At 59.7% G+C, this 113,018-nt stretch carries 101 protein-coding genes, 1 tRNA gene and 2 pseudogenes (1 of these 104 running past the window's edge); 41 read left to right on the plus strand and 63 right to left on the minus strand.

Annotation, left to right across the window (positions count from 1 at the left end; translation table 11 throughout):
• From HF327_RS16085 to HF327_RS16110, 6 genes are all read right to left on the minus strand, one after another.
• Positions 1-1,064, minus strand: a 1,064-nt coding sequence (locus tag HF327_RS16085; RefSeq protein WP_198461243.1) for a site-specific integrase, incomplete at its 3' end; no start/stop codon positions are given.
• Between the two features lie 10 nt (positions 1,065-1,074).
• The gene (locus HF327_RS16090; protein ID WP_198461245.1) at positions 1,075-1,284 is read right to left on the minus strand and encodes a DUF4224 domain-containing protein; all 210 of its coding nucleotides are present in this window, start codon (positions 1,282-1,284) and stop codon (positions 1,075-1,077) included.
• A gap of 4 nt (positions 1,285-1,288) precedes the next feature.
• Positions 1,289-1,501, minus strand: a complete 213-nt coding sequence (locus HF327_RS16095; protein WP_198461247.1) for a hypothetical protein — start codon at positions 1,499-1,501, stop codon at positions 1,289-1,291.
• A 23-nt stretch (positions 1,502-1,524) separates the two neighbouring features.
• Positions 1,525-1,752, minus strand: coding sequence for a hypothetical protein (locus HF327_RS16100; protein ID WP_198461249.1), 228 nt, complete (start codon positions 1,750-1,752; stop codon positions 1,525-1,527).
• Between the two features lie 21 nt (positions 1,753-1,773).
• Positions 1,774-3,792, minus strand: a complete 2,019-nt coding sequence (locus HF327_RS16105; RefSeq protein WP_198461256.1) for a replication endonuclease — start codon at positions 3,790-3,792, stop codon at positions 1,774-1,776.
• A gap of 390 nt (positions 3,793-4,182) precedes the next feature.
• On the minus strand, positions 4,183-4,449 hold the full coding sequence (locus tag HF327_RS16110; RefSeq protein WP_198461258.1) for a hypothetical protein: 267 nt from the start codon (positions 4,447-4,449) through the stop codon (positions 4,183-4,185).
• A gap of 158 nt (positions 4,450-4,607) precedes the next feature.
• Between HF327_RS16110 and HF327_RS16115 the strand changes: the two genes are divergently transcribed.
• The 4 genes from HF327_RS16115 (at position 4,608) to HF327_RS16130 (ending at position 6,661) form a co-directional block, all read left to right on the plus strand.
• On the plus strand, positions 4,608-5,312 hold the full coding sequence (locus HF327_RS16115) for an XRE family transcriptional regulator (RefSeq protein ID WP_198461260.1): 705 nt from the start codon (positions 4,608-4,610) through the stop codon (positions 5,310-5,312).
• A gap of 11 nt (positions 5,313-5,323) precedes the next feature.
• A complete protein-coding gene (locus tag HF327_RS16120) occupies positions 5,324-5,671 on the plus strand; it encodes a hypothetical protein (RefSeq protein ID WP_198461262.1) in 348 nt (115 codons plus the stop codon).
• Between the two features lie 55 nt (positions 5,672-5,726).
• A complete protein-coding gene (locus tag HF327_RS16125) occupies positions 5,727-5,987 on the plus strand; it encodes a hypothetical protein (RefSeq protein ID WP_198461264.1) in 261 nt (86 codons plus the stop codon).
• A 257-nt stretch (positions 5,988-6,244) separates the two neighbouring features.
• The gene (locus HF327_RS16130; RefSeq protein WP_236024223.1) at positions 6,245-6,661 is read left to right on the plus strand and encodes a YdcA family protein; all 417 of its coding nucleotides are present in this window, start codon (positions 6,245-6,247) and stop codon (positions 6,659-6,661) included.
• A 178-nt stretch (positions 6,662-6,839) separates the two neighbouring features.
• On the opposite strand, the gene HF327_RS16135 is transcribed toward HF327_RS16130, so the two are convergent.
• Positions 6,840-8,303, minus strand: a complete 1,464-nt coding sequence (locus HF327_RS16135) for a lactonase family protein (RefSeq protein WP_198461265.1) — start codon at positions 8,301-8,303, stop codon at positions 6,840-6,842.
• Positions 8,304-8,611: 308 nt separating this feature from the next.
• On the opposite strand from HF327_RS16135, the gene HF327_RS16140 reads away from it, so the two are divergent.
• On the plus strand, positions 8,612-8,758 hold the full coding sequence (locus tag HF327_RS16140; protein WP_198461267.1) for a hypothetical protein: 147 nt from the start codon (positions 8,612-8,614) through the stop codon (positions 8,756-8,758).
• Between the two features lie 107 nt (positions 8,759-8,865).
• Here HF327_RS16140 and HF327_RS16145 read toward each other — a convergent pair whose 3' ends face one another.
• The 6 genes from HF327_RS16145 to HF327_RS16170 all read right to left on the minus strand — a co-directional run bounded on the left by HF327_RS16145 (position 8,866) and on the right by HF327_RS16170 (position 16,133).
• Positions 8,866-9,837, minus strand: a complete 972-nt coding sequence (locus HF327_RS16145) for a sensor domain-containing diguanylate cyclase (protein ID WP_198461269.1) — start codon at positions 9,835-9,837, stop codon at positions 8,866-8,868.
• Between the two features lie 87 nt (positions 9,838-9,924).
• On the minus strand, positions 9,925-10,353 hold the full coding sequence (locus tag HF327_RS22150; protein ID WP_236024224.1) for a hypothetical protein: 429 nt from the start codon (positions 10,351-10,353) through the stop codon (positions 9,925-9,927).
• Between the two features lie 79 nt (positions 10,354-10,432).
• Complete coding sequence (locus HF327_RS16155) at positions 10,433-11,770, minus strand: hypothetical protein (RefSeq protein ID WP_198461271.1); 1,338 nt, start codon at positions 11,768-11,770, stop codon at positions 10,433-10,435.
• Between the two features lie 703 nt (positions 11,771-12,473).
• Positions 12,474-13,550, minus strand: coding sequence for a contractile injection system protein, VgrG/Pvc8 family (locus HF327_RS16160; protein ID WP_198461273.1), 1,077 nt, complete (start codon positions 13,548-13,550; stop codon positions 12,474-12,476).
• A 2-nt stretch (positions 13,551-13,552) separates the two neighbouring features.
• Positions 13,553-14,044, minus strand: a complete 492-nt coding sequence (locus tag HF327_RS16165; protein ID WP_236024225.1) for a phage tail protein — start codon at positions 14,042-14,044, stop codon at positions 13,553-13,555.
• A gap of 10 nt (positions 14,045-14,054) precedes the next feature.
• Entirely contained in the window at positions 14,055-16,133 is a 2,079-nt protein-coding gene (locus HF327_RS16170) for a phage tail tape measure protein (RefSeq protein ID WP_236024226.1), read from the minus strand.
• Here HF327_RS16170 and HF327_RS16175 point away from each other — a divergent pair.
• Entirely contained in the window at positions 16,114-16,980 is an 867-nt protein-coding gene (locus HF327_RS16175; protein ID WP_236024227.1) for a phage portal protein, read from the plus strand. The genes HF327_RS16170 and HF327_RS16175 overlap by 20 nt on opposite strands.
• 505 nt (positions 16,981-17,485) lie before the next feature.
• Here the strand turns inward: HF327_RS16175 and HF327_RS16180 are convergent.
• Positions 17,486-17,570 (minus strand) — tRNA-Leu (locus tag HF327_RS16180).
• 39 nt (positions 17,571-17,609) lie between these two features.
• On the opposite strand from HF327_RS16180, the gene cysM reads away from it, so the two are divergent.
• From cysM to HF327_RS16195, 3 genes are all read left to right on the plus strand, one after another.
• Positions 17,610-18,515, plus strand: coding sequence for a cysteine synthase CysM (gene cysM, locus HF327_RS16185; RefSeq protein WP_198461277.1), 906 nt, complete (start codon positions 17,610-17,612; stop codon positions 18,513-18,515).
• 111 nt (positions 18,516-18,626) lie between these two features.
• Complete coding sequence (locus HF327_RS16190) at positions 18,627-19,250, plus strand: NUDIX domain-containing protein (protein ID WP_198461279.1); 624 nt, start codon at positions 18,627-18,629, stop codon at positions 19,248-19,250.
• Between the two features lie 206 nt (positions 19,251-19,456).
• The gene (locus tag HF327_RS16195) at positions 19,457-19,684 is read left to right on the plus strand and encodes a sulfurtransferase TusA family protein (RefSeq protein WP_099736099.1); all 228 of its coding nucleotides are present in this window, start codon (positions 19,457-19,459) and stop codon (positions 19,682-19,684) included.
• A 76-nt stretch (positions 19,685-19,760) separates the two neighbouring features.
• On the opposite strand, the gene galU is transcribed toward HF327_RS16195, so the two are convergent.
• From galU to hemC, 10 genes are all read right to left on the minus strand, one after another.
• Positions 19,761-20,648 (minus strand): UTP--glucose-1-phosphate uridylyltransferase GalU, encoded by an 888-nt coding sequence (galU, locus tag HF327_RS16200; protein ID WP_198461281.1) that lies wholly within the window; start codon positions 20,646-20,648, stop codon positions 19,761-19,763.
• Between the two features lie 74 nt (positions 20,649-20,722).
• The gene (locus HF327_RS16205) at positions 20,723-23,635 is read right to left on the minus strand and encodes a valine--tRNA ligase (protein WP_198461288.1); all 2,913 of its coding nucleotides are present in this window, start codon (positions 23,633-23,635) and stop codon (positions 20,723-20,725) included.
• A gap of 284 nt (positions 23,636-23,919) precedes the next feature.
• Positions 23,920-24,570 (minus strand): VOC family protein, encoded by a 651-nt coding sequence (locus tag HF327_RS16210; protein WP_099736102.1) that lies wholly within the window; start codon positions 24,568-24,570, stop codon positions 23,920-23,922.
• 171 nt (positions 24,571-24,741) lie between these two features.
• A complete protein-coding gene (locus HF327_RS16215; protein ID WP_198461290.1) occupies positions 24,742-25,317 on the minus strand; it encodes a YceI family protein in 576 nt (191 codons plus the stop codon).
• A gap of 82 nt (positions 25,318-25,399) precedes the next feature.
• Positions 25,400-25,975 carry a YceI family protein gene (locus HF327_RS16220; RefSeq protein WP_099736104.1) on the minus strand — a complete coding sequence of 192 codons (576 nt, stop codon included), beginning with the start codon at positions 25,973-25,975 and terminating at the stop codon, positions 25,400-25,402.
• A 35-nt stretch (positions 25,976-26,010) separates the two neighbouring features.
• Positions 26,011-26,574: a cytochrome b gene (locus HF327_RS16225; protein WP_099736105.1), complete on the minus strand. Its 564-nt coding sequence runs from the start codon at positions 26,572-26,574 to the stop codon at positions 26,011-26,013.
• A gap of 175 nt (positions 26,575-26,749) precedes the next feature.
• Positions 26,750-28,060: a heme biosynthesis HemY N-terminal domain-containing protein gene (locus HF327_RS16230; protein WP_198461292.1), complete on the minus strand. Its 1,311-nt coding sequence runs from the start codon at positions 28,058-28,060 to the stop codon at positions 26,750-26,752.
• A gap of 18 nt (positions 28,061-28,078) precedes the next feature.
• Positions 28,079-29,197 carry a uroporphyrinogen-III C-methyltransferase gene (locus HF327_RS16235; protein WP_198461294.1) on the minus strand — a complete coding sequence of 373 codons (1,119 nt, stop codon included), beginning with the start codon at positions 29,195-29,197 and terminating at the stop codon, positions 28,079-28,081.
• Positions 29,194-30,027 carry a uroporphyrinogen-III synthase gene (locus HF327_RS16240; protein WP_198461296.1) on the minus strand — a complete coding sequence of 278 codons (834 nt, stop codon included), beginning with the start codon at positions 30,025-30,027 and terminating at the stop codon, positions 29,194-29,196. The genes HF327_RS16235 and HF327_RS16240 overlap by 4 nt, the downstream gene beginning before the upstream one ends.
• A 31-nt stretch (positions 30,028-30,058) precedes the next feature.
• Positions 30,059-31,003, minus strand: a complete 945-nt coding sequence (hemC, locus tag HF327_RS16245) for a hydroxymethylbilane synthase (protein ID WP_198461298.1) — start codon at positions 31,001-31,003, stop codon at positions 30,059-30,061.
• An 80-nt stretch (positions 31,004-31,083) separates the two neighbouring features.
• Between hemC and ppc the strand changes: the two genes are divergently transcribed.
• Positions 31,084-33,933, plus strand: coding sequence for a phosphoenolpyruvate carboxylase (gene ppc, locus HF327_RS16250; RefSeq protein ID WP_198461300.1), 2,850 nt, complete (start codon positions 31,084-31,086; stop codon positions 33,931-33,933).
• Between the two features lie 227 nt (positions 33,934-34,160).
• Here the strand turns inward: ppc and flhC are convergent, their stop codons facing one another.
• Both flhC and flhD read right to left on the minus strand, forming a co-directional pair.
• A complete protein-coding gene (flhC, locus tag HF327_RS16255) occupies positions 34,161-34,712 on the minus strand; it encodes a flagellar transcriptional regulator FlhC (protein ID WP_198461302.1) in 552 nt (183 codons plus the stop codon).
• A 38-nt stretch (positions 34,713-34,750) separates the two neighbouring features.
• Positions 34,751-35,077: a flagellar transcriptional regulator FlhD gene (flhD, locus tag HF327_RS16260; RefSeq protein ID WP_099736112.1), complete on the minus strand. Its 327-nt coding sequence runs from the start codon at positions 35,075-35,077 to the stop codon at positions 34,751-34,753.
• Between the two features lie 402 nt (positions 35,078-35,479).
• On the opposite strand from flhD, the gene HF327_RS16265 reads away from it, so the two are divergent.
• Positions 35,480-36,727, plus strand: coding sequence for a GGDEF domain-containing protein (locus tag HF327_RS16265; protein WP_198461303.1), 1,248 nt, complete (start codon positions 35,480-35,482; stop codon positions 36,725-36,727).
• On the opposite strand, the gene HF327_RS16270 is transcribed toward HF327_RS16265, so the two are convergent.
• From HF327_RS16270 to HF327_RS16280, 3 genes are all read right to left on the minus strand, one after another.
• Positions 36,657-37,568, minus strand: a complete 912-nt coding sequence (locus HF327_RS16270) for a sulfurtransferase (protein ID WP_198461304.1) — start codon at positions 37,566-37,568, stop codon at positions 36,657-36,659. The genes HF327_RS16265 and HF327_RS16270 overlap by 71 nt on opposite strands.
• Positions 37,569-37,823: 255 nt before the next feature.
• Positions 37,824-38,738, minus strand: coding sequence for a DMT family transporter (locus HF327_RS16275; protein ID WP_198461305.1), 915 nt, complete (start codon positions 38,736-38,738; stop codon positions 37,824-37,826).
• Positions 38,739-38,821: 83 nt separating this feature from the next.
• A complete protein-coding gene (locus HF327_RS16280) occupies positions 38,822-39,961 on the minus strand; it encodes an aromatic ring-hydroxylating oxygenase subunit alpha (RefSeq protein ID WP_198461306.1) in 1,140 nt (379 codons plus the stop codon).
• 448 nt (positions 39,962-40,409) lie between these two features.
• On the opposite strand from HF327_RS16280, the gene xseB reads away from it, so the two are divergent.
• The 5 genes from xseB to HF327_RS16305 all read left to right on the plus strand — a co-directional run bounded on the left by xseB (position 40,410) and on the right by HF327_RS16305 (position 46,115).
• The gene (gene xseB / locus HF327_RS16285) at positions 40,410-40,649 is read left to right on the plus strand and encodes an exodeoxyribonuclease VII small subunit (RefSeq protein ID WP_198461307.1); all 240 of its coding nucleotides are present in this window, start codon (positions 40,410-40,412) and stop codon (positions 40,647-40,649) included.
• Between the two features lie 56 nt (positions 40,650-40,705).
• Positions 40,706-41,647 carry a polyprenyl synthetase family protein gene (locus HF327_RS16290; RefSeq protein WP_198461443.1) on the plus strand — a complete coding sequence of 314 codons (942 nt, stop codon included), beginning with the start codon at positions 40,706-40,708 and terminating at the stop codon, positions 41,645-41,647.
• Between the two features lie 69 nt (positions 41,648-41,716).
• Positions 41,717-43,582 carry a 1-deoxy-D-xylulose-5-phosphate synthase gene (gene dxs, locus HF327_RS16295; protein ID WP_198461308.1) on the plus strand — a complete coding sequence of 622 codons (1,866 nt, stop codon included), beginning with the start codon at positions 41,717-41,719 and terminating at the stop codon, positions 43,580-43,582.
• Positions 43,583-43,765: 183 nt separating this feature from the next.
• Positions 43,766-44,848 carry a type 2 periplasmic-binding domain-containing protein gene (locus HF327_RS16300; protein WP_198461310.1) on the plus strand — a complete coding sequence of 361 codons (1,083 nt, stop codon included), beginning with the start codon at positions 43,766-43,768 and terminating at the stop codon, positions 44,846-44,848.
• 184 nt (positions 44,849-45,032) lie between these two features.
• A complete protein-coding gene (locus HF327_RS16305) occupies positions 45,033-46,115 on the plus strand; it encodes a TRAP transporter substrate-binding protein (RefSeq protein WP_099736119.1) in 1,083 nt (360 codons plus the stop codon).
• Positions 46,116-46,277: 162 nt separating this feature from the next.
• On the opposite strand, the gene HF327_RS16310 is transcribed toward HF327_RS16305, so the two are convergent.
• From HF327_RS16310 to HF327_RS16330, 5 genes are read right to left on the minus strand one after another with little or no spacing between them, the layout of a single operon-like run.
• On the minus strand, positions 46,278-47,093 hold the full coding sequence (locus tag HF327_RS16310; protein WP_236024228.1) for a DUF4198 domain-containing protein: 816 nt from the start codon (positions 47,091-47,093) through the stop codon (positions 46,278-46,280).
• 9 nt (positions 47,094-47,102) lie between these two features.
• A complete protein-coding gene (locus tag HF327_RS16315; RefSeq protein WP_236024229.1) occupies positions 47,103-47,450 on the minus strand; it encodes a DUF3325 domain-containing protein in 348 nt (115 codons plus the stop codon).
• Positions 47,450-49,144: a PepSY-associated TM helix domain-containing protein gene (locus HF327_RS16320; protein WP_198461312.1), complete on the minus strand. Its 1,695-nt coding sequence runs from the start codon at positions 49,142-49,144 to the stop codon at positions 47,450-47,452. Before HF327_RS16320 ends, HF327_RS16315 begins: the two co-directional genes overlap by 1 nt.
• On the minus strand, positions 49,141-49,473 hold the full coding sequence (locus HF327_RS16325; RefSeq protein WP_236024230.1) for a hypothetical protein: 333 nt from the start codon (positions 49,471-49,473) through the stop codon (positions 49,141-49,143). The genes HF327_RS16320 and HF327_RS16325 overlap by 4 nt, the downstream gene beginning before the upstream one ends.
• A 13-nt stretch (positions 49,474-49,486) precedes the next feature.
• Positions 49,487-51,544 carry a TonB-dependent receptor domain-containing protein gene (locus HF327_RS16330; RefSeq protein WP_198461314.1) on the minus strand — a complete coding sequence of 686 codons (2,058 nt, stop codon included), beginning with the start codon at positions 51,542-51,544 and terminating at the stop codon, positions 49,487-49,489.
• Positions 51,545-51,623: 79 nt separating this feature from the next.
• On the opposite strand from HF327_RS16330, the gene HF327_RS16335 reads away from it, so the two are divergent.
• Together HF327_RS16335 and HF327_RS16340 are read left to right on the plus strand one after the other, a co-directional pair.
• Positions 51,624-52,316, plus strand: a complete 693-nt coding sequence (locus HF327_RS16335; protein WP_198461316.1) for a response regulator transcription factor — start codon at positions 51,624-51,626, stop codon at positions 52,314-52,316.
• Positions 52,303-53,625, plus strand: coding sequence for a sensor histidine kinase (locus HF327_RS16340; protein WP_198461318.1), 1,323 nt, complete (start codon positions 52,303-52,305; stop codon positions 53,623-53,625). The genes HF327_RS16335 and HF327_RS16340 overlap by 14 nt, the downstream gene beginning before the upstream one ends.
• A 73-nt stretch (positions 53,626-53,698) precedes the next feature.
• On the opposite strand, the gene HF327_RS16345 is transcribed toward HF327_RS16340, so the two are convergent.
• The 3 genes from HF327_RS16345 to HF327_RS16355 all read right to left on the minus strand — a co-directional run bounded on the left by HF327_RS16345 (position 53,699) and on the right by HF327_RS16355 (position 57,034).
• On the minus strand, positions 53,699-55,525 hold the full coding sequence (locus tag HF327_RS16345) for a TRAP transporter large permease (RefSeq protein WP_198461320.1): 1,827 nt from the start codon (positions 55,523-55,525) through the stop codon (positions 53,699-53,701).
• Between the two features lie 19 nt (positions 55,526-55,544).
• The gene (locus HF327_RS16350) at positions 55,545-56,165 is read right to left on the minus strand and encodes a TRAP transporter small permease subunit (protein WP_198461322.1); all 621 of its coding nucleotides are present in this window, start codon (positions 56,163-56,165) and stop codon (positions 55,545-55,547) included.
• 485 nt (positions 56,166-56,650) lie between these two features.
• The gene (locus HF327_RS16355) at positions 56,651-57,034 is read right to left on the minus strand and encodes a nuclear transport factor 2 family protein (protein ID WP_198461324.1); all 384 of its coding nucleotides are present in this window, start codon (positions 57,032-57,034) and stop codon (positions 56,651-56,653) included.
• Positions 57,035-57,293: 259 nt separating this feature from the next.
• Here HF327_RS16355 and HF327_RS16360 point away from each other — a divergent pair, with 259 nt between their 5' ends.
• The 5 genes from HF327_RS16360 (at position 57,294) to HF327_RS16380 (ending at position 67,410) form a co-directional block, all read left to right on the plus strand.
• Positions 57,294-59,051, plus strand: a complete 1,758-nt coding sequence (locus HF327_RS16360) for an MdtA/MuxA family multidrug efflux RND transporter periplasmic adaptor subunit (protein WP_198461326.1) — start codon at positions 57,294-57,296, stop codon at positions 59,049-59,051.
• Positions 59,052-59,075: 24 nt separating this feature from the next.
• Positions 59,076-62,252, plus strand: coding sequence for an MdtB/MuxB family multidrug efflux RND transporter permease subunit (locus tag HF327_RS16365; RefSeq protein ID WP_198461328.1), 3,177 nt, complete (start codon positions 59,076-59,078; stop codon positions 62,250-62,252).
• The gene (locus HF327_RS16370) at positions 62,249-65,422 is read left to right on the plus strand and encodes an efflux RND transporter permease subunit (RefSeq protein ID WP_198461330.1); all 3,174 of its coding nucleotides are present in this window, start codon (positions 62,249-62,251) and stop codon (positions 65,420-65,422) included. The genes HF327_RS16365 and HF327_RS16370 overlap by 4 nt, the downstream gene beginning before the upstream one ends.
• Position 65,423: 1 nt before the next feature.
• Positions 65,424-67,013, plus strand: coding sequence for an efflux transporter outer membrane subunit (locus HF327_RS16375; RefSeq protein ID WP_198461332.1), 1,590 nt, complete (start codon positions 65,424-65,426; stop codon positions 67,011-67,013).
• A 73-nt stretch (positions 67,014-67,086) separates the two neighbouring features.
• The gene (locus tag HF327_RS16380) at positions 67,087-67,410 is read left to right on the plus strand and encodes a hypothetical protein (RefSeq protein ID WP_198461334.1); all 324 of its coding nucleotides are present in this window, start codon (positions 67,087-67,089) and stop codon (positions 67,408-67,410) included.
• 57 nt (positions 67,411-67,467) lie between these two features.
• Here HF327_RS16380 and HF327_RS16385 read toward each other — a convergent pair whose 3' ends face one another.
• Together HF327_RS16385 and HF327_RS16390 are read right to left on the minus strand one after the other, a co-directional pair.
• A complete protein-coding gene (locus HF327_RS16385; RefSeq protein ID WP_198461336.1) occupies positions 67,468-67,986 on the minus strand; it encodes an SRPBCC family protein in 519 nt (172 codons plus the stop codon).
• A 99-nt stretch (positions 67,987-68,085) separates the two neighbouring features.
• Positions 68,086-68,451, minus strand: a complete 366-nt coding sequence (locus HF327_RS16390; RefSeq protein ID WP_198461338.1) for a hypothetical protein — start codon at positions 68,449-68,451, stop codon at positions 68,086-68,088.
• Positions 68,452-68,568: 117 nt separating this feature from the next.
• On the opposite strand from HF327_RS16390, the gene HF327_RS16395 reads away from it, so the two are divergent.
• Positions 68,569-69,234: an ABC transporter ATP-binding protein gene (locus HF327_RS16395; protein WP_198461340.1), complete on the plus strand. Its 666-nt coding sequence runs from the start codon at positions 68,569-68,571 to the stop codon at positions 69,232-69,234.
• A gap of 3 nt (positions 69,235-69,237) precedes the next feature.
• Here HF327_RS16395 and HF327_RS16400 read toward each other — a convergent pair whose 3' ends face one another.
• Genes HF327_RS16400 through HF327_RS16415 form a run of 4 tightly spaced genes read right to left on the minus strand, consistent with a single transcriptional unit; the run spans position 69,238 to position 71,864 of the window.
• Entirely contained in the window at positions 69,238-70,053 is an 816-nt protein-coding gene (locus HF327_RS16400) for a LytR/AlgR family response regulator transcription factor (protein WP_198461342.1), read from the minus strand.
• Positions 70,050-71,126 (minus strand): sensor histidine kinase, encoded by a 1,077-nt coding sequence (locus HF327_RS16405; protein ID WP_198461344.1) that lies wholly within the window; start codon positions 71,124-71,126, stop codon positions 70,050-70,052. Before HF327_RS16405 ends, HF327_RS16400 begins: the two co-directional genes overlap by 4 nt.
• Positions 71,127-71,150: 24 nt before the next feature.
• Positions 71,151-71,435, minus strand: coding sequence for a 2TM domain-containing protein (locus HF327_RS16410; RefSeq protein WP_198461346.1), 285 nt, complete (start codon positions 71,433-71,435; stop codon positions 71,151-71,153).
• Between the two features lie 24 nt (positions 71,436-71,459).
• Complete coding sequence (locus HF327_RS16415; RefSeq protein WP_198461347.1) at positions 71,460-71,864, minus strand: DUF2306 domain-containing protein; 405 nt, start codon at positions 71,862-71,864, stop codon at positions 71,460-71,462.
• A gap of 267 nt (positions 71,865-72,131) precedes the next feature.
• Here HF327_RS16415 and HF327_RS16420 point away from each other — a divergent pair, with 267 nt between their 5' ends.
• On the plus strand, positions 72,132-74,315 hold the full coding sequence (locus HF327_RS16420; RefSeq protein WP_198461349.1) for a TonB-dependent receptor: 2,184 nt from the start codon (positions 72,132-72,134) through the stop codon (positions 74,313-74,315).
• A gap of 14 nt (positions 74,316-74,329) precedes the next feature.
• Positions 74,330-75,571: a PepSY-associated TM helix domain-containing protein gene (locus HF327_RS16425; RefSeq protein ID WP_198461351.1), complete on the plus strand. Its 1,242-nt coding sequence runs from the start codon at positions 74,330-74,332 to the stop codon at positions 75,569-75,571.
• A 69-nt stretch (positions 75,572-75,640) separates the two neighbouring features.
• Here the strand turns inward: HF327_RS16425 and HF327_RS16430 are convergent, their stop codons facing one another.
• Complete coding sequence (locus HF327_RS16430; RefSeq protein WP_198461353.1) at positions 75,641-75,919, minus strand: PsiF family protein; 279 nt, start codon at positions 75,917-75,919, stop codon at positions 75,641-75,643.
• A 214-nt stretch (positions 75,920-76,133) separates the two neighbouring features.
• On the opposite strand from HF327_RS16430, the gene HF327_RS16435 reads away from it, so the two are divergent.
• Positions 76,134-76,958, plus strand: a complete 825-nt coding sequence (locus HF327_RS16435; protein ID WP_198461355.1) for an undecaprenyl-diphosphate phosphatase — start codon at positions 76,134-76,136, stop codon at positions 76,956-76,958.
• 137 nt (positions 76,959-77,095) lie between these two features.
• Here the strand turns inward: HF327_RS16435 and HF327_RS16440 are convergent, their stop codons facing one another.
• From HF327_RS16440 to HF327_RS16460, 5 genes are all read right to left on the minus strand, one after another.
• A complete protein-coding gene (locus tag HF327_RS16440) occupies positions 77,096-77,962 on the minus strand; it encodes an alpha/beta fold hydrolase (protein ID WP_198461449.1) in 867 nt (288 codons plus the stop codon).
• Between the two features lie 84 nt (positions 77,963-78,046).
• Positions 78,047-79,030 carry a proteasome-type protease gene (locus HF327_RS16445; RefSeq protein WP_198461357.1) on the minus strand — a complete coding sequence of 328 codons (984 nt, stop codon included), beginning with the start codon at positions 79,028-79,030 and terminating at the stop codon, positions 78,047-78,049.
• Positions 79,031-79,089: 59 nt separating this feature from the next.
• Positions 79,090-81,675, minus strand: a complete 2,586-nt coding sequence (gene mutS / locus HF327_RS16450; protein WP_236024235.1) for a DNA mismatch repair protein MutS — start codon at positions 81,673-81,675, stop codon at positions 79,090-79,092.
• A gap of 150 nt (positions 81,676-81,825) precedes the next feature.
• Positions 81,826-82,902: a sterol desaturase family protein gene (locus HF327_RS16455; protein ID WP_198461359.1), complete on the minus strand. Its 1,077-nt coding sequence runs from the start codon at positions 82,900-82,902 to the stop codon at positions 81,826-81,828.
• 138 nt (positions 82,903-83,040) lie between these two features.
• Positions 83,041-83,949 carry an inositol monophosphatase family protein gene (locus HF327_RS16460; protein ID WP_198461361.1) on the minus strand — a complete coding sequence of 303 codons (909 nt, stop codon included), beginning with the start codon at positions 83,947-83,949 and terminating at the stop codon, positions 83,041-83,043.
• 251 nt (positions 83,950-84,200) lie between these two features.
• Between HF327_RS16460 and HF327_RS16465 the strand changes: the two genes are divergently transcribed.
• Both HF327_RS16465 and cysE read left to right on the plus strand, forming a co-directional pair.
• On the plus strand, positions 84,201-85,001 hold the full coding sequence (locus tag HF327_RS16465; protein ID WP_198461363.1) for an RNA methyltransferase: 801 nt from the start codon (positions 84,201-84,203) through the stop codon (positions 84,999-85,001).
• Between the two features lie 34 nt (positions 85,002-85,035).
• Positions 85,036-85,866, plus strand: a complete 831-nt coding sequence (gene cysE / locus HF327_RS16470; RefSeq protein ID WP_198461365.1) for a serine O-acetyltransferase — start codon at positions 85,036-85,038, stop codon at positions 85,864-85,866.
• A 119-nt stretch (positions 85,867-85,985) separates the two neighbouring features.
• On the opposite strand, the gene HF327_RS16475 is transcribed toward cysE, so the two are convergent.
• Complete coding sequence (locus HF327_RS16475) at positions 85,986-87,206, minus strand: ABC transporter substrate-binding protein (RefSeq protein WP_198461367.1); 1,221 nt, start codon at positions 87,204-87,206, stop codon at positions 85,986-85,988.
• A 182-nt stretch (positions 87,207-87,388) separates the two neighbouring features.
• Between HF327_RS16475 and HF327_RS16480 the strand changes: the two genes are divergently transcribed.
• Both HF327_RS16480 and thiC read left to right on the plus strand, forming a co-directional pair.
• Entirely contained in the window at positions 87,389-88,048 is a 660-nt protein-coding gene (locus HF327_RS16480; protein WP_198461369.1) for a nitroreductase, read from the plus strand.
• A gap of 462 nt (positions 88,049-88,510) precedes the next feature.
• Positions 88,511-90,454: a phosphomethylpyrimidine synthase ThiC gene (thiC, locus tag HF327_RS16485; RefSeq protein WP_236024232.1), complete on the plus strand. Its 1,944-nt coding sequence runs from the start codon at positions 88,511-88,513 to the stop codon at positions 90,452-90,454.
• Positions 90,455-90,611: 157 nt separating this feature from the next.
• On the opposite strand, the gene HF327_RS16490 is transcribed toward thiC, so the two are convergent.
• Together HF327_RS16490 and HF327_RS16495 are read right to left on the minus strand one after the other, a co-directional pair.
• The gene (locus HF327_RS16490) at positions 90,612-92,057 is read right to left on the minus strand and encodes an MBL fold metallo-hydrolase (protein ID WP_198461371.1); all 1,446 of its coding nucleotides are present in this window, start codon (positions 92,055-92,057) and stop codon (positions 90,612-90,614) included.
• 474 nt (positions 92,058-92,531) lie between these two features.
• A pseudogene (locus HF327_RS16495) lies at positions 92,532-93,130 on the minus strand (integrase core domain-containing protein).
• Positions 93,131-93,195: 65 nt separating this feature from the next.
• Between HF327_RS16495 and HF327_RS16500 the strand changes: the two are divergent.
• Positions 93,196-93,476: pseudogene (locus HF327_RS16500) on the plus strand (IS5/IS1182 family transposase); the annotation flags it as partial.
• Between the two features lie 146 nt (positions 93,477-93,622).
• Here HF327_RS16500 and HF327_RS16505 read toward each other — a convergent pair.
• The 3 genes from HF327_RS16505 to HF327_RS16515 form a co-directional block, all read right to left on the minus strand.
• Positions 93,623-94,015, minus strand: a complete 393-nt coding sequence (locus tag HF327_RS16505) for a VOC family protein (RefSeq protein ID WP_198461373.1) — start codon at positions 94,013-94,015, stop codon at positions 93,623-93,625.
• Between the two features lie 119 nt (positions 94,016-94,134).
• Positions 94,135-94,641, minus strand: coding sequence for a GNAT family N-acetyltransferase (locus tag HF327_RS16510; RefSeq protein ID WP_198461375.1), 507 nt, complete (start codon positions 94,639-94,641; stop codon positions 94,135-94,137).
• A gap of 202 nt (positions 94,642-94,843) precedes the next feature.
• Positions 94,844-95,974, minus strand: coding sequence for an ABC transporter substrate-binding protein (locus HF327_RS16515; protein ID WP_236024237.1), 1,131 nt, complete (start codon positions 95,972-95,974; stop codon positions 94,844-94,846).
• Positions 95,975-96,404: 430 nt separating this feature from the next.
• Here HF327_RS16515 and HF327_RS16520 point away from each other — a divergent pair, with 430 nt between their 5' ends.
• The gene (locus HF327_RS16520; RefSeq protein WP_198461377.1) at positions 96,405-97,094 is read left to right on the plus strand and encodes a hypothetical protein; all 690 of its coding nucleotides are present in this window, start codon (positions 96,405-96,407) and stop codon (positions 97,092-97,094) included.
• A gap of 102 nt (positions 97,095-97,196) precedes the next feature.
• On the opposite strand, the gene mog is transcribed toward HF327_RS16520, so the two are convergent.
• Positions 97,197-97,799, minus strand: coding sequence for a molybdopterin adenylyltransferase (mog, locus tag HF327_RS16525; RefSeq protein ID WP_198461379.1), 603 nt, complete (start codon positions 97,797-97,799; stop codon positions 97,197-97,199).
• Positions 97,792-98,472, minus strand: coding sequence for a ribosome biogenesis factor YjgA (gene yjgA / locus HF327_RS16530; protein ID WP_198461381.1), 681 nt, complete (start codon positions 98,470-98,472; stop codon positions 97,792-97,794). The genes mog and yjgA overlap by 8 nt, the downstream gene beginning before the upstream one ends.
• A gap of 65 nt (positions 98,473-98,537) precedes the next feature.
• Between yjgA and pmbA the strand changes: the two genes are divergently transcribed.
• Complete coding sequence (pmbA, locus tag HF327_RS16535; RefSeq protein WP_198461383.1) at positions 98,538-99,959, plus strand: metalloprotease PmbA; 1,422 nt, start codon at positions 98,538-98,540, stop codon at positions 99,957-99,959.
• A gap of 280 nt (positions 99,960-100,239) precedes the next feature.
• Here the strand turns inward: pmbA and HF327_RS16540 are convergent, their stop codons facing one another.
• The gene (locus tag HF327_RS16540; protein ID WP_198461385.1) at positions 100,240-101,166 is read right to left on the minus strand and encodes a LysR family transcriptional regulator; all 927 of its coding nucleotides are present in this window, start codon (positions 101,164-101,166) and stop codon (positions 100,240-100,242) included.
• A 367-nt stretch (positions 101,167-101,533) separates the two neighbouring features.
• Between HF327_RS16540 and HF327_RS16545 the strand changes: the two genes are divergently transcribed.
• The 3 genes from HF327_RS16545 to HF327_RS16555 are packed head-to-tail and all read left to right on the plus strand — an operon-like array spanning position 101,534 to position 105,181.
• Positions 101,534-102,079 carry a sugar dehydrogenase complex small subunit gene (locus HF327_RS16545; RefSeq protein WP_198461387.1) on the plus strand — a complete coding sequence of 182 codons (546 nt, stop codon included), beginning with the start codon at positions 101,534-101,536 and terminating at the stop codon, positions 102,077-102,079.
• A 36-nt stretch (positions 102,080-102,115) separates the two neighbouring features.
• Positions 102,116-103,792 (plus strand): GMC family oxidoreductase, encoded by a 1,677-nt coding sequence (locus tag HF327_RS16550; RefSeq protein ID WP_198461389.1) that lies wholly within the window; start codon positions 102,116-102,118, stop codon positions 103,790-103,792.
• 15 nt (positions 103,793-103,807) lie between these two features.
• Entirely contained in the window at positions 103,808-105,181 is a 1,374-nt protein-coding gene (locus tag HF327_RS16555) for a cytochrome c (RefSeq protein ID WP_198461391.1), read from the plus strand.
• Positions 105,182-105,253: 72 nt separating this feature from the next.
• On the opposite strand, the gene HF327_RS16560 is transcribed toward HF327_RS16555, so the two are convergent.
• Positions 105,254-105,607 (minus strand): helix-turn-helix domain-containing protein, encoded by a 354-nt coding sequence (locus HF327_RS16560; protein ID WP_099736157.1) that lies wholly within the window; start codon positions 105,605-105,607, stop codon positions 105,254-105,256.
• 95 nt (positions 105,608-105,702) lie between these two features.
• Between HF327_RS16560 and HF327_RS16565 the strand changes: the two genes are divergently transcribed.
• Both HF327_RS16565 and HF327_RS16570 read left to right on the plus strand, forming a co-directional pair.
• Positions 105,703-106,260 (plus strand): hypothetical protein, encoded by a 558-nt coding sequence (locus HF327_RS16565; protein WP_198461393.1) that lies wholly within the window; start codon positions 105,703-105,705, stop codon positions 106,258-106,260.
• A 116-nt stretch (positions 106,261-106,376) separates the two neighbouring features.
• Positions 106,377-107,264: an EamA family transporter gene (locus tag HF327_RS16570; RefSeq protein WP_456236855.1), complete on the plus strand. Its 888-nt coding sequence runs from the start codon at positions 106,377-106,379 to the stop codon at positions 107,262-107,264.
• 462 nt (positions 107,265-107,726) lie between these two features.
• Here the strand turns inward: HF327_RS16570 and HF327_RS16575 are convergent, their stop codons facing one another.
• Complete coding sequence (locus tag HF327_RS16575; protein ID WP_198461396.1) at positions 107,727-108,827, minus strand: tartrate dehydrogenase; 1,101 nt, start codon at positions 108,825-108,827, stop codon at positions 107,727-107,729.
• 125 nt (positions 108,828-108,952) lie between these two features.
• Between HF327_RS16575 and HF327_RS16580 the strand changes: the two genes are divergently transcribed.
• Complete coding sequence (locus tag HF327_RS16580) at positions 108,953-109,888, plus strand: LysR substrate-binding domain-containing protein (protein ID WP_198461398.1); 936 nt, start codon at positions 108,953-108,955, stop codon at positions 109,886-109,888.
• Positions 109,889-109,969: 81 nt separating this feature from the next.
• Here the strand turns inward: HF327_RS16580 and HF327_RS16585 are convergent, their stop codons facing one another.
• Together HF327_RS16585 and rpsU are read right to left on the minus strand one after the other, a co-directional pair.
• Positions 109,970-110,416 carry a GatB/YqeY domain-containing protein gene (locus HF327_RS16585; RefSeq protein ID WP_198461400.1) on the minus strand — a complete coding sequence of 149 codons (447 nt, stop codon included), beginning with the start codon at positions 110,414-110,416 and terminating at the stop codon, positions 109,970-109,972.
• Between the two features lie 193 nt (positions 110,417-110,609).
• Positions 110,610-110,822 (minus strand): 30S ribosomal protein S21, encoded by a 213-nt coding sequence (rpsU, locus tag HF327_RS16590; protein ID WP_099736161.1) that lies wholly within the window; start codon positions 110,820-110,822, stop codon positions 110,610-110,612.
• A 482-nt stretch (positions 110,823-111,304) separates the two neighbouring features.
• Between rpsU and HF327_RS16595 the strand changes: the two genes are divergently transcribed.
• The gene (locus tag HF327_RS16595) at positions 111,305-112,354 is read left to right on the plus strand and encodes a BMP family protein (RefSeq protein ID WP_198461402.1); all 1,050 of its coding nucleotides are present in this window, start codon (positions 111,305-111,307) and stop codon (positions 112,352-112,354) included.
• An 88-nt stretch (positions 112,355-112,442) separates the two neighbouring features.
• Here the strand turns inward: HF327_RS16595 and HF327_RS16600 are convergent, their stop codons facing one another.
• Positions 112,443-113,018, minus strand: the end of a protein-coding gene (locus tag HF327_RS16600; RefSeq protein ID WP_198461403.1) for a BaiN/RdsA family NAD(P)/FAD-dependent oxidoreductase. The gene runs 693 nt beyond the window's last position; 576 of the gene's 1,269 nt are visible here — the last part of the coding sequence; its start codon lies beyond the right edge, outside the window; it ends in the stop codon at positions 112,443-112,445.

Genomic DNA, 113,018 nt, shown 5'->3' on the forward strand with positions numbered 1-113,018 from the left:
TAATCGCGTGCCAGCGTCCGGTAATGCTTGCACGTCACGCCCACACTGCTGTGGTCCAGCAGCTTTGATGCCTCTTCAATGTCTTCAGCCAGGTTGGCCGCGAAGCTGCGCATATCGCGCAGGTACATGGCGCGGATGCGTTTGCCCAGTTCTTCATCGCCGGTGACTTCGGCGCGGTAGGCCGCTGCGTCGCGGGCATCTTCCCAGCGGCGGGAGATCATTCGGTAGGTGACTGGCCGACCATCGTGCAGCACCAGCAGATTCGGGCAGAGCGTATCTACCTGCTCACGGCGCTGGACGATGCGGGTAAGGACTGGCGATTCGGTGATGTCGAACTCGATAGCTCCTTTGACTTTCTGGGTCTTGTTGGCAATGCGCTTGAGCAGGCCGTTCCTGGGCAGCTCCACCTCAATCACATCCTTCAGGCGCATGCCGGTGGCTGATGCCATGTCCATGCCATCGCGCAGCACCTGATCAGCCTGAGCGTAAACGAGTCGGAACAGCTCGGGCGTGACCTCGAAAGTCCGTGCGTTCTCCTCATTCTTCCAGCCGCGTATGCCCTCGGCTGGCCATGGGCAGCGGGTCATGCCCCAGAGCTTGGCCTTGCCCCAGATCAGACGCAGCAGCGACATCTCGCGGTTGCCCTGAGTCTTGGCCGTGCGCAGATCCAGATACTGGCGCAACGTGGGCAGATCCACCTCATCCCAGACCATCTGGCCAAACACGGGCCGTATGGTGCGCAGGTTTTTGAGGTAACCCGCATACGTGTCGCCGCTGTACTTGGGCAGCTCGCGCTCTTCCCAGCGGGCAAAGGCTTCCTCGATACGGCCTACGGTCTGTGGCCGCTGGTTGTGCAGCTCATCCCACTTCAGCAAGGCCTTGGCATGGTCGGTGCCCAGGCGAATGTCGGGCTTTCCGTCTTTGCGCATGTCGTACACGTAATAGACATAAGCTTTGCCGCCCTTGCCCTTGCCCTTGCCCTTGCCCTTGCCCTTGCCCTTGCCCTTGCCCTTGCCCTTGTAGACCTTGGTGCGCAGGCGCGGGTACATGGTGATCTTTGGCATGCTCTTCCCCTTATCGAATGGCGCTCAAGTTCATGCCGCTGCGTGTCAGCGTGACCTTGCCCGCCAGCCAGTCCCGCACATGCTCGCGCGAGACGATGATGCGCTTGCCATCCTGCTGATGCGGAATGCTGCGCTGCTTGAGCCAGCTGGACTTATGCGAGTTCTCGCAGCCGCCAGTGAGACGGCTCAGCTCCTGGTTGCTCAGGTATTCGTTATTCATTGAATTAAGCCCCGGCTTCTTCTACACGCTCAACGCGCAGCACGCCCTTGCCGCTGGCAAGATGGGCGCGCGCCTCTGCTTGTGTGGCGTTGCTGGCTTTGAGTCGCATCGTTGGTAGCAGGCCCGCGTCGGCCAAGTCTTCAAGGCTGCTGGGGTTGGCGTTGGCCGGAATGAGGATGGCGCGGTAGCTGTGCAGCGCGGTGATGGTTTGGTCCATGGTGCGGCTCCGTTGGTCTTCGATCAGATGGCTTGCTTGAAAAGAGAGAGAACCTGCGCGGTTTGCTCCAGCTCCAGCGACTGCTGGGCTTTGGTGGCTTCGAGTGCGGCTGCATTGCGCTCGATCTGGGCTTGTCGGCGGCGGATTGCAGCAAAACTTTTGGCCAGATCGGTGCCGACTGCGGGCGTGTACTTGAAACCCGCCGCCTGGTTGACGGCGCTGCGGCTGGGTTCGGTGCGTTTTGCGGGCATGGCGAGTCCTCCTTTGATGGATTAGTGGGCGTTTTTGAAGAAGTGAGCGGCTTGCTGAAAGCGGTTGGCCAGTGCTTGGCGCTGGTAGGCCGCTGAATCTGGGTCGAGGCGGCTGGTTTGGGCCTCTGATTCACGGTTGCCGCTGATGGAAATCTGTTCAGCGGCTGCGCCCGGAAGGCGGCCCCTGAAGTTATTGAAACCAGTCCAAGCGGCAGGCAGAGCCTGCCGTGTCTGCGCCGCTTGGCCTGCGGTATTGATGACGCCATCGGCATCTGCAGCCACGCCTTCGGCATGGGCTGCCATGGGCTTTTCTGTGCAGTGCGACCACGCAATGCGGCGGCTCACCAGCCAGTGGCCGCGTGCACGGCCGCGCTGAATCTCCACGCCGCGCACCGGCCCAGCCGTCAGCGCATCGCCATACATATTGGTAGCGCCATCCTTGGCGGCGCGGCGGGCAGGGCGCAGCAGCCAATCCTGGCGCTTGCAGCTGTGGCCGCCCATGCTTTCCATGAACATGCGCCAGTCGGCGCGAATCTCGCCATGGCGGTGGCAGGCCTGATAAGCGCGTTGAATATTGCGCTGGGTGTCAGGGCAGAACAGGTCCAGCTGCTGTGGCTGGTCCTTGCTCACGCGGCGCAGCTCGCGCCAGACCGTCACACTGGGCGTGCCAAAGGCTTGAAACTGGCGAATGCCCCATGTGGCAGCCCATACATCCACGCGGCGCTGGGCGGCCATCTCGCTGTTGTCCTGGGGTTTGGGCTGGTCAGGGTGATCCAGACCCAGACGCATCTGAATCTCTTGGCCCTGCACCACATCCAAGTGCTCGGCCAGTGCGATATGGCCCACGTTCTTGGCCACATAGCCCGCAGCACCCCCGGCCTCCATGCGCTTCACATCAACACGGTTTTCTTTGGCGCCGCGCTCATTGCCGTCTTCGCTCAGCCAGTATTCGCGGATGATTTCCACCAGGGCGAGGGCAGCCTCTTCGGTCTCCGTCCACACCAGCATGTGCCAATGGGGCGTGCCATCGTGGTGTGGCTCCACCACACGCAGGCCATAGCGCTTGATCTTCTTGCGATCCAGCTTGGACAGCACACGCTTCCACAGGGCCAGCATCATCTGCTGGCATTCGCGGGGGTCTGCTCCGTTGAACTTGGGATTGCGCTCGGCCCAGCGCCGGGCGCCACGGTTCACCAGGCGCATGGCGTGGTATTTGCTGGGGGCGGTCAGCGTCAGGAACTGGCCGAAATGGCCATGGGCATCGGCGTACTCTTCGGTACCGCGAATGCGCGTCATCAACTCACCGCCACGAATGGCCGGGTTGGAGGGGCTGAGTGCCGATAGCTCGGCCAGGTTGTAAATCTGGTTGGCCTCATTTTTGTAGAAGGTGCGGCCCAGCGCCTCGGCATTGCGTGCCAGCTGGCCCTTGCGGCGGTGCAGGCCGCTATGGCTCACATAGCCACCACTGTTCAGGTGCACCAGCCCCATGTTGATAGCACCGGCCTCCACCACGCGGGCAATGTGGCGGCGCAGGCGGCGACGCCACCAGCGGGCGCACTTGGCGCGGGCAATATCGGACTCGCCCTTGATGGGCTTGCTGACCTCCACACCCAGCATGTCCACGATGCGGCGCACCGCATCAATGCGGGTCTGCAGAATGACCTCGGGTGATGCGCTCTGCAGTTTGGGAAAGCTGAGTGTCGTGCGCGCATGCACCACGATGCGGTTGTCAAACTCCTCGACGTCATCGGCCAGTTTTTGGGCCCAGGCGCAGATCTCTTCATCCCCGATATTCAGGCGCAGCGCATCACCGTAGCGGTCTTCGTAGTCGGCCAGCTCTTGCAGCTCTGCCCACGCCTGTTCGTTCTCGCTGGGCAGTCCCAGCTCCCAGCGCGCATAGGCCTGCGAATCCATGGCCACGCCCGCAGGCGGCAGCGGCGCAGACTTGATGAAGCGCGCACGGATGGCGTTCTGCCACTCGCGGGGTGCTGAATCGATGATTCGCGCCAAGTGCTGCTGGACATGCGCAGGCTTGGGCATGTGGCGCAGCCACTCCCGAAAACTGGAAGTGGCAATACGCGCCCACTCGGCTCAGCACACCAATGGCGTCCAGATACTCACGGCTCACCATCACATAGCCCGCGGCGCTGACCACAGCGTCCAGCTTGTTGATGGGCACACCCTGCTGGCCGCTCAGCACGCGGCTCACGTTGGAGGTATCCCAGCCTGCAGCCTCGGCCACGGCGCTGCCGGGCTGGCTCAGAGATTGGCGCAACGCCCTCTCAATCGTTCCCGCACCGTGGGTGATTCGCGTATTCATTTTTGTGCTCTCAGGGTTGGGGGCTCAGCGCGCAAACCTGCGCAAGCACGCGCAAAACAAATTGCGTGTGCTTGCGTGTGTGCTTGCGCAAGATGCAGGGCATGAACTTCTCAGCCTGCATTGACTGCTGCCGAAGCACCGCCGCCCTTGTGGGCCGCGATGATGGCTTGCTCTGTTTCGAGATCGGCAAGGCCTCTGCCGATCAGCTCGCGGATGACTCCGGCGATGCTGCTGCTGCCACCACGGGCGGCAACGATTTCGCGCACCTTGCGGTGGTTCTCGGCACCCTGTTTCCCAAAACGGAAATAGACAAGGTCTTCAGGCTTGGGCGTGGCCTGCTGGGTTGCGGCTGGGGCTGGGGCTTGATGGGAGCGCATGTATCATCAATCCTTGTTAAGAAATGTCTGCACCTGTGCAGCTCTCTCACCCTGATGGCAGCTTGTGCAATGGACCGCGTTGGCTGCTATCTCGGTGGATGTTTGTTAAGAGTTGAAGGCATTGTGTTATGAAAAAACATAACGGTCAAGCATAAGTAATGGAAAAAGATAACTTTCCATCGAGGCTACGTGAGGAACGAGAGCGTCTTGGCTTAAACCAAGAGGCGCTTGCAGAGGCCGGAGGAGTTAAAAAGCTCGCTCAACACAAGTACGAAAAGGGAGAGAACAGCCCTACGGTTGCGTACTTGCAGGCTGTTGCAGCTGCAGGCGTTGATGTGGTGTATGCGCTGACGGGGGTACGTGAATCGGTTGGCGCTTCCCCTCTCGCTGGCAAGCACGCTTTATCTGGTTCAGCACCAGCTCCCGCCAGCAACGAAGACACGATCTATGTACCGTTGCTCAGTGCCACCGGCAGCATGGGTCCGGGCAATGAACTGATGACCGAAGACGTCATCCTGAATGACGTGCCGTTTTCGCGCCGCTGGCTGGCCACGCATCTGCCGCGCTGCAGGCCTGCCGCCATCAAGCTGATTCACGCATACGGCGACAGCATGCACGGCACGCTGGAAAGCGGTGATTTCGCGCTGGTGGATACCGATGTGATCGAGGTGCTGATTGACGGCGTGTATGTGCTCGAAGCGCACAGCCGCCTGTTCATCAAGCGCGTGCGTCAGCGCCTCGATGGCCGCTTTGAAGTGAGCAGCGATAACGAAGCCATCAAGACCTCCGACATCCTCGACGGCTCAGAGCAAATCTGCATCAAGGGCCGCGTGGTGTATGGGTGGAATGGTCGGCGGTTTTGAAAGGTAGCGATATGGATGAGAACCCAAAGCTGTTATTGACATCTGATGAGGTTGATGCCTTTCTGCTCAAAATGCGTAAGTCACCTTGCGCTTGGTGCGGTAGCAAAAATTGGGGCATGCACAGTGATGACGACACCAAGGAAACCGGTCTGCGCAGTTTTCCTAGGATTCATTTGACCCAAGATGCTGCAGGTCTTCGCGGGACTGTTTCATTGGGCACCAATGAAGCGCTGGTAGTCGCAATGGCAGAGTGCATGGATTGTCATCACCTTGAAGCCTTTAACTACTTTGCGATCTTGAATAAAGTGCGTGCAGAACAAGCCGCAGAGAAAGACAATGAGCAAACTTCGTCTAATTGACCCATCTGCCGGTGTGCCTCTCATCAAGGATTCTGGCGGCGGTGGAGAGCCCCCCATGGAACTGCTCGAACGCATCATCAAAATCGAATCCACACTGCCAACGCTTGCCACCCGCGAGCAAGTTTTGGCAACGCGCGAGCATGTGACGCAGGAGGTTGGAGCATTGCGCACAGAACTGCACAAAGAAATTGGCGGGCTGCGTGCGGAGCTTCACAAGTCGATTCATGACCAGACTTGGAAGATCATCGGGACGTTTATCACCTTTGGCACTTTGCTATCTGGCATCGTTTTCTACATCGCCCGCAATGTGCATTGATGTATCGCGTATCGACCACCTGATCAATTGGGGGTGATCAAGCTGACTCCCGAGAGCACACGCAAGTACGATCGCATTGGGCGGGAGCGGGCAGACATCGAAAGCTATTTTTTGGAAAAAACTTTGTCTCGCAAATAGACCGGTGATCCCTATCGAGCGGGTTTTGTAGATGACTTTGCAGTGCGTTGGTTGGTGCATGTTGACCATGCTGCAAAACATCGATTGCAAGTGCTAGCAGGTGCGCTTGTGGGGTGGGCTTGTACATCACGAACCAATGTACGGACGAGATGGCAGCGGCTTTAGAAGAAAAAGAATATTCAGGTGAAGGCGTGATTTCAAAAACAATAGCTGCTTGCGCTTTACTGATATTGGTTGCGAGCAGTTTTAATGCTTATTCTGCCAACTACCCATGCTCTGGCAAAAAGGGTGGGGTGGCTCATTGCGCAGGTGAGCAATTTGTCTGCAATGACGGATCGATCAGCGGCTCCAAACGCAGCTGCAGCGCAGAGATGGGCGGCGGTGCCAGCCGCGCGCTGAGCCTGATGTCACAACCAAAACCTTCCCCATCCGCCAGCGGTGATTGCAGCTGCCGCAGCGGCAATATTTGCACCGGCCCCCGTGGTGGGCAGTACTGCTATTCGGATTCCGGACGGAAGAGTTATGTGCGGCGGTGAGATTGTTTAGTCGAAATCTGGGCTAGTTTTAATGGCTGCGTACGGCCATGAGCAGCCACTTGAGACTGGCGCAGAAATCGCTCAAGCGCAGGCCTACGCGTGTCGCCCTAGATTTGCCATCGAATCAGACGCTCGCCCTACGCACAGCTGGCGAATCGGATGTGGGCACTAGAAGTGACTACCTGGATAAGACCAGACGATAGGGGCCCCGCCTCGTGGCTACCGGCGTTCCAGTCATCTGACTGAGTGCGCCGGTGGTGGCATCGATCGAGTAGGCCGACACGTTGTTATTACCGTAGTTCGCAACGTAGGCAAACCGGCCCGTCGGGTCCACAGCGACGGCGTAGGGGCTGCTCCCCGTGGCCACGGGCAACCCGTTCATCGGGCTGAGGGCGCCGGTAGTGGCATCGATGGTGTAGGCCGACACGGTGTCGGAGTGTGCATTTCCTACGTAGGCAAACCGGCCTGTGGGGTCCACAGTGATGCTCTCGGGGGTGGTCTCCGTGGGCACGGGCTTCCCGGTCATCGGGCTGAGGGCGCCCGTGGTGGCATCGATGGTATAGGCCGACACGTTGCTGGACCAGCGATTCGCCACGTAGGCAAACCGACCTGTAGGGTCCACAGTGATGTCTGTGGGTTCGCCCCCCGTGGGCACGGGCGTCCCGGTCATCGAGCTGAGGGCACCGGTGGTGGCATCGATGGTGTACGTCGAGACATTATTGGAGCCGCTATTCGCCACGTAGGCAAAACGGCCCGTGGGGTCCACAGTGACGGACCAGGGGATGTGCCCCGTGGGCACGGGCATCCCGGTCATCGGGCTGAGGGCGCCGGTGGTGGCATCGATGGTATAGGCCGATACGTTGTGGGATTTTTGATTCACCACGTAGGCAAACCGGCCCGTGGGGTCCACAGTGACGGAGTAGGGGTAGAGCCCCGTGGGCGCGGGCGTCCCGGTCATTGGGGTGAGGGCGCCAGTGGTGGCATCGATGGTGTAGGCCGACACGTTGTTGGACGCGCGATTCGCCACGTAGGCAAACCGACCTGTGGGTTCCACAGTGATGTCTCCGGGTTGCCCCCCCGTGGGCACGGGCGTCCCGGTCATCGGGCTGAGAGCGCCAGTGGTGGTATCGATGGTGTAGGCCGATACGTTGTTGTCATTGTAGTTCGCCACGTAGGCAAAGCGTGCTGCAGGTGCGGCACAGTTCACCACCACGTCGGTGACAGCCGCATTGGCAATCGTGCCGCTGCCGTTGCTGACAGTGCAGACCCGGCTCAGGATGTTGGACTGGCTTTTGACCGTGACCGCATAGTTGGCGCCGGTGACCAGCGCGGTGGCGAAACTGAAGACTCCGTTGGAGGCAATGGGCAGATCTTCCCCGGCATTGTTCTGCAGCACCAGGCCGGTGCCGAGCAGGCCGCTGACCGTGCCGCTCACGGTGTAGCTTGCTACAGGGGTAGCGGGCACCAGAGGGTCAGCAGGTGGTACTGCCGATGTGGGAGGCGGCGATGACTCGTTTCCTCCTCCACCGCAAGCCACGAGTGTCAGAGCCATGCTCGCAACGAAGGCCAAGCCAATGCGTCTTGAGCACAAGAAAGAATAATGCGCAGCCGCACGCGGGCGATACATAAAAGACTTGTACATAGAACGACGAACCGGTAAGCGCAACAAAATGTGAATGCGTCCGAGCCTAGTGGTCGTATGCCGTTTTGTATATCACTGAAAACTGGTAATTGCACAGAAATGATGGGGCGAGGAACCGTCGATGCGAGCAGTGTCAGACAGCTACCGGGCAGGTCTGCCGAGCGACGGCTTTGGAGCGAGGCGGATGACCGCAGTGGGTCGGTCAGCGATAGCCGAAACAGGCCAGAAGTGTCTATTGGCAGTAGGCCGCAGGGAAAGCAGCACATCAGTTATGGTGAACGGCTCAAACCATAAAAAGGAAGCATCCCATGCCAAAGCCAAATTATCAATTTGAAAAACGACAACGTGAACTAGAGAAAAAGAAGAAAAAGGCCGAGAAGGTTCAGCGTAAAGCGTCAGTGACCGAGGTAGCTCCGGCAGATGTGGTGCCTGAGGTGCTGCAGGAAAATAAGTAGCGTCTCGCCCCTTTACGACTCTCTGGTTGGAACTCAATTTGATGGAATAGCTGAGCTGCGAGCTATCGCTTTGGGTCGTTTCCAGCCTGTGATTAGACTCGCTTGCTCTATGACGCAGACGGCATGTTTTTCACACTAGCCGCTGCCGTTTTTCCGCATCCATCGGTGACGTTCATCTGATGCCCGCCTTGCGTTTTCGAGAGGTACAAGGCTTGGTCTGCGCGGCGCATGATGGCTTCCATGCTGGTGTCTTCAGGGCAGAAATGTGCGATGCCCAGGCTCAAGCCTGGCATTGAGCCTTGGGTTGCATAGGGCTGCAGCACTTCGCGTCCGGTCTGCAAAAGTTGCGACGCAAATGCGGTGATGTCAGACATGGTTCGTCCTTGGCACAGGATGGAAAATTCATCCCCACCCAAGCGGCACACGCAATCACCGGGCGATGCGAGCTTGCGCACTGCATTGGCCAGCTCCAGCAAGGCCTGATCGCCAGCGGGATGGCCCAGGCCATCATTGATGGCTTTGAAGTTGTCCACATCAAAGCTCAACAGAGATGCTGGCTTTGCGTGCTTTTTAAAGTCGATATAAGCCTGTTCCAGTACCTGCATGAGTCGCCGGCGGTTATACAGACCTGTCAGCTCATCACTCATGGCTTGTCGCTGGAGCAATTGCTGCATGCGCTTGTTGGCGGTGATATTGCTTGCCACCCAGACCACTGCTTTTTCGTCGCAATAAGGTTGCTCCAAGGCGCTGATGCGGCCTTCAAACCAAATCGGTTCCACCGGCCCGTCGGCTGTCAGTCCCAGTACATCGCTTGCGCTCAATTCATATTCAACGACCAGCATTTTCTGGCTGGCTATTGCATCCTGGATTTTTTGCACAAACCATTGCGCCTTGTTTGCGGTGAGAACATCCGATACGCGCTTGCCAAGCAGTGAACTGCCATCGTGGTAGTAGCGCTTGTCTTTTCCTCCAAGAATGGCTACGTATCGCCCCGACTCCGTCAAGATGAAGGTGGGGTCAGGCAAGCTATTACAGATGGACTGGTATTGGCTGGCCGTGAACAGATGGGGCTCGGTCATGGAAGTATCTGAAGAGAAGACTCGTTGTTGAGTCGAGGAATTGAGCTGGAGGTTGTGCCTTCTGCGCAAATTGGTTCAGGCCAATAACTAAGTGCCATCTGGGGTCGGATGCTGCCTTACCCGGCTTACTTGTGCAAGTCCAAGCCGACGCAGTGTTGCAGAGGTGCTTAACTTCTGATGGTGGTAATTGTTAAATTTCTTGAAACTTTCATTTTCCATCGCCTCATCCCCACCATCTACTCCCTCGCTTTGCTGGGTTTCCAGCGTGAGCTGGCTGGTGTAGCCGCTGCTGCTTAAGGAGTGGCGCACGGCAGTGACCATCCAAACGGTTTCATCGATCTGCTTTTTCCAGCCACTGACGATCACGGGGCGCTGGGGCATGACGTCGGCACGGCCGTAGGCCAGGGTGATGCCAAAGGAGTAGATGCCGCGCTGGATGCGCAGCCATTCCGCGCGGGCGGCGGCCAGGGCGTCGGCGCATCCGCAAAAGTGCCGATTTCTTTCGAGAAGCTGCAACCCGGGATTGGCGACGGCAAAAACAAAAAAAGCGATTCGACTGTGGAGTCTCCTCGCTTTTTTATGCCGCTTATCGCTTTTAGTTCAGGTCTTCAGACAGGCCCATGGTTACATAGTTGCCAGCACCAAAATCAAGTTGCGAGTTTTTGGATGTTGAGACTGCAACATAGGCATACGTTGTCTTGCCATTGATTGTGATTTTGAAGGCCTTGGCCTTGACTAGAGCATCCTCATCTGGGTCTTCCATGCCCTCACCCGAAAATGCCTTGGAGAAGCCAGGCATTGAATTTGGCTGAGCGTTCGGGCCATATGGGGTGTACGTGAGGGAACCGTCGGAGTGGAACTGAGTGATGCCAGTGTCCTGGCAATACTCATATTCTCGGAAAAGTTTGCCGACCAGCTCATTGCTGTCAGTCACGGGCGTCCAGTCATCAGAAATGTAGGCGTAGTGGACTGGATAGGGCTCGCTTTGGCAATATTGCGCAAAGCGATTGCTTAGCAAGCTGATGGCGTTGCGCAAAGGTTGACCAACCTGAGCCACATTGCCGTCGGCATTCATGGTGATTTTCGCAGTAAAGGACCCGCGCTTGGGGTCTGGGATGGACAGCACATAGTCCCCTCCGTGGGTGAGAGCACCACCTGCGCGGAATGTCAGCATATTGCGCGTGGTGAACATGGAGCCCGCAAATGCACCCTGAGTCAGAGGCTTGCCTGCAGAAGCGCTTGCAGCCGCTTCTGTTTGTGTGAGCCCAGTGGAGGCCAGTGCTGTGACGTAGATCTCCAGCAGATCATCAGCTGCATCGCCCTTTTGAGCATTGAATGCGCTGGTTACGGGGTTGAAACCATCAGGAAGCACTGGCTTTCCAGGCAGGCTGGCCAGGATCTCTTTGAGCTTGTCCTGCGCACTGGCCAACGCTGCGGCGGAGATTTTGCTACCCAGATCACCATTGTTGGCAGAGTCAAACCATGCATTGGGCTTGTTGTTGCTGAGGATCCCGACCATCAGGTCGGTCAGTGGTGTGATGTTGGCGATACCAGCGCCTGCAACTACCGAGTGCAAGGGCGTACTCAGGGCTTGCACACCAGCCTGACCGCCTTCAACTCGGATTACACATGGATAGTCACTGCTCTTGAGGGAAGTCTTCCAGGAGCCATCGGCGCCTGTTGTTGCCGATGTCGATGTCCCTGAAGCACATTTCAGAGTGACTGTGCCTCCCGCAATCGGAGCGCCCACAGCTGCCACGCCACTGGCCGTGGTTGCAGTAGGAGCTGGTTGTTGTGTTGAGCCGTCACTGCCAGAGTTACCCGCGTCGGAGCTGTTACCGCCGCCGCCGCCGCAGGCTGCGAGTACGGAAGCAATAATTGCGCCTGCTGCGATTTGAGCAATTCCTTTGTTCGTGATCTTCTTTATTTTCATTTTTTCCTGCGCTAATGTTTCGTTAAAACTGTCTCTAAGTTTCTGTTGGGCAGCAAACTGGAAGCATTCCCCGCGGATGGCGCGTCATTTCCGACTGGCACTTATTCGCTGAATGTATTATTTTGTAATTTGTGCGGCCGTAGTATCGCTGCATTTTTTGTTGGGTAGCAATAACTAACTCGTGTGCCAAGAATTTGCAGCCGATGAAGTTGTCCGTAAACGGTTATTTGTCCTTGGCTTCATCGCCGCCATCCACCCCTTCGCTTTGCTGAGTTTCCAGCGTGAACTGGCTGGTGTAGCCGCTGCTGCTCAGAGCGCAGTACGAAATTTCGGTTTTCTCGACATTTCCCGACGTTAGAGGCTTTGACCAAACCGGCCAGAACCTCGCACCAGGCCTATTTCTTATTCCGATCGACACCCCCGAAGAAAGACGCTCTTTTAGCGCGCAGGCGCGGCGGGGTCTCGACTGCGTGCTGCGGGGGGGAGGAGGGTGGTTGCTGATGTCGTCGGCGGGGTGGGGCGGGTGCGGAGCCTTCCCTGCTGCGCTGCGCGGTGGCAGGAGCGGTGGCTTGGGGTCGCAGGTGTGCTTTGGTGTTCAGGCCCGTGCGCCTGCTGTAGCGCGATCTAGATGGCCTGGCACATGGCCAGCGTGCAGGCTCAAAAAAGCCCGCGCTGTGGCGGGCTGTCATTACGTCGGTCCAGGCTACTTGGTGTTCTTGTCCTCGCCACCCTCCCGCTCCATCTGTACCTTGCTCGTCAGCCCACCATCCCCCAGCGTGTGGGTGACTTCTTTGACCAGCCAGTTCTGGCCATCGATCTCGGGCTTGAACCCCGTCACGCGCACAGGGGTCTGGGGCATCAGTTCTGGTACGCCAATGGCTAGATTCAGATCGAACATAGCCATACCCCGATTGATGCGCTGCAGCTCGCTTTTGGCAGCGGCCAGCGCATCGGCCTCGCTGCCAAAGGTTTCTTTCATGGTCTTGAGGTTGCCGTCTTTCTTGCCGGCAATGGCTTCCTTGCGCTTGCCAAACTTTCGGTCGTTCCATAGAGCCTTGACGCCGTCATAGGCATCGCGGGTGCTGCTGGCCCAGCGGTGCTGGTCGCCGTCTTGCCGGGTGATTTCAATGGTGGGCAGGCGCTGGCCCTTGCTGGTTTTGGTGCCGTTGATGGGCATGAAGAGCAGGTGCTTTTTCTTCACTGTGGCCACGGCGTCATATTTGCGCGCGAGGCGGGTGATGAAGTGCATATCGCTTTCATTGGTCTGGTCAATGTGCTGCACCTTGGTGGTGCCCAGCTTGGCATCGACCTTGTGGGTGAGTTGGTTGCGCTTGGCCAGCGTGGCAAGGATGGCTGCCAGTGTGGTGTCGTGCCAGCTTTTTTCGTTGCGTTTGCGGATCTCGCCGCCCAGGTCGGCAGCGCGGGCGCGGATGGTGATGGTGTCTGGTGTGCCGCTGTGCTCGGCCTCATCGACCACAAACGTGCCTTTGTCGATGAGCTGTTGGCCCAGCCAGCCCAGCTGCAGTTCAATCTCGGCTTCTTTTCGCGGGATGGAGAGCTGGCCATCGTGGTCGCTGAGCACCATGTCGAGCTGGTCGGCCTGGTTTTCCCGGCCTTCGGTCAGCGTCAGGCTGATCAGGCGGGCATCGACCTTGGGGGTGATGTCCTTGCCTGACACCACCAGCCGGTAGGTGGGCACCTGGTGATTGCCGCTCTGGTAGGCCGCGTTTTGCCCGCGCTCGCGCAGCAGCTGGTCTTGGGTGTTTTCTGGATAGGCCATGGCTACAGAAGATCATCCAGCGTAGGGCGTCGACGGGCAGTGCTGGGCTGTGTCTGGTCACCAGAGAACTGGCCCTGCTCATCGACGGTGATGCGCTCGCCGCCCAGGTCGTTGTCTACGCGGGTGAGCTGAAGGTCAAAGGCAATGCGGCGAGGCGTGCCGTCCTGGTAGTGCAGGGTGCCGGTTTCGTTGAGGCTCTCGATCACGTACTGGCCAAACACTTCACCGCTACCGGAGACGAGGGCATAGGGCTTGCCAATGTCGCCCATGGCACGCAGCTCTGCCACGCTGTAGTAGGTGCCTGTGAGCTCTGGCGCCACCCAGCCGCTGAGGGTGATGGTGTCATCGCCTACGCCCACAAACTGGCGGGCCGCCCGTGCGCCCACACGGCTGTTGCTGGGGTGACGCCAGCTGTTGCTGCGCTTGAGCTCTTCATAGGCCAGCGTCTGCAGGCCGAAGATGAATTGGCCCAGGGCCATCAAAGTGCTGTTCATGGGCTGGCCTTTAATCGGAGAGACGGCTACGGTGTCGGGCACCGCTGGCCAGTTCGCGCTTGTCAATCTCTGCCGCGACTGCGCGAGCGATGGCTTGGGGGTCCATGCCCGGCGCAGCCTGAATGGTGATGGTGTAGCTGCTGCCGCCTGCAGCGGCGGGTGCCGCCACCGCACGCGGCGCAATGGGCGTGCCGCCGCCGACCAAGGGGCTCATGGCGGTGCCTACTTCTGCAGCACCTGCGCCCATGGGCGCCATGGCGGTGGCGGCCATGGCCAGAGCTGCGGCCCTCACGGCGGACTGCCCACCTTCGATGCCCAGAGCTGCGCCTTCGCTGATCCAGCCGCCGTATTGGGTGAACACCCGGCTGGGGGAGTTGATACCCAGCTTTTCCTTGAACCAGCCCGCCGCACTGGTGGCCGCGTTGACTACCGTATCGCGCAGGGCACCCAGTTTGCTGGTGATGCCGCCAATCAGGCCGTCAATGATCCAGCCGCCAAAGCCGGTGAACAGGGTGGCCATGGCCGTCCAGGCGGTGCTGGCAGTTGTTTGAATTAGCGCCCAGATGCCGGAGAGTGTGGCCACGAAGCCTGTCCACAACCCGGTGATGCGGGTGATGATGCCTTGCCAGATGGCGTCAGACGTGGCGGCCATCAGCTGCATGGCCGCCGTGAATAGGGTGGTCAGCATGGCCCAGATTCCGCCCAGCAGGCCAGTGAAGGCTTGCCATAGCAGGGTGCCGGTGCTGGTCATGGTGTTCCAGATGCCGACTATCCAGTTGCTCAGGTCTTCCCACAGCAGCTTGGCGCCGCCGCAGATGTCTTTCCAGTTGCTGTACACCATCCAGCCCGAGGTGGTGAGCAGGCCTACAGGGCCGAGCATGCGCAAGAAGCCCAGAGCAAGTCGCGCGAGCAAAGGCAGCAGACGGCCCGCACCCGTGGCCATGGCACCAAAGCCACCCCCTGCCGCCGTGCCCGCCAGCTTGGCCATCATCAGCCGCACCAGAAAGCCCTTGGCGATCAACAGACCCAGCGGGATCAGCAGGGCCGACACGCCTGCCAGCAGTGTGCCGAACACAATCACCGCTTTGAGCAACCCACCCACCAGAGCAGGATTGGCCTGAGTCCATGCAGTAATGCGATCCAGCAGCGGATTGACGACGGCCAGCAAGTCCTGAATTTCAGACTTGAGGCTCTCGCCCACGATGGCTTTGAGGTTGAAGACGCGGTTTTCCGTCATCTGGTCTTGGGCGCTCATGGTCGAGTTTCTTGCCGCAGCTTCCCGCGCCATGGAGCCTTTGGCCTCTTCGCTGTTGGCAAGGCCAAGCTGGCGGCGAAGCTCTTCCGTGTTGGTGACCAGTTTGGCCAGGCGCCCCACATGTTCTTTGCCTGCCAGTTCGGCCATGACGCCCAACTGATCCTTTTTGGGCAGCTTCTTGATGGCTTCAGAAATTTTCAGCAGGGTGCCCACTGCGTCATTTGCCATGCCACCTTGCACCCCCTTGGCTGTGAGCCCTATTTCCCCAAGCGCTTTCTGAAACTTTTTGGTTCCCTTCGTTGCGGCTGCGAAGTTGGTAAAAATGGCTTTGACTGCTGTGCCAGCGGTTTCTTCCGTTTCGCCGGACGTCAGCAGCGTGCTGCCTAAGGCGGCCATGTCCTGGCCTTTGATGCTGACCACACCAGCCACCCCGCCGACACGATTCAGAAACCCGATGATGTCGCTGCCCTTGCTGATGGCGTTGTCGTCAAGGTAGTTGATGGCGTCGGCCATGCCACGCATGCCCGTGACCGGAATTTTCAGGTTATTGGCAGTCTTGCCCATGCTGTCCGCGATTTCATCGGGGACAGCATCAAAGGCGGTTGCCATTTCAGAAGTTATCAGAACGAACTCACTGAGCTTGTCCGTCGGCACCTCCATGCGGGCCGCAGCGGTGAACATCTCCGCAATCTGCGTGGTTGCCAAGGGCACACGGGTGCTCAGGTCACGCACTTGGGTCTCAATATCGCTGTACACCGATGTCAGCTGCCCAGAGCTATCTCGTGCACCCGGAACCTGGCGTGCAATGCCCAGCATGGCATCTTCATGGGCCATAAAACTTTGCACGGGCTTCAAGGCGCAGGTGCTGGCCAGCACGTTCAAGCCGCACAAGCTGCTGAGTACGCAGACGGTGCATAAGCTGGTGCTGGACTATCTGGTGTTTGGCAATGGTTACCTGGAGCGGCCTCGCAATGTGCTGGGTGAGGGGATGCAGCTGCGGCATGCGCTGGGCAAGTATGTGCGCCGGCATCGGGATCTGGAGCGGTTTGTGTTTGTGCGCAACTGGCAGGAGGCGCATGAGTTCAGGCGCGGGAGCGTTTGCCACATGATGGAGCCGGATGTGCACCAGGAGGTGTATGGGCTGCCACAGTATCTGGCTGCGCTGCAATCGGCCTTGCTCAATGAGAGCGCGACTTTGTTCAGGCGCCGGTATTACACGAATGGCAGCCATGCGGGGTACATCCTGTACCTGACGGACCCGGATACGAATCAGGGTGATGTGGACAAGCTCAGGGATGCGCTGAAGTCTAGTAAGGGGCTGGGCAACTTTAAGAACCTGTTCTTTCACAGCCCTAATGGCAAGGAGAAGGGTATTCAGTTGATTCCGATTGGCGAGGCGGCAGCTAAGGATGAGTTCTTCAACATCAAGAACGTAAGCCGCGATGACCAGCTGGCCGCGCACCGGGTGCCGCCGCAGCTGATGGGGTTGGTGCCCACGAATGCTTCAGGCTTTGGAGATGTGGTGAATGCTGCCCGGGTGTTTGCGCGCAATGAGATTCAGCCGCTGCAGGAGATGTTCAGCCATGCAATCAATGACTTCATGGGGGATACGGTCTGCGCCCTCGAGCCCTACCGGTTGCCGGGAGTGGAGGAGATTCAGCCTGGCGGCCTGGTGAAGTAGCAGCCGAGCTTCGACGGATACGACAAGGCCCCGCAATGCGGGGCCTTTTGCTTGGGCGATGAGGTGGGGGCAGGCCGTGGGCAGGCGCTCATGTCCCCTGGGGCGGGTACTGACGGGGCTGTATGGGTGCCCAGTCATGCGGCATTTGTAACCAATCCGGGAGCCTGTCATCAACCCCCTCAGCGCGCGGTCGAGACCCCGCCGCGCCCGCGCTCTAAATGGAGCGGTTTCGACGGGCCTGCCGGTTAGTGTTGCAACGGCGCCAGTACTGGTCAGTTCTATAGATTTGAGGTGAATAAAAGTGACGGGAAATGCCGGGTTTTGTGAATATGCGAGAGATTGCACTACGACCGACTCAGGGCTGGAGAGACCACAAGCAATTGCTACCAAGATGGTTTTTGCGCCAAACGCAATTTTATTTTTGCGCCTATTCAATGAGGAAGGTAGTTTCAAGCAGGCATAGAAAAAGCCGCTAAGTCTTTGGAACTTAACGGCTTTTAATGTTTGGTGCCCGGGGCCGGAATCGAACCGGCACACCTTTCGGTGGGGGATTTTGAGTCCCCTGCGTCTACCAATTTCACCACCCGGGCTTGCTTAGCGCAGACATGAATTATGGCACAGTATTGGACATGAAAACTTATATGACCATCGAACATGCTATCGGTCACACGCCGCTGGTGGCATTGCAACGCATTGGCGCGGATGCAAATCGCGAGCGCGGAAATGTGGTGCTGGGCAAGCTTGAGGGCAACAATCCGGCTGGCTCTGTCAAGGACCGGCCTGCGTTGTCCATGATTCAGCGCGCGGAAGAGCGTGGTGAGATCAAGCCGGGCGACTCATTGATTGAGGCGACGTCAGGCAACACCGGCATTGCCTTGGCCATGGCGGCGGCCATAAAGGGCTATCGCATGATTTTGATCATGCCCGAAGACCTGTCCATTGAGCGCGCTCAGACCATGAAGGCTTATGGCGCCGAGCTGATTCTGACGCCCAAGAGCGGCGGCATGGAATATGCCCGCGATCTGGCCGAGCAAATGGTCAAGCAGGGCAAGGGCGTGGTGCTGGATCAGTTTGCCAACCCCGACAATCCACGCGCCCACTATGAAACCACGGGCCCTGAGCTGTGGGAGCAGACGGGTGGCGAGATCACGCACTTTGTAAGCGCCATGGGCACCACGGGCACCATTACCGGCGTGGCCAAGTTCCTCAAAGAAAAGAATCCCCATATCAAGATCATCGGCGCCCAGCCTGCCGAAGGCTCGCGTATTCCGGGTATTCGCAAATGGCCTGCGGAATATATGCCCAAGATCTTTGATGCCAGCTTGGTGGATGAAGAGGTCTCCGTGACCCAGGATGATGCCGAGGACATGGCCCGCCGCTTGGCGAGCGAGGAAGGTATTTTTGCCGGAATCTCGGCCGCCGGAGCGCTGTGGGTTGCGCAGGAAATTGCCAAGCGCGAAGAAAACGCCACCATTGTTTTTGTGGTGTGTGACCGTGGTGACCGTTACCTCTCTACAGGTGTGTTCCCTGCCTGATCTTTGTCGCGGAGGCGATTGCCTCGGCGATGAAGCAAGCTCTAAATGGCTGCTAGCGCTTATCTAATAATCGCTGGCTGCTATCAAAACAAAGAATAAGGAGAGAGCTGGATGGCCTATGAAGTTCGTTTTTGCTCCAACTGCTCTACCGAGCTGCAGTGGATTGTTGCCAATGAAGACAGCGGCGAGGTGCAGCGCCTGCGTTGCCCGAGCTGCGGGTTTACGCATTGGGGCAACCCGACCCCCGTGCTGGCGGCTGTGGTTGAGGGGGCTGATGGCCGCGTTCTGCTGGCGCGTAATGCGCTGTGGCAAGAGGGGGTGTTTGGCCTGATCACTGGTTTCATGGAAGCCGGAGAATCGCCTGAAGCGGGTATTTGCCGCGAAGTGATGGAAGAGACCGGCTTGCGTGTTAAGGCTCTGCGCCTTTTGTGCTGCTCGGAGTTTCTGCGCATGAACCAGGTGCTGATTGCCTATCACGTGCTGGTGGAGGGCTGCGCTGAAGATGTGAGACTTTCGCCCGAGCTGCTGGAATACCGCTGGCAGACGGCTGAGGAGTCTCTGTGCTGGCCTGCAGGCACGGGTTATGCCTTGGCTGAGTGGATTAAGCAAAAAGGCTTTGAGCCGCGTTTTGGGGCATTTCGCCCTGGTCAGAATCCCGAGCCCGACCCTGCCAAATGGCCTGTGCGCTTATGGGATGAAGATCAGCGTTTTACAGTTGCCCCTGTGATTGATTAAGAGCCGTGGAAACAGCCCAGTAAACCGAAGATTTGCGGTTGAGACGAGACACGATGCATGAGGTCGTACCAAATACGACAAGGCACCGCGCCGACGTCTAAAGGTTTGCTCAAGGCTTGTGTTTGCGGGTCTGAGTAATAAAGACCGTGCAGGTACGGTTAGCGACCGGTCTTTCTACAATCGGGACTGACGAGGAAACCACGCCCATGCAAGTAGACCAAGAAGTTGATACCCGCGGCCTGAACTGTCCGCTGCCCATTCTCAAAGCCAAGAAGGCATTGGCTGCCATGCAAAGCGGTCAACTGCTGAAAGTCGTGGCGACCGATACCGGCTCCATCCGTGACTTTCAGGCGTTTGCCAAACAGACGGGCAATGAGCTGGTTGAGCAACAGACCGTGGGTGATGAATTCATTCACATTCTCAAGCGCCGCTGAATATTGCCTTCAACTTAAGAGCAGATGACGAAAAAAGGCCTGCGATTGCAGGCCTTTTTCTTTGGGGAGAGTGCTTTTACAGGCTCAAAGTCTTGAGGTAATCACGGAAGCTGCTGCCCACGTCAGCGTGCTGCAATGCGAGCTCCACGGTGGCTTGCAAAAAGCCTTCCTTGCTGCCGCAGTCATAGCGCTTCCCAGCGTACTGGAAGGCGTAGATGGTTTCGTGCTGCATCAGGCGCTCAATGGCATCGGTCAGCTGAATTTCGCCGCCAACGCCCTTGGGCTGGTTGCGGATTTCATCAAAAATCCGGGGCGTCAGCACGTAGCGGCCTGCAACACCCATGCGCGATGGGGCGACTTCTGGTGCGGGCTTTTCCACGATTTCATCAATACGCATCAGTGGGCCACCAGCAGGCTCTCCCTTGACGATGCCGTAGCGCTTGGTTTGTTCCAGGGGCACTTCCTGCACGGCCAGCAGCGAGCGGCCTTGTTTCTGGAAGGCGGCCGTCATCTGCGCCATCACGCCGGGGCCACCGTTGTCACCGGTCATCAAGTCATCGGCCAGAATGACGGCAAACGGCTCATCGCCTACCAGAGGCTCTGCGCACAGCACGGCGTGGCCCAGGCCCAGAGAGCGGGGCTGACGTACAAACAGGCAATTCATGTCGGCTGGGCTGATGCTGCGCACCAGATCCAGCATGGCGTGCTTGCCTGCGCGTTCCAGCTCGTTCTCCAGCTCGTAGGCCGTGTCGAAATGGTCTTCAATGGCGCGCTTGCTGCGGCCGGTCACAAAAATCATGTCGCGGATGCCTGCTTCATAGGCTTCTTCGACGGCGTACTGGATCAGGGGCTTGTCCACCACGGGCAGCATCTCTTTGGGAGAGGCTTTGGTGGCAGGCAGAAAGCGGGTGCCTAGACCCGCAACGGGAAACACGGCTTTGCGAACGCGGGTTTGATTGTTCATGAGATGTACTTTGGGATAAAGATGAACAAAAGGCGCAGTTGCCTGCGCCTTTTTCCTATCACTCGCTCAGCATATCAACCCAGACGGGCCAATTGCTCTTGAATGCGGGCCACGGTGGCGCTCTTTTCTGTAACACGTGCGCGCTCTTGCTCCAGAACGGCGGCAGGTGCCTTGGCCACAAAGGCTTCGTTGCTGAGCTTTTTTTGCGAGCTGGCAATCTCGGTTTCCAAGCGGGTCACTTCCTTGGTCAGGCGAATTTTTTCAGCCGCAACGTCGACTTCCACGAACAACGCCAGACGGGCATCGCCCACGACGGATACCGGGGCGTTCTGCGCTTCAGTCGCCCAGGCAGCTTCATCATCAAAGATTTTGACTTCGCTGAGCTTGGCCAGGTTCTTGAGCACATCGGCATTGGCACGCAGGAATTCCGTGCCTTCGGCCGAGCCTGCCACCGCCAGCAGCGGCAGGCGCTGGGCAGGCGATACACCCATCTCGCCACGTAGAGCGCGGCAGGCGTCCACCATTTGCTTGATGCGGCCTACGTAGGCAATCGATGCTTCATCGATCTTGGCAGGCTGGGCTTCGGGGTAGCGGGCCACGGCGATGGATTCGCCCTTAAGACCTGCCACAGGCGCCACTTGCTGCCACAGCTCTTCCGTCACAAACGGAATGATGGGGTGGGCCAGACGCAGAATCGCTTCCAGCGTGCGGATCAGCGTGCGGCGGGTGGCGCGCTGCTGGGCAACACTTCCAGTCTGGATTTGCACCTTGGCGATTTCCAGATACCAGTCGCAGAACTCGTTCCAGACAAAGTCGTAAATTGTGTTGGCGACGTTGTCCAGGCGGAACTCGGCAAAGCCCTTGGCCACTTCGGCCTCGACTTTTTGCAGCTGCGAGGAAATCCAGCGGTCAGGCTGGCTGAAGTGCATATAGCCTTCGAACTCGCCGCCGGGCTGGCATTGCTCCTTGGTGTGCTCTGCCAGACCGCAGTCATAGCCTTCGCAGTTCATCAGCACAAAGCGCGATGCGTTCCACAGCTTGTTGCAGAAGTTGCGGTAACCCTCGCAGCGCTTGCTGTCGAAGTTGATGGATCGGCCTAGCGATGCCAGCGCGGCAAAGGTAAAGCGCAGTGCGTCTGCACCGTAGGCGGGAATGCCTTCGGGGAACTCTTTTTGCGTGTTCTTGCGCACGGTGGGCGCGGTCTCTGGCTTGCGCAGGCCGGTGGTGCGCTTGTCCAGCAGAGGCTCCAGCGAGATGCCGTCGATCAAATCGACCGGGTCCAGCACATTGCCTTCGGACTTGGACATCTTCTTGCCCTGCGAGTCACGCACCAGGCCATGGATGTAGACATGCTTGAATGGCACGCGCCCGGTGAAGTGCGTGGTCATCATGATCATGCGCGCCACCCAGAAGAAGATGATGTCGTAGCCGGTCACCAGCACCGAAGAGGGCAGGTACAGGTTGTAGTCATCGTCAGCGGCAGTGCCTTGCTCTGGCCAGCCCATGGTGCTGAACGGAACCATGGCCGAGGAGTACCAGGTGTCCAGCACGTCAGGGTCGCGGCGCAGTGTCTTGCCGGGGGCCTGGGCTTGCGCTTCGGCTTCGTTCTTGGCGACGTAGATCTTGCCGTCTTCGTCGTACCAGGCCGGAATCTGGTGGCCCCACCACAGCTGGCGTGAAATGCACCAGTCCTGGATGTTGTTCATCCACTGGTTGTAGGTGTTGACCCAGTTTTCGGGCACGAATTCCACGTCGCCATTGGCAACAGCGTCGATGGCCTTCTGGGCTATCGACTTGCCGGTGTCATCGCCAGTGCCTTCGTTGGCGGTCTTGCTCATGGCAATGAACCACTGGTCGGTCAGCATGGGCTCGATCACCTGTCCGGTACGGTCGCAGATCGGCACCATCAGCTTGTGCTTTTTGATCTCGACCATCAGGCCGAGTTCTTCCAGATCAGCCACGATGGCCTTGCGGGCCACGAAGCGGTCCATGCCGCGGTACTTTTCAGGCGCTTCGTCGTTGATCTTGGCGGTCAGCGTCAGCACCGTGATCATGGGCAGGTTGTGGCGAATACCAACCTGGTAGTCGTTCTGGTCGTGCGCAGGCGTGACCTTGACCACGCCGGTGCCGAATGCCAGGTCCACATAGTCGTCGGCAATGATGGGGATTTGGCGGCCCACCAAAGGCAGGGTCACGGTCTGGCCGATCAGGTGCTTGTAGCGCTCGTCTTCGGGGTGGACCATCACGGCCACGTCGCCCAGCATGGTTTCGGGGCGAGTTGTTGCCACCACCAGATTGCCTTCGCCGCTGGTCAGAGGGTAGGCGATGTGCCAGAGCGAACCGTCCTTTTCCTGGTTTTCCACTTCCAGGTCGGACACGGCGGATTGCAGCACGGGGTCCCAATTCACCAGGCGCTTGCCACGGTAGATCAGGCCTTGCTGGTACAGCTTGACGAAAGTCTCAGTCACCACCTTGGACAGCTTGTCGTCCATGGTGAAGTATTCGCGGCTCCAGTCCACGGTGTCGCCCATGCGGCGCATTTGCGTGGTGATGGTGTTGCCGGACTTTTCCTTCCACTCCCAGACTTTCTTGGTGAATTCGTCACGGCCCAGGTCGTAGCGGCTCACGCCTTGTGTCTGCAACTGACGCTCCACCACGATTTGCGTGGCGATGCCTGCGTGGTCGGTACCGGGAATCCAGGCGGTGTTGTAGCCCTTCATGCGGTGGTAGCGCGTCAACGAATCCATGATGGTCTGGTTGAACGCGTGGCCCATATGCAACGTACCAGTCACATTGGGTGGGGGCAGCTGTATGGAGAAGTTGTTGCCAGCAGCGGTAGCCTCGGCACCGGGCAGGCCCGTGCCGCGATAGCCGGCGTTGCCGTAGCCGCGCTTTTCCCACTCGGGGCCCCAATGGGCTTCGATGGAAGCGGGTTCAAAAGACTTGGTGAGGCTGTCGAGGCCGGGCTGTTGAATGGTGTCGCTCATGGCTGCGGTGCAAAAAGTTCTGAAAATGAAAACGGCATCCGTGGAGGGGATGCCGTCTGCATAGAAATTAGGACGGATTGCCAATGATTTTAGCGATCCGATCCGCTGATGGGGACAGTAGGCCTTATTTCAGCGCTTGGCGCTTATCTATCAAGCGCAAGCTGCTATCAAAATTTAAAAGCTCAAAACCGCCATATGTCTGCAACGAGACGCCAAGCAAGCGCCGCCGCGACACGAAGCTGCCGTCCCCCTTGGGGGGAGGCGCGTAGCGCCTCATGGGGGAGTTATTTCCCAGGGACAAATTCCGGCCGGTCATTGCCCTGAGGCTTGAGCGCCTCAGCGGTCTTTCCCTCTGCACGCTCCCTGCGCCACTGCTCCTTGCGGGCTGTCCACTCCGCCAGACGGGCGTGGGCCGTGGTGCTTTCTTTTTGCATTTGCATGGCATCGGCCAACTGTGCGGTCAGCTCCAGACGAATGCCATTGGGGTCGAAGAAGTAAATGCTTTTGAAGATGTGGTGGTCCGTCACGCCCAGCACTTCCACGCCGCAGGCCTGCAGGCGGGCCTTGGTGTTCTCCAACTCTTCCACGGTGTCGACGCGAAACGAGATGTGGTTGATCCAGATGGGGCTGTTGGGTGAGGGTAGGGCCGCTTCGTCATCGCCAATGTCAAAGAAGGCGATGAAGGAGCCATCCTTCAGGCGAAAGAAGAAGTGGGTGTACGGGCAGTATTCACCGGTGGAGGGGACGTAGTCGCTCTGAATGATGTGATAGAGCGGCAGGCCCAGGATGTCTTCGTAGAAGTGGCGGGTCTCTTCGGCATCTTTGGCCTTGTAGGCGTAGTGATGCAGCTGCTGCACGCTGGCGGGAGCGGGCAGCTGACTCATGTCTACGCGCTGGGGCTGGGAGTAAACCGGTGTCGGGGCGGACTGGCTCATGGATGTCTCCTTGGATTTTTTGAGAATGCTGGAATTCTACTATTCGTAATTGATTAACCTAAAGTAAATTTTAATCAGGGAATTCACGGGCATGGAATCCAATGTGCACAAAAAAGCCCAGGCCGCTTTCACGGGCTGGGCTTTTGAAGGCAATGAAGCCGCTGATTCCGCTTATTGCTTCACCGCTTCAATGCTCATGACCAGACGCACTTGCTTGGGGAAGCCGTAGGAGATGCCGTAGTCCACGCCCCACTGGGTGCGGTCGATGGTGGCTTCAAAGTCGCCGCCGCAGACCTCACGCTTTTGCAGCATGGGGCTTTCGTAGCAGGTGAACTTGTTGGCCTTGATGGTGATGGGAGCAGTCTTGCCCAGCATGGTCAGATGGCCGGTGACTTCCTTGAGCTTGTCGCCGTCAAACACAAACTTGTCGGAGACAAACTTGGAGGTGGGGAATTTCTCCACGTTGAAGATGTCGGCGCTTTGCAGGTGCTTGTTGAAAGCGGGCGTGCCAGAGTTCACCGATGTCATGTCCAGCTCGATCTCGACCTTGCCTGTCTTGGCGGCCTTGTCGAACTGCACGGAGCCACTCTTCTTGTCAAAGCGCGCGCGGTTGGTCGAGGCACCGAAGTGGTCGATCTCGAACGTCGCGAATGTATGGGTAGGGTCGATCGCGTAAGTCGCGGGGGCAGCCTGGGCGGCCGAAGCAAATACGGAAGCAGCGGCCAGGGCGAACAATGCAGAACGCATGGTGAAAAATCCTTGAGGGGTTGGAACTATCAAAACATGAGCTGCTAGCGCTTATCTATCAAGCGCTAGAGGCTAAAAAGACTTAAATCTTGCCGAAGCCAGTCAGGGCCAGCTTGAACTGCACTGTGACCTCGTCGGCCACCATGGAGGTGTCCTTCCAGTCGCCGTCGCCAATCTTGAAGGTCAGGCGCTTGAGCGGCAGGGTGCCGGTGGCCGTGGTGGTGGCGCCGGACTGGGTCAGCGTCACGGGCAGGCTCACCTTTTGCGCATTGCCCTTGACGGTCAGCGTGCCGTCGACCTGGAACTTGCCGCCGCCCAGAGCCTTGACGGCGCTGGAGTCAAACGTGGCCTGAGGGAACTTGGCGACATTGAACCAGTCCGCCTTGGGCAGCTCGGCATCGGTTTCCTTGGCACCCATGGTGGCGCTGCCGGTATCGATGGAGAAGTGAATCTTGCTTGCCTCGGGCTTGGCGGCGTCAAAGGCAATCTTGGCGTCGAATTTCTTGAAGTGGCCCTTGAGCGGCACGCCCATCTGCTTGGCCTCAAAGTTGACGGCGCTTTGTGCTGGCACCAGAGCCTGATCGGCCAGAGCCTGGTTGGAGATTGCGGCAACGCCCAACGCGGCGGCGACAGCAGTGGTTTTGAACAAATGCTTCATGGAAACAGACTCCGTGGTTTTCTGGAAAACAAGGGTTAGCGGCTGCCGGGCAGCATGCGGCAGAGGAGACCGTCGCGGTCGATGATCTGGTGCTTGATGACGGCTGCGACATGCAGCACCACCAGCGCGGCCAGGGCATAAGCCAGATAGCCATGCCAGGGCTTGAGGGCTTCGGCCAGCTCGGAGCTTTTGCTCACCAGATCGGGCAGGGGCAATTGGCCAAACAGCACGATGGGAAAGCCGGCTGCCGAGCTGTACATCCAGCCCACCAGCGGAATCGCAAAAAACAGCGCATACATCAGGTGGTGCGTGCCGTGGTGGGCCACGCGCTGCCAGGCTGGCATGGTGCGGGTGACTGCGTCAGGCAGCTCTGGCGGGCGATGGGTGATGCGCCAGATAAGGCGCAGTGCCGACAGCATCAGAATCGTCATGCCCGCCCATTTGTGCCAGTTGAAGTACTTCAGGCGTGTGGGCGAGAAGGGCAGGCCTGTCATATAGAGACCAAAGGCAAAGATGCCGATCAGCGCCAGGGCCAACAGCCAGTGAAGGGCAATGGCTGTGGTGCTGTAGCGCTTGGCGAAAGAAGAGGCGTTGTTCATGTTGCTGCAAAAAAAGAAAGTGCGACCATCGCGCTAGCCATGCAGTGTATGAAGCGAGCTGTGCAAAAAGGTTCAGCGGGTTTGAGTAAACAATTCAAAAAAGCTGAATGATGGCGGCGCTGAAATGAAAAAGCCCCGAGCTTTTACAAGCTAGGGGCTGGTTGGATGGGGCTTTTTACGCCTCGCGTGCCGGGTTTTCCGGCAGCACCACCATGGCCTGTGCCGCCAGCTTCCAGGCGATGGCGGAGGCTTCCATGTCGCCGCGGTGCTCGGCCATCAGCGCCAGTCGCTGCCAGGCACGGGTGCGCAGCAGCGGGTCTTGCAGCAGGGGCGCGGCGCGGGTCAGCAGTTGCTGTGCTTTGCCCCAGAGCTCGCGTTGCACACAGGCCATGCCGGCCAGGTATTGCAGGCGCGGCTCGCGAGGATGGGCGTTGGACGCCGCTTCAATACGGGCCAGCCATGCGCCATCGAGCTTGCTCAGGCAGGACTGCAACACTTGCACCAGTTTGGGCAGATGGGCTTCGGTGCGCGGGCTGGGGTGGCCCAGCAAATGCTCCCACACGGGCAGCAGCCAGGTGCGGGCTTGCTGGGCTTCGCCGCCCAGCTCGATTAGGCGCTCGGTGGCGGGAATGGCCACTTCGGGCATGGCGCGTTCGTCTTCGTCCAGCGACAGCCAGAACTGCTGCAGCGATGAAGTGTCGCGTGCATCGCGAATGCTGGCCAGCAGCAGGCCGCGCACCACGCTGGCCGATGCGGCGGGCGAGAAGGCGCGGTGCTTGGCCAGCAGGCGGGCGGTATCCAGCGCAATATGCGTATCGCCTGCGAGGCGCGCGGCCTTGAGTTTGATGCGCAGGGCGATGGTGCGGCGGCCCGCGCCCAGTGGTAGCTCGCCAAGGCGGCGCATGGATTCGGCGGCATCGCGGTCATCCAGCGCCCAGCGGGCGGCACGCATTTGCGCGCCTTCGCGGATTTCGTCGTCCTGCGTGTTGCCGGGGATGGGAAGCGTGTCTATGGCTTGCTGCCAGTGCTTGTCACGCAGGGGGGCATCTTGCAGGGCATGCGATGCGTCGGCGGCAATCAGATGGGCGGTGGCACTCAGGCGCTCGCCGTAGGGCAGTGCAGCGCCGCCTTCACGCAGCGACAGCTCGGTGGACAAGGCTGTCAACGCTGCCTTGCGGGCACGCACAAAGCGACCGGCCTGCAGATGCGAGAGCGCTTCCAGCAGGCTCTGGTTCATGGCGCGTTCCTTTTGCTGCATGCGCCAGCGGCGTGCCTGATGCGGCATTTGCAGCAGCGCAGCCAGGGCGCGCAGCGCAGCATAGACCAGCGCAAAGCCCAGAAAGAGCAGAACGATGGCCAGATTCAGCGACATGTCCACCCGGTAGGGTGACCAGAACCAGGTGATCGAGCTCTGGTTATTGCCTGCAAACAAGGCCAAGGCTACAGCCATGGCAAACAAACCCATTAACCACAAGGCGGCGCGCATTTCTGTCTCCTCCTTGGGTTAGCGGCCAGCTGCCGCAGTGGCCAGCGCGTTGAGCGTGTCGTCCAGTTGCAGTGGTCCACCAGTGTGGAGATTGGACTGAATCTGCTGCAACTGCGCCTGCGAAATCTGGGTGCGACGCGAGCGGTTGTCGAAGTATTTGTGCAGCAGCGCGCCCGATGCACTCAGGTCAGCGCGGGCTGATTCCCATTGGCGAGACAGCAGGGCAAGGCGGGCGTTGAGCAACTGCAGCTTGAGGTTCTCACGCAGAAAATAGCCTTGCTCGGGGGCGAGCAGGGCGACTTCGGGGTGGTCGATACGGCGCACGCGAACCAGATCGGATGCGCCATTCTTGAAGGAATCCCACACGCGCTGGCTCTGCCCCTGCCACCAGGCCCACTGGGTGGCGGACAGGTTGGCGACATCGGCTGCGGCATGGTCTGCGGCGGTGTTTTTGTCTTGCGGCGTGCCGCGACTGCGGGCACGACCCACATCGTTGATCAGGGGCAGGTCATCGACCTGACGAATCAAGTCCTCAATGCGGCTGAGAACGCCTGTGGTATCGGTCACGCTCATGCGTGAGAGCTTGTCCAGATCCAGATCCAAAGCGCGCACCACGGGCGCAAGGCGCGGCTGAGCCGTGCTTTCCACGCGTTTTTTGGCGGATTTGAGGGTGGTCACCAGCGGCTGCAGGCTGCCTGAGAGCTCGGCCTGTTGCTGAGCCAGACGCACCGATGACTCAATATCAGCCAACAGATTTTCATCACGCGAGCGGGACATGCTCTGCATCAGCTCTTCGAGCTGATTGCGCTGCAGGCTCAGCTCGCCCACGCGCGCTTCCATGACGGAGACGCGGGCCGCGCTGTCGCGCGCCAGGTCTTGTGCATCTTTGGCTAGCGTGCGAGCCTCTACCGATTGAGCGCCAGACTGGGCTGACTGGCGTGCCAGCTGCTCTTGCATATTGCCCACGCGCTGCCATAGCATGCCGCAGGCAATGAGGGCTGCGACGGCTACCGCCCCCAGCGTCAGCACCACGGCCATGGGCTTTCCAGGGCCGGTGTTTACGGGCGCTGGATTGTCCTGACTGGGCGGTAGATCTGCGGGCTTGTTATCGGTAGTGGGGATGGCATTAGAGCTCATACCCCTGATTCTATAGACGCCACCACGTCGTCCAGACTTGGCCGACTTTGCAAAACACGGCCAAAGCCGGCAGCAAATGCTTTGCTGGCAATGCGATTGTGGGTGGTAAGCGCTAACCCAGACCGCCAGTTCTGTGCAGGCAAGAGTTGTTGCAGGTTGGCAACAGCTTCAGAGCTGCTGAACAGCCACAGGCTACCGTCAGACGCAGACTGCTCCGCCAAATCCATCTGCTGCGCGCTCCATAGTGGAAGTTGGCGCTCATAAACTGCCAGAAACTCCATCTCGGCACCGGCGTCACGCAGCTTGGCCGCCAGCCAGTCGCGGCCTGCGCCCTGGGTAGAAGGCTGGCTGGCGGTGTTTTGAGTCGTTGCTGGTGGGCTTGCGCCGCGCACAATCAGCACGCGATCGCCGAGGCGAATTTGCCGGTGCACGTTTTGCCACAGCGATTCAGACTCGAACTGCGCGGCATCGGGTGATGGGCCATCAATCTGGTGGGCGGGAAGGTTGGCTTCCAGCAAGGCGCGCTCTGTCCCCGGGCCGGGGGTCCATGCTCTTGTTTCCGTAGCTAGCAGCGCTTGTTCATCAAGCGCTAGAGGCTGATTTTGTTCAAAAAAATGTTGTACGGCATTGCCGCTGACAAACATCACTGCCCGGTAATAGCCAAGCTGTGCGCGCTGGCGGGCAGCTATTAATGCGTGGCGGGATGCTTCATCAGCGCAGGGGCCAATGGCCAGCAACGGCAAGGCCTCGGCCAGCAGGCCACGGGCGCGAAAAGCCTCCACCCAGGGCATTGCATCGTGCAAGGGGCGGGTGACAAGGATGCGGCGCATGGCTTGCTTACTTGCTTGAGGGCTTGAGGACTTAGTCTTGCTTGGGGGCGGCAGGCACAGCACCTGCTGCTTGCAGACGTGCGGCCAGTTGCTCGCCCAGAGCGTTGGCGGTGGCAAAGTCGGTGACGATGGCGCTGGCCTGCACGCGGATCAGGCCCTTTTGGCCTTCCATATCGCCCCAAGCCGCATCCATATGCAGAGTGTCGCCTTCAAAGCGGCCAAAGGCAGCTAGCGGCATGGAGCAGCTGCCGCCCATGCAGCGGCTGACGGCGCGCTCAGCCGTCACGGTCAGCCAGGTGGGCATGTGGGCCAGCGGGGCCAGGGCGTCAATGATGTCCTGGCGGTCGGCGCGGACCTCAATACCCAGCGCGCCTTGACCGGCTGCGGGCAGCATGTGGGCGGGGTCGAACTTGGCGCGAATGCGGTCGCTCATCTCCAGACGCATCAGGCCGGCAGCGGCCAGCACGATCGCGTCGTACTGGCCTTCGTCCAGCTTGCGCAGGCGGGTGTTGACATTGCCGCGCAGTGGCTCGATGTGGAGGTCGGGGCGCAGGGCTTGCAGCAGAGCCTGACGGCGCAGGCTGGAGGTGCCGACCACGGCACCCTGTGGCAGCTCGGCCAGCGATGCGTATTGGTTGGAGACAAAGGCGTCGCGCGGGTCTTCACGGGTCATCACGCAGGCCAGGACAAAACCTTCAGGCAGCTCCATGGGCACATCCTTCAAGGAGTGCACGGCCAGATCGGCGCGGCCTTCTTCCAGAGCGACTTCCAGCTCTTTCACGAACAGACCTTTGCCGCCGACTTTGGACAGGGCGCGATCCAGAATCTGGTCGCCCTTGGTGGTCATGCCCAGCAGGTCAACCGCGTGGCCACGGCTGCGCAAGATCGCCTGCACATGCTCGGCCTGCCACATGGCCAGCTGGCTTTCGCGGGTGGCAATGACGATGGATGCGGGTGTGGACGATTGGGAATTCATAGCAGGCGCAGGTAGCTGACAGGTAACAGGGAATGCTAGCATGGCAAGTTGTCTTACACAGTGCCCAAGGAGAATAGTCGATGCCTTCCGCCCGTCCCAAAAGCGCCGCAGCTACAGACAAACATGCAGACAAGCCGGTGCGCAAGACTGACAAGGATTTGCCGCTGATTGAAGACATTCGCCTGCTGGGCCGCATTCTGGGCGATGTGATTCGCGAGCAGGAGGGGGAGGCCGCTTTTGCGCTGGTTGAACAGGTGCGCCAGCTTTCCGTAGCCTTTCGCCGCGATGCCGATGAGGCCGCTGACAAAGCGCTGAAAAAGCTGCTCAAGGGCCTGTCCAGCGACCAGACAGTGAGCGTGATTCGCGCCTTTACGTATTTCTCGCACCTGGCCAATCTGGCCGAAGACCGCCATCACATTCGCCGCCGCGCCGTGCACGAGCGTGCTGGCAATACGCAGGAAGGCAGCATCGAAGTGGCGCTGGCCCGCCTGCGCTGGGCGGGTATTTCACCGGGTGCGGTAGCCAAGACGCTGGCCAAGAGCTTTATCTCGCCCGTGCTCACCGCTCACCCCACCGAGGTGCAGCGCCAGAGCATTCTGACGGCCGAGCGCCGCATTGCGCACTTGCTGGCCGAGCGCGACGATATTCTGGTTCGTGCCCAGCTCTACAACAGCGCCAAAGATGCGCTGACTCCTCGCGAGCTGGCACGGGTTGAGGCGCAGTTGCGTGCCTTTGTGGCCCAGCTGTGGCAGACGCGCCTGCTGCGCCACTCCAAGCTGACGGTGGCTGATGAGATTGAAAACGCGCTGTCTTATTACGAAGCGACGTTTTTGCAAGAGATTCCTAAAATCTACGAGCAGCTGGAGCAGGAGCTGGGCGAGAAACTGCCCGAGCAAAGCTTTTTGCGCATGGGCCAGTGGATTGGAGGCGACCGCGACGGCAATCCCTTTGTGACGGCCGAGAGCCTGAATCTGGCCCTCTCGCGCCAGGCCGATGTGGCGCTGCGTCACTATCTGCGCGAGGTGCACTACCTGGGCGGCGAGCTGTCGCTGTCGGCCAATCTGGTGGACATCACGCCCGAAATGCAGGCGCTGGCTGACGCATCGCCTGACCACAACGTGCACCGCAGCGATGAGCCTTATCGCCGTGCGCTGACCGGTATTTATGCGCGCTTGGCGGCCACACTCAAGCAACTGACGGGTGGTGAGGCGGCCCGTCATGCCGTGGCGCCGCAGAACGCTTATGCGTCGGCGGCTGAGTTTCTGGCCGAGCTGAAGGTCATCGACGATTCGCTCTCCCGCTATCACGGTGATGCGCTGGCACCCCAGCGCCTGCGCCCGCTGATGCGTGCTGTGCAGGTGTTTGGCTTTTATCTGGCCACCGTCGATTTGCGTCAAAGCTCGGACAAACATGAAGAAGTGGTGCGCGAGCTGCTGGCCGTGGCCAAGGTGGAGGGCGATTACAGCGCCCTAGAGGAAGACGCCAAATGCGCACTGCTGGTGCGCCTGCTGGAAGACGCCCGCCCGCTGCGCGTAATGGGCGCCGACTATGGCGATCACACCCGCAGTGAGCTGGCGATTTTTGAAGCCGCCAAGCAGCTGCGCGAGCGACTGGGCGCCGAGGCCATTCGCCACTGCATCATCAGCCACACCGAAACGGTGAGTGACTTGCTGGAGGTGCTGCTGCTGCAAAAAGAAGTGGGCCTGCTGCGCGGCACCTTGCAAGATGGAGCGCAGTGCGACCTGATTGTGGTGCCGCTGTTCGAGACCATTGAAGACCTGCGCAACGCCGCTCCCATCATGCGTCGCTACTACCAGCTGCCCGGCATTGCCGAGCTGGTGAAAAAAAGCGGTAGCGAGCAGGACATCATGCTGGGCTATAGCGACAGCAACAAGGATGGAGGCATCTTCACCAGCAACTGGGAGCTGTACCGCGCCGAGATTGCGCTGGTCGATCTGTTTGATGATCTGGCAGGCCGCTTTGACATTCAGCTGCGCATGTTCCACGGCCGGGGCGGCACGGTGGGGCGTGGTGGTGGCCCTAGCTATCAGGCCATTCTGGCCCAGCCACCGGGGACGGTGCGTGGGCAGATTCGCCTGACCGAGCAGGGCGAAGTCATTGCCTCCAAATATTCCAACCCCGAAATTGGCCGGAGAAACCTTGAGACATTGGTGGCCGCCACGCTGGAGGCCACGCTGCTGCAGCCGACCAAACCGGCCACCAAGGCATTTCTGGATGCGGCGGCCTTTTTGTCTGAAGCCAGCATGAAGGCCTATCGCGAGCTGGTGTACGAGACACCGGGCTTCACCAATTATTTCTTCAGCAGCACGCCGATTCGTGAGATCGCCGAACTCAATATCGGCTCGCGCCCCGCATCGCGCAAGGCCACGCAGGCGATTGAAGACCTGCGTGCCATCCCCTGGGGTTTTAGCTGGGGTCAGTGCCGTTTGACGCTGCCCGGCTGGTACGGTTTTGGCTCAGCGATTCAGGCCTTTATTCACCGCCCCGGTAAAGATGCCAAGGCGCAACTGGCGCTGCTGCAGAAGATGTACCGTCAGTGGCCGTTCTTTAAAACGCTGCTGTCGAATATGGACATGGTGCTGGCCAAGAGCGACCTGAACCTCGCGTCGCGCTACAGCGAACTGGTGACTGACACCCGCCTGCGTCGCCGCATCTTCAGCGTGATTGAAGCCGAATGGCACAGCACGGTGGACGCCCTGAACCAGATCACGGGTGACAAACAGCGGCTGGAGCACAACTCGGCGCTGGCCCGCTCCATTCGTCACCGTTTCCCCTATATCGACCCGCTGCACCATTTGCAGGTCGAGCTGGTGCGCCGCTGGCGTGCGGGCCAGACGGACGATAAAGTGAAAAACGGTATTCACCTGTCCATCAACGGCATTGCGGCGGGCGTGCGCAATACGGGTTGAGGCCAATCGCGGCGGCTCTTGAAACAGGAGCTGCTTGCGCTAATGCATAAAGGGTTTGAGGCATTTAAATGCTTCAAACCCTTTGTTTTATTGCGCTATCAGCTATGAAAGTTGATAGCGCCTAAAAAGCATGCTCCAAGAGCGAGACATCAAGCAAGCGCCGCCTTGCAGTAAGGATGTCGTCCCCCCTCCGGTTGAAGCCGCAAAGCGGCTCAGGGGAGTCAATTTCAGTGCAGCATCAAGGAACCGGCTGCCTTGCTCTTGCCGGCACGGGCCGGAGGATTGCACAGGCCGCACTGATAGTGGCGGGCATTCTCATAGGGCTCGGTCACGAATTGGCCCTTGCAGACGGAGCAGGGGGTGCGCGTCAGCATCTGCGCATCGACAAACTTCACCAGACGCCAAGCGCGCGTGAAGGACAGCAGCACATCCAGCTCGGCCGCCTTGATTTGTTCGGCGTAGAGGCGATAAGCCTTGGTCAGCTGCTCGGCGGTATCCAGCTCCACGCCCTTGGACAGGTATTCGTAGATGTTGAGAAACAGCGAGCTGTGCACGTTTTCCTGCCAGGTCAGAAACCAGTCCGTGGAGAACGGCAACTGGCCCTTGGAAGGAGATTTACCCGAAATTTCCTTGTACAGCCGGATCAGGCGTTCGTAAGACAAAGTGGTCTCGGATTCCAGCACCTGCATGCGGGCGCCCATCTCGATGAGCATGGCGGCGCGCTCGATTTGCTTGGATTCGTTGAGAACGCTTTTCACGGCAGTCTTGGTAGCAGGCATGTGTCTTTCCTTAAAACCAGGTAGGTATTAACGAGTGCTTAAAGCACTTCGGAGACACGGCTGGCCATCAGGATGTTGGCGTGCAGCGTGTTGGTGGCGGCGTTGCCAATTTTGTTGCTGCTGTGGTTGGTCAGCAGACTCCAGACCATTTCATCGTCAGCGCGGAAGCTGGCCAGCAGCGTGTTGCGCGATGCCAGCTTGAGCACCTGTGCCGAGGAAAGCGAGCCCAGCAAGTCGCAGGCTTCTTCATTCAGACCCAGGCGGAACACGGCTTCAGCCTTGTCCTGGCGGATCAGGGTCTGGGCCAGCATCAAATAAGTGAGGTTGGCTTCGCGGATCTCGGCAAGCAATTGTTCGTTGTTCATGGGTCTGGTCCTTTCAATCCCGACAGACCGCAACGGCTTACACAAACAAGACGTTAAAAGTGTTTCGATCTGTTGGAGTGAATTGTGTTTCAGACCGCGACTGAACTGAAGTCGGGGTAGGGATGTCTGGCATGACCGGTTGCGCCAGTACCTTTGTAAGATTTCCCTTACTTGACTGCCATCCATATGGATGACTCAATGAGCCTGCGCTGGGACTGCATTGATGCAGGGAAGTCTCCTGCTGCTGTTCGCTATTGTGAATGAGGTGCAAAAAAGCCAAGCGACGAAATAGACAGCTTTTTCGTTGTATCTAAGTGCCTTTGAAATAGGAAATCCGCAGCCGGCTGTGATAGTTGTGTGAATCCTCCTTGGTTGGGCGGGTCCACTTCATCAGGAGTGCGTATGAGTCAGAAATTCGTGAACTCTCAAGGCACAAGGTGCTCCAGCTTGCTGGATGCGCTGCTGACGACGAATTCGCGCCAGCGTGTGTCATTGATTACGACAGGATTTGCCTGTTTGTTCATGGCGTTCTGCATTCTGGCCATGGAGCTGGTTGCCGCCGCAGGGCTGGCTGACAGGCAGTGGGTGCGCTGGTGGTCGTTTGCCAGTGGAGCTTGCGTGCTGATCAGCTTTGCCTTGATCCGCAGCGGGGTGACGCGTGACTGGCATGACCCGGCGTTTACCAGCGTGCAGATGCTCTACGCCATCACCAGCAACGCCGCAGCCTATGTGATTGCCGGTATGGCCAGGGGTATTACGCCGCCCATCCTGGCGGCGATCATGATGTTCGCGGTCTTCGGCCTGAAACCCAAGCAGATCAAGGGCTTGATGTTCTATGGGCTGTTCGCCTATGGCGCGGCGGCAGTGGTGGTGCAGTGGGGGCTGCCTGGCGAGCCCATGCCGGCCTCTCTGGCGGCGGTCTATCTGCTGATCGTGACCATGGTGCTGACGATGACGGCTGCGCTGGGTCTGCATGCCAATGCCATGCGGGTGCGTCTGCAAGTGCAAAAGAGCGAGCTGGCCGAAGCGGTGCAGCATATTCACGAGCTGGCCACGCACGATGAACTGACCGGACTTCCTAATCGCCGCTATATGCAGGACATGCTGCGTCTTGAAGAGATGCGAGCCCGGCACAGTGGCCAGCCTTTGCTGGTGGCTCAGTTTGATCTGGATTTCTTCAAAGCGATTAACGACAGCCACGGCCATGCTGCAGGCGATCAGGTTTTGCAGAATTTTGCCGGTCAGGTGGCGGCCTACGTCCGAGGTTCGGATATTTGGGCGCGCTGGGGCGGGGAGGAGTTTGTGCTGCTGATGGTCAACACATCACAGGATGACGGCGCTCAGCTGCTGGAGTCTGTGAGAGCGAGGATTGCCGCAACGCCTGCGGTGCTGTCCTCGGGCATTCACGTCCCCTATACGGTTTCCATCGGGGCCGCGCTGCTTGAGGAGGGCGAAAGCGCGGTGACATTGCTGGAGCGCACCGATGCTGCCTTGTATGAGGCCAAGCACCGGGGCCGCAACCGGGTGGAGTGGGCCAGGCAGAAGCCAGTACCTGGTCTGGCTCCTGCGCGCAGCAAGTTCAGCCCCGCTCGGCCGGACGACTGGGCTGGTTGCACCACTCACTCCAGCTACCTGCAAACAAGGCCGTAGGCGCAAAGCCTGCAATGCGCATGGCCAGCACATTGGGCGTAGCGCTGACGCCGCTGCCGCACTGGTGCACCACGCTGGCCGGGTCGCGCCCTGCCAGCAGCTCATCAAACTCCGCCTTGAGCAGGGCTGCAGGCTTGAAGCGGCCATCGGCGGCAATATTGCTGCTGAACGGCCGGTTGAGGGCGCCGGGGATATGGCCCGCCACGGGGTCCAGAGGTTCAACCTCACCGCGATAGCGGGCGGGGGCACGGGCATCAATCAGCGTCTGGGTGGTTTGGCCCAGATCGGCCTCAACCTGATCGACTGTTTTCAGCGTCTCCAGCGGCTCGCCCAGCTCGAAGTTGGACTGGAAGTGGCCGGGCTCTTCACCCGCATTCACGGCCTGACCAGCGGCCTGCCAGGCTTGCAGCCCACCGTCGAGCACGGCCACGGCGTCATGGCCGGCCCAGCGCAGCATCCACCACAGGCGGCCGCAGTAGTTGGCACCGTTGCGGTCATAGACCACGGCCTGCATATCGTTGGCAAAACCGATGGACGACAGCCAGACCGAGAAACGCTCGCGCGTGGGAAGCGGGTGGCGACCGCCCGATGCGGCCTGAACGCTGGTCGCAACCTGACCATCTTCACCCGGTGCGCCGTGCGGGGCGCTGAGATTTTTGTCCAGATCGGCAAACACCGCCTCTGGAATATGCGACTGCAGATACTGCGCATGACCGGCCGGCGGGTTCATGAGATCGAAGCTGCAGTCAAACGCCATCACGGGCTTGCCGCTGGCCTTGAGCTGGGCCAGTTGCTCGACGGAAATCAGGGTGTTATAGCGCCCGGGTGCAGATGTAGTCATGGCTTGCTGCTCCAAAAAATGTAGCTGATGCAGGCCATGCATGGGTGCTGACCTGCGGGATGCAAACCATTATGCGATGGGGGGGGGCTGACTCAGAGGTCTGGCGAGCTATCGTTTGGACAGGTGTGTCTGCGCTGTCGGATAGCGTTGAACAGGCGCATGGAGCAGTCCGGGATGGCAAGCTGGCAAGGGCCGCCTTGCCGCGATGGCATCGCCCCCTCCCGCGAAGCGAGAGAGGGGATGGCGCCTCAAGGGTCAGCTTCTGGAGCGGAGTGCCGTCGCCGCTGCACCACTGGCCACGATCAGCACAATGCCCACCCAGCCGATCATGGGAATGCTCTCGCCAAACAGCATCAGGCTGAGCAGTGCGGCAAACACAATGCCGGTGTACTGCAGATTGGCCACCACCAGCGTGTTGCGCTTGCTGCCGGCGGAAGCGTAGGCCTTGGTCATGCAGACCTGGGCGACGGCGGCGAGCACGCCCACGGGCAGCAGCCACAGAGCGCTCCAGCCCGGGAAGGGGGAGATACCGATAAACAGCATGGTGATGCCGCCAGCAATGGCCGAGCCCAGAGAGAAGTAAAAGACCACGCGGGTTTCAGGCTCCCCCATGCGCGAGAGCGTGGCCACCTGCATATAAGCCATGGCCGCAAACATGCCGCCAAATAGCCCACCCAGTGCGGCCACCCATTCGCTGGCCGGGGCGCTTGTGGGGCGCAGCACCAGCAGCACGCCGACAAAGCCGGCCAAGACGGTGGAGACCAGTCCCCAGGGAAAGGGCGGAATGGCGAGACGGGTCTCGGGCTGCGCGGCATAGGACTTGCGCAGGGTGTGGCGCATCCACAAACCCTGGGTGATGAGGAATACGGCCATCCAGATGCTGCTCATGGAGTTGAGCGTGGTGGCGGTGGCCAGTGGCAGATGACCAATGGCATAAAACCAGGCACCCATGGAGACAACGCCGACAAAACTGCGCCAGCCGTGCTCACGCGGGTAGCGGGTCGCCAGTGTCACGCCGCTGCGTTTGGCCAGCCAGGCCAGCAGAGCCATGCTGATCAGGCCACGGTAAAAAATAATCTCTGCAGTATTGAAGTCTTGGGAGGCAAACTTCACACACACACTCATGACCGCAAAAATCAACGCGGCCAGCACCATCCACAGGGCTTGCATATCTCACTCAATTCAGCATAAAAAATAGCTGCTGCGCTTATGGGGTAAGCGATAGCAGCTATCGATTTTGAGGCGTGCCTCGTTCAGCGTTGGGGGACGCTGTCACCCATGATGCGGCGGTACCACTCATGGAAATGTTGCATACCGTCCTCCATGGGGCTCTGGTAGGGGCCGACTTCGTTGTCGCCGCGCATATACAAAGCCTTGCGGCCTGCATCCATGCGCTCGGCAATTTCGTCGTCCTCAATGCAGGTTTCCATGTAGGCCGCTTTTTGGGCCTGAACGAACTCGGGCTCGAAGGCCGCGATTTCTTCAGGGTAGAAGAATTCCACCACGTTCAGCGTCTTGTCCACGGCCAGAGGATGCAGGGTCGAGACCGTCAGCACATGCGGGTACCACTCCACCATGATGTGGGGGTAATAGGTCAGCCAGATGGCACCGCGATCAGGCAACTCGCCATTGCGATAGGCCAGCAGCACGTCATGCCAGGTTTTGTAGATGTCCGAGCCGGGGTTGCCAAAGCTGGGTGCCACGCCCACGGTCTGCACCGAGTACTCGCTGGAAAATTCCCACTTCAGGTCGTCGCAGGTGACGAAGTTGCCCAAGCCGGGGTGGAAGGGGCCGACGTGGTAGTCCTCCAGATAGACCTCGATAAAGGTCTTCCAGTTGTAGTTGCACTCGTGCATTTCTACGTGGTGGAGCACAAAGCCATCGAATTGGAGCTGGTCGCGCAGCTTCATGCCTGCAAGATCGGTCTCGACATCGCGGCCGTTGTCCTCAAACAGCAGGCCATTCCACTCGCGCAGCTGGTAGTTGTTGAGGTTCAGGCAGGGGTCATGGCCAAAATGGGGCGCGCCCAGCAGCTCGCCGCTGGTGTTGTAGGTCCAGCGGTGCAGCGGACAGACGATGTTGCCTCCGGCATGGCCTTTGCCTTCGGAGCTCAGATTGCCCCGGCCCTTGAGCATCACGGCCTGACGGTGGCGGCAGACGTTGGAGATCAGCTCGATCTCACCCTTGCTGTTGCGCACCAGCGCCCGGCCTTCGTTTTCCTGAGGCAAGGCGTAGTAGTCGCCGATTTCGGGTACGGCGAGCTGGTGGCCGACATAACGAGGGCCGCGCTTGAAAATGGATTCCAACTCGCGCTGGAACAGCGCGGGGTCGAAATAACTTGAAACTGGTAGTTGGCTTGCGGCCTGCTGCAGTTGAAGACTTAAATCAGTCATGGGTGACCTGACCTAAAGACTCCCCACAGGGAGGGTGCACGTACGCACGCGGTAAATAACGAAACCGGCCTTGTCTGGACATGAATTTCAGGCGGTAAGAGGCAGAACTTGAAAATACAGCCACCAGAGCGCCCAAGCAGGATGACTAGAGACGGGGCCGGCTTGACAGGAATGGGATTATAGGCTGTGGGGTTATTGCCGTTCTTCTGGTACGTGTATTGGCGATGCGTGCCGCTTGGTGCTGATATCTGTCAGCCAACTGCCAGTTGCCTGAAAACCTGCGTGGGCAAAGGTTCTGCCGCCTCAGGCATGGCGCTCAGAAAGGCAGAAGTCGTGCAGAAGTCACAGCTAGGACACAAAGCGTGGGCCTGCTTTGCGGTCATTGGACGCTGGGAGGGCGGGGACGCCTAAAATCGTCGTTTCCGTCCAACACAAACCCACACCATCCATGCCCAAGGCCGCCGCTGCGAAAAAATCTGAACAGCCTGCCAGCTACGAAGCTGCGTTGCAGGAGCTGGAGCAACTGATTGCACAGATCGAATCCGGTCAGCTGCCGCTGGAGCAGATGCTCAGTGGCTATCAGCGAGCCGCTGAACTGCTGGGCTTTTGCCGTGGGCAGCTGGATGCCGTGCAGGAGCAAGTCAAGGTGCTCGATGAAGGCAAGTTGTCCGCTTGGACTCAGGACTGAGACCCATGCCCGAGCCAGATTCAGACCCAGAGACCACCGCCTTGAATATGCCGCCCATGAATGAATCAATGATTGCTGAACCGTCGACTTCTCTGAACGCGGGCAAGCCTGCCCTGGATTTCTCTGTCTGGATGCAGGAGCGACTGGCTCGCACCGAGTACGCGCTGTCGCGCTGGGTGGGCATCAACACGCCAGCAGGTCTGGGTGAAGCCATGCGCTACGCCGTGCTCGATGGCGGCAAGCGTCTGCGGCCCTTGCTGGTCTGGGCCGCTGCCGAAGCCGTGAGCGGGCAAGCGGCTGCCATGCTGCGTGCCGGTTGCGCGGTGGAGCTGATTCACGCTTACTCGCTGGTGCACGATGACATGCCCTGCATGGACAACGACATCATGCGTCGTGGCAAGCCCACCGTGCATGTGCAGTTTGGCGAAGCCTCGGCCCTGCTGGCCGGTGATGCGCTGCAGGCGCTGGCCTTTGAACTGCTGCTGCCCGAGGATGAAGGCATTCCCTGCTCCATGCAGGCCAAGCTTTGCCGTTTGCTGGGCGCTGCCGCGGGCGGTCAGGGCATGGCTGGCGGTCAGGCGATTGATCTGGCCAGCGTGGGCAAACAGCTCGATGAAGCGCAGCTGCGCGAAATGCACCGCCTCAAGACCGGTGCCCTGCTGCTGGGCAGCGTGCTCATGGGTGCTGCCTGCAATGAAAAAACCGATGGGGTGGCTCTGGCTGCGCTGACGGACTATGGTCAGGCGCTGGGCGTAGCCTTCCAGGTCGTTGATGACATTCTGGATGTGGTTGCCGATTCGGCCACGCTGGGCAAGACGGCGGGCAAGGATGCGGCCAATGACAAGCCTACCTATGTGTCCCTGCTGGGGCTGGAGACTGCGCGTGCGCATGCTGAAGAGCTGCGCCTGCAGGCCCATGCCGCGCTGGCCCGCAGCGGTCTGGCAGATACGCAGGCGCTGGCGGCGCTAGCTGATATGGTGGTGCAGCGCACACACTAAAAAACAAGAATAAAAAAGCCCTGTAATCCAGTATTGGCAAGCGCTAGCAGCTATCAAAAAATATAGATCATGTCCACGAACACATACCCTTTGCTGCAGAGCATCAATGATCCCGCAGAGATGCGCCGCCTGCCGCGTGCGCAGCTTAAGACGCTGGCCGCCGAGCTGCGCGGCTATGTGATCGACAGTGTCTCCAAGACAGGCGGGCACCTCAGCTCCAACCTGGGAACCGTGGAGCTGACGGTGGCGCTGCACGCGGTGTTCAACACGCCGCATGACCGCATCGTCTGGGATGTGGGTCACCAGACCTATCCGCACAAAATTTTGACGGGTCGCCGCGACCGCATGTCCACGCTGCGCCAGATGGGGGGGCTGTCGGGGTTTCCTCAGCGCACCGAGAGCGAATACGACACCTTTGGCACGGCGCACTCGTCCACCAGCATTTCTGCCGCTTTAGGCATGGCCATGGCAGCCAAGCAAAAGGGCGAAGACCGCCGTGCCATCGCCGTGATTGGTGACGGAGCGATGACGGCCGGCATGGCCTTTGAGGCACTGAACAACGGCGGTGTGACCGATGCCAATCTACTGGTCATCCTCAACGACAACGATATGAGCATCAGCCCGCCCGTGGGTGCTCTGAACCGTTATCTGGCCCAGTTGATGAGCGGCCAGTTCTACGCCAAGGCCCGTGATGTGGGCAAGAGCGTTCTCAAACAGGTGCCGCCGCTGCTGGAGCTGGCCAAGCGCCTTGAGCAGCAGGCCAAGGGTATGGTCGTGCCTGCCACCATGTTTGAACAGTTTGGCTTCAACTACATCGGCCCGATTGATGGTCACGATCTGGATTCGCTGATTCCTACGCTGGAGAACATCAAAGGCCTGAAAGGCCCGCAGTTCCTGCATGTGGTGACCAAAAAAGGCCAAGGCTACAAGATGGCCGAGGCAGACCCGATTGCTTATCACGGCCCCGGAAAGTTCGATCCTGCTGTGGGTTTGGTCAAGTCCGCTACACCGGCCAAGCAGACTTTTACGCAAGTCTTTGGCACCTGGCTGTGCGATATGGCGGCCAAGGATCAGCGGTTGGTGGGTATCACGCCTGCCATGCGCGAAGGCTCGGGCATGGTGGAGTTTCACAAGCGTTTCCCCGGCCGCTACTATGACGTGGGCATTGCCGAGCAACATGCCGTCACCTTTGCGGGTGGCATGGCTTGCGAAGGGCTCAAGCCCGTGGTTGCCATCTATTCGACCTTCTTGCAGCGCGGCTACGACCAGCTGATTCACGACGTAGCCCTGCAAAACCTGCCGGTGGTCTTTGCACTGGACCGTGCAGGTCTGGTGGGCGCTGATGGCGCTACGCACGCCGGTGCCTACGATGTGGCCTTTGTGCGCTGCATTCCGAATATGAGCATGGCTTGCCCGGCCGACGAGCGCGAAACGCGGCAGTTGCTGAGCACGGCTTACGCGCAAAATCACCCTGTCTGCGTGCGCTACCCGCGTGGCGCTGGTGTGGGCGTGGCCCCGCTGGAAAGCCTGGACGCTTTGCCCTTCGGCAAGGGCGAAATGCGCCGCGAATCGACCTCTAAAAAGGTGGCGATTCTGGCCTTCGGTACGCTGCTTTACCCCGCACTGCAAGCCGCCGAGGCACTGGACGCCAGCGTGGCCAATATGCGCTGGGCCAAACCGCTGGATGAAGAACTGTTGTTTCAATTGGCCGCCGAGCATGATTTGATCGTGACGCTGGAAGACAGCTGCATCATGGGTGGTGCTGGCACGGCGGTGATGGAAGCGATGGCCGCCCACGGAGTGACCAAGAACGTGCTGCAACTGGGCCTGCCCGATCAGTTCATCGAGCATGGCGATCCCGTCAAGCTGCTGGCGCTGCAAGGGCTGGATGCTGAAGGCATTGAAGCCTCGATTCGCAAACGTCTTGCTGCCTGAGTCGAAAAGCAAAAATGAGGCCCTTCATTGAAGGGCCTTTTTTCTTTGTGACATGGCAAAGAAAACTGACGGCAGACCTGAATCTCCACACAGTCGGCATCTGCGTTTCTAGAATGGCTGGGGCTTGAGCTCAGCCTGCTATAACGGTTGAGTCACTGACAAACTTATTGCGGAGAAATATTCATGGATCGTCGCTCACTCGTCAAACATGTGGGCATGGCTGGCGTGCTGGCTGCGGGTGTCGCACCTGCAGTGCGCGCCCAGGAGGTGCTGCGCTGGCGCCTTGTGACGAGCTTTCCTAAAGCACTGGACGCCATCTCTGGCGCTGCAGAAAAATTTGCCCAGACGCTGCGCGTCATGTCTGCAGGCCAGATCGAAGTCAGTATCCACGCCGCAGGCGAGCTGATGCCCGCATTTGGCGTGATGGACGGTGTGCAGAACGGGACGGTAGAGATGGCGCTGACGGCTCCGTACTACTTTACCGACAAAGACTACTGCTTCGCCCTGGGCTGTGCCGTTCCCTTTGGTCTGACGGCCCGGCAGATGGACGCATGGATGGAGTATGGCGGTGGGCGCAAACTCATGGATGACTTCTACGCCCAGTACAACATCAAGAGCCTGAGCGCGGGCAACACCGGCACGCAGATGGGCGGCTGGTATCGCAAAGAAATCAAGACCGTGCAGGACTTGCATGGGCTGCGCATGCGTGCAGGTGGTGGCCTGCTGGGTGATGCACTGCAAAAGCTGGGTGTGCAGGCCGTCAATATGCCAATTGGTGATGCGCAGCAGGCGCTGGAAAAAGGCAGGCTCGATGCGGTGGAGTTTGTCGGCCCGTATGACGATCAGAAACTGGGCTTTGGCAAGATTGCGCCTTACTACTATTACCCTGGCTGGTGGGAGGGTGGGGCCGAGCTGGCCTATTTCATCAACACCAAGGCCTATGCCGCGCTGGCACCTGAGCACCGGACCATGGTGGAAGCCGCGGCGGCGCTGGCAGCCAAGGATTTGACGGCCAAATATCTGGCGCTGAACCCTGCAGCACTGAAGAAGCTGCTGAGTGAAAGAGTGCAGTTGCGGGCCTTTCCGCGCGAGCTGATGGATGCGGGTTTCAAGGCGGTGATGGCGACCATGGCCGAGCACGAAGCCAAGTCGGCCATGTTCAAGAAGATTCACCGCAGCATGCGCGGGTTTCAGCATGATCAGCTGCTGTGGGACCGGTTCTCGGAATTTCGCTATGCCAGTTATATGAGTGCTGTGCGGCTGTGAGATCGGCTCTCGGAATGAGCAGCGCTTGATCGACCTTACTAGGTAGAACTTCTTAAATGAACGGTCACTTTTTAGTGAGCACTCCGCGTTGGGCTCGTGTACATTTTGTGCCTGTTGCATGAGTGAAGCTGGCTTAGATCAGCCATCTGTGCCAGCCCAATAACTTCCTCAAGGAGACTAAAAAGTGGATCGTCGTTCTATTCTGAAAAATGCCGGTATCGCTGGCGTGCTGGCTGCTGGTGCAGCTCCTGCTGTTCACGCTCAGGCCGCAGTGCGCTGGCGTCTGGCTTCCAGCTTCCCCAAGTCACTGGACACCATTTTCGGCAGCGCCGAAAAGCTGTCGCAAGTGGTCAAGGCCATGTCGGGCGGCAAGTTTGAAATTTCCGTGCACCCCGCTGGCGAGCTGATGCCTGCTTTTGGCGTGGTGGATGCGCTGCAGGGCGACACCATCGACATGGCGCAGACGGCGGCCTACTACTTCACCGGCAAAGACCCCATCTTCGCCTTCAGCTGCGCCGTGCCCTTTGGCCTGACCGCGCTGCAAATGAATGGCTGGAAGGACCATGGCAATGGCCGCAAGCTGCTGGATGCTTTCTTCGCCAAGTACAACTTCAAGACCGCATCTGCCGGTAACACCACCACCCAGATGGGCGGCTGGTACCGCAAGGAAATCAAGACCGTGGAAGACCTCAAGGGTCTGAAGATGCGTCTGGGCGGCGGTGTGTTCGGCGAGGCCATGGCCAAGTTGGGCGTGGTGGCACAGAACATGCCTGCTGGCGATGTGTACCAGGCTCTGGAAAAGGGCACGCTGGATGCCGTGGAGTTTGTCGGCCCTTACGACGATGAAAAGCTGGGCTTCAACAAGGTTGCGCCTTACTACTACTACCCCGGCTGGTGGGAGGGCTCTGCCGAGCTGGAGTTCTTCATCAACATCAAGAAGTACAACGCTCTGTCGCCCGAGAACAAGGCCATTCTGGATGCCGCAACTCGCGTGGCTGCCATGGACATGACCTCCAAGTACCAGGTGCTGAACCCCCAGGCCATCAAGCGTCTGGTGGCCAACAAGACGCAGCTGAAGATGTTCCCCAAACCTTTGATGGACGCTGGCTTCAAGGCCTCGATGGAAGTATTTGCCGAGCACGAAGCCAAGTCGCCCGAGTTCAAGAAGATTCACCAGGACATGCGCGCCTTCCAGCGCGACCAGATCCTGTGGAACCGCTTCTCCGAGTACCCCTTCAACCAGTACATGGCGACCGCCAAGATCTGATAAAGCGCGCGGTGCAGCCAGGTGCTGCATCCCGCCGCAAAAAAGCCGCAGGCCATGTCTGCGGCTTTTTTAGTTTGTGAGCAGCTTGCGCTGGCTCTTAAAGGGTTTCAGGTGCTTATTGATATGAAAACAACTGTAGGCAGGCGCTAGCCGCTACGATTTTCAAGGCAAAACTTCTAGCGTGGCCGCATAGGTCAGAGACTTTTGCTTGGCCTGCGCCACGGTGGCTGCAACCCGTGTGGAGGCGTTGATCCAGTACAGCCCAGCGCTGGGCCAGCGCACTTGAAAGCTGCCGTTGTCATCGGTCACCCCATCCATTTGCTGGGTGCTTTCGTGCCAGCGTGCGCCGCCCGCGATGATGCTGACTTTGAGCTGGGGTGCGGGCTTGCCATCCTGCAAAAACGTCAGTGTGGCGGTCTCGCTGGCCGCCAGATCATTGGGGTGGGTGGCAAAGCGCAGCTCAAGCCCCTTGCCTGTGGGGGTGACGGCGCTGGGCTTGCCCATGGTGACAAAAGTCTCCACGCGCGATGCAACTTGGTTGACAGAAAGCTTTTCTGCCGTGGCTGGCACATGCAGGGCAAAGTCTGCGGCGGGGCCATTCCAGCGCTTGGCCTGGCCGTTCTCCTGCCATTGCACGCGCAGGCCGTCATTGACCACGGCGGCGCGCCAAGTGCCGGGCTCGGTCAGCTGCCACTCAAACACGGCTTTGTAGCGAAAGCGTTCCAGCTTGGCAGGGTCGGTGGCTTTGCCGGATGGGCTGATGATCTGCAGCCCTTCAAGGGGCAGGGCGTTGTGGTTGAAGAAGAACAGATCATTGCCGCGTGCAGCATCCACGCTGACCCACTGATTGGCCGTTTGCGACAGCACGGTGGATGAGGGCACGAGGAAGGAGCGGTGCGCCTGAGCCATCAGCGGCAGCAACAGCAGCGGGGCGATCGCGATGGTTTTGCGTAGTGAGCGAAGAGTGCGGTGTTTCATAAGCAAAATTCAAAAAGCAAACAGGCTCGCCGCTGCAGCGACCAGCAAGGCCGCGCCCGCTGCGGGCGGCAGGGCGCGGGGAAAGTAGCTGAGCAACGCCGCTACGGCCAGCGCCGCAAAGGTCAGCAGACCCAGCCAGTCAGTGGCAGCCACCGATGCGGTTTTGCCCACCATGCAGGCCAGCAGGGCAAGCACCAGCAAGCCCGTGCCAGCGGCGCGCAGCAGGTGGTTGGGAAGGCTGGCGAGGGTGCGACCCAGCACATCTTCCTGGTGTCTATCCATGGCAAGGCTCAGCGCGGCAAAGCCGCAAAAGCTCAACAGCAAAGCCGATAGAGCCATCAACGTGGTGGAGGGCATCAGATTGGCCTTTCTTGCGCTTGCGGGGCCAGCGTGGAGCCTGCGCCATTGCCTTCGCCATTCGCGAGGGCTGAAGCAGGGGCTGCTTTTGGGGTGGGCAGAGGTTTGGGTCGCGGCGAACGCAGCAGCTTGAACGCCGCAAAGCCATGAATGGCCGCCAGCACCAGTGCGACCAGATCAAAGCCCGCCACGCTCCACAGACCTGCACCCATGGCGGCAGGCAGTGGTAAGCCTCCTGTAGCGGCATTCAGCAGGGGCAGGCTGCCAAACAGCACCGCGGCCAGTGCCAGTTGCTCTGCCCAAGCGCGGCGGTGGCTGCGCAGCAGGCCGTGCACGGCGCACAGCAGCCAGACGATGAAGAAGCTGCGAATCTCCATATCAGAGCGCTGCACAGCATCGGCTGGAATCAGGCGGTTGGCAAAAAAGTAAGCTGCCGTGGCAATCGACAGGCCCGCAATGGAGCCCACGTTGAGCACCTCTACCAGTCGGTGCAGGCGCGGTGTGCGACCCAGCTTGCGCCGCTCTGGCAGGCGCTTGACCACCCACAGCACCATGCCGGTGGCCGCCATCAGCGTACCCACTACACCCGACAGAAACAGCAGCCAGCGCAGCAGAGGCTCGGCAAAACGGCCCAGGTGTGCTGCGGTCAGCACGTTGTAGATGGCGGTGGGTGTCGAGACGGACTTGGCTGCAGGCGCTTCCATTTGAGTGCCCGTGATGCCGTCAAACACCATGCGTTCGCTGCCTCCCCGGTTGATGAGGCTGTTGCCGCCTTGAGAGCGCAGCTCAATGCGCGCGCGTGGCGTATTGGGCTGGTTCACCACGATCGCTCCCACACCGCGCTCGGGCCAGCGCTGCTGCGCAGCGGCCATCAGCGGGGCGATGGGGGTCATGGTCACGGCGTCTTCGGCTTGTGACTCAGTCTGCTCACCGCGTTTGCGGCGGGGTTGCTCGGCAGCGGCTGGGCGGTTGCCGCCGCGCATTTCGTTGAAGTAGGCGCGGGTATCGCCTTCATAGACGGCGCTGGCGCCCCAGGGCATCAGCATGATCATCAGCAGCAGCAAGCCGCTGAAGGTGATCATGATGTGAAAGGGCAAGGCCAGAATGGCTGTCATATTGTGGGAATCGAGCCATGAGCGCTGCTGCTTGCCGGAGCGAAACACAAAGAAGTCGGTAAAGATTTTCTTGTGTGTGATCACCCCGCTGATGATGGCCACCAGCATGAACATGGTGGCAATGCCCACAATCCAGCGCGCCCAGATGCGGGGCATGGCGTACAGCTCAAAGTGAAAGCGGTAGAGAAAGCTGCCGCCGCGCGTCTCACGCACAGGGATGGCTTCGCCCGTGGCCGCATCCAGCTCAGCGCGCTGGGTGCCTGCGCGGCCGGGTGCCGCATCCTTGGCGCGCCAGCTGGCTTGCACGGAAGGGTGGCGCTCGCCGGGCAGGTTCAGCGTCCAGGTGCTTGCGGCCGGCGCCAGCTGTTGCATGCCTGCTATGGCTTTTTCAGCGGTGCTGGCCGATGGCACGGACTGGTGCAGCTCGGGCTTCATCCAGACGTTGATTTCGTCGACAAAGTAGCTCAGCGTGCCGGTAAAGAAAACTGCATACAGCAGCCAGCCCAGCAGCAGGCCGGACCAGGTGTGCAGCCATGACATGGACTGGCGCAGTCCCTCGGGTTTGCCGTCGACTCTCATGGCTTCCACCCCAGCGCTGTGGCCAGACCGCCTAGCAGGGCGGCCAGTATCACCATGCCCACCCACAGTCGGCTGGCGCTGGGGGCACGAAATGCCCAGATGGCCGCGATGAAGTGCACCACAAAGGCCAGCATGGTGGCGGTCATCACGGCATCCAGACGGCTGGCGCCGGTGTGCATCAGTGCCAGACCGGCGCTGGCGCAAAACAGGGCCGACAGCGCATAGCCGCCAAAAATAGCCGCCAGCGCGCGTGAAGCAATGGCCCAGCGATAACGAGCGATGGAACGTGTCATGGACGGTGCCAGACCCAGTGAGTGATTGGTGGACATGGCGGTGTTCACCTTAGAAGCGGTAGGCCATCTTGACCCACAGGCGGCGGCCATCTTCGGCATACGAATAGGCCGAGCTGGTGTTGCGCGGGCGCACGTTGTTGGTGAGGTTGTAGGCCACGACATTGACGGTCAGGTCCTTGCGTGGCGACCAGGCCGTGCCAATATCCAGCGTGGCGACAGCGCCGACGGATTCTGTGACTGCGCCGCCTGAACCCCAGGCGATCAGGGCTTCCTTGCCGCGATAGGTCACGGTGGCAAAGGCCGAAAGGTTTTCACGCGCCTTCCAGTTCAGCGTGGCGCTGGCGGCGTGCTTGGGCACGGCCACCAGTGGCTGGCCATCCGCCATGGGGTAGCCAAAGCCCAGAATGTTCACGCCTGCGCTTTTGACCTTGGAGTCCGTCAGCGTGTAGTTGCCCGACAGCTTGAGCGCGGGGCTGAACTGGTAGCTGCCCGAAAGCTCCAGGCCGCGAATCTTGGCCTTGGTGATGTTGAAGTAGGTGCTGAAGACGCGGCCCGTGTATGGGTCATTGGGCACGGGAGTGCCGTCGGGTCTGACCAGCTGGCGTGAGCCGGTGTTGACGATTTTGTTGGTGTAGTCGGTATCAAAAATGGTGGCATTGCCGCGGAAGGCACCGCCCGCATCGTAGTAGGCTCCGATTTCGCGGTTCAGGCTTTCTTCGGGCTTGAGATCGGGGTTGCCCCAGGTCTGGGCGCCGCCACGCTGGGGCAGGCCGATATTGGGGTTGATCTGGGCAATGGTCGGGGACTGAAAGCCTTTGGCCACACCGCCTTTGAGGGTCCAGGCGCTGGTCAGGCTCCACACGCCATACAGGCGTGGCGTCCAGTGGCGGCCAAAGTATTCGTTGTCATCCAGGCGCAGGCCGCCGGTCAGGCTGAATTTTTCAGTAATGGCCCATTCGTCTTCGACAAACAGCGATTTTTCGGTAAACGATGCATCAATGCCCTGACCCAGGCCTTGCGGGTTGGAGTAGTAGCCATCGCTTTTGAGCTCATTGCGGCGTATCTGAAAGCCGGTCAGCAGCATGTGATTGCCCAGTGGCATGGTCAGTTTGCCGTCCAGCACCGTGTTCTTGGTCTTGGGCTTGGCGGTTTGCAACTCGCCTTCGCGCACCGCGCTTTCCTGCGACAGACTCAGGTCCGAGATGCCAAAGCCCCAGCGGCCCTTGTGGCTCAGCGCATAGTTTTCGCGGATGTATTCGTTCTGGTTACGGGTGGCTGTGGGTGCCAGCGTGCGGCCCGGAGTGGTCCAGAATTCCTGCCTGGAGCGACCGGCTTCCAGCATGAATTCGTGATTTTTATTGGGCGTGAACCATAGGCGCAGGTTGCCCGTCTGGCGGTTGGATTTGGCAAAGCCGTCCAGCACATCGTCTTCCTGGCGGCGCTTGTCTGAGCCCCAGAACTGCAGGCCCAGCGTGTCGGCGATCAGTGGGCCGGACAGGTAGAGGTCGGCCTGATTGGTGTCGCCCGCCTTGCCTGCATCCTGAAAAGTGTGCTCGCCCGACAGAGATCCATTCCAGCTCTTGGCGACCTTGCGCGTGACGATATTGATTACGCCGCCCATGGCTTCAGAACCGTACAGTGTGGACATGGGGCCACGCACCACTTCGATGCGCTCAATCGCCTCAATGGGGGGAATCCAGTTATTGCTCAGGCCTTCAGAGACACCGCCCTTGAGCGTGACGCCACCGGTGTTCTGGCGGCGACCGTCCACCATGATCAGCACATGGCTGGACTCCATGCCGCGAATCGAGATTTCGCCCTTGTCGCCGCCCATCACACCTACGCCGGGTACATTGCGCAGCGCATCGCTCAGCGAGCGGAATTGCTTGCTCTCCAGCTCCTCACGCGTGAGGATGGTGATGCTGGCAGGGGCGGTTCTGACCTCCTGCTCATACCCGGAGGCGGTCACCGTCACGGTTCCCAGCGCCACATCGCTGCTGCTTTCCGTGTTTTGGGCGTGGGCCAGAGTGGCGGCCAGTGGCAGAGCCAAAGCGATAGCGGTTTTAGCCAGAGTGGTGGACGGGTGTCCTAAGAACTGCTCTCTCATCAAATCCTCGAACTGAAATGTTATTTAAAATGCGTATTACTTTCATTTGTAATTGCGATTGCTGATCAACGTCTGACCGATGAAGCTGCTGATAGTTGAAGACCACCAAGAGTTGAGCGCGCTGCTATACCGTCACCTGGAGCGCATGGGCTTTGCGGTAGATACCGTCTCTACAGGGCGCAAGGCTTTGCATGCGCTAGCCATTGGCCAGTACGACGCGCTGGTGCTGGACCTGGGCTTGCCCGATATGGATGGCATGGAAGTGCTGGCCAGTTGTCGTCAGAGCGGCAAATACCTTCCCTGCATTGTGTTGACCGCACGGGATGCGCTGGATAGTCGCTTGGCAGGCCTCAATGGCGGGGCCGATGACTATGTGCTCAAGCCCTTCGAGATGTCCGAGCTGGAGGCCCGCTTGCGGGCCGTGCTGCGCAGGGCGCAAGGGATTCACCAGCAAAAGCTGAGTCTGGGCAATGTGGCGTTTGAGACCGAATCTCGCTTTGCCACCGTGAACGGAAAACAGGTCGATTTGCTGCGCCGCGAAGCCATGCTGCTGGAAGAAATGCTCAGAGTCTGGCCGCGCATTACCGTCAAAGAACGGCTGGAAGAGCATCTCTACGCCTCGCGCGAGAGCGTGACGCTGAATGCGGTGGAGGCCCTGGTGTCCCGTCTGCGCCGCAAGCTTCGAGATGGCGGTGCCAATGTGCAGATCGATACGGTGCGCGGCGTGGGCTATCGCATGGTGCTGCCCCAAGAGGCTCATGCCTGCGCGTAGCCTGGAGCTGCGCGTACTGCTGGGGTTGACGCTGGCTTTTGCAGCGGGCATGGGCGCATTGGCTTTGTCGCTTTATGACACCCGCGACCAGCTGCGTCGCGTGACCATGAACATTCAGGCGCGGGAAATCAGTGCGGCCTTCACCATGGGCAGTGACCCTGCGAGCCTGCCCAGGAGCTATGCGGGCGGCGAGCTTTCTTACACCTTGTATTCGCCTGAAGGCCAGGTACTTTGGTATTCGGACAATCTGCAAAGACCACGCCGTCTGCGCAAACCTGTGTCTGCAGAGCACCTGCCCTTGTTCAGTCTGCCGCTGCGCAGCGGCGAGGTCATCAATGTGGCAGCCCCGCTGGCCGATGGCGCAACCCTGATGGTGGCCAAGCGCGATGTGCTGGAGCGCCAGACCATCGGCCTGCTGCTGCGTGCCAAGTTGCACCAGAGTCTGGCCCTGCTGCTGCCCATCGGTCTGTTGGCGTTTGCACTGGTGTATGCGGTGATGCGCTGGACCTTGAAGCCTGTGCAGCAGGCCGCGCGTTTTGCGCAGCGAATCTCTTCAGACAACCCACAGCCTATTCCTACAGCCCATCTGCCCAGCGAAATGCAGCAGCTGGCGCAGGCTGCCAATCAGGCGCTGGACAAATTAGCCCATGCGTTAGCCCATGAAAAACAGTTGGTCGCCGATGCGGCCCATGAGCTGCGCACGCCACTCACGGTGCTGGATCTGCGTCTGCAGCAGGCACGCCTGGATCCCCAGCCAGACTGGCAGGCGATAGATACTGACATGGGGCATCTGCGTCAACTCACTGGGCAGCTCATGCTGCTGGCACGGCAGGAGCGAGGTATGGATGCGGCCGCAGATATGGCACGTGCCGCCACACCACTGTCACGCGTGATTCGCGAAACCGTAGCGTCGCTATTGCCGCTTCTGGAGGCCCAAGAGCGCCAGATTGAGGTGCACATTGAAGACGCGGTGCTAGCCAGAGGCGATGCCAGCCTGCTGCAAACCGCGATTCGCAATGTGCTGGAGAACGCGTTGTTTCATGGACAAGGCGCGATTCGCGTGGACATGACAGCGCAGGGCGACCACATTCTGGTGCGCGTAGCTGATGAAGGCCCGGCCATGAGCACCCAGCAGCGTGAGCAGATGTTTGAGCGCTTTCACAAAGGCGTGCAAAGCAGCCGGGGCGCGGGCCTGGGGCTGGCTATCACCAGGCAGATTTTGCGCAATGCGGGTGGCGACGCGAGGTTTCTCGAGGCGGATGGCTGCGTGCTGGAGATGCAGTTTCAGCGTTTCAAGAACAAGTGCTGATCGATCAATGTTGAGCCATTCATGAAAAAAGCCCCGGCTCTTGTGAGTCGGGGCTTTTTGTCGAGTTGATGGTTTATTTGGCCGCAGGCGCTGCACTCAGAGAGTCTTGCAAAGCCTTGGCCGGGTCGTCCGAGCCATAGCCTGCATCAGTCGCTGGTGCAGGCTGGGTGCCGTCTTCGGGAGCTGCAGAGCCTTCTTCGCCACCTTCTGGTGCGCCAAACGGGTTATCTGAACCGTAGCCGCCGCCAGCGTCGTTCAGCTGTTCCTGCATCTGGTCACCGACCTTTTGCATGTCGACGACGACCGGTTTGTCGAGCGCGCCCGTCACGATGCCTGGGAAGGCGATCAGCGTGCCCACCATCACCAGCTGGATCAGCACAAAGGGAATGGCTCCCTTGTAGATCTGCATGGTGGTCACGGGCTCGATGACCTTGTGCGTGACCTTGTCCACATACTGCTTATCGGGTGCAACGGAGCGTAGGAAGAACAGTGCAAAGCCGAATGGCGGGTGCATGAAGGAGGTCTGCATATTGACCGCAAGCAGCACGCCGAACCAGATCAGATCAATGCCCATCTTCTCGGCCACGGGGCCCAGCAGCGGCACCACGATGAACGACAGCTCAAAGTAGTCCAGGAAGAAGGCCAGGAAAAAGATCATGACGTTGACCACGATCAGGAAGCCTACTTGGCCGCCGGGCAGACCGGTGAGCAGGTGCTCAACCCACTTGGGGCCGTCAGCCGCCTGGAAGACCAGACTGAAGGTGGTGGCGCCAATCATGATGAACATCACAAAGCTGGCCAGCTTGGTGGTGGATGCCAGAGCCTGCTTGAGCAGAGTCATGTTCAGCCGCCCGCGTGCAAAGCCCATGATGAGCGCAGCCATCGCGCCCATGGCACCGCCTTCGGTAGGGGTCGCAATGCCCAGGAAGATGGTGCCCAGCACCAGGAAGATCAACAGCAGGGGGGGGATCAGCACAAAGGTCACGCGCTCGGCCAGCTTGGACAGCAGGCCCAGCTTGAACACGCGGTTCAGCGAAGCGATCACAAAGGCCATGAAGGTGCCGCCGCACATGGCGGAGACAATCTTTTCGTCTGTGGCAACGTCCAGCACTTCCTTGCCCTGCCACCAGGTGTGCAGGTCAGCCATGTGGTTGGCCAGGAAGATGGCGACGATGGTGGACAGACCCAGCACCACGACCAGCGAGGTGTAGCCGCCGTTGCCATTGGCTTCGCGGTAGATACGGGCTTCAGGCGGCAGTGCGGGAACCAGCTTGGGCTTGAACACGGCCAGGAACATGACCCACAGCACATACAGACCCATCAGCATGAAGCCGGGGATGAAGGCGCCCTTGTACATATCGCCCACGCTCTTGCCCAGCTGGTCGGCCATCAGAATCAGCACCAGCGATGGTGGAATGATCTGGGCCAGCGTGCCGGATGCGGCAATCACGCCCGCAGACAAGGGGCGGTCGTAGCCGTAGCGCAGCATGATGGGCAGCGAGATCAGGCCCATGGAGATCACCGAAGCGGCAACCACGCCGGTGGTGGCAGCCAGCAGCGCGCCCACAAAGATCACGGCCAGAGCCAGGCCGCCGCGGATAGGCCCAAAGACCTGACCGACGGTATCCAGCAAATCCTCTGCCATGCCCGAGCGTTCAAGAATCAGGCCCATCAAGGTAAAGAAGGGGACGGCCAGCAAGGTGTCGTTGGCCATGATGCCGATCAGGCGCTGGGGCAGCCAGGCCATTACGGACGAGGGAAAGACGCCCAGCTCGATGCCCAGAAAGCCGAAGGCCAGGCCCGCAGCACCCAGACTGAATGCCACGGGGAAGCCCAGCAGCAAGAAACAGATCAGCCCCGCAAACATGATGGGGGCGTAGTTGGTAGCGATAAATTCCATTAATGTCTCCCGCTACTTCTTATGCCTTGGCCTGAGCGGCCAGCGCCTCAGCCTGCTTGCGATCGGCTTCGGCACGCAGTGCTTCGGCCAGCTCTTCTTCGGCGCTCTTGTCCTGCAGCTTGCCCATGGGGTCGGGGCCGTTGCCAGTCAAAAATGCGATGCGCTTGATCAGCTCAGACCAGCCCTGCAGCATCAGCAAGGTGATACCGACGGGAATGGCTGCCCATACCGGCCAGCGAATCAGGCCACCTGGGTTGCCCGATACTTCGCCGGACTGGTACATCTGAATGGCCACGGGCGTGCTCAGCCAGAGGATGGTGATGCACAGCGGCGTCAGGAACAGGGCGAAGCCGATGATGTCGATCCAGACCTGCGTCTTTTTGGACAGGCGGGAGTTGATGACGTCGATACGCACATGCTCGCGGTGCAGCAGGGTGTAGCCGGCGGCAATCAGAAAGGACCAGGCAAACAGGTACCACTGCACTTCCAGGAAGGCGTTGGAGCTGGTGTCAAAGACCTTGCGAACGATGGCGTTGGCGGCGCTGATGAAGGTCGCGGCAAATATCAGCCAGATGGAATATTTGCCGACAAAGGCATTGAGCCTGTCTATGCCCTTTGACAGGGCGAGTAAAGCCTGCATGGTGTCTCCAAAAAGTAGGCTGTGTTGCGTCGCGCGGTTTGGAGCTGGTAAGCCTCAAGGGGCGATCTGTGTGTTCTAACCAAGGAAGAGATTCTACGGACGGCGGTATCAAGTTTTTTACAAATATCGTCCTGAATGTGGTGGCTGAGCGTCAGCGATTGCCTACTACTGGTTTGATAGCTGGTGACGCAATCCAATCAAGCACTAGAGCCTTGTTTTATTTGAATATTTGACAGGTTTCCTGAGTCTGTGAATCAGTGTGCGCCTGCTGTCATTCAGGGGCTTGGGGTGCAAGGGGTTAGGGGAAATCAGGAGAGGCTTGAACTGCGTCAGCTTGAGGTGCGGTACTGATTTTTCTACAGCCTTGAGGGCTGCGCGATTTTGCGAACAAGAGTCCTGCATCAACATGTGGGCCAACAAAAAAGGCCTCTGCCGTACGGGCAGAGGCCTTTGCGTCAAAGCCGTTTCGGCTTGCTGTTGCCTGATTACTGGGGCTGAGCGTGGAAGGCCTTGTTGGCAATCTTCCAGCCTTGCTCGGTCTTGAGCAGCAGGAAGTAGTCGGTGAAAGTCACGGCACCGTGATAGAGGGTGACCTTGGCCATGGCGGCGGTGCCCACGATGTCCAGCGAGTCGATCACGCGGCGGCGCGTGGCTTCATCAGCGGCGGGGGTGTTCTTGAAACGCTGGCAGTAGAAGTCCACATCCCAGGAGGTCAGCGGGCCTTCGCGTACGGACTCCAGGCGGGCCGTGGGCATGAAGGCAGCGCGCATATGCTCGGCGTTGTCTTCGGCGTGGCCGCGCATGTACAACTCCAGGGGGGCACGGACTGCGGCTTCTTCAGGGTGGTTGGTCAGGCGTTCGGTGGTCATATCGGTTTCTCCTTGGGGCCAGATTCGTGGCTGCCGCAGTGCGGGCGCACCCGTGGCAGTGTCAGCAGTCAAGCATGAGGCCTGAAATCCACGGCATTGGTTTGATGAAAGTCAGCACTGTTTTTTGCAGGGTGACACAGGTAAACCCAAGGTAAAGCGGCGGTAAATGCAGGCAAAGCCGGCGCTGCCTGACCGAAGGTTGAATTGCAAATAGATACCATTGGCGGCAATTCAGGCTCGAACTTCCTGCGCTCACACCATGCCCCGCACACCTTCTTTGACTCCAACCCCTCAATCTTCACAGCTGGGCAAAGCCAGTCCCGCCATTTTGGCCGCCGTCGTTCTGGCGCTGGCTGCATCGGGTGGGGGCTACTGGTGGTACAAGCAAAAACAAGGTGCAGGGCAGGATGCATCAGCGCAAACGGCTCCTAAATCAGGACCGGGTGGGCGCGGTGGCCGTATGGGGCCGGGTGGCCCAGGTGGTGCGGGGCAGTCCCAGCCCGTGTCGGTGGGGGTGGTGGAGCGACGTGATATGCGCGTGCTCATCAGCGCCATTGGCACCATGAATGCGCGGGCCACGGCCGTCGTGCGGGCCAAGGTCTCGGGCGAGCTGCTCAAGCTCCATTTCAAGGAAGGTGACGAGGTCAAGGCGGGTCAGTTGCTGGCCGAGATTGATCCGCGCAGCTTTACCGCAGCGCTGGCGCAGGTACAGGGTTCGCTGGCGCGTGATCAGGCGCAGCTCATGAATGCGCAGCTGGATTTGAAGCGCTACAAGGAGTTGCTGGCTCAGGACTCCATTGCCCGCCAGCAGGTCGATACACAAGAGGCGCTGGTGCGCCAGCTGCAAGGCACGGTGGCTGCAGACCAGGGCCAGGTCGATGCCGCCAAGCTGCAACTGAGCTATACCAAGATTACGGCGCCTATCTCGGGTCGACTGGGTTTGCGTCAGGCCGATCTGGGCAATGTGGTCAACCCCTCGGATACCAACGGACTGGTGACGATTTCGCAAGTGCGGCCGATTGATGCCGTCTTCTCCATCCCCGAAGCCCATGTCAGCACCCTGGCTCAGCAATTGAGCGCAGGCCAGCCCATGCCGGTGGAGCTGTGGGACCGCGAGCAAAAGCAGATTCTGGCCAAGGGCCTGCTCAATGCGCTGGACAACACCATTGACACGACCACCGGCACCGTCAAGGCCAAGGCCGCTTTTGACAATGCAGAGCGCAGGCTGTTTGCCAACCAGTTCGTCAACGTCAAGCTGCAGGTGCGTCAGCTCGATCAAGTGCTGGCCGTTCCGGCCAATGCCGTGCAGAACAACTATGTGTATCTGGTCAAGCCCGATAACACCGTCACCCAGCGCAAGATCACGGTGGGCGTGGCGGATGGTGACTTTGTCAGTGTGCGCGGCGAGCTGGAGCCTGGCGACAAGGTGGTGACCGACGGTATCGACCGCTTGCGCGAAGGTGCCCAGGTCACTGTGGTGGACTCTGAAAAAGTCAAAAAGGTCGATCAGGCCGTGCAGGACGCCGCTGGCCAGCCGCGCGGCATGCGCAATCTGACGCCTGAGCAGCGCGAAAAACTCTCCAAGATGACGCCGGATGAGCGCAAGGCCTTCTTCCAGAAGCTGCGCACCGAGCGCGGTGCCAGTGGCGCAAATTCGGGGCCTGGAGCAGCCCCCGCCGGTGAAGGCCGCAGCGGCGATCAGCCTCGTAAGTCTGAGGCACAGGACAAGACGGGGGCTGCAGAGCCAGCCAGGGCTCAACAAGCGCAGACGGAATCAGCAGCACCTGCGGCACAGCGTGCAGAAGGACGTGGAGAGCGCGGTGGTGAAGGGAGAGGCGAGGGACGAGGAGAAGGGCGGGGCGACCGTCCCCAGCTGACGCCCGAGCAGCGCGAGAAGCTGGATGCCATGTCGCCTGAAGAGCGCAAGGCCTTTTTCCAGAAAATGCGTGCCGAGCGTGAGGCCCATGGTGGAGCCAGTGCTAACGCAAATGGTGGCGCAAACAGCGCAGGCCGCTGAGCATAGGCAGAAGCTGCGGCCATCATGAATATCTCGCGCATCTTTATTCTTAGACCCATTGCCACCAGCTTGCTGATGGTCGCGGTGCTGATTGCGGGCATTCTTGCCTACCGACTGTTGCCCATCTCGGCCCTGCCCGAGGTGGACTACCCCACCATTCAGGTCACCACGCTGTATCCGGGTGCCAGTCCTGATGTGATGACCTCCAACGTCACGGCACCGCTTGAGCGGCAGTTTGGACAGATGCCGGGGCTGGACCAGATGTCGTCCACCAGCTCTGGTGGTGCATCGGTCATTAATCTGCGCTTCTCGCTGTCCATGTCCATGGACGTGGCCGAGCAGCAGGTGCAGGCCGCCATCAACGCCGGCAGCAATCTGCTGCCCAGCGACCTGCCCATGCCCCCGCTGTACAGCAAGGTCAACCCGGCCGATGCGCCGGTGCTGACGCTGGCCATCAGCTCGCCTTCGCAGCCCGTCATCAAGATCAATGACCTGGTGGAAAACCGGCTTGCGCCCAAGCTCTCGCAGGTCAAGGGCGTGGGTTTGGTGGCCATTGCCGGTGCGCGCCGCCCGGCGGTGCGCATTCAGGCCAACCCTGCCGCGCTGGCCAGCTTTGGCATGACGCTGGATGATGTGCGCTCTGCCATCTCCGCGGCCAACGTCAAGACCGCCAAGGGCAGTTTTGACGGCCCTAACCGCGCATCCACCATTGATGCCAACGACCAGATGCAGTCTGCGGCCGAGTATCGCAACCTCATCATCGCCTTCAAGAACGGCAACCCGGTGCGCCTGTCCGATGTGGCCCAGACCGTGGATGACGCTGAAAACACCCGCCTTGCCGCCTGGTCGGGCACGCCAGACACGGGTTCCAAATCGGCCGTGATTTTGAACATTCGCCGCCAGCCCGGTGCCAACGTGATCGACACCGTTGATGCCATCAAGGCTTTGCTGCCTCAGCTCAAGGAAACGCTGCCTGCATCCATTGATGTGCAGGTACTCACGGATCGCACCGTGACCATCCGCGCTTCGGTCGAAGACATGCAGTTTGAACTGGGCCTGGCCATTGCTCTGGTGGTGATGGTGATTTTCCTGTTCCTGCGCAGCGCTTCGGCCACGCTGATTCCTAGCGTGGCGGTGCCGTTGTCCCTGATCGGCACCTTCGGTGTCATGTATCTGGCTGGCTATTCCATCAACAACCTTACGCTGATGGCACTGACCATCTCCACCGGCTTTGTGGTGGACGATGCCATCGTGATGATCGAGAACATCGCCCGCTATGTGGAAAAGGGCGAGCCGCCCATGCAGGCTGCGCTCAAGGGTGCCAAGCAGATCGGCTTCACCATCATCTCGCTGACCATCTCTCTGGTTGCGGTGCTGATCCCATTGCTGTTCATGGGCGATGTGGTGGGGCGTCTGTTCCACGAATTTGCCATCACCATGACGGTGGCGATTCTGATCTCTGCCGTGGTCTCGCTCACGCTCACGCCCATGCTGTGCGCGCGCTTGCTGCGCCATAAGCCTGAGCAGACCGCAGAATCCAAAGGCATAGGCGCTGCCGTGGCCCGTTTCTTTGACAAGGTGATTGCCGAATACGGTCGCATGCTGACCTGGGTACTGGACCACAGCAAGCTGACCTGGTTGGTGTTCCTGGCCACGCTGGCCGTGACGGTGTTGCTGTATTTCGTCGTGCCCAAGGGCTTTTTTCCCGAGCAGGACACGGGCACGATTGCCGCGACCACCGAGGCTGATCAGTCCATCTCTTTCGCCGCCATGGCCGAGCGCCAGCAGGCGCTGGCCGAGCAGTTGCTCAAAGACCCGGCTGTGGCTTCCATTTCGTCCTTTATCGGCGTGGATGGCACCAACACCACGCTCAACACTGGCCGCATTCAGATCGACCTCAAGCCCCATAGTCAGCGCGATACTTTGCCCGTAGTGCTCCATCGCCTAGCCGAAGATGCGCAGCATGTGCCAGGCATTCGCCTTTACGCACAGCCCGTGCAGGACCTGACGATTGAAGACCGGCAAGCACGCACCCAGTACCAGTTGCTGCTGTCCTCGCCCGACATGGCGCAGCTGACGGCCAGCACCAAGGCGCTGGTTGATAAGCTGCAGCAACTGCCCGAGCTGCTGGATGTGAGCAGCGATCTGCAGAACCAGGGGCGTCAGGCCTATGTGCAGATTGACCGCGCGCAGGCCAGCCGTCTGGGTGTGACGGTGGCATCGGTGGATTCGGCGCTCTACAACGCATTTGGACAGCGGCTGATCTCCACCATCTTCACCCAGTCCAACCAGTACCGTGTGGTGTTGGAGGTTGCACCGCAGTTCAAGGTGGGCCCTGAGGCATTGCAGACCATTTATGCAGCATCTTCCTCCGGCGCGCCTGTGCCGCTGTCGTCGATTGCCACGGTGAGCGAGCGCCCCATGGCGCTGGCCGTCAACCACGTGGGCCAGTTACCTGCGGCCACCATCTCCTTTAACACCGCGCAAGGCGTGTCGCTGGGCCATGCGGTGGATGCGTCCAAGCAAGTCATTCAGACCCTGCGTGATGAAGGGCAGATTCCGCTGTCGGTGGATGCGCAGTTCCAGGGCGCTGCACTGGCGTTCCAGGCGTCGTTGTCCAACACCCTGCTCTTGGTGCTGGCGGCGGTGATCACCATGTATATCGTGCTGGGCGTGCTCTATGAAAGTACGATTCACCCGATCACGATTCTCTCGACCCTGCCATCGGCTGGCGTTGGTGCTCTGCTGGCTTTGCTGGTTGCGGGGCTGGATCTGGACATCATTGCCATCATTGGCATCATCTTGCTGATTGGTATCGTCAAGAAGAACGCGATCATGATGATTGACTTCGCGCTGGATGCCCAGCGTGAAGAGGGCATGAATGCGCGCGATGCCATCTATCAGGCCTGCCTGCTGCGCTTTCGACCCATCATCATGACCACGCTGGCCGCCTTGCTGAGTGCGCTGCCCATGATGCTGGGCTCTGGCGTGGGCAGCGAGCTGCGCCAACCGCTGGGCGTAACTTTGGTGGGCGGTCTGCTGGTCAGCCAGTTGCTGACGCTGTTCACCACGCCTGTTATCTATCTGACCTTTGAGCGCTGGGCCGAGAACTGGCGCACCAAGCGCGGCCTGTCTGCCGTCAAGCATCTGCCGCATTCCGAAGCGGAAGTCATGGGTGAGCAGGGTGGAACCAAGCCATGAGCATTTCCACGCCTTTCATCTTTCGTCCCATCGCCACCATCTTGCTGACCATAGGCATGGCGCTGGTGGGCGGCGTGGCCTACTTTCTGCTGCCCGTGGCGCCGCTGCCGCAGGTGGACTATCCGACGATCTCCGTAACCGCCAGCTTGCCTGGTGCAGCCCCTGACACCATGGCGGCCACCGTGGCCACCCCGTTGGAGCGGGCACTGGGCGCGATTGCGGGCGTCAACGAGATGACGTCCAGCTCCAGCATGGGCAGCACGCGCATTACGCTGCAGTTTGACCTGACGCGCACGGTCGATAGCGCGGCCCATGATGTCCAGGCCGCCATCAACGCGGCGCGCACCCTGCTGCCCTCCGGCATGCCTGGCAACCCGACCTACCGCAAGGTGAACCCGGCAGATGCGCCCATCATGATTCTGGCGCTGACGTCTGAATCGCTGACCCGTGGCCAGATGTATGACGCGGCCAGCACGGTGCTGGCGCAGAAGCTGGCGCAAGTGGATGGCGTGGGGCAGGCCTCGATCAACGGCGGTGCCTTGCCCGCTGTGCGTGTGGAGCTGGACCCGGTGCGGCTGGCCGCCAACGGTGTGTCGCTCGATTCCGTACGCACGGCCATCACCGCCACCAACGCCAACCGCCCGCTGGGTGCAGTAGAGCGTGAAGACCATTACTGGCAAGTTGCCACCAACGACCAGGCACGCACTGCCGCTGAATATGCCCCGCTGGTGCTGCGCTGGAACAACGGCAACGCCGTGCGCCTGTCCGATGTGGCAGACGTGACCGACTCTGTGCAGGATGTGCGCAACTACGGCGTGATGAACGGCAAGCCTGCGGTGTTGCTGCAAGTCTTCAAACAACCCGATGCGAATATTTTGCAGTCCGTGGACAAGGTGCGTGCCATGCTGCCGCAGCTCCGGGCCTCCATCAATCCAGCCATTGATGTGACCGTGATCTCGGACCGCACGCCCACGCTGCGTGCGTCGGTCAAAGAAGTGCAGAACGCGCTGCTGATTTCGATAGCGCTGGTCATCATGGTGGTGTTCGTCTTTCTGCGCCGCCTGCGTGCCACGCTGATTCCGGCGGTGGCCGTGCCCGCATCGCTGATGGGTACCTTCGGCATCATGTACCTGTGTGGCTATACGCTGGACAACCTCTCGCTGATGGCACTCACAGTGGCCGCAGGCTTTGTGGTGGATGACGCCATCGTGGTGCTTGAAAACGTCATGCGCCACATGGAGCGCGGCAAGAGCGCCATGCAGGCGGCCATTGAAGGTGCCCGCGAGATTGGCTTTACCGTGGTCTCCATGAGCCTGTCCCTGATCGCCGTGTTTGTGCCGATTTTGTTCATGGCCGGTGTGGTGGGCCGGTTCTTCCGTGAGTTTGCCGTGGTCATGTCGGCGGCCATTCTGGTGTCCATGATCATCTCGCTGACCACCACTCCCATGATGTGTGCCGCTCTGCTGCGCACGCCCGCCGAAGAAGAGCGCCGCCGCGCCGAGCGGGCCAAGCGTCCGTTCTCGCGCCGGTGGGATGCCTTCTGGCTGCGTGTCTCCCAGGCCATGGATCGTTTCGAGAAAAGACTGACCGCGCTGTACCGCAGGTCTTTGGCATGGGGCCTGCGCCACCAGCCGGTGGTGATGGCGGCTCTGGTCGCGGTCATCGGTCTCAATGTCTATCTCTACACGGCCATTGAAAAAGGCTTTATGCCCAGCGAGGACACAGGCCGCGTCATGGGCTTTATCCGTGCTGACCAGTCCACATCCTTTCAGGCGATGGAGCGCCGTATCAAGCGCTTTCTGGATGTCGTGCAACAGGACCCGGCGGTGGAATATGTGACCGGCTTTACCGGTGGTGGCCAGGCCAACTCGGGCAATATGTTCATGTCGCTCAAGCCCATGGCTGAGCGCAAAGTGTCGAGCGATGAAGTCATCAACCGCCTGCGTGAAAAGCTCAAGAACGAGCCTGGTGCGCGCCTGTTCATGATGACTCAGAGCGATGTGCGCATTGGTGGACGTCAGAGCATGTCGTCGTACCAGTACACACTACAGGCCGATGACACGGCCGAGCTGCGCCTGTGGGAGCCGCGCATTCGCCAGGTGCTTTCCACCTTGCCAGAGCTGGCCGATGTGAACAGCGATGTCCAGGATAACGGCGTGCAGACCAAGCTGGTCATTGACCGCGATCAGGCCACGCGACTGGGGCTGACGGTTTCGCAGATCGACAACACCCTGAACGATGCCTTTGGTCAGCGTCAGGTGGGAGTGATCTACAACCCGCTCAACCAGTACCGGGTGGTGATGACGGCCTCATCCCAGTATCTGCAGAGCCCGGAATCGTTGCGCGGCTTCTTCTTCGTCAACAGTGCGGGCCAGCAGATTCCGCTGACGGCGTTTGCCAAGATCACCACATCGACCACGCCGCTGTCCGTGCAGCACCAGAGCGGCACGCCTGCCAGCACCGTGAGCTACAACCTCGCACCGAATATGTCCCTGTCGCAGGCCAACGATGCGATTCGCAATGCCATGGTGGAGCTGGGCGTGCCCGTGTCCATTCGCGGCAGTTTCAGCGGCTCGGCCGGTGCCTTCCAGCAGGCGCTGGCGGGTCAGCCTTTGTTGATTCTGGCGGCCATCATCACCATTTATCTGGTGCTGGGCATCCTCTATGAAAACCTGGTGCACCCGCTGACGATTCTGTCCACGCTGCCGTCCGCCGGCGTGGGTGCGCTGCTGGCGCTGATGTTGTTCAAGACCGAGTTCTCGCTGATTGCCTTCATCGGCGTGATCTTGTTGATAGGGCTGGTCAAGAAGAACGCCATCATGATGATTGACTTTGCGCTGGAGCGAGAAAAGGGCGGACATGCCAGCGCTGCGCAGGCCATATATCGCGCCTGCAATCTGCGTCTGCGCCCCATTTTGATGACCACCATGGCCGCTTTGTTTGGCGCGCTGCCGCTGGCGTTGGGTCGTGGCGATGGTGCGGAGCTGCGCCAGCCGCTGGGCATTGCAATTGTGGGGGGGCTGCTGCTAAGTCAGTTGCTCACGCTCTACACCACGCCCGTGGTCTATGTGTTGCTGGACCGTGCACGCAATCGCGTCATGCGCCTGTGGTCGCGTGCTCCCAAGGCACCGCACAAAGCAGTTGTCGCGGCCCTGGCCGAGGTGAAGTGAGATGAATATGTCCACCCAGTTTTTGAATCAAATCGGCCTTGAGCCCAATCAGGTAAAGCGCAAGCAGCTCACTTTTATGAAGAAAAAATCTACGGCGCTGCCTTGTTTTTTGCCTCGTGTCTTTCCCCGTCTATTGCCTATCGTTGCGGCTGTCATGCTGGCGGCATGCTCCACCCAGCCCGCTTATGAAGTCCCCAAGCTGGATGTTCCCGCCCAGTTCAAGGAAGCCACGCCGCAGGCGGCCCAGTTTGGCGTGTGGCAACCCGCGCAGACCGTGGCAGGTAGCCCCGTCGTCACCGTGCCTGACCAGTGGTGGACGGTGTATGGCGATGCGGTGCTCAACCAACTGCAAGACGCCGCCGCCGCAGGCAACCCCAGCGTGGAGCAGGCCGTGGCCCGCCTGCGCTCGGCGCAAGCCGCAGTCGCCAGCAGCCGGGCTGCGCAGCTGCCCACGCTCAGCACCACGGGCAGCGGCTCGCGTGCGCTGACGGGCGGCGGCACCTACAGCAACACCAATGGCGATAACGTGGCGCGCAGCGGCAGCATTAACAACAATTTCTCACTGGGCCTGAGCGCCAGCTGGGAGCTGGACTTGTGGGGCAAGTTGTCGAGCGGGGTAGACGCCAGCCGTGCCTCCGCCCAGGCCAGTGCGGATGATCTGGCGGCGGCCCGCCTGTCGGCTCAGGCATCGGTGGCGCAGACCTATTTCTCGCTGCGTGCCGCCGAGTCGCAGATGAAGTTCCTGCAAGAGAGTCTGGATGCCTATGCGCAAAGCCTGAAGCTGACGCAGAACCGTTACCAGTCGGGCGTGGTGTCGTCTGCCGATGTGGCGCAGGCCCAGTCGCAGTACAAGAGCACGCAGGCCAGCTTGCTGGATGCGCAGATTACCCGCGCACAATTCGAGCACGCGCTGGCTGCCTTGCTGGGCAAGGCTCCGGCGCAGTTCAGCCTTCCGGTGACGGCGGTGCTGCCCACGCCGCCCGTGGTGCCTGAAATGCTGGCATCGACCCTGCTGGAGCGCCGCCCCGACATTGCGGCGGCAGAGCGCCGTGTGGCCATGGCCAATGCACAGATTGGTGTGGCGCGTGCGGCGTACTTCCCTTCACTCACCTTGTCCGCATCGGGAGGTTATCGCAATTCCATCCTCTCTGATTTGCTCAATGCGCCCAATCTGTTCTGGTCGCTGGGCCCGGCGCTGGCCATGAGCATTTTTGATGGCGGTGCGCGTTCGGCGGCGGTGGAGTCTGCCCGCGCCACGCTGGACCTGAATGCCGCCACCTACAAGCAGACCGTGCTGACGGCGCTGCAGGAGGTGGAAGATAACCTGGTCGCGGCCGTCAATCTGGCACAGGAAGAGCAGGTGCAGACCGAAGCGCTGGTGGCGGCGCAGAAGTCGCTCACTGTGGCCAACAACCAGTACAAGGCCGGCATCGTGGCCTATCTGAATGTGCTGACGGCTCAGACTTCGGTGCTGAGCGCGCAAAACACGCTCAACAACGTCAAAAACCGCAGACTGACGGCAGTGAATACCTTGCTCAAGAATGTGGCTGGCCGCTGGGAACCACTGAACGCCCCAGCACGTAAAGACTGAGAAAGAGTGAGTTCGCTGTACAGGCTTGCGCTCTGGGTTACAACTAGCCCTGTTTTGTTGTGAAGATCACGCCATGAGCATTGCTGTTTTTTACCTGCGTAATTCCGAACCCGAGGGCCAGACGCCTGCCTGGCAGTCGCAATGCCAGGCATTTTCCGATGCGCAGATGGGCGAGGCGCTGGCGCTGTGCCAGCTGTTGCGCAAAGACCAGAGCAACGCCCATGTCGTTATCTCGTCAGAGCTGCGCGACATGGTCGGCCTGGTGGGCGTTTCTGCCGTGGAAGACGGAAAGACACCCGATGGTTTTGACTATCAGTGGAGCAAGGCGGGCCGTGCCGGTGCCAGCCGCAAGAATGCCACTGCCGCGCCCAAGCGCAAGCAGGACATGGATAACTGAAGGGCGACGGTTTCTGGTCCGTTAGTACGTCACTGCGTCACGGCATCACTAACTCAGTTAAGCGGCCTGAATTTTGCCCAGATAGCTTGCCAGCAGTTGCATGCTGCTGCTCCAGCCGACCGTCATACCGGCGTGCGAGCTGTTGAAGACCGCTTCTTCTATCTGCTCGGCATTGAGGGCCCGCCATTCGAGGTGAATGCGTGTGCCTTCAGACTCTTGAACCAGTGTGGTGGTGGATAAGGTGTACAGCGGCCATTGCGCCGCCATGGGGTGACGCGTGACGCCACCAGCGGCATCGCTGAACTGCACGACGGCGACGATGCGCTCAGGCGCTTTCAGTTCTCGGAACGTCCACTTCCCCCACATGACAGGTGCCAGTGGCATGGCCTCGGCGCGCAGGGCGTAGTGAAAGCTGCCGCCTTCGCGGGCATCCACCCCGCATTGCGTCATCACCATGCCGGGCGGGCGCATCCAGTGGCTCAGGTGCTCTGCCTCGGTAAAGGCGGCGTACACCAGCTCGCGCGGAGCATTCACGAATTGCTCGAACACAAATGGTGCAGAGAGTCGATCAGTCATGGGGAACCCCTTTGAAAAGTCACTTCAGGCGGCCTCATTTTGCATGGGGTGGTCATGACTTTCCAGTGGGTCTCATTCCCCGCTATCAATCCTTATTTATCAATCCTCGATATCGAATCGTTCACGCAGCGCATCACCAAAATGTGCAGAGCCGGACAGCGAGAGATTGACTGTGGTGCGGCCCGTGGCCGAGACCTGTAGCGTCAGCTTGCCTTCGGTCTTGTCAAAGCGGGTGCCCAAAGGTTCGCCATCATCGTCCTGGGCCTGCAGGTCATAGTCCCAGTCAAAACCTTCTTCCACCGCGCCCTGGCGGCCGGGAAATTTCTGGCTGGCCCAGCGCAGCACGGCTTCGATTTCGGCGGCCAGCGCAGGCACGCGCTCGGCTTTGACACTGGCCATGGCATCCCATGTACCGGTGCCTTCTTCATCTTCGCTGTAGTCGAATTCCAAATAGTCCAGAGCCATGGCATATTGCGCGCTATTGAGGGGGACGCCATTGTGCCTGCGCCTTGTCTGCCGCAGGTGCGTAGGTGTTTTGGATGAAATCAGCCGTAAACCTATACTTATAAAGCGTTGCTAGCTATGAATTCTGAGACGGATGAGTGCGGTGAGACTCTTTGCATGGTGCAGGCCCTGCAAGTCAGTTTCGGCTATCCCGGCCGCGCGGTGGCGAATCAGGCCTCGCATTGCTGGCCCCCAGGCTTGTGCCTGATGCAAGGCGATGAGGGCGCGGGCAAGACCAGCTGGCTCAAAGCGCTGGCCGGGCAGCTGCATCTGGGCAGTGGCGTGTTGCACTACCCGTTTTCAGAAGATGCAAGCTTGCCCGCCACAGCCTGCTTCTGGCAGGACCCGCGCCAGCCCCTTGATGAGGAGCTCAGTCATATGCCGGCCAGTAGCTGGGTGGCTTTGCAGCGCAGCAATTACCCGCACTGGTCCGCTGCGCAGTTTGAGCAGCATGTTCAGGGTTTCGGGCTGACACCGCATTTGAACAAGCCGTTGCTGGCGCTGTCATCAGGCACGCAGCGCAAGCTGTGGATGGCGGCAGGCTGGGCCAGTGGTGCAGAGCTGGTGCTGATCGATGAGCCCCTGGCGGCGCTGGACAAGCCTTCAGAGCGCTATGTACAGCAGGCCTTGGCCGCCATGGCGGCCAAGCTCAAAGACGCTAAGCGCCCGCGCAGTGTCATCGTGGCGCACTGGGATGCCATGCATGGCGTGGACTGGGATGATGTGATGGAGTTGCCGAATTAGGCGCTACATCGCCTTGAAGCGCGTGGCATAGAGGCGGCTGACCGCCAGCTTTTCGCTGCGCCCCCGCAGTTGCAGCCACAGGCGTCCGGCCTCATCGCGCTGGGCGCTGGCAATGGCGTCGGTGCGCACCACGGTGCCGCGGTGAATTTGCCAGAACTGCTGGGCATCTAGCTGGGGCTGCAGATCCTTGAGCGGGGTACGCAGCAGATATTCCTGCTGCGGCGTCAGCACGCGCAGGTATTTGTCGGCAGCCTCCAGATACACGATGTCCTGCACCCGCACCATATGAATCTGCGCGCCCACGCTGGCCTGAATGATTTGCAGTGGTGCGGCTGCGCTGGTCTGCATGCGCTGCTGCAAGGCCAGTAACTGTTCCAGTGTTTGCTCCAGTGTCTGGGGCTGAGGTGCTTCCTGCGCCGACTGGCGCTGCTGCCACCAGTGCTGCAAGCGCTGCACGCTCTGTGCCAGCCGCAGGGGCTGCACGGGCTTGAGCACGTAGTCCATGGCGCAGGCCTCAAACGCGGCCAGTGCGTACTGGTCGTAAGCGGTGACAAAGATGATGGCGGGCAGTGGCCTGTCTTCGGGCCATGAATCGGCAATCTCTGCGGCAGCCTCCAGTCCGCTCTGGCCCGGCATGCGGATATCGAGAAACAGCACATCGGGCAATAACTGCAGCGCCTGCGCCGCTGCGCTGATACCGTCGCCAGCGACAGCCTGAATCTGCAGCGCAGGCCATTGCGTGCTCAGCATGTGTACAAGCGCCTGTGCCAGCAGGGGCTCGTCCTCGGCAATCAGGGCGCGTGGGTGGATGTGGCTCATGGCTCGATTTTGAAAGGAAATATCAGGCTGGCGCTTGTCCCGCCTGCGCTGGCAGCTATTAATTTAAAAGTGGCTTGATCGCCATAGCCGGTGGCCAGCCGTTCGCGGATTTGCTGCAGGCCAAAGCCGCTGCCGGTATTGCTGGTGCTATTGCTGGCAGGGTGCGGGAATGCAGGCAGGCCGCAGCCGTTGTCAACCACCGTCAGCTCCAGCCGCCCGTCATCCCGCAGCGCTGCCGCCACATGGATGTGGCCCCCCGCCAGCTGTGGCTCCAGCCCGTGGCGAATGCTGTTTTCTACCAGTGGCTGCAGCAGCAAGGTCGGTACGTGCGCATCTCGCAGCTCGGCAGGCAAATTCAGTCTATAGCTCAGACGTGCGCCCATGCGCACTTGCATGAGCGCCAGATAGTCGCCCAGCAGCGAAAACTCGGCCTGCAGGCTGTGCGTGCCGTTGCGCGAGCCTGCCAGCGTGGCCCGCAGATAGGCAATCAGATGGTCCAGCATCTGCTCGGCACGCGGGGCATCGCTGGCGATCAGCACGCGCAGGTTGGCCAGGGTATTGAACAACATATGGGGCTCAAGCTGTGCCTGCAGCTGGCTCAGCCTGGCCTCTGCCGCCTGACGCTGGGCCTGTTCGGCCTTGACCTGAAGATGGCGCGCCTTGCCGACCACGTAGAAGCCCCAGGACATGGCAATGCTGGTGCCGATGGTGATGAGCACGGGCAGCCATAGCGATGGCTGGGCTGCAGCCTGAAGCTCCGGGTGCCGCTGCTGTACATAAAATCTTCCCAGTGAACTGCCCAGAACCAGGCCCAGCAGAATGCCCAGCGGTACCAGGGCCAGTCCTTTGAGGCCGCGCGGCCAGGCAATCGCGTCGGACTCGCGCCAGCGGAGTCTGGCCAGGTCAATCGTCAGCCAGCTGATCAGACCAATTGCCGCAGAGTAGGCCAGGTTGACATCCCACAGACCTTGGCCCAGTGCGGTCAGGGCTCCGGCAATCAGCAGACAGGCGGTCACGGTGATGGCTCCGTGGCGTAGCAAGGCGGGTAGAAAAGCGAGCTGCATGGAAGCCATCGTAGGTGAGGGCAGTGCCCGCGCCTAGTTTTTCTCGCGCCGCTGCAGGGATTGCAGTTCGCGCTCTACCAGGCGGCCGAAGAGAGGGCTTGCCGGTGCTGTCAGGCAGACCACGCAGCCATGTATTAGCAGTCCAAGACCCCAGCCCAGGGCCGGGTAGATGGCCCAGTGGCGGCCCTGGCTCAGGGCCAGACTCATCAGACCCAGATTGACCAGCACATAGACTGCGGCGTGCAGATACCAGCCCAGCTTCATGCCTGCGCGGCGGCGGGCCTGCTGCTGCAGGGCGTTGTATGAAATGGGGTTCATGTATTACTCCTTGAAAGGTTCAGGTCACACCAATTTTTGCCAGAGAAGGTCGCCCAGCAGGCGTCCGGGCACCAAGGTGAAAAGTCCCGCGACAACACAGCTGCCGATGTAGAGCTTGCGCATGATGCTGCGGTGCTTGTCTATGCGCCGGTGCGCCAGATGCCAGAAAGAGAGCCCCAGCCCGCCCAGCGTGACGGGCACCAGCAGATGAATGGGCGTGAAGCCCGACCAGTTGGGCAGGCTGAAGTTGCGTATGAACAAGGCCGAGATGGCCGTACCCAGCATCAGCAGAACAAAGGCGTAGCCGGCAATGCGATGCAGCAGAGGGCGCGGGCTGCCGCTGCGGCGCGCCCAGAGGGTGAGGGCTCCGACGCTGGTGGCAGCGATGGCTGAACTCATATGGAAAGCGATCAATGGCGTCAGTTGCATGGTTCTCTCCTGCGATGAGCAGGACTGTGCGCGCCGGAGATGGCGCCGGCCAGCGCTTTGCGACGAAACGGCAAAATCCGGGAGCCAGTTGCATCGGGGCGAGGTCGGGTGTAGCGCTTGTTTGTGCGCGCACACATAGCACGGAGCGACCGCAGGGTTATCGATCCAGACTGGATTCCGTTGAAAGATCAGGGTGTTTGCTGCTGCAGAAATGATTGAACTTTAGAATCTAATGATTCTGAAAATCATTCTCAATAGCATTAAAAAATGTTCCCTGTTCGTCGAATTTCCCTGGCTGCCATTGTTCTGTGCAGCCCTCAGCTTCTTTGGGCCCAGACCGCCAGCTCTGCCCAGGTGCCCGAACCAGAAACCGCTCTGCAGACCGTGACCGTGGAAGCCAGTGCAGATGCATCGGCGCAGGGTCTGGCCAAGCCTTTTGCGGGCGGGCAGGTGGCCACCGGAGCGCGCAACGGCATTCTGGGAACCCGGGACTGGAAGAACTCCTCGTTTTCGTCCACGGCCTATACCAGTCAGCTGATTGAGGACACGCAGTCCAAAAGCGTGGGCGATGTGCTCTTGAGCGATCCGTCGGTGCGCCAGGCGCGCGGCTTTGGCAACTTCCAGGAGCTGTACATGCTGCGCGGCATGCCCGTGTACTCCGACGATATTGCCTATAACGGGCTATACGGGCTGCTACCGCGCCAGTATGTGGCCTCAGAATTTTTCGAGCGGGTGGAAGTGCTGCGCGGTGCCAATGCTTTTCTTAACGGTGCCGCTCCCGGCGGCAGCGGCGTGGGGGGCGTGATCAGCCTGCTGCCCAAGCGCGCTGGCAACGATGCACTCACCCAGGTCAGCACGGGCATACAAACCGGTGGTCAGGCCTATGCTTCGGCCGATGTGTCGCGTCGCTTCGGCCCGGACCAGAGCACGGGCGTTCGCCTGAATGCCGTGCGACGCGATGGCGGCACCGGCATCAAGGACGAGGACCGCAGTTTGACAGCGCTGGGCGTGGGCCTTGACTGGCGCAGCCGCGATGTGCGTCTGTCGGCCGATGTGGGCTATCAGCGCAACAGCTATCGTGGTGGGCGTCCCAGCGTGACGCCTTCGGATTTCATTCCTGCGGTGCCGGACAACAAGACCAACTACGCTCAAAGCTGGACGCGCTCCACGGAGCGTGATCTGTTTGCCACCATGCGCGGCGAGTGGGATCTCAATGCCACCACCACAGCCTGGGCTGCGGGCGGCCTGCGCCGCAGCAAGGAAGACAATATCAACAGCGGCGTGACCGTGCTCAACGCCAATGGCGACACCACGGGAACGCGCTTCGACAACGTGCGCAAGGACCGCGTCGGCACGGCCGAGGCCGGCATCCGCACCCGGCTGCAGACGGGCAGCGTCGGTCATGAGCTGGTGGCTTCGGCAAGCACCTATTCAGCGACGGAAAGCGGTGCCTGGGCCATGGCTTCGGGGTTGCGCAACAACCTCTACAACCCTTATGCCAGCGTGATGCCTGAGAACACATTCTTTGGCGGCTCCATGGCCAACCCCTATAAGGTGGGTGAGACCCGCTTCGACAGCCTGGCCTTGAGCGACACGCTGTCGATGTATGACGATCGCCTGCAAGTGACACTGGGGCTGCGCCGTCAGCGCATAGACCAGACCAGCTACGACTACAACAGCGGCTTGCAGACTGACAGTTACAAGAAGTCCGCCACCACACCGGCACTGGGCGCGGTGTTCAAGGTCACCGACGATGTGTCCGTCTACGCTAACTACATCGAGGCGCTGACCAAGGGTGCTGTGGCACCGGCCACGGCCAATAGCCTGCCCGTGCTCAACGCCGGTCAGGTGTTCTCGCCCTACAAGTCCAAGCAGAAAGAGCTGGGCGTCAAATGGCAGCGCGGCACCATGGGGGCGACCGCGGCGCTGTACACCACCGATGTGCCCAGCAGCTATGTCGTCAATCAGATGTATGGTCAGTACGGCAAGCAGCGCAACCAGGGCATGGAATTCACCGTCTTTGGCGAAGCCGCCAAGGGGCTGCGCGTTCTGGGCGGTCTGACGCTGACCCAGGCCAAGATCAAGCAGGCAGCCGATGCCTCTCAGGTCGACCGCTATGCCATCGGCGTGCCCAAGACTCAAGCCACGCTGGGCGTGGACTGGGATGTGCCCGGAGTGTCCGGTCTGGCGCTCAATGCGCGTGTGACGCATACCTCCAGCCAGTACGCCAATGCGGCCAACAGCATGAAAGTAGCCGGTTGGACGCGCACCGACATCGGCGCCCGCTATCTGGTTGATCTGGGCAACGACCGTATGCTGACGTTACGCGCCCGTCTGGACAATGTGTTCGACAAGAACTACTGGGCGTCGGTGGGCGGCTATCCAGGGGCCAACTATCTGGTGCAATCGGCTCCGCGCACCCTGTCGGTGAGCGCTACGGTCAACTTTTGAGGTTGAACGGATATATGCGCGCTCTCTGGACCGTGGTTCACCGCTGGGTGGGTCTGTTTCTCGCGGCTTTCCTGGTCATGGCCGGCCTCACGGGAGCGGTGCTCTCGTGGGATCATGAAATCGATGACTGGCTGAACGCTGACATGCTGCACACGCCGGGGCGTGGCCCGCTGCAGACGCCGCTGCAGCTGGCGCAAACCGTGCAGGCGGCCGATCCACGCGTCGAAATTTCCTATATGACTCTGGGCCTGCGCGAGGGGGAGGCGGCTTCCTTTCTGGTTCGCCCGCTGCTGGATCAGGCTACTGGCAAGCCCCATGCGCTGAGCTACAATACGGTGTTCGTGGACCCGGTAACGGGTGTCATCACCGGTAACCGGGACTCCAAGAGTCTGGCCCTGAGCTGGCGCAACCTCATGCCCTGGCTGCGTCACCTGCATGAAAGCCTGCTGAGCCCCACGTTTGCGGGCAGCGATCGCTGGGGCTACTGGTTCATGGGCGGCCTCGCGCTGCTGTGGCTGGCCGACAGTTTCTGGGCGCTGGTGTTGACCTTGCCTGCGAAGCGCAAGCCTGCCTCGGCCAAAGTACAAGGTGATTCCGGGAAATCCTGGTGGTCACGCTGGATGCCGGCCTGGCGTCTGCGCTGGGGCGCTGGTGCCTACAAGCTCAACTTTGACCTGCATCGTGCGGGCGGGCTCTGGATCTGGGGCGTGATCGTTGTGGTGGCCTTTACCTCGTTCTCGATCAATCTCTACCGCGAGGTGTTCTACCCCGTGATGAGCAAGGTCTCGACCACCACGCCGGGCCCGTACGAGACGCTCAAGCCGGCGCCCTTCGGCAGCTATATCGAGCCGAAGATCAGCTTTGCTTCAGCGATAGATATTGCCAAGAAGGAGGCCCTGCAGCTGGGTATCAAGACCGAAGCCGGCGGCATTTGGTACGGCGGAGATTTTCCGTTCTACAACGTGTCCTTTTTCGACCCTGATGACGAGACCGGAGCCATGGGCATGGGCCTGTCCAACGTCTATGTGAGTTCTGAAACCGGCGAGTTGCTGGGCAGCTATCGTCCCTGGCATGGCACGGGTGCCGATGTGTTCGTGCAGCTGCAGCTGCCGCTGCACAGCGGACGCATTCTGGGTACTTTTGGACGCGTTCTCATGTCCTTTGTGGGCGTGATGGTGGCCATGTTGTCCATCACCGGCGTGGTCATCTGGTGGCGCAAGCGGCGCGGCAGGCGGGCGCAGCTGGCGGCGCGCTAAAGGCCGTGCTCGCAGAAGACAAAACGCCATGGTCTGACCATGGCGCTTTTGTTTTGAGAAGAGCGGGACTCAGTTCTTCTTCAGGCACTCGCTCATGAAGGCCTTGCGCTCGTCGCCTTTTTTGCCGGTGGCGTCGGCATTGCAGCTCTTCATGCGTTCTTGCTGGCGCTTCTTGCCGTCAGACAGGCAGGACTTCATGAACTCCTTGCGATCATCGCCTTTTTTGCCGGTGGCTTCGGTGTTGCAAGTGCCCATGAGTTGCTGCTGAGCGGTTTTGGGTTTGTCGTCAGCAGCCATGCTCATGCTGCAAGCCAAGGACACGAGAGCCAGGACAACGAGTTTTTTCATGATGGTGTGATTTTTGTGAAAACGCCGACAACCGACGCGCAGTCATTGCAGCATAGCTCGGGGGCTTTGCCCATGGCCGCAAACCATGGTTTGTAAAAGTTTGCGATTGAAGAGCGATTAAGGGGGCGTAAGAGAGCTGTGCCCTAAATAGCGAAAACGACAAGTGGATAATGAGCAGCTTTGCTCTCAACCCTGCACCCAAAGGACGATTCGCGTGGATACTTTATTGCTGCTCAAGGCCGCCATCATGGGCGTTGTGGAAGGGCTGACCGAGTTCTTGCCGATTTCCTCAACCGGTCACTTGATTCTGGCGGGCTCGCTGATGGGCTTTGTCGGTGGCAAGGCCAAGGTGTTCGAGATCGCCATTCAGACCGGGGCCATCTTTGCCGTGATGTTGGTGTACTGGCAAAAGATTCGCAGCACGCTGGTCGAGCTGCCCACCAGCCGTGAGGCGCAGAAGTTTGCGCTCAATGTCTTCATCGGCTTTCTGCCCGCCGTGGTCCTGGCGCTGCTGTTTGGCAAATATGTGCAGGAGCATCTGTTTACGCCCGTGATTGTGGCTACGACCTTCATCGTCGGCGGCTTCATCATCTTGTGGGCTGAAAACCGCCCCGCTGCCGCCACCCGCGTGCATTCTGTGGACGATATGACGCCCATCGATGCGCTCAAGGTCGGTCTGGTGCAATGTCTGGCGCTGATCCCCGGCATGAGTCGCAGCGGCTCCACCATCATCGGCGGCATGGTCATGGGCCTGTCGCGCAAGGCGGCGACGGACTTCTCCTTCTTTCTGGCCATGCCCACGCTGATTGGCGCAGGCGTCTACAGCCTCTACAAAGATCGCGCATTGCTGAGCATGGACGATGTGCCGCTGTTCGCCGTGGGTCTGGTTTTTTCCTTCATCAGCGCCTGGCTGTGCGTGCGTTGGCTGCTGCGCTTCATCTCCACCAACAGCTTTGTGCCGTTTGCCTGGTACCGCATCGTCTTTGGCATCATTGTGCTGGTGACGGCCTATACCGGTGTGGTGAACTGGCACCACTAAGCTCGCTTCCTTGTGCTCATAAAAAAGCCACTTGCGTGATTGCAAGTGGCTTTTTTCATAGCTGATAGCGCCTTTAGTCATTGGGTTTCAGTCTGTTTTATGAATGAATCCCATCATCAAAATGCGCTACCTGCTATCTATTTGTGAGCGTCTGTCCCCGCTTTTTGCAGAATGCTTTGCTCCATATTGAGCAGCGACGCTTCGATGGCCGCGGCTGTGGCCTGTGGGCGCTCCATGGGAAAGAGGTGGCCTCCGTCCAGCATCATGATGCGCCCGCGTGTCATGCGCTGTGTCATCTCCATGCCAACCTGGCGCATTTCTACCGATGAACGCCCACCGATAAAAGACACGGGGCAGTGCAGCGGGTTGCGCCTGAGCTGGTGGTTGAGATTGCTGGGCAGGGTGTTGTAGATGGCGGTTTCCACTTCGCGGCTGAACAGCAGGCTGCGCCTGCCCTGATCGTCGTCTTGCAGGCCATGCTCCACATAGTCTTGCAGCACCTGTGGGTGCCACTGGGTAAAGGCTTTTTTGCCGCGAAAGTACTCCAGTGCCTCGGCATTGCTTGCCCAGGTGTGGCGTCTGCGCTGGCTGATTTTGCCTGGCGAGACCGACGCCACAATCTGCGTTTGTTTGGCCAAGCCCACGGCATTGGCCTTCCAGCCGCCCAGCAGGGGCGAGTCAATCAGCAGCACCCCGCGGGCCAGATCGGGTCGTTTGGTGGCCGCCTGAAAGCTCAGAATGCCGCCCAGCGAGTGGCCCACCAGATAGATGGGCTGGCCATGCTGCTGCACTTTTTGCTCGACAAATTCGATCAGCTCTTCCACCAGATGCGGCCAGTGATTGGTGACCGGGCGTGCCGGGTCATGGCCAAAGCGATCCACGCCACTGGCATCAATGCCGCGCTGGCGCAGCAGAGAAAACAGCAGGCGGTAGGTGCCGAGAGGAAAGCTGTTGGCGTGCGCGAACACCACGGGCAGGGTGTTCAGATCGCTGGCAGAAACCATGGTGTGAGAGCTGTGGGACACAGAATGATGAATCGGGTGGCGGGTGCGTCTGTCATGAAAAACGCACCCTGAGGTGCGTTCATCTTATCGGTTAGAGAGCGATGCTTGCCGCTGCAGCCTGGCCTGCTCCTCGCTGGTCTGCATGCGCTGGTATTCGGTGGCGGTGCTGAGGCCGGCCTGCGCTGGAACCGGCGGCTGGCGCAGGGCTGCGGGAGGGATGCTGCCGGCACCCGTGCCCAGTACGGATTTCATGGCGGTGGGGGTTCCCACCTTCACCAGCGGATGCGCACGCGGACTGTGAATGCGGATGGGGGAGTCCGTCTTGCCGCCATCCCAAGCCGGGTCGTCAATGCTGTCGAACACATTGCGCAGGCGCTCGCCCCAGCTGTCGTGCAACATGCGCAGATAGGGATTGTCGGCGTCCAGGCAGACAATGCGGTCTGTGGCAAAGCGGTTGTTTTCGTAGACGATCAAATCCAGTGGCAAGCCCACCGAAAGATTGGACTTGAGTGTGCTGTCCATGGACACCAGCGCGCATTTGGCGGCTTCGTCCAGCGGGGTCTCTGAGGTGATGACACGGTCGAGCACGGGCTTGCCGTATTTGGATTCGCCAATCTGGAAGTAGGGCGTCTCACCCGTGGCTTCGATGAAGTTTCCGGCCGAATAGACCTGAAACAGGCGCATTTGCTCGCCCTGAATCTGGCCGCCAAAAATCATGGACACGTTGAAGTCCACGCCCGCGCGCTGCAGAGCGGCGGCTTCGCGTTCATAAACATGGCGCACGGCCGCGCCCAGTACGCGGGCGGCGTCGAACATGCTGCGCACATTCCAGATGGTGAGCATCTCGTCCGTGGTCGTGTCGTGCAGCTGAAAGCTTTCCAGCAGCTCGCGCACCGACTGGGTAATGGACAGATTACCTGCAGATTGCAGCACCATAAAGCGCTCGCCCGGCTGCTCATAAAGCATGACCTTGCGGAAAGTGCTGATCTGGTCGAGCCCTGCATTGGTGCGGGAATCGGACAGGAAAACGAGGCCGGCATTGAGCTTGAGGGCGACGCAGTAAGTCATGACGGAAAGCGGTACGGTAAGAATTGAAGTGTAGTGGCAGCAGCGCTCAGGTGTGCCGCTTATGCCAGGCTGATGTTTTTGAGCTGGTACAGCGCTTCCAGCGCCTCACGCGGGCTCAATGCATCAGGATTGATAGCGGCAAGCGCTTGCTGCAATGGGCTGGGGGCGGAAATATCGTCTACCAGCTCGGGCGCATCAAACAGGTTGACCTGCGTGTCGTTTTCACCGGCTTGCGATTCCAGTGCCTCCAGCGCATGGCGGGCATGGTTGAGCACGCCAGCGGGCATGCCCGCCAGTTTGGCGACCTGAATCCCGTAGCTGCGGCTGGCAGGGCCGGCTTGAATTTCGTGCAGAAACACGATGTCGCTGCCTGATTCAGCCGCGCCCACATGCACGTTGACGGCGGCCTTGGCCTTGGCGGGCAGCTCGGTCAGCTCAAAGTAGTGGGTCGCAAACAGCGTGAAGGCCTTGGTCTTGTCATGCAGCTGCGTGGCAATGCCGCTGGCCAGCGCCAGGCCGTCAAAGGTGCTGGTGCCACGGCCAATTTCGTCCATCAGCACCAGAGAATGCGGTGTGGCCGAATGCAGAATCTGTGCGGCCTCGGTCATCTCCATCATGAAGGTGGACTGGGCGTTCGCCAAATCATCGGCAGCGCCAATGCGGGTGTGAATGGCGTCAATGGGGCCAAGGCGGCAGCTGGCGGCGGGTACATAGCTGCCCATGCTGGCCAGCAAAGTGATCAGGGCTACCTGGCGCATATAGGTCGATTTACCGCCCATATTCGGGCCGGTAATGATCTGCATGCGTGTGTTGAGGTTCATGCGCGTGTGGTTCGCGATGAAGCTGCCGCTCGACGTTTCAGCCATGCGCGCTTCCACCACGGGGTGGCGGCCGGCTTCGATCTCGATGCAGGGCTGGCTGACGAATTGCGGCTCGGCCCAGTTCAGCGTCAGCGAGCGCTCGGCCAGCGTGCACAGCACATCCAGCGCGGCAATGGCCTGCGCCACACGGGTGAGCTGGGGCACATGAGGCTGGAGCTGATCGAGTACCTGCTCGAACAGGAATTTCTCACGCTGCAGCGCACGCTCTTGTGCGGACAGTGCTTTGTCTTCAAAGGCTTTGAGCTCTGGCGTGATGTAACGTTCGGCGTTTTTCAGCGTCTGGCGGCGGCGGTAGCGCTCGGGCACCGCATCCTTGTAGCTGTTGGTAATTTCGATGTAAAAGCCGTGGACTTTGTTGAACTGCACGCGTAGGTTGGGAATGCCAGTCAGCAGCTTTTCTTTGGATTCCAGCTCCAGCAGAAACTCGTCGCAGTTGTTCTGAATGGCACGTAGCTCATCGAGCTCGGCATCAAAACCGGTGGCAATCACGCCACCATCGCGCACCAGTGCGGCGGGCTCCTCCATGATGGCGCTTGCCAGCAGCTCGGCGCAGCCCTGAGGCGGAATCAAATCGGTGAAAATCTGAGTCAAATAGGCCGATGGTGCTTTGCCGGATTGCGCAAGCAGCTGCGATTTTTGTAGCGTTTTGGACAAGCCCACCAGCTCGCGCGGGCGTACCTGGCGCAGGGCGATGCGGGCGGTAATGCGCTCCACATCGCTCACGCCTTTCAGCTCGGCGCGCAGGGCTTGCCAGGGCGTCATGCCTGCGCCTGCGCCGCGCAGCACACCAATGGCTTCAAGGCGCTGCATGGCGCTTTGGCGGTTGCGCTCGGGCTCCAGCATCCAGGTCTTGAGCAACCGGCTGCCCATGCCGGTCATGCAGGTGTCGAGCAGCGAAAACACCGTGGGCGAGTCCTCGCCGCGCAGCGTCTTGATCAGCTCCAGATTGCGGCGCGTGGCCAGCGGCAGCGCGATCAGCGCATCGTCGCGCTGAACCTGAATGGCGTGGATGTGGGTGAGGTTGCGCCCCTGCGTGTGCTCGGTATAGGAGAGCAGGGCAGCACTGGCCGCATGGGCCAGTGGCATGTTTTCGGCCTCCCAGGCCTTGAGGCTGGCGGCACCCAGCAGTTCCAGCAGCTTGCGCTCGCCCAGGCCCGAGTCAAATTGCCAGTCGGGGCGGGGCGACAGCGGGCAGGTAATGGCGCTGCTGTGCTTGATGGCCAGCAGGGCTTGTTCAAAGCGCTCGGTCACACCGGCGCTGTAAATGACTTCACTGGGGCTGATGCGCGAAAGCCATGCACCCAGCTCATCGGCCGCACATTCGGCCATGTGGATGCGGCCCTGGGTCACAGCCATCCAGGCCAGGCCGCAGCGCTGGCGGCCTGCGGTGTGCACGGCGACCAGCATGGCTTCGCTCTTGTCGGAAAGCAGCTCGCTGTCGGTCAGAGTGCCGGGCGTGACCACGCGCACCACCTTGCGCTCCACAGGGCCCTTGCCCAGACCAATTTCGCCGACCTGCTCGCAGATTGCCGCCGATTCGCCCATCTTGATGAGGCGGGCCAGATAGTTTTCCAGCGCATGAAAAGGCACGCCCGCCATGGGAATCGGCTGACCGGCGGTCTGGCCGCGCGAGGTCAGCGTGATGTCCAGCAGGCGCGTGACTTTTTCGGCATCGGCAAAGAACAGCTCGTAAAAGTCCCCCATGCGGTAGAAAACCAGCGTGTCGGGGTAGTCTGCTTTGAGCTTGAAATATTGCTGCATCATCGGCGTGTGTGCCGAGAGGTCAGCCATGTCAGGGGTGTAGGCCGGCGACGGGGTTTCTGTGCTTTTCTGGGTCATCGCTTCAGCGGTGTGCAATTCGTGGGGCGCTGCGCTGATTAGGGCGCGCGCCAAACTACGCATTATCGGCGATGGTCAAAAGCTGATCTTGTGCCCGCTTTTAGCGCCTCCAGCATCAGGCGCAGCGGCTTCATCTGAATCATGAACAGGTCGGTAGCCGGGGCCAAAAGACACATCGCCCATTCGCCAGCCTGCGCGGCAGGTGACTGCGCCCCAGAAGCGCCTGAGCGTGTACCACTGCATGGCGATGAGGCCGCGCTCGTTGTCGGCATCGACCTCTGGGTCACTCACGCCGGTGGGGCGGAGTTCTTCATCGTGATAAAGGGCGCTGCCAAACAGCTGATCCCACCAGGGCAGGACCTGGCCGAAGTTGCAGTTGTGGCGCTCGGGCCGCTCCGCATCGCGCAGCATATGGTGGTTGCGGTGAAAGCGCGGACCAACAAAAAGGCGCTCGCCGATCTTGCCAACCCAGCCCAGACGCAGGGCGACGTTGGCGTGAGAGAAGTTCTGCACCAGCTCGCTGAGCAGGCCCAGCATGGCGAACTCCGAGGGCTCCACGCCCATGGCCAGACCCACGGTGGCCAGCACAAAACTTTGCAGCATGCCGTCCAGATAGTTGCTGCGGTCGTTGCTCCAGCAGCTCATCTGGCGCTGGCTGTGGTGCATGCTGTGCATGGCCCACCACCAGGGAATGACGTGCTGGGCGCGGTGCATCCAGTAATACGTGAGGTCGTAGATCACGTAGTACACGGCAAACAGCATGTAGGGGTGGTCTTCAAACCACGGTAGCCAGGCCTTGAGGCCGCTGGCTTCTTTGGTGGCTGGGCCGCCGCCCAGCATGTGGGCGATGGGCATGAGGATCAGAAAACTGAACAGAGGAAACAGGCCCAGCAGCATGAGCAGGGTGTAGTTGCGGTCCACCGTGGTGTGGCGGCGATCGGCCCAGCGCTCGGCTGGCAAAAGGCTTTCCAGCGGGCGCATCACGCCGCCGATCAGAAACAGCTGCAGCAGCGCGATCAAGATGCCTGCCGCAATCTCGCGCGGATCTCCGGCGGCCTCGGCAATGTTCAGAGCGTTGACCACGGGCGTCACCACATGCAGGGAAACCCAGTCAATGGCCAGAGTCCAGTGCTGGCTGAAAAAATCCATCATATTGATCTGCCCGTTTGTCGTTGGGGCTGATTCTGGACAGTGAACTTGTGGATTCTGTGGAGATAAAAAAAGAGCCCGACTCACAGGAGGCGGGCTCTTTTCGCAGTCGTGGGGCGACCGCCTTTTTATATTGAGCGCTTATTCAGCGGCTTTGGATTCGGCTTCGGCGCTCTCGTCAGCGGGCACTTCAAAGTTGTCAGACTTCACAGCTTGGCGCACGGCGGCCTTCTCACCGGCAGAGGCGAACTTGCTGAACTTGCCAATCACGGGGATCAGTGCGCCATAAATGCGGGGAGCGGCGGCCAGGATTTCCTTTTGCTCCAGGAAGTCGGCTTCGCCGGTGAAGTTGCCCACCAGACCACCTGCTTCGCTGACCAGCAGCGAGCCTGCAGCCACGTCCCAGATGGACAGCCCGGACTCAAAGAAACCGTCGGCAAAACCGGCGGCCACGTAGGCCAGATCCAGAGCGGCAGAGCCGGGGCGGCGCACGCCTGCAGTGCGCTGCATGACTTCGCCCAGCATCAGCATGTATTGCTTGAAGTTGTCGCCACGGCGGAATGGGAAGCCGGTGGAGATCAGGCAGTCACGCAGCTGAGTGCGCTTGGAGACACGGATGCGGCGCTCGTTCAGGTAAGCACCACGGCCCTTGGTAGCGGTAAACAGGTCGTTACGGCTGGGGTCATAGACCACGGCGTGCTCGACCTTGCCCTTGTAAGCCAGAGCGATGCTGACGCAGTACACGGGGAAGCCGTGGATGAAGTTGGTGGTGCCGTCCAGAGGATCGATGATCCAGACATGGTCAGAGTTCTTGGCACCGTGCTCTTCACCCGACTCTTCGGCCAGGATGGAGTGCTGGGGGTAGGCGTTCAGCAGCGTCTCGATGATGACGCGCTCGGCGGCTTGGTCTACCTCGGTCACAAAGTCGTTCACCTGCTTTTGCGCAACGCGCACCGATTCCACATCCAGTGCGGCACGGTTGATGAGGGCGCCAGCGGCGCGAGCAGCCTTGATGGCCACGTTGAGCATGGGGTGCAGGGAGTTCGACATAGATTGTGAGTGCCTTGGCGGCTCAGCCCGGCGCAAAGGCGGGCTGAACTACGCGGGTAAGAACGTAAAAAGCCGCGACCGGCGATGCGGGGCGGCGACAATAGGCGCAATTCTACCCAGCCTGCACTTTTTTTGCTTGTGTGGCCCAGAGACCAGAGGGTCTTGTCTGCGGCCTTTCAATGAGCCATCAAGAGTGTGGGTGCTGTCTCTGTACTGTTTTATCAAGGCCACAAGTGGGGCCTTTTGCTGTGATGAAAACCCGATTCGTACTGATTGAAACCAGCCACGCTGGTAATGTGGGCGCTGCTGCCCGCGCGCTCAAGACCATGGGCTTTGACGACCTGGTGCTGGTGCGCCCGCGCTACCAAAATGTGCTGCGCAAGGAAGAAACCATTCAGCGTGCCAGCGGCGCACTGGATGTGCTGGACAAGGCCCGTATTGTCGACACGCTGGAAGAAGCGCTGGACGGCATCAGCCATATGTGTGCCACGGCCATGACGCCACGCGACTTTGGCCCGCCCACCCGCACGCCGCGCGAGCACTTTGAGTTGCTACTGAAAGGTGAGCTGGATGTGCGCTCTGCACCAGCGGTAGATGGCGATTTGACGGATAACGCAGTCACCCCTGGCGCGGTCTGCAACCAGAAGGGTGTGGCCTTTTTGTTTGGCTGCGAGCGCTTTGGCATGAGCAACGACGATGTGTATCGCTGCGATGTGGCGCTGACCATTCCGTCCAATCCGCAGTTTGGCTCGCTCAATCTGGCCTCGGCGATTCAAGTCGTTGCCTATGACTGGCGCGCGGCGCTGGGTGGCTTCCCGGTCGAAGAACATGTGCCCGAGGTCAACCGTGCCGACATGGCTCAGGTGCAGGGCATGCTGAGCCACCTCGAGCAGGCGCTGGCCCATGTCGGCTTTCTGGACCCGGCAGCGCCCAAAAAGCTCATGCCCCGGCTTAACCAGCTTTTCAACCGCGCGCAGCTGACGCAGGAAGAAATCCATATTCTTCGCGGTGTTGCCAAAGCCATGCTGAAGTGCGAGCCGCCAACCCGCTAGACTCGATGACCTGCTAAACATTTCTCGATATTTGATGCTTGATCGCCTGCGCTCCGACATCCAGTGCATCCTCGACCGTGACCCTGCGGCTCGCAGTACCTGGGAGGTCATCACCTGTTACCCCGGACTGCATGCCATCTGGCTGCAACGCCCGGCGCACTGGTGCTGGACGCATGGTTTCAAATGGCTGGGTCGCTTCATCTCACACATGGGGCGCTGGTTCACCGGTATTGAAATCCACCCCGGTGCCGTTATCGGCAAAGAGGTCTTCATCGACCACGGCATGGGTGTTGTGATTGGCGAAACAGCCGTGGTGGGCGACGGCTGCACCATTTATCACGGCGTCACGCTGGGCGGTACATCGCTTTACAAGGGCGCCAAGCGCCACCCCACGCTGGGCAAGAACGTGGTGGTCAGCGCGGGTGCCAAGGTGCTGGGCGGCTTTGAAGTGGGCGATGGTGCCAAGATCGGCAGCAACGCCGTGGTCATCAAGCCCGTGCCTGCGGGTGCAACGGCCGTAGGCATTCCTGCGCGCATCATTGCCAGCAAGAGCGGGCAGAGCGCCGATGTGACGGAGCACGAAGCGGCTCCCAAGGTGGTTGCGCAGCCAGCGGGTGCGATGGATGAAGACTGCGGCAAGAGCGGCTTCAGCGCCTATGGTGTGACGACGGAAGTGGACCCTGTGGCGCAGGCCATGCGCTCCCTGTCTGAAGGCGCATCAGGCCATGAAAAGCAAATTGCATTGCTTTGGGCCGCGATTGAAAAGCTGTCGATTCAAGGTCAGGTCAAGGACTGCATGCCTTGCGAGTCCGAGCGGCCCGAGGCCTTCCAGAAAGAAAAGATCGACCAGATTCTGGGTAAATAAGGCTCGAATCCTTATCTGGCGCTTGTCAATCAAGCGCAAGTAGCTCTTGTTTTGATAGTGATTGAATCAAAAAGCCGGACCGCTTTGCAGTGGCCCGGCTTCTTTTTTGCGTCAGCTGCTTACTTCCACAGCGCGCATTTGCTTTCTTCCTTGGTGGTGAAGACCTGATCGCCGGGCAGAGTCTTGAGCACCTTGAAGTAATCCCAGGCCTTTTTGGACTCCGCCGGGCTCTTGACCTGGAGCAGGTGCATGTCGTGGGCATAGCGGCCATCGGGACGGATCACGCCCTTGGCATAGAAGTCCGACAGCGGCGTGGCCTTGAAGCCAGCCATGATCTTGTCGGCATCCGTGGTGCCCAGCTTTTCGGCCAGCTTCAGGTATTGCATGGCGGCCGAGTAGTTGGCTGCCTGCAGCGAGGTGGGCATTTTCTTGAACTTGGCGAAGAAGCGATCCGAGAACTTGCGGCTTTCGGGGTTCAGATCCCAGTGCCAGCTGTCGGTAAACATCAGTCCCTCGGTGGCCTTCAGGCCCAGGCTGTGAATGTCGGAGCTGAACAGCAGCAGGCCGGCCAGCTTCATGGTCTTGGTCAGGCCAAATTCACGCGCTGACTTGATTGCGTTGATGGTGTCTCCACCGGCATTGGCCAGACCCAGAATCTGGGCCTTGGAGTTCTGGGCCTGCAGCAGGAAGGAGGAAAAATCGGCCGTGTTCAGCGGGTGCTTGACGCTGCCCAGCACCTTGCCACCTGCGGCGTTAATGACGCGCGTGGTATCGGCCTCCAGTGCCTGACCAAAGGCATAGTCTGCGGTCAGAAAGAACCAGTTCTTGCCACCCAGCTCCACCACGGCCTTGCCCGTGCCCTTGGCCAGCGCCACGGTGTCATAGGCGTAGTGCACAAAGTAAGGACTGCATTGCTCGTTGGTCAGGGCCGATGTGCCTGCGCCGTTGATGATGTAGACCTTCTTTTTTTCATCGGCCACCTTGCCCATGGCCAGCCCGGCACTGGAGGTCGTGCCGCCAATGAGCATGTTCAGGCCCTGTGTATCAAACCACTCGCGGGCTTTGCTGGCGGCAATATCGGCCTTGTTCTGGTGGTCGGCCGTCAGCACTTCAATGGGCTTGCCCAGCAGCTTGCCGCCAAAGTCGTCCACCGCCATCTGCACGGCCATCGCGCCGCCCTTGCCGTCTACATCGGAGTAGAGGCCGGACATGTCAGTGATGAAGCCGATGCGAATCTTGTCCTGCGCCTGAGCGCTTGCGGAGGCCAGCAGGCAGCCCAGCGCCAGCGTCAAGGTGCGTGGCGAAAAAACGGTGGCAGCGGAAACAGAGCGAGGCTTCATCAAAGTCATCTCCTGAGGTAGTAAGCGCCCATGCATGGTGACGGGCAGAACGCATAGTCGCAGCCACAGTGCGCTGCGCCATCAGGGCAAGCACGGGGCTGTTGCGGCTGATACGTATCCGTGGTGACTTGTGGAAAGTGCAACAGCTTCTACACTGCAGTGCAGCAAATCAGGAAAGACCCATGAACATCGAAAAAGCCTTGCAGCAACGCCGCTCCGTGCGTGCTTTCACGCCCCAGACCGTTCCCGGCGAAGTGGTGCGTACCTTGCTGGAAACCGCATCTCAAGCCCCTTCCGGCGGCAATATGCAGCCCTGGCGCGTGACGGCGGTGGGCGGTCAGGCTCTCAAGGACTTGAGCGCCAGGGCCAAGGTCACTGAGCCCGTGCAGCGCCCAGGTCTGTCTTACCCGCCCGGCCTGTGGGAGCCCTATCGCAGTCGCCGTTTTGAAAACGGCGAAGAGCTGTACCAGGCCCTGAACATCGGCCGCGAAGACAAGGGCGCTCGCCTTGCGCAACTGGCCAAAAATGGCGAGATGTTTGGCGCGCCCGTGGGCATCTTTATCGCCGTGGAAGAGCGCATGGGCTATGCGCAGTGGGTGGATCTGGGGATCTACCTGCAATCGTTCATGCTGCTGGCGGCCGAGAAGGGTCTGGCCAGCTGCGCACAGGGCTTCTGGCGCATGTACAACGACATGCTGATTGAGCAACTGGCGCTGCCGGGCGGCTACCAGATCGCTTTTGGCATTGCGCTCGGTTACGAAGATACGAGCGCGCCCATCAACCAGTGGCGATCGAGCCGGGCGACCAGCGGTGAGTGGCTGGCGCTGCAGGGGCTGGATTAGACGCTTGTCGGTCACCACAGTTAAACTGCCGCCATCTTTCGCCTTTTGAGGCGAATCAGGCCTATACTGAATGCTGCTCCGGGGTGTGCGAAAGCGCTGAGAGACCAGAGATTGAGCTGTTGAAAGACAGCTCAGTCAAGGCCAACCCGACGAACTTGATCCGGTTCATACCGGCGGAAGAAGAGCGGGACCCTGACGCAGGGCCAGAGAATTGAACGGCAAGGCGCCACTACGCCAGCACCCCTCAATACTTTGGCCCAGCAAACCCCAGGCGCTTCTCGCGTACTGGGGTTTTGTCTTTTTAAAGGCACCCGGTGCGCAGAGGACAAGGCTGAAATCCATGTATTTCAGCGGCACAGGCCAGACACCTTCACACGGTGCAGCGCCAGTGCAGGGAAAGTCAGCACAGGGCCGCACTCCACGGAGCGTTGAGACAACTTCACACGCTTTACGGAGACTGCGATGAACGCCCCTGATTCCATCTTTACGCCAGCTGCTGGCAATGCCCCTGATGCCACCCGTTTTGCCGAGCTGCTGGCCCAGTCGCGCCAGCCGTTTCCGGCATCCACCAAGAGCTATCTGAACGGCGTGGTCCATCCCGACCTGCGTGTGCCAGTGCGTGATATTGCGCTCACCAATGGCGAGCAGGTCAGCGTGTATGACACCTCGGGCCCCTACACCGATCCCGCTGTGCAGATCGACGTGCGTCAGGGCCTGCCAAGCCTGCGCGGTGCGTGGATTGAGGCGCGTGGCGACAGCGAGTATTACGTGGGCCGCCAGCGCGTGGCGCTGGACGATGGTGGCAAACGCGGTGAAGAAGACCTGCGTGTGGAGCAACTGCGTGCCGAAGCCGCTGCTTTGCAACGCCAGCCCCGTCGCGCCAAGAGCGGCCAGAACGTGACACAGATGCATTACGCCAAGCGCGGGATTATCACGCCCGAGATGGAATATGTGGCCCTGCGCGAAAACGGCCGCCGCGAATGGATGGAGCAGTACCAGCAAGACGCTGCGCGTGAATTGCGCTTGGCTGGCAACAGCATGGGGGCGTCCATCCCCAAGATCATCACCCCTGAATTTGTGCGCGACGAGATCGCCCGTGGCCGCGCCATTATTCCCGCCAATATCAACCACCCCGAAATTGAACCCATGGCGATTGGCCGCAATTTCAAGGTCAAGATCAATGCCAACATCGGCAACTCCGCCGTCACGTCGAGCATTGAAGAAGAGGTTGAAAAACTGGTCTGGGCGATCCGCTGGGGTGCGGACAACGTCATGGACCTGTCCACCGGCAAGAACATTCACACCACACGTGACTGGATTGTGCGCAACTCGCCCGTGCCCATCGGCACCGTGCCGATTTACCAGGCACTGGAAAAAGTCGGCGGCATTGCCGAAGACCTGACCTGGCCTATCTTCCGCGATACGCTGGTGGAACAGGCCGAGCAGGGCGTGGACTATTTCACCATCCACGCGGGCGTGCGCCTGGCCTACATCCACCTCACGGCCCAGCGCCGTACCGGCATCGTCTCGCGCGGAGGCTCCATCATGGCCAAGTGGTGCATGGCCCACCACCGCGAGAGCTTCCTGTACGAGCACTTTGAAGACATCTGCGACATCATGAAGCAGTACGACGTGAGCTTCTCGCTGGGCGATGGCCTACGCCCCGGCTGCGCATCGGACGCCAACGACGAAGCCCAGTTTGCCGAGCTGGCCACGCTGGGTGAGCTGACCCAAGTCGCCTGGAAGCACGATGTGCAGACCATGATCGAAGGCCCCGGCCATGTGCCCATGCACATGATTCAGGCCAATATGACCGAGCAGCTCAAGCACTGCCATGAGGCTCCGTTTTACACCCTTGGCCCGCTGACCATCGACATCGCCCCCGGCTACGACCATATTGCCAGCGCCATCGGTGCGGCCATGATCGGCTGGATGGGCACGGCCATGCTGTGCTACGTGACGCCCAAGGAGCATCTGGGCCTGCCCGACCGCGACGACGTCAAGCAAGGCATCATCGCGTACAAGATTGCCGCTCATGCTGCCGACGTGGCCAAGGGCCATCCCGGTGCCCGCTCACGTGACGACGCACTCTCGCAAGCGCGCTTTGACTTCCGCTGGCAAGACCAGTTCAACCTGGGGCTGGACCCCGACACCGCACAGGCCTACCACGATGAAACCTTGCCCAAGGACAGCGCCAAGGTGGCGCACTTCTGCTCCATGTGCGGACCCAAGTTCTGCTCCATGAAGATCACGCAGGAAGTGCGAGAATTCGCCGCTGCCAAGGGACTGGCTGAAGATCAGGCGATTGCCGCCGGCATGCAAGCCAAGGCAGGCGAGTTCAACAAGTCGGGCGGTGATTTCTACATTCCCATCATCAGCGCATCGAGCGATACGACGGCGCGTTGATTTGAGATGAAATAGTGCTGTAGCGCTTGTGTATCAAGCGCCACCTGCTATTCAAAAAAAAGGGCAAGCTGTTTGGCTTGCCCTTTTTTTATGCGGCTGTGGTCAGCGCCCCAGTTCTTCCACGACCTTATGTGAGGGGCGTTGACTGCGCAGGAGATCACTGCATGACGGATTTGAGCTGGCTCTTGAGAGTGAGCATGTGCTGGATATACACCGTCAGCTCTTGAGTCGGCATGCCCGGCTGTACGCGCAAGGCATAAGCATCCAGCGCCGTTTGCAGCACATCTTGGTTGGTGGGCTCGGCAAAGTAGGCGATATCGGCGAGCTGGCAGGCTAGAGCTGGATCGCTTTGGCTTAGTCGCTTGATCTGATCGTTGATCTTTTGCACGCCGCCGCTCATGGCCACCATCTGCTTGCTGAAAGTCGCGCGAGCTGCGGGGTCCCATTCCGAAGGGATGCCATTCCACCAGCCGCCGTACTCCTTGAGCACCATGCTGGCGACGTTCTTGAAGCGCACATAGGTCTCCGCCATGTCTTTGCGGCCGCGCAGCTTCTCGGGTAACTGCACTGTGGCCACGATTTCGTCAGGACGCTTGTCGGCGTTGAGGCCAGCAATCACCTGATCCACAGCGGAGCTGAGCATGTTGGCCGAGGCCAGCAGCTTGTCCTGTACTTCCGCCGCATCGGTCAGTGCCGGGCCATGCATGGGCAAAAGCAAGTCGGGCTTTGTGGCGGCCATATCACGCAGGGCCTGAGCCCATTCAGCGACGTAGCGCTGGCGGCGCTTGCCATTACCGGCGTTGAGCAAAAATGGCTGCCAGTAATCGGCGCTTACCACAATCTTGCGCGTAGCCACATTGACCCAGAGCTGGTCTGCAGATTCGCCGCGTGCGTGAGTGAGGACGAATTCGTCGTCACCAATCTTCAGCGTCTTCTGGCCGGTGAAGGTCTCGGTGGGAAGAATGGCATCTGTTAGCTTGCGCGGCACATCGCGCGGGTCCTGACTGTTCAGCTGCACGATGGAGTAGTTCGCTGTGCGCGTGTCCAGATCCATCTCGGCCAGGTACTCCTGGGTGGTGATGATGCGTGGCTTTTCACCGGCTTCCAGCAGTGACCAGGCGCCAAAGCCGTGATCTGCATGGTGGTGGGTGATGATGATGGTGTTGACCGGCTTGCTGCTGAGCTTGCGCAGTGTCTCCAGCAGCGCGGGGCCTGCGGGGGCATAGCCTGCATCGACCAGAACCAGACCTTCACGGGTCTCGAATACGGCGATGTTGACGTACGGCATGCGCAGCAGCCAGGTGCCCTTGCCATGAGGCTCGACCGTCATCTTGGCGCGCGCATCGGCAATCGCCTCTGCATTGGTGCGGCTGTACATGTGGTTGGCAATGGCAATGGATTGCTCTCCGCCAAAGCCTGCGTTGGCATTGGAGGTCAGTGTCTTGAGCACATTGGGGTATTGCAGCATCAACTCTTTGCGCAGTTCGAATTTCTTGACCGCTTGGGAGTCTGGCTTGGCGCTATCGGCCGGCGTTCCCGCCGCATGCGCGGACAGTGTCATTCCCAGTGTGAGTGCAGCTGTTTGAAAGAAGTGTTGAATCACAGTGCCTTCCTTTAATGATTTTTTATGCAATGACTAATTGATGATGCGCGTCATGGATATCAGTCTTTATTTTTTAGCAGTTGAAGTTAATTTCGATAGTCTTTTCTGACTAAGGTGTACTACTGAATTTTGTAAAAATACTTGTTCAAGCGGTCCTTCTATTTCTATGCAATTTATCCAAGTGTTTGAACTGAATAAATTTTCCATTTGTTTATAAAATATTTTTGATGTTTTTTGAAAAATCTGCTGAAAATAGTCTGAAGGGACGATGATGAAAATTGGTTTTGTATCAATTATTTATAATTGGTTTTTTAATTTAGTGATTTTGCTGAATATTCATTGGTGTGGTTTCCCATGTTAGGCGGCGCTGTTGCATAAATGCTGCTTGAAGCGAACTACCTTAAACCCTAGCCGTGGCTATGCCACGGCTGCCGTCTGAGGACGACCTGAAGCCTCCTCGGTTTCCTGCGCCACCTAAAAGCGGAGGTTGTGGAAACATTTAACACGAAACGCGACCGGCGGAATACGACCTAGCGATTCATGTGGACGATGGTGGTTATAGCGATGCAGCCAGTCCTCGGTCATCAAGCGCACTTCCTGCAACGATTCAAAGACATAGCAGTCGAGCAGCTCCATTCTGTGAGTTCTGTTGAAACGTTCGACATACGCGTTCTGCGTCGGCTTGCCCGGCTGAATGTGGTTCAGCTCTATCTCTTTACTCTGTGCCCATTGTTTCAAGGTCTGGGCGATGAACTCCGGCCCGTTGTCCATGAGAGTGGACTGCGGCACCCCGAGGACCTCGGCAAGCTCTTCCAATGCCCGCACCACTCGTTCAGGGCATGGTGCGCGAGCGCCAAATCGGCATACATGCGCTTGAGCTTGGCGTTCTCTTCCTACAACGGCCGCATCTGGGTCAGATGGGACACGGACACCCCTGAATACTGCCTCTTCCACTTGTAGTACGTGGCGTCGCTGATGCCGTGCCTGCGGCAGGTGTCACCGACTTTGGCGCGGAGCCCGGCCTCTTTGAGGATGCCGACGATGTGCGCTTCACTGAATCTGGGTTTCTTCATGCAGATACCTCTGTGGGGTGGACTCTCTACTTTTGAGTGGCGCGAAGATTCGAGGAGGCCTCAAAATTCCGCCACGCAAGAATGCTTGGATACGCAAAGGTTCTGCCTTGTGCATCGCAACGCGGCAATAGCTGCATGTAGGCGGTTTGGGCGAAAAATATGGAAAGTTTGGAGTGGCTACAACCGCAGAAGTTTGGTGGAAACCAAGGTGCACTGCATCAAGCGAATGGGTGAGTGCGTGATGTCTCGAACATTTGAGCGCCAAGTCAATGAGCTGCACATCCGGGTAGCTATCTTGAATCGTTTTACTGAACTAGGCCGTCCTCAGACGGTGGCCGTGGCATAGCCACGGCTGGGGTTGGGAGTGATTCATCCAAAACTGGAATTATCCAACAGTGCCTGTTCGGCTCGTGCTTTCTATTGAACCTTACATCACATAATCGATTTGCCGGAATGGCCTGGATGTCCTATTTATTGCCAATTAAATGCAAATTAACTCCCAATTGGCGTGCAAAGTTCTATCAAGGTGCCGTCAGGGCTCCGAACATAAGACACGACCTGCCCCCAGGGCTTGGTGATTGGCTTGGCAAGTTCCATCGCGCCAGCGCTGATAGCTCGTGCATGTGCGGCCTCTACGTTATCGGTGACCAGTCCAACTTCCATTCCCAGGGGCTTGGCCGATTCAGAGGCCGCGATATGGCCGCCGGGGAAGTTGCCTTCGCCCAGCTCATGCGCAGCAAAGGCCAGTGTCGTTTCGCCGGTGCTGAGTTCGCCGTAGGTGCCGGATTCATGCAGGAATTTCACGGCAAAGCCAAACGCGGAGGTGAAAAATTGCAGGGATGCTTCTACGTTGGGAACGTAGACGATGGTGTAGCCAAGCTTCATGGTGAGTAAACGGGTGGTTGATAGGGATGGGTCTCAACAACTGCAGCCTGACTTGCAGTCAATCACCGCAGTGAGAGATTGACAAGTGCAGAGCACAGGCTCGCAGAAAAGGGGGCAGCCTATTCTGTGGCTTCAAAGGCTGTTTGATACTGCACGCTGCCCACGGGACAGTCTCCGTTCAGCGACAGTGCTTGAAAGTACTCCGGCGGCACACCTTCAAGCGTAAGGCCCGGATGAACCTTGAAGCCAAAGCGGCGGTAGTAGCCAGGGTCACCAAGGAGTACGCAGCCAGCGCCGCCCAGTCGTTTGAGCTCGGCCAGCGCGGCGTTCATCAATGCCGAGCCTATGCCCTTATTCTGGCGATCAGGCCTGACGGAGATGGGGCCCAGTCCATACCAGCCCGTGGCCCCCGAGGAAATTCGGACCGGAGAGATGGCCACATGGCCAACGATTTCATCGTTCTCGACTGCGACGAGAGAGACGGTGAGCTGCTTGTTGCGGCGCAATGCATTGATGATGAATGACTCGGTATGGCTTGAATGCTCTTCATGTTCGAATGCCGCAGCGGTCAAGGCCGTGATGGCGTCTATGTCGTCGCTGCTTTCGTTGCGGATGGTGATGTTCATATGGCGCTCAGATCAATGTCGCACTGCACGGTGGACGAGTGCAAGATAGTGCAACCATAAACCAGCAGCAGGCAGATTCATTCAGCTCCAAGTCTGAGATTCGGGTGCAGGCGAGTAAATATCAAAACCATTAAAAAAGGCCTTGCCTGTGTAGAGCAAAGCCTTTTGAGCGTTTTGAGCGAAACGTTGGTGACGTACTGGCTTAGCGCCAGTACTGGCACTTGCTTTCCGCCTTGGTGGTCCAGATTTGCTCAGCGGGCAGCTTCTTGACGATCTTGTAGTAATCCCAGATACCCTTGGATTCGGCGGGTGACTTCACCTGCATCAGGTACATATCGTGCACATAGCGGCCGTCTTCGCGGATATAGCCCTGACCGAAGAAGTCGTCGATCTTGGTGCTTTTCAAGGTCGCCATGACCTTGTCGGCATCCAGCGTTCCCGCCTTCTCCACGGCCTTGAGGTAGTTCATGGTGGCCGAGTAGTCGGCGGCCTGAATTTCGCTGGGGCGGCGCTGAGTCTTGGCCATGAAGGCATCGGCAAATTTGCGCGAGCCGTCATTCATATCCCAGTACCAAGGAGCAGTGAACTGCATGCCCTCGGTATTCTTCAGGCCCAGGCTGTGAATGTCCGAGAAGAACACCAGCAGACCGGCCAACTTCATGTTCTTGGTCACACCAAACTCTTTGGCGGCCTTGATGGAGTTGATGGTGTCGCCGCCCGCATTGGCAAGACCCAGAATCTGTGCCTTGCTGTTTTGGGCCTGCAGCATGAAGCTGGAGAAATCGCTGGCGTTGAGCGGTGTCTTGACCGAGCCCAGTACCTTGCCGCCGCGCGCTTCGATGATCTTGGTGGTGTCCGCTTCCAGCGCATGGCCGAAGGCATAGTCAGCTGTCACAAAAAACCAGTTCTTGCCGCCACCATCCACGATGGCTCCGCCCGTGCCTTTGGCCAGGGCAACAGTGTCAAAGGCGTAGTGCACGGTGTAGGGGCTGCATTGCTCATTGGTCAGGGCCGAACTGCCTGCGCCGTTGTCGATGAAGACGCGTTTTTTTTCCTGGGCTACCTTGGCCATGGCGAGGGCTGTGGCAGAGTTGGTGCCGCCAAACACTAGGCTGATGCCTTGCGTGTCAATCCATTCGCGGGCCTTGCTGGCCGCGATATCGGCCTTGTTCTGGTGGTCTGCCGTCAGTAGCTCAATGGGCTTGCCCAGCACCTTGCCGCCAAAGTCGTCAATCGCCATCTGGATGGCGACGCCGCCGTTCTTGCCTTCCACGTCGGCATAGAGACTGGACATGTCGGTGATGAAGCCGATCTTGACTTTGTCCTGCGCCATGGCCGGTGAGGCAAAGGCTGCAGCCAGGGCCAGACCCAAAAGGGTGGTGCGGCTGGCCTGGATGGCCGGAGATTGAAGGGAGGCAGGCGTTGACGAGCGGTGCATGAAGTCTCCTGTGAATGTCAATGACAAGCAAAATCAAGTCGCGTGGCGGTTGCTCAGGTGCGGCTTGGCTGCAGCAGCAGTGGGACCCCAAGTTGGTTTTAAGATAGTTGTGGTGCTAACTGCTGCATTGCATCGAGCATGTTAGGACTGGCTCACGGCCCTTACATCGGGGCAAGCACTTGCGGGAAATCCCAAGTGGCAGCATTCAGCGCAACTCATGCAAGCCTTGCCGCAAGCCAAGTGTGAGAGGCCTCGAGTGACTGGGTGCTCTTGCTAGACTGCCCAGAGCCCTCAATGCCCATCACCAGAAGTGTTCAAAAAACTCATGAAAATCCAAAAAATTCTGCCCATCTCCATGGCTTGTTTGTTTTTTGCTGCGGGCGTGCATTCGCAAGAGCCGGTAAAGGCCCCTCTGAATCCGCAGCAAGTCACGGATTTGTTTATCAAGACGCTGGTGCATACCGATGCGACCGCCATGAAGGCCTTGAATGAGTATCAAAGGCCCGCACGTGCCGAAGCGGGTAATAGCGGTGATTTCATCGATATTGAAAAAATGCAGGAGACCGATCGCATTTATGCAGATCATCTCGCCCCCAAATTTCTGGCGAATATGAAGCTGACTGTAGAAGAGCAGAAAGCTTTGTTGCCAGACACCGTGGCCTTGCTGCAAAGCGTACGTGATGCGCAAAAGCGTACGGTCTGTACAACCGGCGAGGCCAAGCCCCAGACTGAAGGTGTCAGACAAGGCGTGGTGAGCATTCTTGTGCCTTTTGCATGCAAGGCTGTGAACCCGACAGAAAAGGTCACGGCCATGATGCGCCGCTCTGTGGCGGAGAAATGGACGGGCATCGAGAAATACCGCACTGAAGTGGCGCAGCTCACAGCGGCTTATCAGAATGCGCCTCTGACTCAGGATTTCAATGGAGACTTTATTCTCCAGCGCTTCAGCAAAAGCACGGTCTGGCAAAATACCTTTCCCCGCGAGAGCCTGGATATCAGCCAAGCGCTTTATTGACCTGCGCTGAAGAAGTGCGGTCGATATTCAGGGCCAATGACTGAGTCTCCAGCCAACAAAAAAGCAGCCATCAAGCTGCTTTTTTGTTGTGTACGCAGCTTATTAACTGCGTGGCGTGCGAATGGCGCTTTTGGGGCGAAAAGCTTTGCAGACCTCGTCATGGGTTTCAAGATAAGGCCCGCCAATCAGGTCGATGCAGTAAGGCACGGCGGAAAAAATGCCGTTGACCTTTTGCTGGCCGTCCGCGTCCTTCAGGCCTTCCAGTGTCTCGGCAATCGCCTTGGGCTGACCGGGCAGGTTGATGATCAGGCTGCTGCCGCGAATCACCGCCACCTGGCGCGAGAGGATGGCCGTGGGCACAAAGCTCAGGCTGATCTGGCGCATTTGCTCGCCAAAACCGGGCATTTCCTTGTCGGCTACGGCCAGAGTGGCCTCGGGCGTCACATCGCGCAGCGCAGGGCCGGTGCCGCCGGTGGTCAGCACCAGCGAGCAGCCTGCATCCACCAGCTCGATCAGTGCGGCACTGATGCCGGCCTGCTCGTCGGGGATCAGACGTGCCTCAAACGTGATGGGGTTTTGCAGCGCGCGGCTCATCCAGTCCTGCAGCGCGGGCAGACCCTTGTCTTCATAAACGCCGCTGCTGGCGCGGTCGCTGATGGAGACAATGCCGATCTTCACGGCATCGTGCGGAGCTTGATCACTCATCGCTGTCGTCAGTTGCTGCGGCGCTGGACTTGCCCGCTTTGGCCAGCTGCTCACGCACCAGCTGGAACAGGTCGCGGTAGGCGCGGCCCTTGCTGACTTCCTTGGGCTCGGCATCGGGGCTGGCGGCCTGTGCGGCAGCGGCTTGCTCTTTGGCTTTTTCGATGTCCTTGCGGGATTGGCGAATCAGCGAGCGCAGTTGCTGCACATCGGTTTCGGGGAAGTGTTCCAGCCAGATGGCTAGTGCGCCGTCTTCCACGATCAGGCGGTCGCGCCATTGCTCGGAAACCTGAACGGACATCTTCTCGCTGGGCGAGCCGTTGCGTTGCTCATCCAGCGCCTGCTTGACGGCGTTGAGCTGTTCATCCGTGAGCTTGCGCATGAGCTTGCCCACGTACTGGAGTTGGCGGCGCTTGCCTTCAAAGTTGGTGATGCGCTTGGCCTCGGCCAGAGCATCGATCAGCTGATCGGAGATTTGCAGGCGCTTGAACAGGTCGCTGCGTAGCGTCATCAACTCCTTGCCGAGGTCCTGCAGCGCATCCATTTCGCGCTTCAGGTCCGTTTTGGTGGAGTCGTAGGTGCCTTTGAGTTCGGCTTTCAGTTCAACGTCCAGCTCGCTGCCTTCGGCAACGAACTTACCGCGAACAAAATAGCCTTTTGTAGGTTTGCGTGACATGGTAAGGGGGCAATATCTGTGGCAGCACAGAGGGCGCTGCAGTGGCGGCTATCATATCCGCCGCTATGAAAAAACCTCGCTCCAGCATTACAAGCACTTCTAGTGCAAAGGCCCAATCTGAACCGCAAGCCGGTTTCAGCTTCAGCCAATCCTTTTTTGAAGGCCTGGTGGACCAGGCTCTGAAGCACGCCAAAAAGCTGGGTGCGACGGACGCCGGAGCCGAGGCTTCCGAAGGCTGCGGCCTCTCGGTCAGCGTCCGCAAGGGCGCGCTGGAGACGGTGGAACGCAATCGCGACAAGTCGCTGGGCGTGACCGTGTACCTGGGCCAGCGCCGTGGCAATGCCAGCACCTCGGACTTCTCTGAAGCCGCGATTCAGCAGACCGTGCAGGCGGCTTACGACATCGCCCGCTTCACCGCCGAAGACCCGTTTGCCAGCCTGCCTGACAGCGCCGATATTGCGCTGCCCGGCACGCACCGCGATCTGGAATTGTTCCACCCCTGGGATATCAGCAGCGAAGCCGCTGCCGAAATGGCCCTGCGCTGCGAAGAAGCAGCCTTCAAGACCCACCGCCGCGTGAGCAACAGCGAAGGTGCGGGTGTCTCGGCCCAGCAAAGCCATTTCTTTACCGCACACACCAATGGTTTCCGGGGTGGCTATGCCAGCTCGCGCCACAGCCTGTCGGTGGCACCCATCGCCAAGCTGCCCGGCAAGAACGGCGAGATGCAGCGCGACTACTGGTACAGCTCCATGCGCAATGCGGCCGACCTGGCATCGCCAGAAGCCGTGGGCCGTTACGCCGCAGAGCGCACGTTGAGCCGCCTGGGCAGCCGCAAGATTCCCACCACTGAATGCCCGGTGCTGTTTGAATCGCCTCTGGCCGCAGGCCTGCTGGGTGGTTTTGTGCAGGCCATCAGCGGCGGTGCGCTGTACCGCAAGAGCACCTTCTTGCTGGATTCCATGGGCAAGCCCGTCTTTCCCAAGCACATCGACATTGAAGAAGATCCCTTCATCTTGGGCGGCAAGGGCAGCTCGCCCTTCGACGAAGAAGGCGTGCGCGTGCAGGCCCGCAAGGTGGTGGATACCGGCCGTGTGGAAGGCTACTTCCTCTCCAGCTACTCGGCGCGCAAGCTGGGTATGAAGACCACGGGCAATTCCGGTGGTTCGCACAATCTGGTCATGACTTCGCGCCGCACCAAGGCGGGCGACGATCTGGATGCCATGCTGAAAAAGCTGGGCACCGGCCTGTTCGTGGTCGAGTTGATGGGTCAGGGCGTGAACTATGTGACCGGTGACTATTCGCGCGGCGCAAGCGGCTTCTGGGTGGAGAACGGTGAAATCGCCTTCCCTGTGGATGAAATCACCATCGCAGGCAATATGAAGGACATGTTCAAGGGCATCGAAGCCATTGGTGCCGATGCCTATAACTACGGTGCCAAGACCGTGGGCTCCATCCTCATCAATCGCATGAAGGTCGCGGGCAGCTGATGGCCTGATCTGTGCGGCGGATGCAGCCCAAGGCGAAGCGCGATGGCACTTCGCCTTTTTTATTGCCGCTGGGCCGCCCCCAAGGCAATCAGCGGCCCCTCGGGGGGGGACAGCGGCCACACGCCAGTGGGCAAGCGTGGGGGCTTTTTTATTGGGCATTGCAGACACGGCCAGGATTTTTTGATAGCTGACTGTGCTGATTAATCAATGAATTCAGTATCTTTTAATACTGAAATCAATGTTTAGCAGGGGCTAGCTGCTATGGTTTTAAGTTGCCCGCTCAGCAGCGATCAATCTTGCCGGCCTGATGGGCCTGCGCGATGAAGTCCATGAACGCCTTGGTGCGCAGCGGTATGTGCTTGTGGGTGGGCAGGGTCATCAGCACATGCAGGCGGCCCGTGATCCAGCCGGGCAGCACAGGCAGCAGCAGACCTTCGTTGAGAAACGGGCGGGCCGAATCCAGGGTGAATTCGGCGATGCCTGCGCCGTCGAGCACCATTTGCAAAATGCCTGCTGTCTGGCTGATGGTGATGGCGGCAGTCACTACGATGTCGTGTACCGGCGGCTCGCTGGTGGGCTGGTTGCTATGCCACAGCGAGAAGCTGTCGCGCTGCTGGCCCTCGCGGCGGCGCAGCACGCATCTGTGCTGAGCCAGCTCATGAGGGGTCTGCGGTGCGCCATGCCGCTGGACGTAAGACGGTGCGGCGCAAAGAATGGCTTCGGATGTCGAGAGCTTGCGGGCCACGATGCTGGCATTGAAGTTCTCGAACACCTGCATGAACCCCAGGTCATAGCGGTTCATGTCGGGTGCCAGGTTTGAGTCGACATGCACATCGAGGGCAATACCCGGGTACTGCGTGCAAAAGTCGGCCGCCAGTGGCGAAATCAGTGCATCCGTGAGTGACGGGGTGGAGACGATGCGCAACACGCCAGACAAGGCGCTGGTGTTGCTTTGTACTTCGGTTGTGGCGCTGTCCACTGCTTTGAGAATTTCGCGCGCGCGGGTGGCATAGCGTTCGCCCGCAGGCGTCAGGCTGACGCTGCGTGTGGTGCGCTGCAGAAGCCGGGTGTCCAGCTGCTTTTCGAGTGCCGTCACATGACGTGTGACATGGGGCACGGTCATGGACAGACGGCGCGCAGCAGCGGTGAAGCCGCCTTCATCGATGACGGCCAGAAACACCGTCATGGTGTGTAAGCGATCAAGCACAAGCCCTCATTTTCGAATAGCCACATGGCCTGGAATTATTACGGATGCCGTAATAAAGCATTGTGTCAGGGTGCATTGGTGCACTCTTGTACAAGACGTACAGTGAGAGCAAGTGCAAACATCAGCCTTTTGCCTTTGCGCAATACGGCTCAAGTGCGGTCATCCCGCTCCAAATAACACCCTGCAACAGAGTGCTGTCCGGCCTCGCTGCCGCAGCAAGCTTTGTTTCTGAGCAGCTTGTAGTCAATCGCTGTCCTGCAAATGGCTTTGGGCAGCTGACAACTGATGACGATGTCCTATTGATTGGGGCGGTCTTTGTCACCTCAATAGGTGATGTTGTGCACTGAAACACTGACCAATTCCTATCATGACCTCCACACCTCAATTCCCGACGTTCGGCCTGAGCCGTCGCCATCTGCTCGGTGGCGCGCTGGCGGCCGGCATGGCGCAACTGATCCCCGGCAGCTGGGCTGCTGATGCTCCTGCAACGGGTACTGACAGCTTCATGGCGCTGTCCCGTTATCTGACCGAGCGCGGCGATTTGCCGCAGGCGCAAGGTGCCAGACTGCTTGCCGCCCAGAACGAGCTGGACGGCAAGTTCAAAGGCAAGCTTGAAACTCTTTGGACATGGATTGGTGCCAGCCAGGTGGCGCTGGCCCATCTGAACGAGCGCCTCAAGGCCGAGCAGCCTGATCTGGCCGATGTCCCCATGAATGTGATGCAGCTCTGGTACCAGGGCATTGCAGGCAGCGGCACCGCCACACGTGTTGTGGCCTACGAGCACGCGCTCAATGCCGATGTGGTGGCCGACAGGCTGCGCCCACCTTCCTATGTTTACGGCGCATACGGCAGCTGGAGCAGCAACCCGACCACCTTCAAGCTGCAGCTCATCACGGCTCAGCCCAAGGCCTGAAGCACAGCCCATTTATAAAAATCCACGAGAAATACCATGGCTGATTCCACTCTATCTGCAGACTTTGTCATTGTTGGTGCCGGCATCGTCGGCGCCATGATGGGCGCAAAGCTGGCTCGCTCCGGCGCTTCGGTGCTTATGCTTGAAGCTGGCGGCCCATCGGACCGCGGCGTTTTTGTCGCACGTTTTCACAACGCATCGCGTCGTGGCGACTGGATGACTCCTTATCCGTCCATTCCCACGGCTCCGCACCCCATCTACCGACCTGAAGACAATAACTATTTTGAGCAGGCCGGTCCCGAGCCCTATAAAGCTGAGTACATCCGCCAGGTAGGCGGCACCAGCTGGCACTGGGCCGCTCAGGCCTGGCGCAATGTGCCCAACGACTTCCGCATCCGCAGCCTGTATGGCGTGGGCAAGGACTGGCCTCTAGACTATGACGATTTGGAGCCCTACTACCAGGAAGTCGAAGAAATCATGGGTGTGGGCGGCTCGACCGAGACCGGCTCGCCCCGCAGCAAGCCTTTCCCCATGGGCGAAGTGGCAGTGCCTTATGCCATGCAGCGTCTGACGGATCGCTTGAAAGGCACGTTCGACGTGGTCAGTAACACCGTGGCGCGCAATAGCCGCAGCTTTGATGGCCGCCCCCCTTGCTGCGGTGCCAATAACTGCCAGCCCGTGTGTCCAATTGATGCGCAATACCACGGCGGTATCGCCGTAAAGCAGGCGCTGGCTGCAGGCGTGAAGATGCAGATTCATGCCAATGTGTTCCAGCTTGAGCATGACGACAAAGGTCGCATCGTGGCGGCCAACTATTACGACGTGGACAAGAAGGTGCACCGCGTCACCGGCAAGACTTTCATCTTGGCATCCAACGGTATTGAGTCGCCGCGCCTGCTGCTGCTGTCCAAAAGCGATAAGTTCAAGAACGGCCTGACCAATGAGCACGATCAGGTCGGTCGCAATCTCATGGACCACCCCAGTACTTCTCTGACTTTTGATGCCGACGAGGATGTGTGGCTGGGCCGTGGCCCGCAAAGCCCCAGTTCCATCAATGCCATGCGCGATGGCTCGTTCCGCTCGGAACATGCGCCTTATCGCCTGGACTTCACCAATATCTCCCGCGTTGACGGTGCCACCAGCAGCCTGCTCAAGCAAGGCGTGTATGGCAAAGAGTTCGAGGAAAAGCTGCGCCATATCTCGGCGCGTGAAATGAGCGTGAAGAACGTGCTGGAAGTGCTGCCCAATCCGGAAAACCGCATCGCTTTGTCCGATGACAAGGACAGCATGGGCATTCCCAAGCCTCGTGCGCACTACCAGATTGACGAATACACCTTCAAGGGTCACCAGCGTTCACAAAAGGATTTCGCCAAGATTGCCGATCTGATGGGGGCCACCAATCTGCGCTACACCAAGGACCATGTCTATGCCAACAACCAGCATATCTGCGGCACCTTGAGCATGGGCAAGGATCCCAAGGAGTGCGTGGTTGACCAGTTCGGCCGCGCCTGGGATCACGAAAACCTGTACATGGCTTCTACCGGCCTGCTGCCCACATCGTCCACCTGCAATTCGACCGTGAATGCGCTGGCCGTAGCCATGCGCACTGCGGCCCACATCCTTGCGGAGAGTGGCGGCCCAGCCATGCTGCCGCGCAGCAACACGCAAGCGACCTGGAAGCCTCTGGTGCCCGCATGGCAGCCACAGGCCTGAAGGAGGACAGACACCATGAACAAGACATTGATGAAATCCTCCTGGCTGGCTGTTGTCCTTGTGGCCGCAGCTCCTGCCTTCGCTGCAGAAAATTCGGATGTGGAGCGTGGTCGCTATCTCGCGACGGCTGGTGACTGTGTGGCCTGTCATACCGCGCCTGGCGGTAAATCCATGGCGGGTGGCCTGCCACTGGCCAGCCCGCTGGGGGCTATCTATTCGACCAACATCACGCCTTCCAAGACGCACGGCATTGGCAGCTATACGCTGCAGCAGTTCACCGATGCGCTGCGCCACGGCAAGCGTGCAGATGGAGCAAATCTGTATCCGGCCATGCCTTATACAGCCTATGCCAAGACGACGGACGAAGACATCGCCGCCATGTACACCTACTTCATGCAGGGTGTGCAACCCGTGGATGAGGCACCGGCCAAGCAGACCGCCTTGCCTTTTCCATTCAACATCCGCGCTTCGCTGGGTGTCTGGAATGCCATGTTCCTCGATGCGACACCTTACAAGACCGATGCTTCGCAAACCCCGGAATGGAATCGCGGCGCATATCTGGCGCAAGGCCTGGCGCACTGCACGACCTGCCATACACCGCGAACGTCCTTGATGGCCGAGGATCTCAAACGAAACCTGAGCGGAGGGGACGTTGGCGGCTGGTATGCGCCCAACATCACATCGCACGCGGTCAGCGGCATTGGGGACTGGACGCAGGATGAGCTGGTGGCTTACATGAGCGGCAAGCCTGTCCCTGGCAAAGGCCCTGCTGCAGGCCCTATGGCCGAGGCAGTGGATCACAGTCTCAAGCATTTGAGCCCGGATGACTTGAAAGCCATTGCCGTTTACATCAAGACCGTGCCGGCCGTGGACGATGGAAGCCTCAAGCAGCCAGCCGACAGCTTTGGTAAACAGACCGATGCGCTGGATACCCTGCGCGGTGTGGATCTGCCCAAGGATTACAACGCCATGACTGGCGCACAAATCTATGACGCTTACTGCGCCGCCTGCCACCAGGCTCAGGGCCAGGGGACAGAGGGAGGTGGCTTGCCCGGTTTGTTTCACAACACTTCGCTCGGCCACGCCAACAGCAACAATCTGGTGCAGGTTCTGTTGCATGGCATTGAGCGTCACGGCGCTGACACCGTCATGCCAGGCTTTGCCGATGAGCTGAGCGACAAGCAGATCACTGCGCTTGGCAACTATCTGCTGACCAACTACGGCAATCCCGCAGCCAAGGTCACAGAGCCACAAGTTGCGCAACTGCGCGACCCTGCCACCGCCGGTTCGAGCAGTAGTTTTCTGATGCTGGCCCGTGTGGGCATGGCGGTGGGCTTGGTGATCGTGCTGGGCGTCATTGCCTGGCTGCTGCGCCGCCGCAAGGCGTGATGCCGAAGCTGTACTGAAAGAAAAAAGCCAGTCAGAAATCAATCTGACTGGCTTTTTGAAGGAAGCAAGGGCTCAGCGTTCAGCTGCAGCCTCCACAATGCATTGGGAAAGTTTTTCAAAATGCTTGTGGGCATCCGGGCTGAGTTCAATTTGCTTGCGGCGCGCATCTTCGGTATCGGCCAGCAGGATCCAGCCTTTCTGGCGCATGGACTTGAGACGGGAATGAATGGTGGCAGGAGACCCCATCTCGCGCTGCGCCATCAGATCACGGACGCACAGCCGCTGCTGGCGTGTGCCAGCATTTGCGATTTGCTCCAGAAGGCGCTCCTCAAGAGGGTCCAGCAGGGGCAGGGCTGGCAATCCTCGTATGGATTCCGCCAGTTGCAGAAAACGTAGATAGATATCGGCGGACAAAGAGTTTTTCATCACAAGCACGTAGCGGACAGAAAGACATCGGCTCTCAGACCAAAGGCGAGTGGATGATAGTACTGCCTCACGAGAAATATTGAACGGCAACAAGAATGAAAAATATCGGCCAGCACTGCGCAATGGTCATCGTCACCATCGTGTTCTTTGTGGTGATGCTGGCTTTGAATGAGTGGCTCTTCAGTTCACTGGAGTTTGTGAGGGGGGTCAACTGGATTTATCTTCCTGCCGGTGTGCGCCTGCTGTGCACCTTGCTTTTTGCTGGCGCCGGCGGCGTGGGGCTGCTGATTGCTTCCTGGCTGGTCTGCTTTTTCTACTTCTTCCCCGATGACATGGCGCGTTCTTTTCTTGGCGGCATTGTGGCGGCGCTGGCACCTTATGCCATGTACCGGATTGCCCGGCGCTGGATGGGACTGGGCCATGCGCTGAACAATCTCACCGCTTCACGGCTGCTGATTCTGAGCGTGCTGTATGCATTGTCCAATGCCGTGCTGCACCAGCTCGGCGGTTGGCTGATGGGACGTGGTCTGCACCCCGACCGCCTGCTGGTCATCGTGATAGGGGACTTGATGGGCACGCTGATCATTCTGTACGGTGCCAAACTGGTGCTGACACTGATGCCCGCGCGGCGCAATCCTTATGAGCTGCAGTAGCTTCCTGGGCGACAAGTCAGTCTGCGCTGCGGCTGCAATCCGTTCATACTTCAGCGCTTGCTGTTAATCATCGTTGTGACCGTTTTATGAGTTCCGCATCTTCCCCCGCCACCGTCATGAGTCGTGCTGACTGGATCAGCGCCATCATCGTTATCGTGATCTGGGGTCTGAATTTCGTGGTCATGAAATGGGGCCTGGCCACGCTGTCGCCTTTGCTGCTATGCGCACTGCGCTTTGCGGCGGCATCGTTGCCATTGCTGCTGTTTGTGAAGCCTCCGGCCAATCTGTCCTGGGGTATTTTGGCGGGCTATGGGCTGGTTCAGGGTGTGGGGCAGTTTGGCCTGCTGTTCACAGGCATGAAATTGGGTATGCCCGCTGGCATGGCCTCGGTGGTGCTGCAGACCCAGGCTTTCATCACCATGCTGCTGGCGGCCGTCTTTTTGCATGAGAAGCCGCAGCGCTGGCAGTGGATCGGCCTGCTAATAGCCATTTCGGGACTGGTGCTGATCGGCGCGGCGCACGGCGATGGCGCAGCAGACATGACTTTGCTGGGCTTTGTTCTGACGGTTGGCGCTGCCGCGATGTGGGCGATTTCCAATCTGCTGACCCGAGTCGCAGCCCGTCAAGGCTCGTATGAGCCGGCATCCTTCATTGTCTGGACCAGCGTATTCCCCACGATTCCTCTGTTGCTGCTGTCCTGGTGGATGGACGGCAGCGAGGCTGTCGTGACCCAGCTTCAGTCGATTGGCTGGCGTGAACTGGGTGTCATTGCCTATCTGGCATTCTTGTCAACTCTGCTGGGCTACGGCTTATGGACGCGTCTGCTGCAGCGCTATGCCGCCAGCACTGTGGCACCATTGTCGCTGCTGGTTCCGGTGATTGGCCTGCTGTCAGCCATGCTGCTCTTGGGCGAGGTGCCAAGTGGCCTGCAGTGGCTGGGAACATTGGGTGTGCTGCTGGGTATGATGGTCAACCAGTTTGGCGGACGCTGGCGTCGGCGCTGATACGCAAAATAGCCTTCCCCAAAAGCCCTGCAATGCGGGGCTTTTTTATGGCGTTCTGACTGGCTTACTGCATTTGTTCCTGCAACGGGGGTAAGTTGCTTTAGTTGACTGGAACTGTGTGCTTGTAGGCTGGTGCAAGCAATGGATCGGGTCATCTTGGTGGCGCAGGGGGCTGAATTTGCCTTGGTCTTGCTTGTGAAGCGCTGAAGCCGAATCTCATTAGTCCGGGGGCAACAAGGGTGCGCAGAGTTGCATCATTGATAACGCGCCTGGCAACTCCGCACCGCTTTGCCCTATGCCTTCAAGGTCTGCACGGCAATGATGCGGGGCAATATTGAAGCATTCAGGCATCTCGCCAAGAGCGATCAGCGCAACCCGCGGCGACCGCATTCAAGGCAAAAAAGCTACCTGTGCCCATCAATAGGGCGCAGGCAGCTTTGTTTTTGATAGCGAAGCTTGACTTCAGTTCTGGCGGATAACCAATGCAATACCTTGTGCAATGGCTTGGCCCACTTCGGTGGTGCTGGCCGTGCCACCCAGGTCAGGCGTTTTTGGGCCTGTTTTGATCACATCCTCAATGGCGCGCACCATGCTGTCGTGCGCAGCGCGCCACTCACCCTGGCTGTGGCCCAGAAAATCCAGCATCAGCGCAGCGGACCAGATCATGGCGATGGGGTTGGCAATGTTCTTGCCGTAGATATCGGGGGCCGATCCGTGCACAGGCTCGAACAGGCTGGGGAAGGTTCGCTCAGGGTTCAGGTTGGCCGATGGCGCAAGCCCAATCGTGCCGGTGGTGGCAGGGCCCAGGTCGCTCAGGATATCGCCGAACAGATTGGTCGCGGCCACCACATCAAAGCGGCCCGGCTGCAGCACAAAGCGCGCGGTCAGGATGTCGATGTGCTGCTTGTCCAGCGTGATCTCTGGGTAGTCCTTGTGCATGGCATCGGCCTGCTTGTCCCACCAGGGCATGCTGATGGCGATGCCGTTGCTCTTGGTGGCCAGCGTCACATGCTTCTTGCTGCGGCTCTGGGCCAGATCAAACGCGTACTTCAACAGACGTTCTGAGCCCTTTTTGCTATAGACCGATTCCTGGATGCAGATCTCGCGGTCTGTATCTTCGAACATGATGCCGCCCAGCGAGGTGTATTCGCCCTCGGTGTTCTCGCGTACCACGTAATAGTCAATATCGCCAGGCTTGCGGCCGGCCAGTGGGCAGGGCACGCCTTCAAACAGGCGCACCGGGCGCAGGTTGATGTACTGGTCAAACTCGCGGCGGAACTTGAGCAGTGAGCCCCACAGCGAAACATGGTCGGGTACTGTCTGCGGCCAGCCCACGGCACCGAAGAAGATGGCATCCATGCCTGAGAGTTGCTGTTTCCAGTCGTCGGGCATCATCTTGCCGTGCTCGGCGTAGTAGTCGCAATGGGCCCAGTCAAAGTGGTGAAACTCCAGCGGCAGATTGAATTTTTGGGCCGCAGCTTCAAGGGCGCGCAGGCCCTCGGGCATGACTTCCTTGCCGATACCGTCGCCGGCGATGACTGCGATTTTTTTAGGAGTGGACATGGTGTTTCTTTGCGAAGATGGGGTGTCTGTGCGCGACGTTGCAGGTCGTTGGGTTTATTTTGCAACCTGCAGCACTGAATACAATCACCTGATCGTGGTTTGATTATTTACACATCGTGCAGAAAATGCCCTCGCCAGAAGACCTGCGCGTCTTTACCACCGTGGTGCGCAAGGCCAGCTTTGCGGAAGCGGCCGCAGCGCACAATGCCTCCCCAGCCTATGTCAGCAAACGCATTCGGCTGCTGGAGGAAGAACTGGGCGTCAAGCTGCTGCACCGCACCACGCGGCGCGTGGCGGTGACGGAGCAGGGCGAGCGCGTCTACCACTGGGCGCAGCGCATTCTGGATGAGGTTGAGCACCTGTTGCAGGAGGTGGATGTGACGCGCCGCCAACCGCGTGGGCTGCTGCGCGTGTCCACCAGCTTTGGTTTTGGCCGCAAAGTGGTGGCGCCCGCGCTGTCGCAGCTGATTGCCCAATATCCGGCGCTGCAGTTGCGGCTGGAGGTCTTTGACCGCATTGTGGATGTGGCGGCAGAAGGCTTTGATCTGGATGTGCGCGTGGGCGACGAGATCGCGCCGCATCTGATTGCCCGGCATCTGGCCGACAACCACCGCGTACTGTGCGCCGCGCCGGCCTATCTGCAGCGGCGCGGCAGCCCCCGCACGCTCGATGAGCTGGCTGGTCACGATTGCCTGGTCATCAAGGAGCGTGATCACCCGTTTGGTGTGTGGAAGTTGCGTGCGGGTGCGCAAGAGCGCAGCGTGAAAGTGACCGGGCCGCTATCGACCAATCATGGCGAAATGGCCGTGCAGTGGGCGCGTGATGGCCACGGCATTGTGCTGCGCTCGCTCTGGGACGTGGCCTCTGATCTGCAGGCAGGGGGGCTGCTGCCTTTGCTGCCCGAATGGCGGCAAGAGGCCAGTATCTGGGCTGTATATCCGACGCGGCTGGAGCGCTCAGCAAAGGTGCGCGTCTGCGTGGAGTTTCTGCAGGAATACTTTCGCCAGCAAGCGGTGCAGGTATTGAATACCACTATCAAAAAAGAAGCTGCTGGCGCTTGATATTCAAACATTTCAGATGGTTTTTCCTCCGAAATGCGGGCAATACCAGCGCCAGCAGCTTCTGATTTTGATGCGCGCTGATTACTTCGTCAGCGCAGCCTTCACAGCGGCAGACACCAGGCCCATATCGGCCTTGCCAGCCAGCTGAGTCTTGACGGCGCCCATCACCTTGCCCATGTCGCCGGGGCCGGTGGCACCCAGATCAGCCACGATGGCTTGCACGGCGGCGGTGATTTCGGCTTCGGTCATGCGCACGGGCAGGTAGACCTTGAGCACTTCCATTTCGGCCTTTTCCACATCGGCCAGATCCTGGCGGTTGGCGGATTCAAAAGCGGTGATGGAGTCCTTGCGCTGCTTGAGCAGCTTGTCGACGATAGCGATGATGGCGGCGTCGTCCAGCTCAATGCGCTCGTCCACTTCCTTTTGCTTCATCGCGGCCTGCAGCAGGCGGATGGTGCCAAGGCGCACGCTGTCCTTGGCGCGCATGGCGGTCTTCATGTCTTCGGTAATCTGGGCTTTCAAGCTCATGGCTTTCTCCTTAGTGTGGGCCATTGTGCAGTCAAGCGGTGCACTTCTTGCGAACGCTTGATTGCGCACTGGCTTGGGAGGTCACTGCACGGCAATCAACATTACCCGCAGTGGCCAGAAAACAAAAAACCCGCGCCTGGCGTCCCGAGCGCGGGTTTTCGGCTTTTTACGGCCGGCTAGTCCTAATCAACGATTAGTACAGCTTCTTAGGCAGTTGCATGCTGCGAACGCGCTTGTAGTGGCGCTTCACGGCAGCAGCCTTCTTGCGCTTGCGCTCGGCTGTAGGCTTTTCGTAGAACTCACGTGCGCGCAGGTCGGTCAGCAGACCCAGCTTTTCGATAGTGCGCTTGAAGCGGCGCAGAGCAACTTCATGAGGTTCGTTTTCTTTGACGCGGATAGTAGTCATTCAATTTCCAGATATATCTGTGCCGACAGAGGGTTCCCGGGAAGATCGCGCCTGAGAGCCATGAACAGCGGTTTTCCCCGCCACTTTTTAACTAGTATGGCCGACGGGGTAATGCCAGCAAAGTCGAGCATTATAAACCAAGAGTTGGCCGCTTGGCGGATTGCATTGCGATGGTGCTCGCTTTTGTAGATGACGCGTTGTTTCACAGTGCCGAGTAGCAGCCTCTGGCGGGGCTTCGTCGTACCCCCTGAGCCGTTTCGGAATGCGGCAGGCTGTATTTGCTGATTATCGCGAATACGAAATACAAGAAGGTCGTGCTGCCCAAATGCAATGTCTGGTGATGATGGACTGGGGTTTCTTGGTAGCGATGTGTGCACTAAAAGTGCATACAGTTTGAGAAATGAATTTCATGACCGAGGTCAAGAAATAAGTGGTTCCGTCTCGATGTGCGGGACGGTTTTCTGTGTCCAGGAGCCTTAATCGTGTCCAGTCTTTCTCATTCGTCTCTTCTTTCTCGTCGTCAATGGCTGGCTTCAAGCGTTGCCGTACCGGGTTTGCTGGCGTTGACGGCTTGCGCCAGCAAAGCCGGTGTGTCGGCACAAGCTGCGCCGGCATCTTCTTTGGTGGTGGGGGGGCTGTTTGCGGGCTCGCGCAGTGACAAGGGCTTCATGGAAGCCGGTTGGCGCGGCTTGGAAAAGGCGCGTGAAGAACTGGGCGTGCAAACCCGTTTTCTCGATGGCATGGCACCCCGCAAAGAGCTGCTGCTGCCCGCACTCAATCAGCTGGCCGAGCAGGGCGCGCAGCTGGTGATCGCACATGGGGGGCAGAACAATCAGGCTGCGGTGGAGGCCGCTGCGCGCAACCCCAGGACGCAGTTTGTGGTGACGCAGGGCACGGTGCAGGGCGCGAATCTTTCGAGCTACGACGTGCTGCAGGAAGAGTCGGCTTATCTGGCTGGCGTGCTGGCCGCGCTCACGACCAAGACCGGTGTGGTCGGCCATATGTCCGGCATTCGCGTGCCGCCAGGTCTCAAGGGTCGTGCCGCCTATGCAGCCGGTGTGCGCGATACGGATCCCAAGGTCAAATTGCTGACGAATTTCTCGGGCGATCAGGACGATAACGCCCTGTCGCATCGCATTGCCAAGGCCCAGATGGCAGCAGGTGCCGATGTGATCTTCACCATGCTCAACTCTGGCCGCAATGGCGTGACTCAAGCTTGCCGTGAAGCGGGCACGCGCCAGATCGGCAATGTGATCGACTGGACGGCGGTGGATTCGCAGGTGTTCGTGGCCTCGGCCTGGGCCGATGTGGGTATTGGCGCCTTTCTGGCCGTCAAGGACATGCAGCAGCGCGGCGCACCCGGCCCTGGCATTCACAAGATTGGCCTCAGCGACCCGGCAGCCGTGCGGCTGACCATGGGCAAGGATGTCGCTGCCAGCGTGCGCGAGCGTGTGGCCAAGACCTCGGCCGCGATTGTGGCGGGATCACTCAAGGTGCCGGAAAACTATGCGGGAGCTGAGTTCACGGCCTGATCCGCTCGGGGTCTGAACGAAAAAAGGATGGCCAGGCCATCCTTTTTTCATAGCGGCTACCGCTTTCGGCACAAAGCCTGAAGGCCATTCAGGCGCTGTTTTTCTCGGCCATGGCCTGCGCGCAGGCTGCAGCGCTGGCCCAGGCCCATTGAAAGTTGTAGCCACCCAGCCAGCCGGTGATATCTACCACCTCGCCAATGAAGTACAGGCCGGGCTGGATTTTGCATTCCATGGTTTGCTGAGAAAGCACCTTGGTGTCCACGCCGCCCAAGGTCACTTCGGCCTTTTTGTAGCCCTCGGTGCCCGTGGGCGTGATTTCCCAGCGACTCAGTTGCTCGGCCAGCTTGGTCAGGGCCTTGTCGCTGGCTTCGTTGATGGGGCGCTGCAGCTCGGGCATGCGGCTCACCCAGGCATCGGCCAGACGGGCGGGTAAATGGGCGGCCAGTTCATTGGCCACCAGCTTGCGCGAGTTGAGCTTGGCCTGGGTCAGTACTTCCAGCAGGTCCACACCGGGCAGCAGATTGACCTGCAGCGGTGTGCCGGGCTTCCAGTAGCTGGAGATTTGAAGCACGGCCGGACCAGACAGGCCGCGGTGGGTGAACAGCAGGTCTTCATGGAAGGCCACGCGTTCCTTCTTGCTGCCGGTGCTGATCTCCACCGGCAG

The sequence above is a fragment of the Comamonas suwonensis genome (assembly GCF_012844455.2).
GTDB classification, from domain to species: Bacteria; Pseudomonadota; Gammaproteobacteria; order Burkholderiales; family Burkholderiaceae_C; genus Comamonas; species Comamonas suwonensis.

Excerpts from the sequence above, each read along its gene's own strand:
- HF327_RS16090 (WP_198461245.1), bottom strand. The coding sequence starts at position 1,284 with ATGAATAACGAATACCTGAGCAACCAGGAGCTGAGCCGTCTCACTGGC.
- HF327_RS16095 (WP_198461247.1), bottom strand. The coding sequence starts at position 1,501 with ATGGACCAAACCATCACCGCGCTGCACAGCTACCGCGCCATCCTCATT.
- HF327_RS16100 (WP_198461249.1), bottom strand. The coding sequence starts at position 1,752 with ATGCCCGCAAAACGCACCGAACCCAGCCGCAGCGCCGTCAACCAGGCG.
- HF327_RS16105 (WP_198461256.1), bottom strand. The coding sequence starts at position 3,792 with ATGCCCAAGCCTGCGCATGTCCAGCAGCACTTGGCGCGAATCATCGAT.
- HF327_RS16110 (WP_198461258.1), bottom strand. The coding sequence starts at position 4,449 with ATGCGCTCCCATCAAGCCCCAGCCCCAGCCGCAACCCAGCAGGCCACG.
- HF327_RS16115 (WP_198461260.1), top strand. The coding sequence starts at position 4,608 with ATGGAAAAAGATAACTTTCCATCGAGGCTACGTGAGGAACGAGAGCGT.
- HF327_RS16120 (WP_198461262.1), top strand. The coding sequence starts at position 5,324 with ATGGATGAGAACCCAAAGCTGTTATTGACATCTGATGAGGTTGATGCC.
- HF327_RS16125 (WP_198461264.1), top strand. The coding sequence starts at position 5,727 with ATGGAACTGCTCGAACGCATCATCAAAATCGAATCCACACTGCCAACG.
- HF327_RS16135 (WP_198461265.1), bottom strand. The coding sequence starts at position 8,303 with ATGTACAAGTCTTTTATGTATCGCCCGCGTGCGGCTGCGCATTATTCT.
- HF327_RS16140 (WP_198461267.1), top strand. The coding sequence starts at position 8,612 with ATGCCAAAGCCAAATTATCAATTTGAAAAACGACAACGTGAACTAGAG.
- HF327_RS16145 (WP_198461269.1), bottom strand. The coding sequence starts at position 9,837 with ATGACCGAGCCCCATCTGTTCACGGCCAGCCAATACCAGTCCATCTGT.
- HF327_RS16155 (WP_198461271.1), bottom strand. The coding sequence starts at position 11,770 with ATGAAAATAAAGAAGATCACGAACAAAGGAATTGCTCAAATCGCAGCA.
- HF327_RS16160 (WP_198461273.1), bottom strand. The coding sequence starts at position 13,550 with ATGGCCTATCCAGAAAACACCCAAGACCAGCTGCTGCGCGAGCGCGGG.
- HF327_RS16165 (WP_236024225.1), bottom strand. The coding sequence starts at position 14,044 with ATGAACAGCACTTTGATGGCCCTGGGCCAATTCATCTTCGGCCTGCAG.
- HF327_RS16175 (WP_236024227.1), top strand. The coding sequence starts at position 16,114 with ATGGCATCTTCATGGGCCATAAAACTTTGCACGGGCTTCAAGGCGCAG.
- HF327_RS16170 (WP_236024226.1), bottom strand. The coding sequence starts at position 16,133 with ATGGCCCATGAAGATGCCATGCTGGGCATTGCACGCCAGGTTCCGGGT.
- cysM (WP_198461277.1), top strand. The coding sequence starts at position 17,610 with ATGAAAACTTATATGACCATCGAACATGCTATCGGTCACACGCCGCTG.
- HF327_RS16190 (WP_198461279.1), top strand. The coding sequence starts at position 18,627 with ATGGCCTATGAAGTTCGTTTTTGCTCCAACTGCTCTACCGAGCTGCAG.
- HF327_RS16195 (WP_099736099.1), top strand. The coding sequence starts at position 19,457 with ATGCAAGTAGACCAAGAAGTTGATACCCGCGGCCTGAACTGTCCGCTG.
- galU (WP_198461281.1), bottom strand. The coding sequence starts at position 20,648 with ATGAACAATCAAACCCGCGTTCGCAAAGCCGTGTTTCCCGTTGCGGGT.
- HF327_RS16205 (WP_198461288.1), bottom strand. The coding sequence starts at position 23,635 with ATGAGCGACACCATTCAACAGCCCGGCCTCGACAGCCTCACCAAGTCT.
- HF327_RS16210 (WP_099736102.1), bottom strand. The coding sequence starts at position 24,570 with ATGAGCCAGTCCGCCCCGACACCGGTTTACTCCCAGCCCCAGCGCGTA.
- HF327_RS16215 (WP_198461290.1), bottom strand. The coding sequence starts at position 25,317 with ATGCGTTCTGCATTGTTCGCCCTGGCCGCTGCTTCCGTATTTGCTTCG.
- HF327_RS16220 (WP_099736104.1), bottom strand. The coding sequence starts at position 25,975 with ATGAAGCATTTGTTCAAAACCACTGCTGTCGCCGCCGCGTTGGGCGTT.
- HF327_RS16225 (WP_099736105.1), bottom strand. The coding sequence starts at position 26,574 with ATGAACAACGCCTCTTCTTTCGCCAAGCGCTACAGCACCACAGCCATT.
- HF327_RS16230 (WP_198461292.1), bottom strand. The coding sequence starts at position 28,060 with ATGCGCGCCGCCTTGTGGTTAATGGGTTTGTTTGCCATGGCTGTAGCC.
- HF327_RS16235 (WP_198461294.1), bottom strand. The coding sequence starts at position 29,197 with ATGAGCTCTAATGCCATCCCCACTACCGATAACAAGCCCGCAGATCTA.
- HF327_RS16240 (WP_198461296.1), bottom strand. The coding sequence starts at position 30,027 with ATGCGCCGCATCCTTGTCACCCGCCCCTTGCACGATGCAATGCCCTGG.
- hemC (WP_198461298.1), bottom strand. The coding sequence starts at position 31,003 with ATGAATTCCCAATCGTCCACACCCGCATCCATCGTCATTGCCACCCGC.
- ppc (WP_198461300.1), top strand. The coding sequence starts at position 31,084 with ATGCCTTCCGCCCGTCCCAAAAGCGCCGCAGCTACAGACAAACATGCA.
- flhC (WP_198461302.1), bottom strand. The coding sequence starts at position 34,712 with ATGCCTGCTACCAAGACTGCCGTGAAAAGCGTTCTCAACGAATCCAAG.
- flhD (WP_099736112.1), bottom strand. The coding sequence starts at position 35,077 with ATGAACAACGAACAATTGCTTGCCGAGATCCGCGAAGCCAACCTCACT.
- HF327_RS16265 (WP_198461303.1), top strand. The coding sequence starts at position 35,480 with ATGAGTCAGAAATTCGTGAACTCTCAAGGCACAAGGTGCTCCAGCTTG.
- HF327_RS16270 (WP_198461304.1), bottom strand. The coding sequence starts at position 37,568 with ATGACTACATCTGCACCCGGGCGCTATAACACCCTGATTTCCGTCGAG.
- HF327_RS16275 (WP_198461305.1), bottom strand. The coding sequence starts at position 38,738 with ATGCAAGCCCTGTGGATGGTGCTGGCCGCGTTGATTTTTGCGGTCATG.
- HF327_RS16280 (WP_198461306.1), bottom strand. The coding sequence starts at position 39,961 with ATGACTGATTTAAGTCTTCAACTGCAGCAGGCCGCAAGCCAACTACCA.
- xseB (WP_198461307.1), top strand. The coding sequence starts at position 40,410 with ATGCCCAAGGCCGCCGCTGCGAAAAAATCTGAACAGCCTGCCAGCTAC.
- HF327_RS16290 (WP_198461443.1), top strand. The coding sequence starts at position 40,706 with ATGAATGAATCAATGATTGCTGAACCGTCGACTTCTCTGAACGCGGGC.
- dxs (WP_198461308.1), top strand. The coding sequence starts at position 41,717 with ATGTCCACGAACACATACCCTTTGCTGCAGAGCATCAATGATCCCGCA.
- HF327_RS16300 (WP_198461310.1), top strand. The coding sequence starts at position 43,766 with ATGGATCGTCGCTCACTCGTCAAACATGTGGGCATGGCTGGCGTGCTG.
- HF327_RS16310 (WP_236024228.1), bottom strand. The coding sequence starts at position 47,093 with ATGAAACACCGCACTCTTCGCTCACTACGCAAAACCATCGCGATCGCC.
- HF327_RS16315 (WP_236024229.1), bottom strand. The coding sequence starts at position 47,450 with ATGCCCTCCACCACGTTGATGGCTCTATCGGCTTTGCTGTTGAGCTTT.
- HF327_RS16320 (WP_198461312.1), bottom strand. The coding sequence starts at position 49,144 with ATGAGAGTCGACGGCAAACCCGAGGGACTGCGCCAGTCCATGTCATGG.
- HF327_RS16325 (WP_236024230.1), bottom strand. The coding sequence starts at position 49,473 with ATGTCCACCAATCACTCACTGGGTCTGGCACCGTCCATGACACGTTCC.
- HF327_RS16330 (WP_198461314.1), bottom strand. The coding sequence starts at position 51,544 with ATGAGAGAGCAGTTCTTAGGACACCCGTCCACCACTCTGGCTAAAACC.
- HF327_RS16335 (WP_198461316.1), top strand. The coding sequence starts at position 51,624 with ATGAAGCTGCTGATAGTTGAAGACCACCAAGAGTTGAGCGCGCTGCTA.
- HF327_RS16340 (WP_198461318.1), top strand. The coding sequence starts at position 52,303 with ATGCCTGCGCGTAGCCTGGAGCTGCGCGTACTGCTGGGGTTGACGCTG.
- HF327_RS16345 (WP_198461320.1), bottom strand. The coding sequence starts at position 55,525 with ATGGAATTTATCGCTACCAACTACGCCCCCATCATGTTTGCGGGGCTG.
- HF327_RS16350 (WP_198461322.1), bottom strand. The coding sequence starts at position 56,165 with ATGCAGGCTTTACTCGCCCTGTCAAAGGGCATAGACAGGCTCAATGCC.
- HF327_RS16355 (WP_198461324.1), bottom strand. The coding sequence starts at position 57,034 with ATGACCACCGAACGCCTGACCAACCACCCTGAAGAAGCCGCAGTCCGT.
- HF327_RS16360 (WP_198461326.1), top strand. The coding sequence starts at position 57,294 with ATGCCCCGCACACCTTCTTTGACTCCAACCCCTCAATCTTCACAGCTG.
- HF327_RS16365 (WP_198461328.1), top strand. The coding sequence starts at position 59,076 with ATGAATATCTCGCGCATCTTTATTCTTAGACCCATTGCCACCAGCTTG.
- HF327_RS16370 (WP_198461330.1), top strand. The coding sequence starts at position 62,249 with ATGAGCATTTCCACGCCTTTCATCTTTCGTCCCATCGCCACCATCTTG.
- HF327_RS16375 (WP_198461332.1), top strand. The coding sequence starts at position 65,424 with ATGAATATGTCCACCCAGTTTTTGAATCAAATCGGCCTTGAGCCCAAT.
- HF327_RS16380 (WP_198461334.1), top strand. The coding sequence starts at position 67,087 with ATGAGCATTGCTGTTTTTTACCTGCGTAATTCCGAACCCGAGGGCCAG.
- HF327_RS16385 (WP_198461336.1), bottom strand. The coding sequence starts at position 67,986 with ATGACTGATCGACTCTCTGCACCATTTGTGTTCGAGCAATTCGTGAAT.
- HF327_RS16390 (WP_198461338.1), bottom strand. The coding sequence starts at position 68,451 with ATGGCTCTGGACTATTTGGAATTCGACTACAGCGAAGATGAAGAAGGC.
- HF327_RS16395 (WP_198461340.1), top strand. The coding sequence starts at position 68,569 with ATGAATTCTGAGACGGATGAGTGCGGTGAGACTCTTTGCATGGTGCAG.
- HF327_RS16400 (WP_198461342.1), bottom strand. The coding sequence starts at position 70,053 with ATGAGCCACATCCACCCACGCGCCCTGATTGCCGAGGACGAGCCCCTG.
- HF327_RS16405 (WP_198461344.1), bottom strand. The coding sequence starts at position 71,126 with ATGGCTTCCATGCAGCTCGCTTTTCTACCCGCCTTGCTACGCCACGGA.
- HF327_RS16410 (WP_198461346.1), bottom strand. The coding sequence starts at position 71,435 with ATGAACCCCATTTCATACAACGCCCTGCAGCAGCAGGCCCGCCGCCGC.
- HF327_RS16415 (WP_198461347.1), bottom strand. The coding sequence starts at position 71,864 with ATGCAACTGACGCCATTGATCGCTTTCCATATGAGTTCAGCCATCGCT.
- HF327_RS16420 (WP_198461349.1), top strand. The coding sequence starts at position 72,132 with ATGTTCCCTGTTCGTCGAATTTCCCTGGCTGCCATTGTTCTGTGCAGC.
- HF327_RS16425 (WP_198461351.1), top strand. The coding sequence starts at position 74,330 with ATGCGCGCTCTCTGGACCGTGGTTCACCGCTGGGTGGGTCTGTTTCTC.
- HF327_RS16430 (WP_198461353.1), bottom strand. The coding sequence starts at position 75,919 with ATGAAAAAACTCGTTGTCCTGGCTCTCGTGTCCTTGGCTTGCAGCATG.
- HF327_RS16440 (WP_198461449.1), bottom strand. The coding sequence starts at position 77,962 with ATGGTTTCTGCCAGCGATCTGAACACCCTGCCCGTGGTGTTCGCGCAC.
- HF327_RS16445 (WP_198461357.1), bottom strand. The coding sequence starts at position 79,030 with ATGACTTACTGCGTCGCCCTCAAGCTCAATGCCGGCCTCGTTTTCCTG.
- mutS (WP_236024235.1), bottom strand. The coding sequence starts at position 81,675 with ATGATGCAGCAATATTTCAAGCTCAAAGCAGACTACCCCGACACGCTG.
- HF327_RS16455 (WP_198461359.1), bottom strand. The coding sequence starts at position 82,902 with ATGATGGATTTTTTCAGCCAGCACTGGACTCTGGCCATTGACTGGGTT.
- HF327_RS16460 (WP_198461361.1), bottom strand. The coding sequence starts at position 83,949 with ATGTCGAACTCCCTGCACCCCATGCTCAACGTGGCCATCAAGGCTGCT.
- HF327_RS16465 (WP_198461363.1), top strand. The coding sequence starts at position 84,201 with ATGAAAACCCGATTCGTACTGATTGAAACCAGCCACGCTGGTAATGTG.
- cysE (WP_198461365.1), top strand. The coding sequence starts at position 85,036 with ATGCTTGATCGCCTGCGCTCCGACATCCAGTGCATCCTCGACCGTGAC.
- HF327_RS16475 (WP_198461367.1), bottom strand. The coding sequence starts at position 87,206 with ATGAAGCCTCGCTCTGTTTCCGCTGCCACCGTTTTTTCGCCACGCACC.
- HF327_RS16480 (WP_198461369.1), top strand. The coding sequence starts at position 87,389 with ATGAACATCGAAAAAGCCTTGCAGCAACGCCGCTCCGTGCGTGCTTTC.
- thiC (WP_236024232.1), top strand. The coding sequence starts at position 88,511 with ATGAACGCCCCTGATTCCATCTTTACGCCAGCTGCTGGCAATGCCCCT.
- HF327_RS16505 (WP_198461373.1), bottom strand. The coding sequence starts at position 94,015 with ATGAAGCTTGGCTACACCATCGTCTACGTTCCCAACGTAGAAGCATCC.
- HF327_RS16510 (WP_198461375.1), bottom strand. The coding sequence starts at position 94,641 with ATGAACATCACCATCCGCAACGAAAGCAGCGACGACATAGACGCCATC.
- HF327_RS16515 (WP_236024237.1), bottom strand. The coding sequence starts at position 95,974 with ATGGCGCAGGACAAAGTCAAGATCGGCTTCATCACCGACATGTCCAGT.
- HF327_RS16520 (WP_198461377.1), top strand. The coding sequence starts at position 96,405 with ATGAAAATCCAAAAAATTCTGCCCATCTCCATGGCTTGTTTGTTTTTT.
- mog (WP_198461379.1), bottom strand. The coding sequence starts at position 97,799 with ATGAGTGATCAAGCTCCGCACGATGCCGTGAAGATCGGCATTGTCTCC.
- yjgA (WP_198461381.1), bottom strand. The coding sequence starts at position 98,472 with ATGTCACGCAAACCTACAAAAGGCTATTTTGTTCGCGGTAAGTTCGTT.
- pmbA (WP_198461383.1), top strand. The coding sequence starts at position 98,538 with ATGAAAAAACCTCGCTCCAGCATTACAAGCACTTCTAGTGCAAAGGCC.
- HF327_RS16545 (WP_198461387.1), top strand. The coding sequence starts at position 101,534 with ATGACCTCCACACCTCAATTCCCGACGTTCGGCCTGAGCCGTCGCCAT.
- HF327_RS16550 (WP_198461389.1), top strand. The coding sequence starts at position 102,116 with ATGGCTGATTCCACTCTATCTGCAGACTTTGTCATTGTTGGTGCCGGC.
- HF327_RS16555 (WP_198461391.1), top strand. The coding sequence starts at position 103,808 with ATGAACAAGACATTGATGAAATCCTCCTGGCTGGCTGTTGTCCTTGTG.
- HF327_RS16560 (WP_099736157.1), bottom strand. The coding sequence starts at position 105,607 with ATGAAAAACTCTTTGTCCGCCGATATCTATCTACGTTTTCTGCAACTG.
- HF327_RS16565 (WP_198461393.1), top strand. The coding sequence starts at position 105,703 with ATGAAAAATATCGGCCAGCACTGCGCAATGGTCATCGTCACCATCGTG.
- HF327_RS16570 (WP_456236855.1), top strand. The coding sequence starts at position 106,377 with ATGAGTCGTGCTGACTGGATCAGCGCCATCATCGTTATCGTGATCTGG.
- HF327_RS16575 (WP_198461396.1), bottom strand. The coding sequence starts at position 108,827 with ATGTCCACTCCTAAAAAAATCGCAGTCATCGCCGGCGACGGTATCGGC.
- HF327_RS16580 (WP_198461398.1), top strand. The coding sequence starts at position 108,953 with ATGCCCTCGCCAGAAGACCTGCGCGTCTTTACCACCGTGGTGCGCAAG.
- HF327_RS16585 (WP_198461400.1), bottom strand. The coding sequence starts at position 110,416 with ATGAGCTTGAAAGCCCAGATTACCGAAGACATGAAGACCGCCATGCGC.
- rpsU (WP_099736161.1), bottom strand. The coding sequence starts at position 110,822 with ATGACTACTATCCGCGTCAAAGAAAACGAACCTCATGAAGTTGCTCTG.